Genomic DNA, 115,343 nt, shown 5'->3' on the forward strand with positions numbered 1-115,343 from the left:
TTCTTGGGGAGTTTTTTTTTAAGGTCCTCAACGGACTCATCGCTTCTCTGAAGGATCAGTCGCTGGTTGTCATCGATAATCCACTCCACAACCTCGCCCTGCTTGAACTCGATTGCCTGGGCGACAGCTGAGGGGAAATTAACATACCACTGCTCGCTTGTCTTTCTTTTTATAACCTGTACTTTGGTTGGATATCCCATATCTAGTTGTATAACTAGATGTAAAAATCAAAAAAAATAACCGTAAAACCAAATTTACGGCTACTTTTTTTTCTTGACTAGTAAATAGCCAAACTCAAGGAAACCTATCAGGTTTTAAAACCTGATAGGTTTAATTTAGATTGGTAGGTTTGCGTTAGGGATTGTAAGGGTTCAGTGCCGATTTTTCATCGGTACCGGAGCGAAGCGAAGCCCTGAAAAGCCCGACCCTTGCGCAGCTTGGGGAACGCCCAATTCAATTAACAGTTAACAATTTACAATTTATTCTTCTTTCGCTTTACCTTTCTTTCTCGATTTTAATGCCTGCGTAAGTAAAAATTCTATCTGTCCGTTCGTACTTCTAAACTCATCGGCAGCCCAGGTTTCTACTTCTTTTAATAAAGCAGGACTAATTCTTAATACAAAAGCTTTTTTATCTTTCTCCGCCATTCTTATTGTATTGCTTGTATATTATACCTCGTTTTTAAATTAATAAGGAACATTTCCAGTTCGGCTATTTTGTTACTGCTAAACAATAACTTTTTGCCATTTTTTAATTCAATCTGTAAACCTTTATCTTTATCGTTTAGGATATAGGCCTTGTCGTTAAATTTAAACCAAAGCCTGCTGCGAACACCAAATCCGCCATAATCTCCTAAAGCATTGTACTTATTGATGTAAACTTTTTCTATGTTGCCCCAACTCAATAGCTTCAGCTTGGTTTCAAATGGAAAATACTTGTACGAAATGCCTGCTGTGCCGATCTGCAAAGTCATTTTATTTTTTTGAAGCAGATAAATAATCGCAAAAGGAAGGAGTACTGCCCAAAATGGTGCAAAATAAGTAGTTTTTAAAGTTTCAAAGCTCATTCCACCTTTATCAAAAAGCACAATACTGATGACTATAACAGCATCAATAGCCAATAAAATATAAAGCCACCAAAGTTTTAAGCTTTGCTTTTCCTCAAACTCCATTTTGTCTAATTATATAATGTTCCGGTGTTTACCACGGGCTGTACATGGCGGTCGCCACAAAGCACAACCAGTAAATTGCTTACCATAGCTGCTTTACGCTCTTCATCCAGCTCAACAATTCCTTTTTGCGATAATTTCTCTAAGGCCATTTCTACCATGCCTACAGCACCTTCAACTATTAATTTACGGGCTGCAATAACTGCAGTGGCCTGTTGGCGCTGTAACATGGCACTGGCAATTTCTGGTGCATAAGCCAAATGCGATATCCTGGCTTCTAAAACTTCAATGCCTGCCCTCGATAAACGTTCGTTCAGTTCGTTTTCTAAAAGTTCACTTACCTTATCAGCACCGTCTTTTAAAGTAATGCTGGTTTCTTCCCCTTCAGCATGGTCGTATGGAAAAATGTTAGCCAAATGCCTTACAGCAGCTTCACTTTGGATGTTTACATATTGCATGTAGTTTTCTACAGAGAAAACGGCTTTGGCAGTTTCGTTTACTTTCCAAACCACCACAGCAGCAATTTCGATCGGGTTGCCCAGTTTATCGTTAACCTTTAGCTGCTGCCCGTTTAAATTGTTCGCTTTTAATGATAAACGCCTTTTAGCGGTTAAGGGATTTACCCAGAAAAATCCATCGGCTTTTACCGTGCCGATATATTTCCCGAAAAGGGTGAGTACCATTGATTGATTGGGGTTGATGATTAAAAAGCCCGGGAATATTAAAAATATATCTATTGCCAGTAAAATCCCTCCCCAGAGAAAAATTTCTGAAACAAAACAGAAAATAGAAGCGCCCAGCAATGCGATGCATAGTGCGAATGTTAGATAGCCAGATGGCGGATTAATAATTTTTTCCTGATACATAATTGATATTAATTTGATATCATAAAGTAAAATATAAAATCTGGTAATTGCAAACAAAACCTGTAAAATGTATATTAGATAAAAATGCTATTTTTGACAATACAATAATTACATCGTTTTGGCCAAAATCAAGAGAAATTCACACAAGATCCTTTACCGGAAGTATTCATCAAACCTAAAATATGTGATGATGATATTTACCGTTTTCATTATTACGTTATTCCTGCCCAAACAGCCCCGGTTTAGATATGAGTTTGAAAAAAATGCAGTATGGAAAAACAAAGACCTGATTTCGCCCTTCAGTTTTGCTATTTTAAAAACCAACCCGCAAGTTAATGCCGATAAAAAGAATGCACTAAAAGATATTTTGCCTGTTTACCACTTGGATAGGGGCATTACGGCAAATGCTTTGGAAGAGTTTGCCAACGAGTTTGATGTGAAATGGAAATCTAAGCAACTTAACGAAAAAGATAAGGGCGTATATAAAAGTGCTTCCTATAAATTGCTGCAGAACATTTACGAGAAAGGGATTATAGGTTTAAATGTGAAACATCAGGCAGGAGGGAAGAACTATGACTTTTCTTTACTTGAAAACAATGTTGCCCAGGAAAAGAATACACAGGATGTTTTTACCGCAGAATCTGCCCTGAATTTTTTTAAAGATAATTTTAAAGCCCCTAATCAGGTAATGGGTGATTTGGTTGCAAACCTTGCAATTGATCACATTACTCCTAACATCGTATTTGATGAACGGCTAACGCAAACCATACAGGATAATACGGTTAATAATATCTCTACTACTAAGGGTATGGTACAAAAGGGAGAGCTTATTGTAGCGAAGAATGATGTTATTGATGAAGAAATTTATCAGAAACTAGAATCCTATAAAGCAACTTACGATGCACAAAGCAAAACAATTGGTAGCAGGGCATTGGTTTATTTGGGGCAGGTAATATTGGTTGGCTTTATACTCGCTATTTTAATGTCGTTCCTTTTTCTTTTCCGGAAAGATATTTTTGCCGATAACCGTCAGCTTTCCTTAATCCTGATCGTTACCACGGGGATGTTACTGGCATTAACCTGGGCCATTAAGATGGAAATCCCTAGTTTGTACTACATTCCGTTTTGTGTGGTGCCCATTATTATTAGGATCCTGTTTGATACCCGTTTGGCACTTTACCTCCATATGCTGGTAATTTTAATTGCTGGTTTTTTTGTAGCCAATAGCTTCGAGTTTGTGTTTTATCAGGTTACTGCGGGCATGGTTGCCATATTTAGTATAAAAAACTTTGTTAAGCGCGAAAGATTCCTGGTTTCGGCCTTGTTTATCCTTTTGGCTTATTTGGTTTCTTTTATAGGTATCGCCCTGCTTCGTGAAGGATCTTTCCGCGAAATAGAATGGATGAATTTTATTCCTTTTGTTTTTAGCGTACTCTTATCTCTTTTAGCTTACCCCTTAATTTATCTGTTCGAACGTATTTTTGGTATCACATCAGATGTGGCCTTAATTGAGCTCACCAATACCAATAATAAACTGTTAAGGGAGCTTGCCTTTAAAGCGCCTGGAACGTTTCAGCACTCTTTACAGGTGGCTAACCTTGCAGAGGCCGCGATATTTAAAATAGGGGGCAATTCGGTACTGGTAAGAGCGGGCGCTTTATATCATGACATTGGCAAGGTAGATAATCCGCAATATTTTATCGAGAACCAGAATACCGCTGTTAGTCCGCACGATAAACTACCGTATGAACAAAGTGCGCAGATTATTATTCAGCATGTGCATAAAGGAATTGAGATTTTAAGAAAGAACCAGATCCCTGAAGCGATTATCGATTTTATCAGAACCCACCATGGGAATACCCGGGTTGATTATTTTTATCAGTCTTTTTTGAAAAATACGCCTGAAAAATTTGTCGACGAAAACATTTTCCGCTACCCCGGACCAATACCTTTTAGCAAAGAAACGGGTGTGTTAATGCTCGCCGATTCGGTAGAAGCTGCCTCAAGAAGCCTGAAAAATCCCGATGCTCAGAACATAAATGATATCGTTGAACGGATAATTAACTACAAATTGGAGCAAAATCAGTTAGATGACTGCGATTTAACATTAAAAGATATTGAGACTATCAAATTGATATTCAAGACGATGCTTATGAGCATCTATCATGTGCGTATAGATTATCAACAAATTTTGTAATTTTTTTTTGTTGGATAACTTGTTTTACTATATTTGCAGACCTCAAAACAACGCCGATAGGGCAGAAAATAGAGGATAAAGGAGAGGTGCCTGAGTGGCCGAAAGGAACAGTTTGCTAAACTGTCGTACTGGTAACGGTACCGCGGGTTCGAATCCCGCCCTCTCCGCAGAAAATAAAATTTGCAAAAATAAATGGAATTATCAATTTAAAACCGTTTCTTTGCAATCCCTTCGAAAAAGGGAATTAAAAAAGAAGATACCAAGTTCGGGATGTAGCGTAGCCCGGTATCGCGCCTGCTTTGGGAGCAGGAGGTCGTAGGTTCGAATCCTGCCATCCCGACAAAAAGTTGATCCACTTTTAAAAAAGGATTAAAAGATCGATACCAAGTTCGGGATGTAGCGTAGCCCGGTATCGCGCCTGCTTTGGGAGCAGGAGGTCGTAGGTTCGAATCCTGCCATCCCGACAAAAACAGATACAAACTGTATCAAAAACCCTCTAAATGGTTCATTTAGGGGGTTTTGTTTTTTTATTGGGTTTATAATGGGGTAATGAATATCAACCTTTTTTAACCCTAATCTGCACCCAAATTTTCTTCTTAACATTGTCTTTTCAACGAAAACTGGGATCAAGCGGAAAAGTTGGGGGGAATTAAATAATTTCTTTCTTTTGTAGCATCTTGGCAAAAAAACTGACGGTTCTGGCTGCTTTTACTGGCGGGATACTGGCATGTCTTATTTTTACCGCTGCAGGTTATCCAGGGCTAGCGATAATGACCATGTTTTTTATCCTCGGTTCTGCTGCCACCTCCTTGGATCGGCACAGAAAGAAGGCTTTTGCCGCCAGAGAGGAAGAAAAAAAAGGCCGTAATGCAATGCAGGTGTTGGCTAATGCTGGGGCTGCGGCCATTGCAGGTATAGTGACCCTATTTTATCCCCAGCTAGCTTATTTGATGCTTCCCGCAATGGCGGCAGCCTTTGCCTCGGCTACAGCGGATACCCTATCCTCCGAGCTGGGGATGGTTTATGGAAGACGGTTTTTTAATATTATTTCCTTTAATCCCGACCGCTGTGGAATGGATGGAGTGGTCAGCCTGGAAGGAACGCTGACCGGTATCGTGGGTAGCTGTATTATTGCTAGCATTTATGCGCTGGGATGGGGATGGAACATCAGCTTTTTCTTCATTGTTCTTGCAGGTACGGTGGGTAACCTTACCGATTCCATACTTGGGGCTGTACTGGAGCGGAAGGGGATGATCGGGAATGATGTAGTCAATTTTTTGAATACGTTGACAGCAGCGATTGTGATTGTGTTGTTGGAGCTTTTTCTTTAGGCTGTGATTTATTTATTTCCAATATACCCCAGCCTTATATTGGTCAGGAATTTTGAAGGTTTTAATTTGTTCAATTTTTTTGGCGTGGGGCAATGTCATTAAGTTAAGCCATTCGGCACAAGCAAAAATAATCTAACGACAGATAGAAAGGATGCACACAGATATGAAAATCCGTGTTTATATTGGTGCATCTGTGGTTAAAAGCTTTTAACCTAACAACATTGACCATGGGGCTGGCACGTGCCACTTACTGGATTAAGGTCATCAGCCAGTTTTTTCTCGTCCGCCTTCCATGTTGCCTTGAGGGGCCATCACTATTTTCGTAACAGATCTGTTAGCGGTTTCCCTGCACTATGGAGGATGGTATGTAAAGGGTAATCTTCTGCGTGCTATTGGCTATTCATCAGCTATTAGCGCAACAGTGGCTATTTTAATGTAACATCCAGGTAAACAGAATTACGACCGTATGTATCGTAGAATGGTTTAAAAACCACATCATCAATGGTGAACTGTAATTGATGCGGATCACCCTTGATTGATTTGCCAATATCTTTTGCATCCAAGGTTACTTTACGCCAATCTTTTCTGGCTTCTGGTTCCTGCGCTGCCAGCAATATTGGTCCGTAAAATAGACTCGCTATATTCTGCTGATCCATAACCGGATCCAGGTGGAATTGGAATGACATCTTTAAATCTACAATATCGCCATTTTTCCAGGTACGGCTTATCTTTAGGTAACTACCTGGCTCAGCCTGAAACTTTTGTTCTTTCCCGTTGATCTTTAAAAAGAATCCTTTGGTGGCCCAGCCTGGCACACGCACATTGAGATCAAATTTTCCGCTGCCCTTAATAGTCAAACGGGTGTGGTCTTCTTTTGGGAAATTTGTTGTCTGTTCTACTGTTATTTGGCGTTCTGTCCATTTTAGTGTTGATGGAATGTACAGGTTTACATAAAGCGCCTGGTTATCTTTACTTTTAAAGTAGATTGAATTTTGTAGTTTGGTGCTGCTCTCTATTGCAGTGCCGTTACAGCAGGTAAAGCCCGTCATATCCGCATTGCCAAATTGTTTAACAGATCCAGGTCTGAGTGGTACATGATAGGTATTGGCAGGACTGTTCTCAGCAACAGATGCCAGGATATGATTGTACAGGCCACGCTCATAATAATCCATCAGCTCTGCCCGCTGATCGAAGAGAAACAGGTCTCCGGTCAGTTTTAGCATATTGTAGGTAGCGCAGGTTTCATTCTGGCCTCCTTCAGAGAAGCCGTTTTCATACAAGGTAGCTGGCTGGGCAATAAAACACTCCGCATTGGCAGGATTACGTGCACCTGCAACTCCTCCGATACTGTACATGTAATCGTCTACCATTTTGTGCCAAAAGTTATCTGCTATATTATAATATTCAGGTTTATTGGATACCCGGTACATTTCGATACTCCCTACAATTTGGGGTATGTGCTGATTGGCATGCAGTCCACGAAAAATATCTACGTTTTTGGCCAGTCCATGCGAATGCGCTGTATCGCCAAAGAAAACCTTTATATTATCAAACAATTGTGCTGTTTTCAGGTATTTCGGATCATTTGTAATCTTGTATAAACGGGCCATTACATCATTCATGCCACCGTACTCGCCGGCGATGTAAGTGTTCCACATCTTGATAAGCGTTTCCTGTGGCAGCTGGTTTAAGCGGGTATACACCCAGTCACTCATGTCAGTAGCTATTTTAAGTGATTTTTTATTGCCACTTACCTCATATACATCTATTAAGCCAGCCAAAATTTTATGCAAGGTATAATATGGCGCCCAAACCTGGTTCTTCTGTCCTCCGTACTTAGCTCCGTTTTCTAACATGATAAACTGATCGGGAGGGTAAGCGCTGATGAATCCTTTTCCCCAGTTCCAATAATCGGTACGGATGCCCGATGCACTAAGATCAGAATCATAATCTGATTTGCCCGGGCCATGCGGCACAGCGCTCGGATCAGATACAGCGGTAGAGCCTGAATTTTTAGGTTTCCCCGATAATTGTGATAGTTCATAGAGCGTATTAATCATATACTCCATTTTTTTTGAGAAATTGGCCTGAAGCACCTTGTTGTACCCGGTACCGGCATAGGCCTGGGCAATTGCAGAAAGGTAGTGGCCTGTGGCATGCCCCCTTAATTTGGTATCTTCACTGTCCCATACCCCCAAAGGTTTTGCTCCTTCGGGTTGTTGCTGGCCAAAAGCTTGTCGGAACATATAGAGGAACGAGTTAGGGTCCGTTTTAGCTAATGTTTTGATGAATTTATCGCGGTTTTCGATAAATTTGGTTGCATGGCCATGAATGTCCGTCTGCAGAGAAACCTTGTTTAAAGCAAACGACTCTAGCTTTAGGGCTGGTGTGGCTGATTTTTTAAGTGCTTTTACGGTTACAAATGCCTTAGGTTGAAAAACCGTTCCTGCAACACGCCCGGTAACGGTGTAACTTCCGGGTTTCAAAACCCCGCTATTATCAGTCGGAGAAGGCCACAGCACACGTACTTTTGGGCCTTTCATCTTATTCTTGTAGGTACCCGGCACATAAGTGGGTAATCGTGGTAAATTTCCTACTTCCGTTTCCACCTGAATATCTGATACATTGGCTAAGTAAGCATTGTAAAGCTGTGGCGTGCCTGAAGAAAACTTTGGAAGATTATCTTCACGTTTACCTACATTTACTGTGCTTTCCTGAGTACCTCTTTGTGCATTGCGATAAATTCCGGCAATCTGCCCCGCACTTAACGGAACCCGATAAATACGGAAATCATGTATCATGGCATTCAGATAGGGATCCCCAGGTACTAGCGATTTCCCGATATACAACAGGTTTTTTGCCACTGATTGCTGTTCGAATACCGTTGTTAACTCCAGTGGGATATGCTTAGCTTCGGCCACAGGCTTGCTATCTACATAGGTCACCATAGATTTTGATGGAATATCTATTACAATGGTAATATAGACCCATTTATTCAGTTCTAAAGCTGGCGAAACCGCTCCGTTTTTATTGTTTTCGTTTGCCGTGATCAATGTTTGGAAACCTTCCTGATCATTTGTTCCAACAGGGGCCGCAAAAAAATGTTTGGTTCCGTCCTTCCCGAAATCAAAAAAACGCTGGCCGGGCTGCTTCGAACGGAGGTATATCCATCCTGATATGCTCAGTGATTCTATATCCGTTAATGCTTCTCCTGGAATAGTAACAAAGGAATTATTATCGCCAGAGAGCGACAAAACCTTTCCAAATCGGCTGTCGTTAATAAATTTGACCCCGTCGCCCTGAAATTTTGCGTGAAAATTATTACGTGACCAGTCTTTGGCATCTCCATTAAAGATATAACGCGCACTCATTCCCGTTTCACCGATCCCGTCTAATATCTGGTCTCCATTTTGTGCATGGGCAGTATCAATACCTATGGCTAAAACAGCAAGTAACGAAATGGTGTGCAAGAATACTTTGTATATTTTCATGTTTAAATCATTTTATCAATAAGCCCTTCTTAGATCTGTTTATTTCAAGATATTTTATCCCCAGATTTTTTGCTAAGCATAAATGAATTTAGAGAATTTTGAATAAAAATAACCCTTAAAATTCATCGATAAAACTATGAAGAAGCGCTATGTTTTTATGCTTCTTTTTTATCTGATAGCTACTAGATTTTAACAAGTACACTGCCGTACAACAAAGATTGGGGTGCTTGGTTAAAATACTAATGTTATGCATCAATATACAACGGAAATCTAGGTTACGCTTCGTTTATATTTACATCCTGATCCATCAAGTCTGGTTTTTATAGGTCGGGATATCAACATCAATTATGAAAAACATTTATCTAAACCTTTTCGTTCTTTTTCTCCTATGCTGCTCTTTCCAACCTGTAATGGCGCAATCCCTGCATTTGGATAAGGGGCAGGGCAATCCTGTTATACCGGGTTATTTTGCAGATCCAACGGTGAAAAAATTTGGAGATACGTATTATATTTATGCAACAACCGATGGCAATGGGGGTGGATTTGGGCCATCGCAGGTATGGACTTCAAAAGATTTTGTGAACTGGACTATGCAGGATATGAATTGGCCAACAACCCATCATTACTGGGCACCAGATGCAACACAGGGCCCCGACGGAAAGTATTATCTATACTACTGCCAGCCCGTTGAAATATTCGGTGCATCTTCAGCAACACCGGTTGGCCCATGGACATCGCTTTTAGCACCCGGAAAACCAATAGTTTCAAATTTTATGGTACCCAAGGTGATTACACTTGATGGGCAGACTTTTAAAGATGACGACGGTAAGTATTATATGTATTGGGGCACTTGGGGCATTTATCCGGGCCATGGTTGTGGTGTTGGCTTATTGAATGCCGACATGAAGTCGTTTTCAAAACTTGCGCAGATCCCAAATACCGATGCAAAAGACTTTTTCGAGGCTCCATTTGTATTTAAAAGAAAGGGTGTTTATTATCTTACTTATTCATCCGGCTATTGCGAAGACGGAACTTACAGGGTACAGTATGCCACTGCAAGCAATCCGATGGGACCTTTTAAACATGCCCAGGATAATCCTATCCTCGCCACAAATGGCGATGGAACGGTGCATGGACCAGGGCATCAGTCTGTTCTGCAGCAGGGAGATGATTTTTACTTGGTTTATCACCGGCATAATAACCCACACAATGACGGTGGCTATCACAGGCAGGTAGCGGCAGATAAAATGATTTTCGATGAGAAAGGAAACATCCTGAAGCTGGTGCCTACACATTCGGGAATCGGCTATTTGGCAAAAAATGCGAATCCGCATCCAAATCTGGCGCTAGGCAAAACTGCTGTGGCCTCTTCAACTTATGATCAGGATTTTAAACCAGAATTTGCATTCGATGATAATAACGGAACTTTATGGAAAGCCAAAAACAATATCGGTCCCTCATGGCTCCAGATCGATTTAGGTAGGACTTATGATGTTAAAAGTGTGCACACTCAATTTGAATATGCTACCTGGTACTATCAATACAAAATCGAATATTCGCTCGATGGCAAAACATGGGCACTGTACATTGATAGGAGTAAAAATACCCAACATGGAAGTCCGATAATAGATTTTGGAAACGTTAAGGCCAGGTATCTGCGTACAACAATTTTACGGACCGAATATCCGGGCTTAAATAAGGCGATATGGAATATTAAGGTTTTCGACAATGCCGAATATAATCCAGTGATGAAAACCAGTATCAAAAAATGGGAGTCTTTGCAACGTTTTGAACCGAAGGGACTGTTGGTGGATCTGAACTTTGATAACCTTCACGTAGGATCAATAGCAGGGCATGTTTCAAATAATGGAAAATTAGCCGGTGTGTTTTCTGCTAGCGGAACAAATAAGCCAGTTACTTCAATGATAGGTGGAAAGAAGGCTTTGGTTTTCTCTGGCACCGAGCGCCTATCATCGTCCATTCGTGCGCCATCATCTATGCTGGGGAACAGCAGCTATAGCGTGAGTATGTGGGTGCTGAACCCAGAGATCGGTAAAGAAGAAACAATCGTTTCGTGGACAGATAGGGGTGGTGTTAATTTAAGTAATGCTGCGGTAGGTTATGGGAATAGTAAAGGTGCAGGCGCTGCCACTCATCTGGGCTGGGCCGATTTAGGATACAGAAATTTACCGAAAGCAAATGAGTGGCATCTGATTACCATGGTTTTTGATGGGACAATGGAACGTATATATGTTGATGGGAAATTGGATAGGGCAGAAAGAAGGATGCTTTTCGTGAATAATCTTACCAGGTTTCTTGTTGGTGGCAATGACGATGGAACTTCAGGATTTTCTGGTGCGCTTGCCTCTTTGAAAATTTATGATATCCCATTAACCGATACAGAGATTAAAGCAGCCTATACAAAAGGCATAACTAACCGTACGGTTCTGTACGCAGATACAAAAAACCTTGAATATGGGGATTTAGCAAACTGGCCCAACAATGGAGCCGCTTTGGGAGAACTGACATGCAAGAGGAATGTGGAAGTTGACGATATTAATGGGAAAATAGCTGCTGTATTGGCGAATGGTAGTAAAGTCCTTATGGGAGATAGAATTACAAACAAGGTCGATTTTTCAAGACCATTTAGCGCTGTTTTTTCTCTTTTACCTGCTGTTGGTTCAAAAACAGATCTGTTTTTTGGTAAAGGAAATAAAGCCGTAAGGATAGTAGGTAATGGAAAATGGCAACAGTTAATCTGTTCTTTTGCTCAGGGCAAGTTCCAGGTATTTATCAACGGTAAACCGGCAAATTATGCACTGGTACATAATAATCAAACAGACCAGCGTATTTTGATCGAATCTTCTGGCGGAGTGTCAAGTGCCACAACAGCAATATCATCAATTTCAATATACAGTTATGGCCTTGATTATAGTGGTTGTTTAAAAGAATTTAATTTTTGGAAACAAACCTTAGGCACTGGTAGCTTAAAAGCGTCATTTGCCTCAAAACCATCAGCAGTTACGTCAAATATGGTCTATATGGTTGCAGATAAACCTGAACTGCCAGGTAGTGATCTCGAATATCTTTTTAAAAGTGATAAAGATAAAGGGGATGCGAAATGGTTACGGTCAGCAGATTATATGGATTTTTCGGTCCTTCCACAAAGCAGTTATAATTATACAGTGAAAATCAAGGATAATTTTGGAAATGTTACCCAAACTTCTCTTCCCTTTGCTGTTAGCACAGATTCTTCACAATTTGTTGTCAGAAAACAGAGTGGGGCGGCCCGGTCAGTTCCGGCAGCAAAAGACGGCCTGTCAGGAACTTCCTGGGATGGTTTATTGGGAAATGCAGATACGGTTACCCAGCAGTCTGGCATCCTAAAGATGGTTTCGCACAATACATTTTGGGATGGATCGGAGGCAACGGGGCCTTTTGCTTATAACAATGTGGAGGGTGATTTTATTGCTGAGGTAAAGCTTTCAGATATGCTGGGGCTCAGGGAGAAGAAAGCTTATGGTGCAAATGAGGCAGGTATAATGGTTAAAGATTTAACAAATGGAAGAGCGCTTTTACAAAACGGCATTATGCCAGGCTGGGGCGTTGGAAATATTGTTACCAACCTTGGGAATGGTGGCAGAAGGCAGACGAACAGCCTCTCTGGATGGAATTTTTACAGGCACCTGCAGATACAGCGGGCAGGAAATACATTTTTTATGCGTGGTAGCAGTGATGGAAAGACTTGGGTAGATCTTCCTGGCAGTCCGTTAAAAAGAGATGATCTGGGAGCTGGGTTACAGGTTGGCGTTTACCATGCTACCTATGGTGATTCTTCTGGTGATGCTTCTTTTAGCGGTTTTAAGATTATCCAAAAGAAATAAGAGCCTGTTTAAAAATTAAATAAAATTATTTCGTATGTCAGTCTGAGCGTAGTCGAAGACCATTTCAGCGCATTAAAAGCACTTCGACTCCGCTATCATTGACAGATTCCAAAAGAAAGGGCGTCATCTCCGGCGCAACGCATAGTGTTCCAAAGGAACTTCTTCGGAGGAGAGATCTTTGGACTATATTAAAAGATTTTGCTTCGCAGAGCCTGCAGGTTCTCCACTACGGTCGAAATGACGATACTTCTTAAAAATCCCCTGTCATTAATATTGATTTTAAGCAATTAATTTCGATAAAAATTACAGATTTATCTTTAATAATAAAATGTTTGGCTTAAAAAGAAAAACCCAGAGTCGTTTTGCCGATCTGGGTTTTATCTTCAACTAACCTAACTAAGGTTTTTTAGTAATAGCAGGTATTTGGACGGTTACGGTGTAACTGCCCGCTGATAATGCCTTAAAACCAAAAAATACCGGATTTGCATTTCTGTTTTCTACCGTAAACCTCGCGGGGATCCGGTAATAATTTCCGGTTCCGTTATTGCCATCCTTAATAGGAAAACCGTTTGGCAGATCTATAAACTCCCATTCGAGTGCAGTTGTTGTTCTTACCACAGAGAAATATGGGTTCATTTGCGAAAAATTACCTCTATCTCCTCTGGTTACGATTTGTCCGGCAGAAGGATCAAAGGCAGTGCCATTCTTATCTAGAAAGACAAATCTGATTTTATTGGGGCCTTTGCTGTCGTAAGTGATGGTTACCGGTAAAGGGGATTGACCGCTAAAACCTGTTTCAGTATCCGGGTCGGAAGTCGTAAAGAACGGGCCAGCATCAAGGCTATAATGTGCTTTAGGTAATAATTGTATCCTGCAGGCATTTAAGATATCACGTGTACCTTTAATGTTCGTTACCTGAACATCAATAACATAATTTCCGGTGGCCACATTTGCTGTGGCTTGCGATAAGGATATTCTTCCGCCTATTTCACTAATTTCTAAGGGAAGGGCAGGTTTAAGTACAATTTTCTTGTTCACAAGTGCCACTGTTGAATCTGCGTTGGTAATTTGACCAAGAAACTGCTTGATGGTAAATTCTTTGAGCATATCTGGTGCTGGTTGTCCGGTATCCATATTTCTAACTGCCAGTAATTTTACTTTCACCGGACCCGTGGTACCATCTAATTCTATTGCTTTAGAGTTAACTACGTTTCCCTGGGTAGCAATAAGCGGATTTGGTGTATAGTACATATAATCGCTGATGAAGCCCTTACTTACCTTTTTGCAACCCAATAAAATGCCCACTAAAGTAAGAACAGATAGTGATGAAATGATAAATATTTTTTTCATGATTGTTTCTGTTGCGATTCCTTAGAACCTGATGAATGTATGGGTATTACTTAAAACATGAAGCATTCCGCCTGATGAGGGTTCTATGCCTGTAGTTTGGCACTGTGCCTTTAAATCAATATTAGGATCATTAGGCTGGGCAGTGCTGTTTGGTGGGTCTAAACCTCCTCTAACCTTAATGTAGTAGAGGTAATAAATTGGGCTGGACGACCATGATTCACCTGGTTTTGGCTGCAAGATTCTTTGAAACGCAGTTTGGGTATTGGCAGCGTTGGCTACAAGGGTAGGTTGTAGCGGTGCGGTGGTTAACGCTATGCGAGATTTAGATAAGTAAATGCGTAATGAATCGGCTTTCAGATCATTATACATGTTGGTTAAGGTATAAGTATTATTCTCATTAATGAGTCTAACCGAATCTCTTTTAAGCCTGATGTAGTTATTGATCGAATAGTTGGTTGGTGCAAAGAAAGTTGCAGCACCATTTACTTCATCTTTCATGTTGTAATGATCGATAACCATTATGAGCGTATCGAACAAATGATATTTGTGTTGCTTTAAATATTCATAAGTGGTTAAGGGGCTTTTTGCCTCACTTAAACCTCCATCTGTTAAATAGCTACTCTTTTTGCAGCTTGTAAAATATGCCAGCCCCAGGCTGCATATCATAAAATACAACAGTTTCTTTTTCATGTTCTTATAACTTGGAGCTCCAGAAAGGAGTTTGAGTCAACTTTTTGTTAATATTCATTAATGCAGGATCAAGCGGCCAGTAATATTTACCAGCATCAAAATCGGCTTTGGTCATTTTTTCCGCGCCAAATTTCATGATCCCTGTTTTTTTACCCAGCCTTACCAAATCATAGAAGCGATGCCCTTCCAGGAAAAGCTCCCTTCCGCGTTCGTCTATAATACCTTCGAATAAGTTGGCATTGGTTCCAACCCAGTCACCTAAACCAGCAATAGTGCGTACTTCATTAAGCACCGTGCGCGATTGATCAAACTGGTTTAAAGCCGCAAGTGCTTCTGCTTTCAGGAGTTTAATGTCGGCAAGCCTAAAAATGATGATGTTGTTATGGGCCACAGCACTAACTACATTTTGTCCGTTAACATAAGTGATGTTAGCATACTTAATACAGAGTGGATCCGTAGAATTGGTTAGTGCAAAAGCAGTCTTAAATCGTTTATCATCAGCATTGCTATAAAGCGTATTCAGGGTGTTAATATTGAGTGGGAAAATTGAATTACCCGTATGCGTTGTTAAGTAAGGGCTTTTAAGGGTGTAATTGGCGATTCCCCCGGTACTACCCTCATTTTCATCACTCTGTGCAATTTCGAAAATGCCTTCTGTAGATTTTCCTTTGTATATGCTGAGGTAATTATCTCTGTTTACATATTGATAAAAATTTTGGTCAATTATTTTATCGGTGGTGGCATTACAGTTTTGGTAATCGCCCTGCCAGGCATATAAATGAGCCAGAAGCGCATAAGCGGCTCCTTTATTGGCCCTTACTGCCCTGTTTCCTGCGTTGGAATAATCCCAGCTCAAAAGGTTGATTGCATTATTTAAATCGCTTAGGCATTGTGTTATCACCTCACCAGCCTTGCTACGCGGCAGGTCTACTGCCTCTGTTATTGCGCCTGTTTGGGTAATCAGTGGAATATCGCCCCAAATTCTTGTCATGTAGAAATAGTTAAACGCCCTTAAAAAGTAAGCTTCTCCCAGCAAATTATTTTTGGCATTTGGAGATGAGAATTTGTCATCGGCGATGGTGGGAATGAATTTAATGCAGCGGTTAGTCTGGTCTATGGCACTGTAAAAAGTATCATATCTTCTCATCTGCATCATCCTGTCCCAGGTTTCGGCAGATGCAACAGAAATTGCCCACTCCATTCGGAAAATATTGTCAAATCTGTAACTATTTGCTGATACAAATTCATCTGTAGGTAAATCGCCATAAGCGTAGAAAGCTAATCCATCTGCTTTATTAAGCGTTTTCCTAACCAACGCGTAACCTGCTGCTACAGCTTTGTCAGCGTCATTTTCATTTTTCCAGAAAGTAAGGTCGGTAGATACGCTAATGGGTTTCTCATCTAAAAATTTTTTACATGAGCTTGCCATGCCCATCCCGATTACACAGCATATATATATAGTAAGTCTTTTCATTTTAGTAAGATTAAAAGGTTAAATCAATGCCGAAAGTGTATTTTTTAGGAATTGGATAATCATTTCCTCCAGAGTACCCATCTGCACCTACAGCTTCCGGATCAGGTACGGTAGAGTTAGACCATACTTTAACGTTATCCATTACGCCATAGAACCGGATCAACCTCATCCCAATTTTTTTGGTGAATTTTTCAGGTAAGGTGTAGCCCAATCTGATATTTTTGATACGAAAAAAGCTGGCATCTTCTATGTACATACTTTGACCAATGTGCCACTTATCTACGTTATTGGTTATCAATCCAGGGTACTTGGCAATATCACCTGGATTAGACCAAAAATCAGATACATCGAAATTTGAGGCAGGGCCGGAGCGTGGCCCCCACAAAAAATAAGGGTTATTTGTTCCGGCATCCTGAAGTTTATCTGAAAGATATCCGTTACGAAGGCTGCGGCCAGAAATAAAGGTAACCAAAACATCAAGCGAGAATCCTTTGTAAGAGAAGGAGTTGTTCATACCTCCGGTGATGTCCGGATTCGGGTTTCCGTAAGAAATGTAGTCGTTATAATCAATGTTATAATCTCCATTCTGATCTACCCTTGCAGGATCACCAGCACTGAACTGGCTTCCACCAAACTGAGTAATTCTTCTTCCGGTTTTCGGATCAACAGGAACGTCTGAATCTCTTGAATAAATTCCATTTACTTCCCATACTTTGTAGGTAAATAATGGATCGCCAACGCTTAAGGTTTGTTGTAGCCAGGGTGGCCCAAAGGTGAAATCTCTGCCGCCATTTGGAAGCTTGGTAATGTAGTTGTCGTTGTAGGCAATGTTAAAATTGGTTACCCATTGAAATTTTGAAGTAGGGGCAAAATTTCGTGTGGTTAAAGTAAATTCAATACCCGTATTGCGTAAATCAACATAGTTATTAGAGGTTAACGAATAACCCGTTGTTAATGGAACCGGAATATCGAATACTTTACTTTTCGAGTCGCGGATATAATAATCGGCTGTTAAGGTTATTCTGTCTTTTAAAAATCCTAAATCTACGCCGGCATTAAACTGAGGACTTCTTTCCCAGCTGATAGAAGTTGCCGATGCAGCACCATAATAATCTGGATATAATACCTGTGTTCCATTGTAAGTAGTTTGGGAGCCGCCCTGACCATTTCCCAGCACAGAAGTTGGATAATTGGCATTGGCAATTAATGATTGATATTGTGCATAATAAGCACCAGGATCATTCCCGGTAATACCGTAGCTGGCTCTTAACTTTAAATAGGAAACAATATTTTTTGCCGGGCTGAAGAAATTTTCTTCGGATGCATTCCAGCCTGCAGAAACTGATGGGAAGGAACCCCAACGGCTTTCTGCACTGTATCTTGATGATGCATCGGCACGGTATACTGCCTGAAGCAGGTATTTTCCTTTATAGTCATATACAAAACTTCCCATCCAGGATAAACGCGAACGTTGCTGTATGGTGTTGCTGGCGAAAAGATTGGGGCCAGAAGCAATGCCGGCAACAGTTTTAACTGCATCGGCATTGCCAATACTGCTGCTATAAGTATTATTGGCAACGTTTTTTTCCATTCCCTGAAGTAAAATGACATTAAAGTTATGGCCACTTTTTAATGATTTGGCATAGTTTAAGGTGTTTTCGAGTTCCCAACGATTGGTTTGGTTAACCCAGCCATAGGCTTCATTTTGACCACTTCCGCTTAATAAGCTCGGTTTGAAATAACTTCTGGTGTTGTTGAAAATATTGTAGGAGATGGTACTCTTAATATTTAAGCCTGGAATAATTGTGTATTGGGCCATGGTATTTCCGTTCAAACTGGTGGTCCTGTCATCATCACGGAGTTCTTCATACCTGCCGGTATATAATTCCTCTTCAGCTGTTCCTATTTTCCAAAAAGAAGAAGGAAAGCCCCAGGTGGTAAAAGGGTATTTGTTTTGGTCGCCCTGGCCATGCTTAGCCTTGGTTAAGCCTACAAATAGGTTCGTTTGAACCAACAATTTACTAGTAGGCGATACCTGGAAAAATAAGCTTGGCGTTACACGGTTAATGTCATAACCTTTCATTACACCTTCTTCAAAATAGCGGTTGAAGGAAAATCTGTAAGAATATTTTTCGGTAGCACCTGCGATACTTGCATCAACATTGCTAATGTTACCTGTTTGAAGAAATAAACCCTGCCAATCGGTATTGTTGTTAAAAGCAGTATTTAAACTGTCGGTTAACATCATATTCAAATCCCTCAGGCTATTGTAAAGGCCATTGCCACCATAAAGTAGATCCATTTTTAACCTTCTCTCTGCTGTTCCGGTTTGAATGGGTTTTAGTGCTGGTTTATTGGCTATACCGAAATAACTGGCCACTCTTATCTGTGGAGGTGCACCAACCTGCGCACGCTTGGTTTTAACGATGATAACGCCATTTGCTGCACGGGCACCATAAACAGCCGAAGCAGATGCATCTTTTAATACATCTACAGATTCAATATCATTTGGATTGATGGCCTGTAATGGACTACTTCCGTAAGCAGAGCCGATGTCGTTTACATCATAAATTACGCCATCAATAACATATAATGGAGAGCTGCTCTGACCTAAGTTTACATTGCTCGCTCCACGAATGTTAACGATGTTATTTCCGCCAGGTTCACCAGAAGTACTCAGGATAGTTAAACCTGCCACTCTACCTTGCAGCATGGCATCAAAAGTGGAGTAGGGCGTGTTTTCAAAATCTTTTCCTTTAACAGACGAGATCGCCCCGGCAGTGTTTTTTCTTTGAATGTTTTGATAACCTATGGCCACAACCTCATCCAATGAGTTATCATCTTCAGCCAATTTAATATCAAGATTTGTTTTACCCGCTACGGAAACTTCTTTGGTTTTAAAGCCAACAATACTGATAGTTAAGCTTGGCGACCCTTCCTTTAAGGTTAGCGAAAAATTGCCCTTATTATCAGTTGAAGTACCATTGGTAGTACCCTTTTGTTTAATAGATACCCCGGGTATGGGCTCGTTTTTACCATCAGTTACCGTACCGGTAATTTTGGTTTGTGCAAAGGTAAGAAAAGGCATCACCAGAAATATAAGGATGCTTAATAACTTACCCCACCTCAAAGTAAAGTTTAAATTCATTAGCTTATTGATTAGTTTATTAGTTTTTTTGGTTATTTAAGCGTTGTTATAACGTTTATAAATTTACTATAGTAGGTGCTTGATTATAACGAATATATTACCTGATTTAAATCGTTTTTTAACCTGTATGGCTAACTGATCTTGAGGTTAAAGCTTTAAGGATCAAATGGCTTGGGTTATTTTTTGGTTCTTTTAGAAAATCTTTGTTATTAATAAATGATCCTGAGGCTGTATTCCATAAAAAAACTCCCTATCTCAAACATTGAAATAGGGAGTTCTAATTGATAACTGTTATTACAAGTTATTTTACCGCCCACTCGTGTACGCCACTTGCATGCTCAGCAGGTAACTTAATTTCCATTCTTAGGGCAGTTGTGTTTACGGGCTTAAATTTTACCGTATTAAATTTATCTTTACTAATCTCGTAGGGAGTGGTAGTTTCAACGGGCAGACATTGATCTCCTTTTTTATATAATAGTTTATAAGAAGCCGGAATTCTGCAACCACCCCAAGGACTATCATCGTATCAATAAACTTTAGATTCACTTACGGTTTGTTCAGATGCAAAATCGTATTGTATAAACTCATTGGTATTTTTGGCTGGCCACCAGTGCAAATAAGGAAAGTTGGTGTCTTTTGAATCCGCTGGTTCGTACTGATCTTTTATTGCAGAAAACGTTCTCTTGTTTTTAAGCGAAGCAGATACCTTACTTGTACTGGCTATGGTTGGTGCTAGCTTTGGTCTGGCTGCTGATTCTTCATAAGGTATCCAGATCATCATTTCGCTTGCCCCCGGTTTGCCCAAGCGTAGTACGGAATGGCCTTAACATCCTGGGCGGTAACCAAAAGGCTATCACTGTTTATTTGCCGTTTTGATATAGTATTTACTAAAAATAGGTTTTAACAGCGAATTCAAATTGATTCTTGAAAATTTCCTTAAAAGGATTGATGTTATTTTGCTCATAAAATATTAACATTGCCTTTTTGTATTCAATTGAATCTACTGTTCTAAATGATAAAGGGCAATGTTCATGAGCGATTAATAAGGCATTGCTTACTATTCGGGCAGTACGTTTATTGCCATCATTAAAAGCCTGTATATAAGAAAGCAATACTAAAGCCAGTAACGCTTTTTCAAAGATGCTTTTTTTCTCATTAATCAACGTGCACATATCATTGAGGGCGTCACGTATTTGATGCTCATTGTCCAATGGCTTATAATTGGTTCCGGAGATACCTACACGCCTGTGGCGGATATTTCTGTCCACACCTAGATCTTTGATTAGCAGGCTATGTATATCTTCAATACTACCGATGGTTAAAGGTACGACATAGTCAGGGTATGCAACAATAAAATTGATTGCTTCCTTGTGATTCAGCAACATCGTCGCGTCATCTTTCGGTTTACCTTCAGCAGTTTCCTGTTCCTTCAACAAACGTTCTGTTTCCAGAAGCGAGTAGGTATTCCCCTCGATTTGTGACGATTTCCAGCTTAGATCAATGGCCAGTCGTTCCAGTTCTTTACTATAGGCTGCTGGAGTTAATGTAGCAATATTTTCCCTGAATTGCCGATGAAGGCCTTTTAGATATTGATCTTCGTCATCATTGAAAAGCTTAACATTCTTAAGCACTTCTGTAATCAGCTCGAGGTTAAAGCTATCCTTGATCTGACGTTCATCTACCTCTTGCTTAAAATATTCTTCAACATTAAGGGGTTGTAGTAATTCATAAGAAGCACTTACCGAGTATTTTGTAGCCTTAGACTTTCCTTCAGAAACAACGACGCCCTGAGCGGAAAGGTTCGATAAAATGCGTTTTACCGTCGCATAGGCAACTTTTTCGCTCAGTGCATTATGAATTGATTTGGACGAACTTAATGGGTGATCCTTTAAGTAATCAAGAATCAGGTTAGCATTTTTTCCTTGCATATATTTAAAATGTAGCTCACTACCTATGTAAATGTAGCTCATTTTTAATTATAAATGAGCTACAAATAGAATTCTATTGAGCTGCAAAATTATAATCATACAAAATGAAGCTCATTTTAATAAAAAATGTAGCTCAATACAGTCACAAAATGAGCTATAAACAAAAGTAACATGAGCTATAAATTAGAAAATTAAGCTTCAAAACTCAGTATTTCTTTATTGTCATTCTGGATGCATTAAACTCGCCAAGGACCTAGAATTATGCAGAAAAAGGTTCGACATAACTGCAGGGAGGACTAAAAATATTAAAAGCCTTTAGATTTAAAGGCATTTTTGTTTTAACATTGATATTTTAGGGATCAAGCGGAAAGGTTGGGGAGTTAAACTCTAGGCATATATTTTCGATAATCTGAATAAGAAAAATTAATGTCCCTAACATCTCTCGATGTTGCTCTAAAGGCTTTGATCTTAGCATTGAAAGATTTTGCAGAAGCATTTGTAGCCCTGTTAATAAAGAAGTTAAGGACATACAGGTAATGCGATTGAACTGATCTGGCGAGAGCCCTGAAGGAATCAATTCCGCATGATTTGACCTCATTATACCATATTGCCAATCTTAATCACCGATAATAAAATTCATTTGATGACAATACCGATCGATCCAATTGAGGAGTCCGTGACTATCTATTAAATCTAATAGATGGCTTATTTCATGTTTTCTTTTCCACGCGTCTGCTGAAAAATGAGAAGTAGTGACTAAAATGCCTTTGTTTGCCCGCTCTCGTAGTAACACATCATTAAAACCTCTAACAACATTTATTCCTACAGGATTTTTTTTCAAGTTGCGTTTACATTCAATAACTATCTTGATGTCGAATCCAGAAATATTTTTTGAGGCTTCAATATCATAACCATTGTCTCTAGTTTGCTGAGTTAGCTTGATTTCAAAATTTTCAGCAAGAAGCATTTCGGCAATAATATGTTCGAACAGTCTTGGCGATATTTCGAATAGCAGGTCATTATTATAATGAATATCTTTGATAATAGTACGTATATATTCTTGCTTTTCGGTAGTAAATTCCTCTAGTTTTACAAATATAAAATCTGGAATTTCAGCCCAAGATTTCTTTATGGTATTAAGGATTTCATTGTAATAGGACAAACTTCTTATAGCTTTAATTTGACGAACAATAGATGCATATCCTGTAGCAGGCCATATACTTATACATCCGAGTTCATCGAGCGCTTGTACATAATCCAGCAGTCGATGATTGTTTTTAGCGTGTTGTTCATCAACGAATCTCGAAAACTCACAATCTCCAAAAAACGTGATTCCTGCCTCTTCGTCAATAAATTCCGCTGATGCTTCTTTATCTAAATTTGAATATTGCGGTTTAAACTTCCTGTTATACATATGCTAAATAATGTTACTAATATATAACTATATTAAGAATCTCTAAAGCCCTGCGGACACCCCTCTTAATCGGATTGTTTAATTTTACAGACCAATACCAGATCCACAATGCATAAGCAGCTTTAATATTTTAATACCTTCAGCAAGATTTTAAACAATAAAATTAAAAATAACGCACACGCTAGTTTTATGTTCTTTTGTTTTCAACTGATCGGATCCTGCTTAGCGTTTCTAGTCTTAGTCCGAGGAACGAAGCAACATACCGGAGCGGCACACGGTTAATCATCCACGGGAAGGCTTGGAGCAGGTGTTTATAGCGGCCCGTAGCAGAGGGAATCTGGCAGATAAAGCCCCTGTCATTCGCTCCTCTATAATGAAGCTCCATAATCTTTCTACCAATAATGTTTGCCTCTGCAAAATTTTTATAAAGCATAGTTGTGAGCTCATGAGGTATGGCAATCAGCTCTACATCCTCTATTGCTTGAAGGTATTCGTCTGATTCTTCTGCAGTCCATAAATTGCGGATGGTTCCTACAATTTCATTTTCCTGACAGATCCAGGAAGTGATCTCCGTTCCCGAGTCCTTGTAAAATCCCCTTACTACTCCTTTTAAAATCAGGTAAAGATATCTATTGCGGTCTATCGGAGAGATAATATATCTGTTCTTACGAAAACTCACCGGAAAGGTGAGGCTATCGATAAGTGCCTCCATTTCAACAGTTAGGGGGTGAAAGCTATTGTATAGGGCAATAAGTGGGGAAGCACCGTTATAGGAGTCCCATTTGCTGTTTTCCTGCGCACCGGCCATGATTCTTTAGTTTAGCTTTTCAGATAGTGATAAAAGTAATTAAAAGACCAAACTTTTCAAATTTTCGTTGTTCTGGATTAATCTGATGACCTTTTGATCTCGAGTAAACAGTTAGTGGGAAAATTCAGCTGATCATAATAGTTCTGATCAAATACCGGGCCGATAGTTATATCCTGGTTCAGCAGAATAATTTAGATGAAGATTAAAATGGTCTGTTTTTGCTGCAAATTATTTGTTTTTGGCGCTTAGCGATGTGCGTAAAGCACCCGATAAGGCAAGCATTTCACAGACTTTATCATTCCAGTCTATCAATGCATCTTCAGCAGAGGTTCCAAGACCTGAAACATCGTGTTCCTCTTCAAAAGATAATACAGCGTAGTAGCAATCACCATCTTGATAAACGGAGGGTTTAAACTGCATTACAAATGTTGGTAACCTGTATCTGTTATAATCAAAATCTACCAGTTTTCCTGGGATTGTTCTGGCCTGCTGTTTCATAGCTTGCTATTTTATTGAAGCTTTTTGTTTACCTGTTTTCTGCTTATGGTGAGCAAATGCACTTGTAAATTAGTCAATCAATGTTTCCTCAAGGTTAGCGGGTTATTGTTTGTTTGTTAACTGTGTGGTGGAGATACGTTTTGGCGAAAAAATACCTGGCGTGCTTTTTCCTAAGATTACGAGTTTCCCATTTGCTCAGAATTATTTTTTAGCAGAAAGCTGCTGTTGAGCTTTTAAATGTGGCCACTGAGTAGGAGAATAATGGTAAGCAGGTGTTTCTAATAGAAGTAGAATGGGGATATGGTGTTGCAGCCTAGTTGGGCGGAAATACGAAATCGGCATAAGTATTTCATATTTAAATGATTACAAAATAACGTCAATGATAGCATTTAGATTGGCTTTTAAGCATTTAAAGCATTGCTGGCTGATCTTGCAGATAAAAGATTAATTTTCCGCCCTGAACCAGCAAGTGGTGTTTAATTTGGTTTTTGGTAAAAGACTTTCCATTTAAACTGATTTTTGAGATATAAATAGAATTTTTGTTCTTTTTAATGGCTGTTATAACCAATTTTTTGCCGTTTTTAAAAGATATTGTAGCCTGTTTAAACAAAGGACTGGTGAGTTGATAGTTTCCTGAAACAGGGTCTACCGGATAAAAGCCGAGTGCTGCAAATACATACCATGCCGACATTTGCCCGGCATCATCATTGCCACTTAAACCACCAGCACCTTCGTCATACTCTTCTGCCAAAATACGTGATACTTGCATCTGGGTTTTCCATGGAGAAGAGGTGTAGTTGTATAAAAATGGAATCTGGTGGCCAGGTTCATTTCCATGCCAATATTCCTTTTTAATAAAGAGCGAATCCAGTTCGTTTTCGAGATTTTTACGCCCACCCATCAACTTGATCAGTCCAGGCATATCATGCGGAACATAAAAAGTATATTGTCTTGGGGTTCCTTCTGTAATATAAGGTTCGCGGTGATCAGGAAAAAAAGGCTTGTACCAGTTGCCGTCGGCAAAACGTCCTCTAACCATTCCAACATTGGGATCAAAAACATGTTGGTAATTAAGCGATCGTTTTGAAAGCTCCCGGTAATCGGTTTCTTTGCCTAAATCTTTCGCGATACTTGCAAGTGCATAATCATCGTACGCATACTCTAAGGTTCTACTTACCTGTTCCTTTTTATGAAAAGCATTTGGGATACTGTCTTCTAACGGAATATAACCATACTTTAAATAGCTGTTAATTCCACGGCGGCCTTTTCCATTCAGATAATCGACAGAATCGGGCATTTGAAAGGCATTTTGCCTCATCAATCGGTAAGCTTCATTAATATCATAACTGCGGATCCCTTTATTATATGCAGAGGCAATGAAAGCAGTAGCATGATCGCCGATCATGGCGGCAGTATAACTGTTCCAGCAAGGGAAAATAGGCATCCAGCCACCTTGCTGACCTTTTAATATCATCGAATTAACAAAGCTATTGGCTAAGTTGGGATTCAATAGCTCTACTAAAGGTAATTGCGCACGGTAAATATCCCACATTGAAAAATCGTCGTAATAATTGCCTTTATTTAATGTTTTATTCTGATATTTTCCATCAAACTGTGGATATTTCCCATCTACATCATTGTATAACCTGGGATGTTGCATGGCATGATAGAGGGCCGTGTAAAAGATTTTTTTGCCTTTTTCATTTGTGTCTGAAATACGGACCTGCGATAGGGATTTTTCCCAAGCCTGATTGGTGTGTGTTAAAACAGTATCAAAATCATCATTTTTAATCTCACTTTCCAGGTTGGCCTTGGCAGCTGCGATACTTGTAAAAGAGGTGCCAGAATAAATCACTAACTGTTCTCCTTTTTGAAGTTTAAAGCCTGCGTAAGCACCAATATCCTTTTTATTGCTGATGTTTTGCTGATTGAAAGTATGACCTTCGCTATAAACCCCTGCAGAAGTAAAGGGTTTTTTAAACCGGATGAAAAAATAACCACTAAAGCCTGCAGGTTCTCCCCATCCCTGATATATCCGGTAAACAGGATTATATCCGGAAATTTCACCTTTTTCAGCATCAACTTGAATAAAACCTTTGTTCTGATCGCTATTTGGGGTAACTAAAATATAAACGCTATCTGTTTTTAGTGCAGTGATCCGCATTATACCGCTTCTAAGGCTGGCTGTAATTTCTGTTAACAGTTGATGTTGAGGTAATTTTAATTTGTAATAGGAGGGGGTAGAAACTTCGTTTTTATGGACATAATTTTCTGCATATTGAGCTGCATTGGTTTTAAGTTGGCCTGAAATGGGCATAATGGTGAAGCTTCCATAATCTTGGGTACAAGAACCACTGATCCAATGGCTTGCCCTAAATCCGTAAAACTTTTTGTTGTTATAATAATAAGGTGCCAGACATTTTTTTTCGGTAAGCTGAGTCTGTGGCGTCCATTGCGTCATACTAAAGGGCGGTGCTACAGCCGGAATGGTATTGGCCAGGCGTTCGGTTTTATCTTCTATATGTTGGCTGGCCAATGTGGTGCTGGCCGAAGTACCCGAAAATGGCTGAACGTAGGGAATTAAAGGCTGTTTTTGTGCATAAACAACGTTTGTATAAGTGATTGCTATAGCCGAAAGGAACAGAAACTGTATTCCTTTTTTGAATTTTGACGCTCTATTTTTTAAATCAGTTAACAACATATGTATAGTGGGGCCAGGATTTGATATTAAAGTAAGTTCTTTTGTTGCTTCATTGGTCTTCAAGGGTAATTTGGTGTTTTAATATCGCTCGTTTCGTCATCCTGAACTCGTTTCAGGATCTTTCTAGTATTACTTAGCGTATGGAGCCTACTGGACTGCCTTAAATTTTTAAAAACCACTTTTTATCATAAAGGAATTTCAATATTCCAAGCTGTATGAGTAGAACACCTAGCCATAAACCTGCCTCCTGCCAGGCTAGAGGTATTTTAGCGATAACTCCACCAAAGAGGAACTGTGAAGTAGATTCGAAATTGAAAAGCCCATGGGCACAAACGTAAATTAAAATAGAATTTGTGCCAATCCAGATGAAGGGCAAGCTCCATTTTTGATAAGTTTTAACATCAATAATGTAGTAGAAGAGGGAGAACAGCACCAGACTGAACCCACCGGCAACCAACACAAAAGAACTTGTCCACATATTTTTATTGACCGGAAAAACCAGGTTCCATAGTAATCCAAGCGAAACCAGTATTATGCCTGCTATAAAGAGGTAGAAAGCTTTTAGAACCAGGCTGAAACGGTTGTTTCTATTGTTTAAGAATGTTCCTGTAAATACCCCTAAAAGTGCTGTTGCAATGGCAGGAATAGTGCTCAATAAACCTTCTGGATCGTAAACTGTACGGTGGAGTTTGCCAGGCAACAATAAGCGGTCTACATAAGCTGCCAGATTACCTTCGGGTGTTAAAACGCCATTTCCGAAACCAGGAACAGGTATGGCTATCATGATGATGTAGTAGCCCAATAAAATGCCCAGCAGCCAGATAAGCTGTTTGCGTAACGAAAAATTGAGGTAAATTAAAGCAGCAAAAAAAGCGGATAGGGCAATACGGCCAAGTACGCTGGCAAACCGTATGCTTTCGTAACCCTGCCACTGCAATAAGCCGTTAACCACCATTCCAAGCAGCATTAAAATCAATGTTCTTCTAATTAGGGCATAGTAAATACTTTTTGCTGATTTTTTTTTATCATCGCCTGAGTTTAAATGTTTTTCATATGAAAAAGGCATAGAAACGCCGGATATAAAGATAAAGAGCGGGAAAATAAGATCGTAAAAGGTAAAACCGTTCCATGGTGAGTGGTGTAGCTGATTGCTGAGGCCAACCAAAAACCTTTCAAAAAATGATAAATGGCCATTGCTGGCGATGGTCCAATCATTAGGATTTCTGATCAAATGATGTTCTTTCATTACACCGTTGGCCAGTCCGTGGAAAATGCCTTCTCCACTAATAATCCAGAACATGTCAAAACCGCGTAAGGCATCTAAAGAAAGTAGTCTTTTCTTTTTCGGTAAAAGCAAATCCTGTGGTGCAGATTCGGTAATGGCCATAATATTTTTTAAGCTAATGATGGGCGATTTTTGTTTTCTAAAAATAAGCGCTGTTCGGGGAAAAATGGAATTTATTTTTTGATAATGGTATTATAAATAATTTCTCCTTCATCGTTAATGGTTTGTACGCGCATTGAATCTTTGCCGACGGAAAAAAGCATGAAACCATAAACAGAAGCCACCATCTGGGCATCATTAATGAGTTTTACAGGTGTTTTTTCTGATGCTGCGCCTGAAATGAAATGATGCGTTTTGCCTTCAGGTTTAATGTACTGCAAGCTGTGCTCGTGCCCGGTGAGGTATACATCTACGCCATAACGATCAAGAATTGGTTTAAGAGAACGGCGGATTGCTTTGGTATCATATCCATCTGTGCGGCTTCCTCCAGTATACATGGGGTGATGACCCACAATAATTTTCCATCTGATACTTGGATCTTCATCACTTAATACTTTGGTTAGCCATCGTTTTTGCTGGGTAGTATCCTGGCCTTTTACGTTTGGACCGTATTCTGAATTTTTGTAAAATTCTGGAATCAAAGGGTTGGTATCGATAAAAGCAATCAATACCTGATTATTCAGATCTCCGTTAATGGGGAATCTCTTTGCATAGTAACGGGCAGGCATTTTCCATCTTCTGCTGATTTTTGAATAGGCTACCTGTGCATCTGGATTGGATTTATAATCGTGGTTACCCAACACTGGATACCAATCCCATTGCAAAGAAAATGCAGTATAAATATCTTCAAATGAATATTTAAAAAGTGGATCCTGCTCGCTGATTACGCCACTAGGGTAAAAGTTATCGCCCGTAGAAATGATAAACTGTGCCTTAACATCTGCTGCTGTAATGCCCATTTGTTGTGCTACCTGTTTCTGATGGTCGGCACCGTTTCTTCCCCAATCGCCCATAGCAATGAAATTAAGCGATGAGGGATCTTTAGTTAAAGTTTTGGTTGGAGGGGTGGCTTCAGATTGTGTTTTTAGTAAAACCTGAGCTTGCAATGAGCAATAGGTGAATAGGGAAATCAGTAAAAGTAAGTGTTTCCTCATGGAGATAAATTTAAGGTGCTTGAGAAATTTTGATGGGCCATCGGCCTTAAACAGGATGGGAAAAAAGAAATTTCTCTGGCTTTTACCCCAGAGAAATTTTTGTATTGTTTACCACCGATTAATTGTAACCAGGGTTTTGCTTTAGCTTAGGATTTAAAATCATAGCTGATGATGGAATCGGCATTAGTCGATGAAAAGTTTGTGCATCCGTTTTAAAACCCCATGTTCCTTCATATTTACCAAAGCGAATCATGTCGTTACGATGCCAGCATTCCCAGGCCATTTCTCTGCAACGTTCTTTGTATAAATCCTCTAAAGTAACTGATGTCCATGCAGGTGAAGTAGTACGAACGGCACGTAACTGATTCACTAATGATAAAGCTGTTTGCCCTTGCGTAGGTGTTGCACCTCTCAGTATAGCTTCAGCTTTCATCAACAGGATATCAGAATACCTGAATATTGGTACATCATTATTTTGATTTCTGCTGGATGAGGTGCTATCACAATAAAATTTATTGTTTCTGTATCCCATATTCCAGGCTATTTCATCGTTTCCTGCATCGAATGGTCTTGATGCATCTCTAAGGGTTACGGTTGGTGTAATATCAACCTGGTAAGTGAGTGCAGCTGAACCATCAGAACCTGCATAAAATTGATCGTATCCTTTTTTTGTGGTACTTACTGTTACTGGTCTGCCATCATTCAAAAATTGTGGTCCCTTAATCCATTGTGCATTTCTTTTATCATTAGGATCGTTAAAATTCACATAAAATTCTGGTAATGTACTCATCGGGGCGCTTGGTGTAAATTTTAAGCTGTATTTTGCCTGTAACGATCTTGGCAGCGAATATCTCGAATAGATCATGGTACCATTACTAAATCCAGGATCGAAAGGGATAGCAAAAATAAATTCTTTTATCTGTGGGCCATTATCAATGAAGAACATTTTTCTGTAATCGCTTTCTAAACTGTATGGAGCTCCTGTTGCAGTCATAATCGCATCACACATGGCTACCGCTTCATTGTATTTTGGTGTATTAATATAAACTTCTGCATTAAGGTACATTTTGGCCAAAATAGCATAGGCTGTATATTTATTTGGGCGGCCATAGGTAGCTGTTCCTGTAGCACTGCTTAAATTTGGCAATACTTCTTTAAGTTCCGCTTCAATAAAATTAAAAACTTCCTGACGCGATTTAGTTTCTGGAGGTGTTGTTTGTCCGAAAGTGGTTACAACAGGAATGTTTCCCCACAAATCCATCATCATGAAAAATGCTAATGCTCTGGTAGCCCTAACCTCAGCTACTGCCACTGTTTTTCCCGTAGATTCAGAAGCATCTTTCAGTAAAAACAAGGTTTGATTTGCTTTACTGATTGTTGCAGAAAGCCATCCCCAACCACTATTAACATGTCCGTTGTCTTTATTCCACGTATGTTTGTGGTGCATTTCATAAACACCACCATCGTACCAGTTTCCTCCTCTGGCAGGCATAATGGCTTCATCCGTACTTAACGACTGTAGAAAGAAATAATCGGTACTCCAGTTTTGGCGAAGCTGCACATATACCTGACCGGTTAGCTGTATAAAGTGTTGGTCTGTTTGGGGAAATGTTTCAGGAGTTAGCTGTGTTTCCACTTTCAGATCCAGTTTATGGCAAGATGTTAACAGGCTTAGAGATAAAGCTGTACCTGCAATGTATTTAATAAGATTTTTCATCTTTTTAAGTTTTAGTTAAATGATACGTTTAACCCGAATAAAAATGTTCTGGTTTTAGGATAAAAGTTATTGGTATCTACCCCTGGAGCAGTACCGCCCTGGTTGATCTCCGGGTCTATTCCTTTATAACCTGTAATTACAAACAAGTTATTCGCTGTAGTATACAAACGAATAGAATTTACACCAGGAATTATTCCTTTTTTAAAGGTATATCCAAGTGTTGCGTTATCTAAGCGTAAATAGCTACCATTCTCTAAGAATCTGCTCGAGTATTTATAGGAGTTGAAATCAGCTGGTGATTCATTTTCAACCTCTACAGGGATGTTGGTGAACTGGGCGGTGTTCGGCCTGAATAAATCAGCACGTGTAACGTTCATAATTTTAACCCCCAATGCCGCTCTCATAAATACACTTAAATCAAAATTTTTATATCTTAAATTGTTTGACCAACCTAGCAGCGCTTTCGGTTGCGCATTTCCAAGAATATAATAATCGGTTTTATTGAGCAGGTTTTGTGTTTTAATGTTTCCTGCAGCATCATAATATTGTGAAACACCATTTGCATCTTTACCTGCATACTTAAAGGTGAAAAATGTTCCGATTGGCTCACCTGGTTTTAGGATCTGTAGAGTTGCACCACTTTGCCCGGCACCGTCAGGAGAAACAGTAAGACGATCCTCAATATTGAATCTGCTATCATTCGATAGTGTAATAATCTTATTTTTATTGTGCGCTAAGTTAAATCCTGTAGTCCAGCTAAAGTTATCTGTAACCACAGGCGTGCCGTTTAAAACCAACTCAATACCCTTGTTACTTAACTCACCAACATTAGCGGTATAAAGACCTGAAGGGAATAAGTTATTATCAACGCCGAATTGCAATATTAAATCTGTTGTTTTTTTATCATAAAGGTCTACAGATCCTGTTAATCTGCCGTTAAACAATCCAAAATCCAAACCAATATTGGTTGTGGCCGTTTTCTCCCATCTTAAATCAGGGTTTTCATTTTGGATTGCACCATAGGCACCTTCTCTTGGCGAACCGTTATAGTAAAACTGTCCAACCTGCCCATAAATCAGTTTAGTAGTTAGCGGGGCAAAGCCAAGCGAGTTACCTGCAATACCATAACTTCCTCTTAATTTAAGGGTTTTAAGAACGCCTGCGTTTTTAAGGAAGTTTTCCTGATCAATGTTCCATGCTGCACCAACAGATGGGTAATAACCCCATGTTTCATTTATTCCAAACACATTTGATCCATCTCTTCTGATTGATCCCTGAATGAGGTATTTGTTTTTATAATTATAATTTACCCTTGCAAAATCAGAGATCATCAAAATTTCCTGATATGTTACACCTGGATTAAAATCAACTCTAAAATCCGGTACCGCATAAGGGTTTCCTAAGCTTAAATTATTATAACTTACCTGGTTAATCGGAAAATTTGTTGAAGTAGCCTGAAAACCATCGTTATTTAGCGATTGTTGATAAGAATAACCCACTACTGCATTGATATCATGATCACCAAATTTTTTATTCCAGGTTAAGTAGGTTTCAATAATTTTATTGGTGTTTTGATAGGCATTTCTTACTGCCAAACCATCCTTACCTACTAGGGTTACAAAACTTGGATTTGCTGGTGGGTCTGGTGTATTTCTAACATTGTTATACCTGGAAGTATAAATGCTATTATAAAATGCACCATAAACATTTTGGCTATTCTGATATGATGCTGAAACATCGTAAGAGAAGCCGAATGGTAATTTTAAGTTAATCGTTAAATTGCCCAGGATGTTTTTATTCTTCAGGTTCTCTGTACCGTTTTCAAGCATAGAAACTGGATTATAATAGCTGGTCTGGATTAGGTTATCGAAATAGGATCCATCTGGATTTTTAACAGGCGCTGTTGGCAGGTAAGTAAGCATTTGTGCCAGTACAGTATTACGATAAGGAACCAGATTAGCGTTGGTTACCGAGTTGCTGATGTTCAATCCAATCTTCAGCCTATCATTTAAAGCCTTTTGTTCAATTCCGATGCGACCAATAAATCTATTTAAATCACTGGTTTTAATAATTCCATCTTGTTTAAAATAATTTAAACTAGCATTGTAAGTCGTCTTCTCGGTACCACCACTTAAAGATATATTGTGGTTGTATGATAAAGCATCACTGCGCTGTACCTCATCCTGCCAATTGGTATTTGCACCTTTATCATTTGCAGGCGTTAATGCAGAATTGGTTTTTGCTAAAAAGGCACGTAACTGATCTGAATTCATCATATCATAACGATTGGAAACGTTTTCCACACCAAAATAGCCATTGTAGGCGATTTGAGTTGCACCTGCTACACCTCTTTTTGTGGTTACCATAATTACACCATTGGCAGCCCTGTTACCATAAATAGAAGCAGCGGCAGCATCTTTTAATACATCGATCGAGGCAATATCATCTGGTGCAAGAATCGAAATGTCAGCACCAACCACACCATCAATTACAAATAGCGGCGATTGCGCACCTTCACGAAGGGTAGATGCACCACGCATAATGATTGCCGCGTTACGGTTTGGATCGCCACTTCTGGTAATGTTTAATCCCGGTACTTTACCTTGCAGCATCTGACCAACATCGCTAATGGCACCTTTATTCAAATCATCACCTTTAACAGTAGAGATAGAACTGGTTAATGCTTTTCTTGAGCTTTTTCCGTAACCAACAACTACTACATCAGTAAGCGATGAACTCGCCTCGTTGATGACTACCTGATAGGTGGATGCGTTAGTTACCGTAAGTTCTTTTGTTTGATAGCCTAAAAAACTGAAGAGGATTTTATCACCTGTTTTTGCTGAAATGGTAAAGGATCCTCCAGCACCTGTTGAGGTAACTTTAGTGGTTCCTTTAACGGTAACTGAAGCACCTACAATAGGCAGTTTAGCGTCGTCTATTAAATTTCCGGTAATTTTTCGTTCCGTTTGTGCAAAAGCAGTGTTGAACGATTGGCTGATCAGTAAAAGTAGCAAAAAGATGCTGGCATACTTTAAGCTCGTACATTTAAATCTCATGATTTTTGTAGATTTAGGTTCATAAATTGGTTGTTTTGTTTAGTTATTGTTTGGAGATAGAATGTTAAAATTTAATAGTTGCCGGTAGATATTTGGCCACAAGCGCTTTGTAATAGGGCTCAAGCTCTGCCCAGCTTTTCTGATTGGGATTTTTAGAGTAGAGGTCGTAAGGATTAAACAGGTTAACCCATTTAAACATTTCATGGTCTTTTTCATTCATCAGGTGATCGTATGCATTTTCCCTGTGCTGCGAGTAAAAGGAATGGTAACGGAGCATGTATAAACCTGGCTCCGGAATGTAGGGCTTCATCATGTGGTATACATATTCATCGTGGCCCCACGACATGTCTACATTGTCTAGACCGCAATTTTGGGTATACACACCCAATTTGGTCTGATAGGTTTCGTTTTTAAAATCGGGATTCTGACTGAAAAACTCTGGATAAACAATTTTATCTGAATAGGCACAACCTACCGGAAAAGTATCGCCCACTACGGCCCATTGTGGTTCTCCGAACAGACACAGTACTTTACCCATATCGTGTATTAAACCTACCAACACCATCCAATCAGGATGCCCATCGTTGCGAATGGCCTCTGAGGTTTGCAACAAATGCTGCATCTGGTCTAAATCGGTGTCGGGATCAGAATCATCTACTAGCTTGTTCAAAAAATCAAATGCACTCCAGATCGGCATTTCCTGTTTGTCGAACTTTAAATAATCTGCTTTTTTCTGTTTTACGAAATCATAGGTTTGATAAGTATGGTTAAGCCTGTAAAATTCTTTTACGCTGTCTTTTTCCGTTTCATCATAATTTCTGAACTGCTCTTCTTTTTTTTCAGCATTGATGTTTTTTGGATCAGGATAGCGGATTAATATATCCTCTTCCCATTGATCAAGATTTTGCAATGGATTTTGATTATCCTTTGAAGCTTCGCTTTGGTTTCTCATAAGGCTAGAAATGGATTGGTTAAAGATTTTCTTTGGTTTTATAAGTTAAAGTTGAGTTTTTAGAAGCTTAAACTTTTATATTTCGCCGATTTTATTTACGTAAACGATTAAGTAAATTTTAATTCTATACTGTGTAATCAACTTTAATTTGTTTATATTTAATAGGTTACAGTTTAAGTTGTGCTAATGGTCGTCCTTTTCTGCCTGAATGCTCATTAGTGAAATGTATAAAAGAAAATAAATAAACGTTGTTATTACGATTATTTCATATTTTCGTTTGTAGCAGATACTTTTTCTTAGTGATAAGAAGTATCTTATTGCTGTAACCAACAAAATATTATGAACATAAATTCGGCAAACCCGCTCTAAAAATTGGGGTAAGCTGGATTGTTTTTGATGAAGATGCTGGTGAAAAAGAAGCTTTTGACCTATTGTATCACTAATTAAAGTGTTAAATGGAGCATTTTCTTCTGAAAAAACTAACTAAACAAATTTTTAAGACATGGCGGAAGTAGTGAACATTAAGCGGTTGGCTCAGGAATTAAATATATCCATCGCAACCGTTTCTAAGGCCCTCAATGACAGTTACGAGATTAGTTTAAAAACTAAAAATAGGGTGTGGACCTTAGCCAAAGAGTTAAATTATACACCAAATCCAGCCGCCAGCAACCTACGGAGCCATAAAACTAAAACTGTAGCGGTGATTATTCCCTGTGTAGCTAATAATTTTTTCTCACTATCCATAAAAGGAATTGAGGAGATTGCAAGGCAATACGGTTATCATGTGCTCATCTATCAAACCCACGAAAATATAGAAGCGGAAGTTGCCTTCACCAATAGCTTATTAAATGGCCGGGTAGATGGTATTCTTACATCTGTGTCTAGCAGTGAGTATAACAGTGAATATTATACTAAACTGGTTAAGAAAATTCCATTGGTGTTTTTTGACCGCGTTTATGAAAATCTCGATGCAGTTAAAGTAACTACCGATGATTACGAAATTGCTTTCCAGGCGACTGAGCATTTAATTGAATGCGGTTGTACCAAAATCGCGTATTTATATGGCTTGGAAAATCTTCCTGCAGGTAAAGCCAGGTTTGCAGGCTATCTTGATGCACTGAAAACGCATGGAATAGCTGCCGATGAGCAGCCTGTTGTTAAATATCAGGATGACGAAGAACTTAATCTGCAACATATAAAGGAGCTGCTTAGGAAGTATAAGCCCGATGCACTTTTTTCTTCCATTGAAGAATTTATTATTCCTGCTTATTGCGCCTGCAGAGAAATGAACCTAAAGATTCCGAATGATGTGAAAATACTTAGCTTTTCGAACCTGAGTACCGCAAAACTGTTGAGCCCCTCACTTACCACAATCTCACAGCCAGCCTTCGAAATAGGGCGTGAAGCGGCGAAAAGCCTGTTCAAAATTCTCAATAATAAACAACTGGATGATGAACAGAATATTATATTGAAATCGGTGCTCACTAAGCGCGAATCAACAGGCTGCTAACAGGGGTAATCTATGTTATTGCTACAAGCTAGGCGAAAACGTTTACGTAATTAAATAATCGAATTTAGCCCCCAACATTGGGATTTTTTCTGATTTTTAAAAAACCCAAATATAAAAAATCCATATGAACCACCTGTCTGCATTCGATTATGCTGTTTTTTTGATGTATTTTATTATTGTTTCGGCATATGGTTATTGGGTTTATCGGAGCAAGAAAAAAAAACGTACCGATACCAAAGATTATTTTCTGGCAGAAGGCTCACTTACCTGGTGGGCAATTGGCGCATCTATCATTGCTTCTAATATTTCTGCCGAGCATTTTATTGGCATGTCGGGTTCGGGTTTTGCTATGGGGCTTGCCATTGCAAGTTACGAATGGATGGCAGCCGCCACGCTAATTATTGTAGCCATATTCTTTCTACCCATTTATATCAAAAACAAAATTTACACCATGCCACAGTTCCTGTCTAACCGCTATAATAATACAGTGAGTACACTAATGGCTGTTTTTTGGTTACTCGTTTATGTATTTGTAAACTTAACTTCTATTTTCTTTCTTGGCGCTGTTGCTATTGAAACCATTACAGGCGTTCCTTTTAATATATGCATCATTTTTCTGGCCATTTTTTCTGCTATCATTACGCTGGGGGGGATGAAGGTAATTGGTTATACCGATGTAATACAGGTTTTTGTTTTAGTTGCAGGTGGACTAATTACCTGTTATATGGCACTTAAACTCGTAGCCGAAAAATTAGATGCACCAAGTGTTTTAGCCTCACTTCCATTATTACGCAGCGAAGCATCTGATCATTTTCACATGATATTTTCGAAAGGAGATAAATTCTACAACGAACTGCCGGGTATTGCGGTACTGGTAGGTGGTTTGTGGATCAATAATTTAAATTACTGGGGCTGTAACCAATATATCGTTCAAAGGGCATTAGGAGCCGATTTAAAAACTGGGCGTAACGGACTAATATTTGCTGCATTTTTAAAATTACTAATCCCGGTAATTGTTGTTATTCCAGGTATTGCGGCTTATGTGCTTTATCAACGCGGTTATTTTCACTCAGAAATGCTTGATGCCGCTGGGACAGTAAAACCCGATCATGCTTATCCGGTGCTCATGAATTTATTGCCGGCAGGAATTAAAGGCCTTGCTTTTGCCGCACTTACTGCTGCCATTGTGGCCTCTCTGGCCGGTAAATGTAACAGTATAGCCACCATTTTTACGCTTGATATTTACAAAAAGTTTATCAAACCCGAAGCTTCAGAAACACGTTTGGTTTCAGTTGGGCGGTGGTCTGTGGTTATTGCATCTCTAATTGCTATCGTTATTGCGCCTGCATTGCGTAGTTTCGATCAGGTTTATCAGTTTATTCAAGAATATGTCGGTTTTATTTCACCGGGTGTTTTTGCTATCTTTTTGCTGGGCTTTTTCTGGAAAAAAACCACTTCGCGTGCAGCGCTTACCGCTGCTTTATTAACCATTCCCTTATCTACTTTATTTAAATTCTTGCCTACAGTTACCGGTGGAGCTATCGCACCGATTCCTTTCTTAAACAGAATGTCGTGGGTGTTTATGATTATAATAGGTTTAATGATTGTGGTGACATTAACCGATCCGAAAAGTAAGGATAATCCACAGGGTCTTGAAATAGACCGTAGCATGTTTAAGGTTACTCCGGCATTTACCATTGCCTCGGTTATAATATGTGGTATTCTTGCAGCACTTTACACCGTTTTTTGGTAAACGGGCTTTGTCTAAAATTGCCTTATGTATTTATTCCTAACGAATTGAAAATGAAGATCAAAATATTACTCTTTTTTGCAATGCTGATTTCTTTCGGCGCGCTGGCCCAAAATAAATTATACAATATTAAAAACTACGGTGCAGTTGGCGATGGTAAAACCAATGATGCAGCTGCTATTCAGAAAGCCATAGATGCCTGTGCAGCAGCAGGCGGCGGGCAGGTAATTGTACCAGCTGGTTACGTGTTTTTAACTGGTCCTTTTAACTTAAAATCGTTCATCGATTTAAGAGTGGAAGGTGGTGCTAAACTCTTGGCTAGTCCGGATGAAAAACTGTATACACAAAGTGCCTTTCGTGAAAACAAGGGCGAGGGAACCATTTGGATAGGCGGGGAAAAACTAGAACAGGTAAGCATTACCGGAACAGGTGTGATTGATGGGAATGGGATTTCGTTTATGGGGGAGGAGCTTAGCGACTCGTATGTATTAAAACCCTTTAATGTGGTAGACCCCAGGCCCCATCTGCTTACTTTAATTGGCTGTAATAAACTGAACATAGATGGGGTAACTTTTCAGAATTCAGCCTACTGGACGGTTCATTTAGTGGGGTGTAATGATGTATCGATATCGAATATTACACTATTGAACAGTATTAAAATCCGTAACAGCGATGGCATTGATCTTGATCATAGTAAAAATGTGAGGATTACCAATTGTTTTATCGAATCGGGTGATGATTGTATCTGCTTAAAAAACAGGCGGGAGTTTGAAGAATATGGTGCCTGCGAAAATATTGTGATTAGTAACTGCACCATGACCTCTAGCTCATGCGCCATTAAAATAGGTTCTGAAAATATGGACAGGATCAGTAATGTGCTCATCAATAATTGTAATATCAGGAAAAGCAACCGCGGCATTGGTATTCAAAACCGTGATGAGGGTACAGTAAACAACGTAATTTTCTCTAACCTGTTTATCGAATCCAAACTTTTTTCGGATGTATGGTGGGGCAAGGCAGAGCCGATTTATATTACTGCTTACCCAAGAGCAACCAGCAACAATAAAGATGCAGGTTGGCGTTTACCAAAGGGACAAACCAAAGGAAAGGTTGGAGCGGTTAAGAATATTTATTTCACTAATATCCGATGTACGGGAGAAAGTGGTGTGTACATCAGCGGCGAAAGTCCCGATAAAATTTCAGAGATCTACTTTGATCAGGTTAGTGTTTATCTTGATAAAACAACAAAGGAAGAAGGGGGGGTATACGACCGTAGGCCGAGCAATGTAGAAGGACTTGTTAAAAGTGCAATTGCAGGGTTTTATTTTGAAAATACGGGATACATCAGTGTACTTAACAGCAATGTGGTATGGGGGGTAAATAAACCTGCTTATACCGGAAAAGCCATTGAACAAAAGAATGTAAGTAAGCTCAAAACGGTGAACTTTAACGAAACTACTGTAGACAAATAATTAAGGGTTGAACAAGTACACCCTATTTAAATATTTTCGCAAATAAATACATCAAACTCCAATTAATAGCTTGTTTTATCACCCTGAAAGAAGATCGTATTGATTTGAATTAGCGCTTAAACACAACTATAAAGTATAATTGAATATTATTGGAATTCAGGCTGGTGCTCTCTTTGAGTAATTTCGGCCATAGCAATAACAATTTCGTTAATGGTTTTGATGCTGAAGACATGTCTGCCAGTTAACCATCTTTTAATTTCATCAGGATTAATATCCAGTATGGAAGCAAGATCGTTTTCTGTTACAGCCTTTTCTGCAAGTACTTTTGAAGTTTTATTGACAATTTGAAGATTTAGCTGTGCTAGTTTCTCAATTGCAGGATTTCCGGTTTCTTCCAGCCAGATAGAAACAAAATCGTTTTCTTCCATTTTATTCTTTTTTACCGTTCAGAACAATCGTAGACTTTATATTAATTGTTCATTTGGGCGGCAAATTTAGTGATTAAGCCCATTACTGCAAATCAGAATAAAAAGAAAAGCAATAAGCCAATGATTAGTGGATGGGTGTACTTAATATAATCGACGATTGTTCCAATCTTAGTGCTTGAAGCAGGTAGAATTTAATATTGAAACAGTTAAAGATTTTCTTTTCAATTATTCGTTTAGCTTTACTCATATTACAACTTTCAAATTAGATCAATTTACAATGGCGTCAGAACAGAAATTCGTAGACTTTATAATAGATCAGATAGATTATTCCGGACATGTTACCTATAAAAAAATGTTTGGTGAATATGGGTTGTATTTTGATGATAAGTTGTTTGCGCTGGTGTGCGACAACAAGTTGTTTGTTAAGCCAACTTTATCTGGAAGAGCGTATATAAAGGATATTGTTGAAGCTCCGCCTTACCCGGGCGCAAAAAATCAGTTTCTAATCGAAGAACAATTGGAAGATCGCGATTGGCTAAAAAAACTGGTAAGCATCACCGTAACTGAATTACCTGAACCCAAACCCAAGAAAAAGAAATGAGAACAGCACCTTACATTCTTCTAAACTACGATAAGCTGTTCTGGCGGTGCTTAAATTTGTAACAAGCTTGTTTTATTACCCAGAATTAATGGGTGCTGTGCAGATGAAGGACTGTTGTGGTGCATATTTTAGCTATATTGGAGCTATGAAAAATTTAGCCCTGTTTCTGTTATTATCACTCTCTCTTCACCCTTTATTTGCACAGCAAACGCAAAAGCCAATGCTTTATGGCAACAGCTGGATGGCCATTACCGGAAAGCCGATGGCAGCAACAGCAGGGTCGATGATCTTTCAGCAGGGTGGAAATGCAGTTGATGCGGCATGCGCCATGTTGGCTGCCACCTGCACCATGTGGGATACCTTGAGCTGGGGAGGAGAAACACAGGCGCTAATTTACAATCCGAATACAAAAAAGGTGATTGCCATTAATGCAATGGGGGTTGCCCCAACTGGAGCAACCGTAGCTTTTTTTAAAGCTAAAGGTTATAGCTTTCCACCAGAATACGGCCCTTTGGCTGCAACTACGCCAGGTACACCCGGCGGACTGATTTATATGCTGAGTAAATACGGCAGTATGAGCCTGGGGCAGGTTCTGGCATCCGCAATGCACATGGCTGCGGGTTATGCCATAGAAGCACAGGCAGCAAACAGTATGGAGCGCGATAAAGAATTAATTAAAACCTGGCCTTATAGTAAAAAAGTGCTATTGCCACATTTGGGCAGAAAACGTGAGGCACCAGAAGCAGGTGAGATTTTTATTCAAAAAGATTTATTGGCCACCCTAACCAAAATGGTTGAAGCAGAGCAAGCTGCGCTGAAGAAAGGTAGCTCGCGGCAAGAGGCATTAATGGCCGCTTACGATCGTTTCTATAAAGGAGACATTGCCAAGGAATTCGTGCGTGGAAGTAAGGAACAAGGTGGATTGATTACCATGGATGACCTTGCTAAATGGAAACCGGTTGAAGAAGAAGCGCTAAGCACCGATTATAAAGGTATTAAAGTATATAAATTAAAACAGTGGACACAGGGCCCAGTTTTACTTCAAGCATTGAATATATTAGAGAATTTTGATCTAAAAGCAATGGGTTATAATAGTTCAAAATATATCCATACTGTTTATCAGGCCATGAACCTGTCTTTTGCCGACCGCGATTTTTATTATGGCGATCCAAATCAAAGTCCTGCTGAACCGATGAAAGGCTTGTTAAGTAAAGATTATGCAAAACAAAGGGCCTCGCTTATTCAGCCTGATAAAAATGATGCAAACACCGGTCCTGGCGATCCTTACCCATACGAGGGCAAGAAAAACCCTTATCTAAACCTGTTAAAAAGTAGAGGCTTTAACCCCGATACAACCAAGCGAAACTTTGCGCCAAAGCACGACCTTGGTAACAATACGCCAAAAGAAATTTATGAAGACCGTTTATGGCGGGGAACAACATCGATAGAAGCCGCAGATAAAGCCGGTTGGGTGGTATCGGTTACCCCAAGTGGCGGTTGGCTTCCGGCCTGTATTGCCGGTAATACCGGCATCGGGATGAGTCAAAGGATGCAAAGCTTTGTACTCGATTCTACCTTAAACCCCTTCAATGTTGTTGCACCGGGCAAACGGCCAAGAGTAACCTTGTCGCCCTCATTGTTTATCAAAGATGGTAAACCACTTGTGTCAGCCGCCGTTCAAGGGGGAGATACCCAGGATCAAAACCTGCTGCAATTCTTTTTAAACATGGCGGAGTTTGGTATGAATGTTCAAAAGGCAACCGAAGCTGCCAACTTTAATACAAATCAACTTTGGCTTTCTCTTGGTGGTACTAAAACGAGCGATAGAGCACCAAAACCTGGACAGATCTTGTTAAACACCAATACAAAAGAAGAGGTACGCAATGAACTGAAAAAAATGGGTTATACACTCAGTTTTTCAGAACGGACCAGTGGGCCAATCAACGCCATTTATTTTGATTGGAAGCACAATAGTTTGCAAGGCGGATCGAGCAACCATGGCGAAGATTATGGTATTGCATGGTAGGGTCAATCCCCATTTAAAAAATTAACCCTGCACAGTGGAAGAAATCATATGGTGTTTTGATTTCAGTCATCCATGCCATACACTGTTCAAGCATTTATCGGTTCTGGTGGTATTTTTTTAACCAAAACCATGTCCGCTTGTTCAGCATCCTTTAATGACCCGATTGAACGATTTTCCATAATCGTTGGTGACGCATTAAAAGATGCCAAAGTAGATTTATCTATTATTTACCAGGTTTCTGCAGTGCTAATGTTGCTGGCAACATGGTCGTTATTTGCAATAAAAATTAAAAAAGACGCTTAACTACGGATAACATCATTGGATACAATAATTTCCTTATAAAGTAAAGCCCAACTGGGTTAAGGCAAGTGCCGAAAAATACCCTTTAAACGATTGCTACATACAAGCCCGAAAACCTTCGAACTTGAAGGCTTTCGGCTTGACACTATATTCAGCATTAAATTTGCACCTCGAATAAACTAACTGGCTTATGATGATAATGTGCCGGAAGTTGATCTGTGTTGCTTAGTTCGTATAGTCCCAAAAAATCAAATCCAAATTTTTGGGTAATGTTGAATCAGTCCCTTGTTTTCACCAACAGTATCTAATCTAACAAAACGTTTACCATTTGCTTTGGCATATTCTTTTGCCCAGTTTATAATCGTACCCACCAGGTTCTGCCCCCTGAAATCAGGATTTGTAGCAATACGGTGAATGTAAATAGCTGGGTCGAGGTTCTTTTCTTCCCATATCTGGGGATCGCTAAAAGTAGTTGCCCAGATACAGGCTACCTTTCCATTAATAATTATTTTCCATTGCCTGTTTTCCTTAATCTCTGTTTCAATCAATGAGAGTTCAAACCTGGGCCAATGAACGCTATATTTCGTTTTTTGGAAATCGGTAGCAATTTCATATAAGCGGAAGATTTCTGCTATATCATGTGTTGTGCTGTTTTCTATCTGCATGGTTATGGCTTTAGGTTTTTAATAAATGGAGCGAGTTCTCTTTCTACAGCATTGTTGCTGTTTTCGAGGTGCGATACAATGTTTTTTCGTTCCTGTTCCGATTTGTTCTGGCTTAGTTTTTTCTTTCCCTGAAGATTGCTTACCTCAATTTCGAAAGCTATAATTCCACGCATCATACCTCGTTTAAATTTTTCTGAAAGACTATCCCATTGTACGAGATATTCTTTTTCATAATACAGAATCATTTCTTTTAACGCATGTTCTTTAGCTTCTTCATCGCTAATAATATTGGCTTTTCCATAAGCATGTACGCTAATATAATCCCATGTGGGTACACTTTCGTGTTTTTCGTAATGGCTGGGAGAGATATAAGCGTGCGGTTCGGTGAATATAATAAGTGATGTATACTGCTCAATATATTTTACCTGCTCATTGGTTTGTGCAAAGTGGCCACTAATCAAAACCTTTCCATTTACCTCGTTTACAACAAAAGGTAGCTGAGTGGCTATGGGTAAATTATTGTAGCTGGTGATGATCGTGGCAAAGCTATATCTCTGCATAAAGGCAATTTGCTCAGTTTGGTCATCAAACTTAAAACTATTGGATATCAACATTTTTATTGAATTTTGAAGGGTAGATTATGTTTATTTGGCAAACTTTTTTGAGCCCGCAACGCAAAGAATTACGCCCATCGTAATGGCTAGCATACCCATGCTTACTTTTTCATGGAGCAGGGTAGTAGCAAGGGCCAATCCAAAAAAAGGCTGCAGAAGCTGGAGCTGTCCAACTGCTGCGGTTCCACCTTGTGCAAGCCCTCTGTACCAAAAAATAAACCCGATGAACATGCTAAAGAGTGAAATATAAGCAAGGCTCAGCCAGGCTGCAGCGCCCACTTCAGCAAATGAAACTGGCTGGTAAATGAACATTAAAGGTAACATTAGTGGGAGCGAGAGCACAAGTGCCCAGGAGATTACCTGCCAACCACCCAATGTTTTAGATAGTTTTGCACCTTCTGCGTAGCCAAGTCCGCATAGTACAATTGCCAGTAACATTAAAATATCGCCGATTAGTGCGGCATTAATTCCCTGATAAATGGCGTAGCCAATTACCAGAAGGCTGCCTATAATTGAGAAAAACCAGAATATGGGTTTAGGACGTTCGCCTCCCCGTAAAACTGCGAAAGCGGCTGTAACCATGGGCAAAAGACCTAAAAACACCAAAGAATGTGCTGAGGTAATGTGTTGCAAAGCAAGCGCACTTAACAAGGGAAAGCCGATTACTACACCCAGTGCTACAATTACCAGCGAGATTAAATGTTTGCTTGATGGTCGTTTCTCTCTAAATGCAATTAATACCCCAAGTGCGAGCACTGCAGCTATAGTGGCACGGGCAACGGTTATAAAAATAGGGCTCATATCCATTATCGCTAACCTTGTGGCCGGCATAGAACCGCTAAAGATAAGTACGGCGATAAATCCGTTAAGCCAGCCACTTGAAATGTTTTCTTTGTTTAGCTCAATTCCTGTTTCTTTCATGTCTTTTCATTTCTTAAATCAAAGGTGCAAAGCTAAAAGCCATAAATACAGTATCAGTTTTGTATATTTGTATGGATACAGTTTTTTGTCGATTATGGAAAAGGTTTACAGGTACAATGAAATAGCAAGCGGAATTGCCACACAGATTAGAGACGGTATTCTGCAATCGGGAGATAAACTTCCTTCTGTTCGAATGCTCTGCAAAGAATATGCAGTTGGTATGAATACGGCAAAACGTGTGTTTTTGGAACTGGAAGCACAATCGTTGGTAGAAGCTAAGCCACAATCGGGTTTCTTTGTAAGCAACCGTAGGGTAGAACGACTTCCATTACCTGCAGTTAGTAAACCGTCACTAATTGCAAATCACCATGAACCGAGCGAACTGAGTACCCAGGTGTATTCTAGCATTGGTCGCGATGATTTAACCCTCTTTTCAATCGGTGTCCCATCAGGAAGCCTGTTGCCATTGGCAAAGCTCAAAAAAGAGATACTTTATGCTACACGGGCGCTTAAAGAAGGGGGGACGGAATATGAACCACTTCAGGGCAATGTTAAATTACGCAGAATGGTTGCAGTGCGATCGTTAGGCTGGGGAGGAAACCTTCATGAAGATGATCTGATTACTACCGCAGGTGGAGTGAATGCATTGTCTTTTTGCCTGATGGCCTTAGGCAAACCTGGCGATACTGTGGCCATAGAAAGTCCCTGTTATCCCGGAATTCTCCAGCTGGTAATCAGTTTAGGTTTAAAAGTACTCGAATTGCCCACGCATCCGGTTACGGGCATTGAGATAGATGCACTTAGGAAAGTGGTGTCGAAAATTGATATTTGCCTGTTAATTCCCAATTTTAATACACCTTTGGGTAGCTGTATGCCTGATGCGCATAAAAAAGAAGTTGTTCAGCTTTTGGCATCAAATGATATTCCGCTTATTGAAGATGATATTTATGGTGATCTTTATTTCGGTACGCATCGACCAAGATGCTGCAAATCATTTGATACTGAAGGCAATGTGCTGTGGTGTAGCGCTGTTTCGAAAACCTTGGCACCAGGATACCGTGTAGGCTGGGTAGCTCCTGGAAAATATAAAGAAAAACTACTTAAATTAAAACTGGTGCATGCCCTTGCCTCAACTTCTGTTATTCACGAAGCTGTTGGCAATTTTCTAAAAACTGGTCGGTATGATCGCCATTTGCATCAGCTCCGTCGTACCTTACAGCAGAACTATAAGCATTTTATCGATGCGGTTACCGAATATTTTCCAGAGGGTACAAAAACAACCCGGCCGCAAGGTGGACTGGCTATATGGATAGAATTTAACAAAGAAGTTGATGCGGTAAAACTATATGAACTGGCCATGAAACAAAAAATCAGCATTGCTCCTGGCCCGATGTTTACGTTGCAAGACCAATATCAGAACTGTATCCGCCTCTGTATCGGCCTTCCATGGTCTGATGAGCTTAAATTTAAACTGAAACAGTTAGGCAATCTGGCGAAAATGATGTGATCGGATTCGCAAATCCTTTATTGGTCAACTGCAGGGAGAAAAACAATCTTAAAAACATGATAACCCCGATCAAAACGGTAAGTAATATCCCAGCGATACCTTTTGCAGACCTGTTTAACAATAGGTAAGCCTAAACCATTGCCAGTATAACCTACCTTTTTTTTGCCAAAACGGGTGAATAGTTTAGATTCCTCAAAATCGAGCGGATAACCGGGATTTGAAAAAGTAAAACCGTTATTGTCCAGTTTTATGGTTGAGGTTGCACCTGGAGTAGCATAATCTAACATATTGGAAAGCAGGTTGGATATGAGTACTTCCATTAGTAAAGGACTGGCTTTAACTTCATGAGCAGTTAATTCTAGCTTAAGGTCGATATTTCTATGCTTAATAATATCTTCAAGCTGCTCAACCTGCTGAAGGATTGTTTTTTTCAGATCAAGGGCACCTTCATCCGGGAATACCTGGTTTTCTATTTTGGCCAGTAGCAAAAGTCCTTTGTTTACTTTGCTTAATCTACCAATAGCAGCCTTTGCATCCGAAATATACCTGGCCATATCCTCATCAAGCGGGTATTGACTTATGCTTTCTAGCCTTGTACGTACAATACTTAAGGGAGTCTGTATCTCATGCGAAGCATTTTCGGTAAACTCTTTTAATGCCTGGTATTCTCCTTTGGCACGTTCGGTAAGTTCGTTTATAGCCAGGTTAAATTCTTTAAACTCACTGATGTTCGAACCAACCAGTTCGAGTTTCTCGTTCGAAGAAACCGAATAAAGCTTTAAGCGTTCGAGATTTTGTAAAAAAGGCCAAAGCAGTTTGCGGTTCGAAAAGTAATTGATGATTGAACCTACTACAACAATCATGATGGCAATTAGAACAAAAATAAAAATAATAGCCTTCGAGTAACCATCCCATCCAATATGTGTGGTCATTACCTCGATCATATAAACCTGCCCGTTAATTAATCTGGGCTGACGCAAAATATAATAACCCTCGTCCTTTTTTTGAATATCATCATAAATCAACGTATCCTTAAAAACCGGATTTATCATCAAGTGTTCAGTAGGTACAATTTCAGTTTTAACTAATGGAAAATTAACTTTTCTGCCTTGACTGATTTCTTTGGTTACCATCGACTCTTGTAACTGCAACTGTTCTTTTATTTCTTCGTAAATCTGAAGATATAAAAAACCATAGAGTAAAAATCCTGTAACAAGCAATACACCTATTGTTAGCCAGAAGTAGTTAATAATGGTTCTGGACAGTAGTTTCATTAACTAACAAATTTATAGCCCATTCCCCATACCGTTTTAATGTAATCTTTACCGCTTACCTGGATCAGTTTTTTTCTCAGGTTCATAAGGTGTACGTAAATCGCATCAAAATTATCTGCATCACCATAGTTATCGCCCCATATATGCTCAGCTATGGATGCTTTTCCAACCACACGGTTTTTGTTGATCACGAAATAAATGAGCAAGAGAAATTCTTTTTTGGTTAAGTTGATCGGAAGATCATTGTAATAAAGCTCTTTCGAACCAGTATCTATCGAGAAATTATCAAAAGTGATTATTTCGTTACCCTTAAGCGATTTTCTTCGGTAAAGTGCATTAATACGTGCATTAAGCTCTTCCAGGTAAAAAGGTTTGGTTAGATAATCATCTGCTCCGGTATTTAATCCTTGAATTTTGTCGCCAAGGGAGTTTTTTGCAGATACAATCATAATCCCTGTATCGCTTTGTGTCGACCTGATCTGCGGGATTAAATCCATGCCACTGCCATCAGGAAGTGTAATATCCACTACAATCCCATCGTATCGATGTGAGTTGATTTTGATCATGGCCTGATCGTAATTCTTGGCCTGTTCACAGATACAGCCATTGGAAGAGAAGTAATTAACCATTTCTTCGAGCAGCACGGGCTCATCTTCAATAAATAGGAGTTTCATAATTAGTTGTGTTTTTTGAAAAAAAACTTAAAAAACTTCAAATCTTAAGAATTTCTTTAGAAACGGTTTTAATCTTTGCACAAGAATAAGGCTTATTTAGACTTAATACAAATTAAAAATCAATAAAGTTATATAATCAGTGAAAATGAAAAACAAATACTTTAAACACTCTGCATTAGTAGCCCTTGCAGTTCTAAGCCTTGCATCATGTAAAAAAGATAAGGTTGAAGAAGAAGTTATTGCTCCTTATGACGTACCAAAAACTTATAATTTTAGCGATGCTAAATATTCTAGTTCATCAAGTAGAGTAAGAATGTGGTTAGAGCAAAATACTTATGCAGGAACTGGAAACACTGGTGCTGCAGCTTTAAGCACTACAAAAGCAAACGATTTTTGGAACAATACCAACAATCCTTTTACTGATGCCACGCTAAATACTTCTGGAGTAAACATAGCTGGAAAAATTACTGACGGACCAACTTATAAAGCCTATTTTGATGGATTAGTTGCTACTAGCCAGTCTTTAGGAGCTACTGTAGCTACTAATGGAAGCGCAGGCTTTGTTAGCCGTACTGCCACCGGTAAAATAGCTGTTGATGCGAAAGGTGTAGAATATACCCAAGCCATTGCAAAAGGTTTAATGGGAAGTTTATTCTTTAAGCAGGCTGTTGATTTATTAATTGCTGTAAAAGCAGATGCTACCATTGAATTACAAAAACAACATTTTGACGAAGCATTTGGTTATTTAGCTGTACCTGTAAATTACGATCCGAATGCTACTTACGCCAATACGCTTCCAGCGGCTGAAAGACCTTTAGCTTGGGGCGGATATTTAGCCGAACGGGGTAAAGATATTAAAGCTGGTGAGGTAATTTTCAACGCCTTCTTAAAAGGAAGAGCTGCAATTGGAGCTAAAGATGTTAAAGTACGTGATGAGCAAATTAATATCATTTTAGAAAAGTGGGAACAATTAGCTGCGGCTGCTGCACTGGCATACGTTACTTCACCTACTACTGGCGATGTTGGTTTAGGATTATGGCCAGGTGCTAAATTCCATGCCTTATCAGAAGGTTGGGGTTTCATCGCTACATTTAAATACAGACCAGCAACCAGTAAACTTAGTGCAGCAAATTTCACAAAGTTGAATGATATTATTAATACCAGCTTTTATACATTGTTAAATGAGCCTGGTTATCCTAAACTAGTTGAAGCTCAAGGAATATTAAAAGCAACATACGGTCTTTAATATTTAGATAAAAACATAATTTATATCGAAGCTCTCTGTACAATAAAGTACAGAGAGTTTTTGAATTTTTTAAAAAAAAAATGACGGGTAGAATAAATAAAACAGGAATTTTTGCTTTGTCGGCTTTATTGATTCTTTTTTACATTTCGTGTTCTAAAAAAAGTAATCCGACCGATGAACCGGCAGCGAATGGTTTTGATAAAACAGCAATGTTAACCAATTACGCCGATAATTTAATTATACCGGCCTACGAGCAGACTCAAGCAAAGCTAACTTTGCTGCAAACTACTGTGAATACCTTTTTGGCTACACCAAACCCAACCACTCAAACTGCATTAAAGGCTGTTTTTAAGGATAGTTATTTGCAGATTGAACGTATTTCTGTACTGGAGTTTGGTCCTTCACGAAATAATGCTTTCATTGGTTTTATCAATACATTGCCTGCCAATACCATGAAAAAAGTTGGTGAAAAAACCGATTTAGCAATAATGGAAGAGAATATTGCCAGTGGCAGTTGGAATCTGGTACAAAACTCCGCCATACACCAACAAGGTTTCCCTGCTTTAGATTATTTGTTTTTCGCTAATGATGCTGTTGCAAAATTTACAGATGCCAACAGTGCCAACCGCAAAAAATACGTGCAAGATGTGCTGAACAGGATAAAAAGCCTGTTAGATCAAACGTTAAGCAACTGGAAAAGCACTTACCGCAGTCAGTTTATAGCAAACACAAAAAGCGACTCGGGCAGTCCGATTAGTTATATGTTAAACCAGTTTGCCTACGAAATGGATATGCTTAAAGGTCCACGCATTGGCTGGCCTTTTGGTACACAATCTGGTGGCGTTCAATTTCCTGAGCTTTGTGAAGCTTATTATTCTGGCCTATCGCTTGATTTAGCTATTGAGAATATGAACAGCCTTAAAAATATGTTTACAGGTAATAATAGCGGTAAAGGAATTTCCGATCTGTTGACAGCACTTGGGAACAAGCAGCTAAAAGACGAAATATTAAATCAATTTAGTGTAGTCGATGCGAAATTAAAAGCCATTCCGGCTCCATTATCATCAGCACTAGCAAATAACAAACCCGCTATTGAAGATGCAAACAAAGAAATACAGCTTTTATTAAGGTTGATCAAAACCGATGCGGTATCTAAATTAGGTGTGCAAATTTCTTATGTAGACAATGACGGCGATTAACAAAGCCATAAAATGGATACAATTACCCGTATCTGTTGCACCATTAATTACTTTTCGAATATTATTTGGCAGCATGATGCTGCTAAGTACTATTCGTTTTTGGCTTAACGGGTGGATTACCACACAATACGTTACGCCAAAATATCATTTTACTTTTATTGGATTTAATTGGGTGCAACCACTAGATAATGTGGGTATGCACCTGATTTTTGTATGTATAGCCATATCTGCCTTTGCCATTGCGATAGGCTTTTGGTATCGTTTTGCCATTATAACCTTTTTTTTGCTGTTTACCTACGTAGAGCTGATAGATGTAACCTATTATTTAAACCACTATTATTTTATAAGTGTAGTTAGTTTTATTATGATCTGGTTGCCGGCAGGCCGTTTTTTTTCTATAGACGTAAAGTTAAATCCTACTATACAGGTAACCGAGGTGCCAAGGTGGACAGTTGGCGCAATTAGACTACAATTGGCTATTGTTTATATTTTTGCCGGTCTTGCAAAACTAAATCCCGATTGGTTGTTACAAGCCCAGCCGATGAAAATCTGGCTACCAACAAAAAGCCATTTGCCCATTATTGGAGATTTGATGTATAAGGAGTGGATGGCGTATTTATTTAGCTGGTTCGGGGCATTTTACGATTTGTTTATCGTGTTTTTTTTGATAAACCGTAAGACACGTTTTATAGCTTACCTTGTCGTATTGGTTTTTCATATTGCCACAGCCATATTTTTTCCAGCCATAGGCATGTTCCCTTACATAATGGTTGTAAGTACATTGATTTTTTTCAGTGGCAGCTTTCACCTTAAATTACTAGGTTTTTTTAATCGTTCTGTTCATGATTTTAAGAACAGGCATATACTTTACAAACCTGTTTCCAAAAAAAACATTTTAACTTTTTTGGGGATATTTTTTATTGTACAGATCATCATTCCTTTCAGGTATTTGGCTTACCCGGGGCCGTTGTTTTGGACAGAAGAAGGTTATCGGTTTTCGTGGCGGGTAATGCTGATGGAAAAAGTAGGCACAGCAACTTTTTATGTCCGCGAAAAAGCAACGGGGAAAACCTATGAGGTAAACAATACTGCTTTTCTGAGCACCCAACAAGAAAAGATGATGGCCACACAGCCCGATCTTATTTTAAGGTATGCACATTATCTTAATCATATTTATACCCAAAAAGGCATAAAACAACCACAGGTTTATGCCCAGATTTATGTAACCCTAAATGGCCATAGATCTGCTGCCTTTATTGATAGTAACATTGATTTGGCCAGTCAGTCCCTTAGTTTTAAACATTATAAATGGATTTTGCCATTTAATTCCAAACCTTAGTTTATGAGAATAATCTGCATATTGTTTTTTTGCCTAATATCTGTTTTTACCAAAGCCCAGCAATTTGAAATAGCTGGGAAAATAACCCTGTTGCAAAAACCAGTTGAAGGGGCAACAGTAGAGCTGAAAAACCAAAATAAAACTACGATAAGCAATGCCAATGGCGAGTTTGTATTTAAAGATTTATCAGCCGGAAAATATACGGTAACCATCTCTTTTGTTGGTGCTGCAACTGTTAAAAAAACAGTAGCGATAATTGATAGCAATGCCCAGATAGATATTACATTAGAAACAGACAAAGCTATCCAGCTTGACGCTGTAGATATTACCAAAATAAATGATAAAGCTGCCGATAAGCTGAACCAGGTGGAGGGAACAGCTATATATGCAGGTAAAAAAACCGAAGTGATCAACTTGAAAAATATAAATGCCAATTTAGCTACCAACAATGCCCGGCAAATATATGCGCGTGTAGCAGGCCTAAACATTTGGGAGTATGATGGTGGTGGCCTACAATTGGGAATTGGTGGTCGTGGCTTAAATCCAAGCAGGGTATCGAATTTTAATATCAGACAAAACGGATATGATATCAGCGCCGATGCATTGGGCTATCCTGAAAGCTATTATACTCCACCAACCGAAGCTTTAGATAGAATTGAAATTGTAAGGGGTGCCGCAAGTTTACAGTATGGTACACAGTTTGGCGGTATGATTAATTTTAAGATGAAAAAAGGCCCCACCGATAAGGCGTTTGAATTTACAAGCAGGCAAACCCTCGGTTCCTTTGGTTTTTTAAACTCTTTTAATAGTATCGGTGGACAGGTGAAAAAACTAAATTATTATGCTTTTTACCAATATAAGAAAGGCGATAGCTGGCGACCAAACGGGCATTTTGATCAAAATACGGCATACGCCCACTTGGATTATGCCTTTACAAGTAAACTAAAGCTAACCGCCGAATATACCCATATGGATTACTTGGCTCAACAGCCTGGTGGTTTAACCGATGAGCAGTTTGATGCAGATGCTTCTGTATCGGTTAGGGCTAGGAACTGGTTTAAGGTAAAATGGAATTTATTTAATTTAAGTCTTGATTATCAACTCGGCGAGCATACCAAACTAAATTGGATAAGCTACCATCTAGATGCTGGCAGGGAAGCTTTAGGCGTTTTAAGCTACATCAATCGTCCTGATCCGGGCGAAGGCACACCAAGAGACATGATGGCTGATAAATACGATAATTATGGATCGGAGCTTCGGGTATTACATCAGTACAAATTATTTAATGAGCAAACCAATAGTTTACTCGTAGGCGCAAGAGCATATAAAGGCTTAACTTTCAAAAAACAAGGTGATGCAGATACAGGTGTAGGACCTGATTTTAACTTTTTAAATAGTCAGCCTAATAAGTCCGATTTTCGGTTCCCAGGCACAAATTTAGCATTGTTTGCCGAAAATATTTTTCAAATAACCAGTAAGTGGAGTATCACCCCAGGTGCCAGATTGGAATATATCTATACAGGCGCTAAAGGAAATTACACTCAATTTCAGTTTGGCGTTCCCGATTTGACGAAAACCGATAACAAGAGCAACCCTCGTTCATTTATACTCTTTGGCATAGGTACTTCTTATAAACCACACCCGGCCGTTGAGCTTTACGCCAATATTTCGCAAAACTACAGGTCAATCAACTTTACTGATTTAAGGGTGCAGAACCAAAATGCAAGGGTAGATTCTTTATTGAAAGATGAAAGAGGCTACACGGCTGATGGCGGGCTAAGAGGCAATTTAAAAGATTGGCTATATTACGATTTAAGTATATTTTATCTTAAGTATAACGATAGGATCGGTTCTGTTTTTACCACCGATGCCAGCAATATGATATACCGCCTAAGAACAAACGTAGCCGACAGCCGAAATGTTGGCTTCGAGAGTTTGGTAGAGGCAGATTTATTAAAGGCTTTTACTCAAGGTGCAAGTAAATATAAACTGGTGGCTTATACCAATTTTTCGTTAATAAATGCCCGATATATCAATACAGATAATACAGCGATAAAAGATAAGGAAGTAGAGTTTGTACCGCCATTATTGTTTCGCACAGGGCTATCGTTCGGTAATAAAACATTTAATGCCAGTTTACAGTATGCTCACGTAGCCGAACATTTTTCTGATGCTACCAATGCAGAAAGTACGCCAACTGCGGTAGATGGTATTGTACCCGCTTATCAAATCGTAGATTTTTCAGCTAGTTATAATTGGAAATGGTTTACCTTATCCGGAAGTATCAATAACCTTTCAAATGAAAAATATTTTACAAGAAGGGCTGATGGCTATCCAGGGCCAGGTATTTTACCATCCGATCCAAGAGCATATTACCTTACCTTACAATTTAAATTATAAGAGATTGTTATTTTGTCTATAAAAAATATGGCTTAGCAGATTTGGTTTCAGCTAAATCTGCTCACGTATTTTTTACCTTGAGCGATTAATTGTTAGCGCCCAGATGATTAATTTTAGATGGGTGCTTGCTGCGTCGTATAATTTAACGGATTTGTATTTTCTGGCTCAGAAGTGCTCGGCGTTTCGTCTAAGGGCGCTACCCCGCAAGCTGCCCATATAAATTTAAAAATATTTAGGAATTCACATCGGATATCCCTGTCAGATTGTATTTCGTTCTCCATGTTGTACCGCTTTAATCTATTTATTAAAACATAGAAAGGCTGGTTTTGTGTTAGCTAAGGTAATCCTTTAATGTAAGTTTACTGTTGGCTAAATGTTAAGGAAGATGTTTTAAACCTTAACCAATTCGACGTAACATTTATTTAAGCTACATAGTAAGTATACCCAGTAATCAGTATTGTAATCTCTATGGCATTATGTTATATTTACGTATTTAACAACAGTTATCTGTTTAGTTCCCAGTAGAATGCAGTGTTTTCTGATTGATTTACGATTATATCAGTATGTCCCTTGCTAAACATATATTTTAATAAACAGAAAATGATATACAACGATCGAAAAGCCATGGATCCTGATAAAAAGAATTGTCTTATCAAAAAACTGCTCAATAACAATATTTCGGTTAGGGAACTTATTGAACTGAGGCCTGAAATTAATGAGTTTGATCTTTCTGAAATTATTCAGCATATCTACGACCTTAATCTGGAGCAGGTACGAAAAATAGCAGCATTAGCGCCTGTTATGGCTAAAGTAGATGCATTAAAAAACAGCCAGCGCAATACCCGTTTTATAAAAAAAGTAAAAAATAATTTCCGGAAACATACGGCTAAGCACAATGGTCTTAAAAATAGGGTAGTGGTAGTAGAGGGCGATTCGTGGTTCAATTATCCTATTCTGTTAAGCGATGTGATCGACTGGGTTGCGATGGAAGAGAATATGGCCGTTTATAGCCTGGCCTCTGGGGGCGATTGGCTGATGAATATGCTTAGTGCTAAAAAATACGTCGAACAGCTTTCTACGCTCCAACCGGATGTATTTATCATTAGCGGGGGAGGAAACGACCTGGTTGGAAACCGGAGAATAGCAGCCATGGTTACACATAAAGGAGACTCTAACGAATTTGAAAATAGTGCATTTGCCAAATACCTCTATCAAAATGCTACTAATCCACCCGATAAACCAGAAGATTTTAAACGTGGTACGCAGTTCATATCCAAAGATTTTTATGCTTTACTGGCCTTTTTTCAACTGCAATATTACTTTATTATAAATGGGATTCTCACCGGAGGTAAAGGCAAGGGAGAAAACGGTAAGTTTCCGGGGATACAGGTTATTACACAAGGTTACGATTACGCTATCCCCAACGATAAAAAGATAGCGGGATATAATCCGCTCAAATGGTACCGATTGTTTGCACGAACTTTTCTTGGCCACGGAGGATGGCTAAAAACACCCTTGCAACTCAGGGGGATTTACGATCCCGAAGATCAGCGCAAAATTGTTTATGCCATGATTTACCTCTTTAACGAAATGATGATTGATATCGGTCGTGTGTTTAGTGAAATGTTAGGTGAGAATAGGGTATTCCATATCGATTCAAGAGGATCAGTTGGCAAAAATGGTTGGACGGATGAATTACATCCATTGCCCCAACATTTCAAAAAAACGGCAGCAGCCTTTATTCACTGCATTAACAACCCAAATAAAAATGGCAGTGCAGTTATAGAAGTTGTAAAACAACAGGAAGGGGGGCAGAAATGAAAAAGATATTGATTTTAGTATTTATCATCGTTTGTGGGGTAATGTCCTTTCAGGGGAAGGTACTTCAACACTTCAGCGGAAAAGGAATCATTAACCTGGAGCTTGCCAATAAAGATACAGGAGTGGAAATTGTTTCCCTTTGGAGCGATACGCTTTATGGCGATCAGACACTTTTAAACATCGCACAAAAGAATACACACCTCGATTTTCTGTTTGTTGTGGTATATGTACTGCTCATCATAACTTTATCTAACTCACAAATGCAAAGAGAAAAAACAAGTTGGCTAAATGAATTGCTGCGATTTAATTTATTTCTTGCATTCTTAATTGGCTCACTTGATGTAATTGAAAATATCAGGTTATTACATAGTTTCCATCACCCAGGAAATATGGCTGAATTTTGGCGAACAGATTTTATTGCATGGCCAAAATTTGTGATAGCTGGCTGGGTAATTTTGATCTATGTTTTCTCGGTAATTAAGGGCTATTCTAGTAAGTGACTTTGGTTAACATCATGCAGATCATTAAGAAATTAAGGTCATTAAGATATCAAGGCAAAGACTATTTTAAATAGTCTAAGTGTTTACAGGCTTAAAAAATCCTTCCTCTCTACTACAATTAACAGATCCTGAAAATCGGCGTAATTGTGGTGTCAGTTGTTCCCAACTGACACTAAAAATATTCCCTTTTTTAATAGTCGATAGTCAGATGGTAACATCTGACTGCACATGGACTGGCCGAAAAAAGCAAAAAGATTATAAGATTCAGATCCATACAGCCTCAGTAGTTAACCTATATATTACTTTGTCGTCAATAAATCCTATTTATAGATCATTCTGAAAATAACTGGCAAATAGCATAGAATGAAATTTTTGTGTTAAAGATCTTCATTTCTTCATAATTCTAGCTGTTAACTGATAATTTTTTCAAAAGATAGGGCTAAATGATCTGTTTGTTGTGATAAACCATCTTTTGCTTCACTAAAACACAATTTCTCAATCCAAACCTGAAGTTCAACTTCATTATAACTTCATAAATCTGTATTTATTTCGCTTTCGAATTAAATCATTGCGTAACCATAATTTATTGAAGTCAATTAAGTATCTGCTCATCAGTTGTAGACTGCTTCTTATCATAAATTGGTTGCCAAGGGAGACTAATTAGAGAAAAAAATAAATCAGATTAAAACCACTTAACAAAAAAAAATGAAAAGAGTTGTCATGTGCTTATGCTTATGTACTTTGCTTTACGTAACGGGTTGTACCACGAAAAAAGAAGAAAAAGAAGAAGTAACCACTTATGCGGTAACCACGCCGTTAAGAATGGATACTTCGTTTACCAAGGAATATGTTTCGCAGATTAAATCAGTGAGGAATATAGAGGTTAGGGCCCAGGAAAAAGGCTATCTCCAAAATATTTATGTAGATGAAGGTCAGCATGTAAAAGCTGGTCAACTGTTGTTTAAGATTATGCCTAAAGCAGCACAATCTGAGTTGTTAAAAGCACAGGCTGAAACAAAATCAGCAGAAATTGAACTTGAAAACACCAGATTACTGTCTGATAAAAACATTGTTTCTAAAAACGAGCTGGCTATGGCTAAAGCAAAACTGCAATCAGCAAATGCCGAAACCTCTTTGGCCAAATTTCATTTATCAAATACCGAAATCAGAGCACCATTTGATGGTACCATCGATCGTATTCCTTTAAAACTGGGTAGTTTGGTTGATGAAGGCGCGTTATTAACAAGTCTTTCAGATAACAGCCAGGTTTTTGCCTATTTCAATGTATCAGAACCTGAATACCTGAACTATCAGCGTACAGCAAAAGCAAAAGGCCAGCAAGAAGTTAGCCTGTTATTGGCGAATAATGAGTTGTTGAAATCGAAAGGTAAGGTTGAAGTGATCGAGAGCGAATTTGATAATGAGACAGGAAACATCGCTTTTAGAGCAAGGTTTAACAATGCTGATAACTTGTTGAGAAACGGAGAAACGGGCAAGATCCAGATGGTTGTTCCTTTAAAAAATGCTTTAGTAATCCCACAGAAAGCCACATACGATATTCAGGATAAAACCTATGTTTTTGTAATCGATAAAAATAACAAAGTACATTCCAGAGCCATCACCATTGCAGGCGAGGTGCCAGATTTGTATATCATTGGCGATGGCATCACCACAGGTGATAAAATATTGCTTGAAGGGGTGCAGAAGGTAAAAGACGATGATAAAATTGCCTTCAGATTCCAACAGCCTCAGGAAGTGATGAAACAATTAAGATTGAAAACTGAATAATCTACCACCCTCCATACTTATTTTATGTTTAGTAAATTCATACAAAGGCCAGTCCTTTCTATAGTAATATCGCTTATCATTGTGTTTCTTGGGGTGTTGGCCATCAGCTACCTGCCCGTTACACAATTTCCCTCTATTTCACCGCCTAAAGTTAATATTACGGCAGAGTATCCAGGGGCAAATAACGAGTTATTGATCAAATCGGTAGTTATTCCGCTCGAACGTGCCCTTAACGGTGTGCCAGGCATGAAATATATTGCCTCTGATGCCGGTAATGATGGTGAAGCCTCCATTCAGGTCGTATTTAATTTAGGTACCGACCCCAACCAGGCTTCGCTTAACGTACAGAACCGTGTAGCAGCTGTTACCAATAAACTTCCTCCTTTAGTGGTTCGTGAGGGGGTTAAAATCACCCGCGAAGAGTCTAATATGTTAATGTACATCAACCTGTACAGTAAAGACCCTAAAATGAACCAGAACTTCTTGTACAATTATGCCGATATCAACTTGCTTTCTGAGTTGAAAAGGGTTGATGGTGTAGGTTTTGCCGATATTTTGGGCGATAGGGACTACGCCATGCGGATCTGGCTTAAACCCGACCGTATGCAAGCTTATAAAATCTCGGTAGATGAGGTAATGAAAGCACTTGACGAGCAAAGTTTAGAGGCCTCTCCAGGTAAAACCGGTGAAAGTTCCGGTAAACGCTCTCAGGCTTTTGAGTATGTGCTAAAATATTCGGGGCGCTTTAGTACAAAAGAAGGATACGAAAATGTAGTGCTAAGAGCAAGTGCTAATGGAGAATTACTTCGTTTAAAAGACGTTGCCGATGTGGATTTTAGTGCTTCTGCTTACAATTTATACTCTACATTAAACGGAAAGGCTTCTGCAGCTATTGTGCTAAAACAATCGTACGGTAGTAATGCCAGTCAGGTAATTAAAGATGTAAAAGCGAAAATGGCCGAGATCAAATCGAGCTCATTTCCTAAAGGTTTAGATTATGAAGTAAGTTACGACGTTTCTAAATTCCTCGATGCCTCAATTGAAAAAGTAATCCACACCCTTGTCGAAGCCTTTATCCTGGTGGGTTTAGTGGTATTTCTGTTCCTTGGCGATTGGCGTTCAACCCTCATTCCGGCAATTGCTGTTCCCGTATCCTTAATCGGAACCTTTGTGTTTATGCAGTTTTTCGGCATTACGCTCAATCTGATCACCTTGTTCGCCTTAGTATTAGCGATTGGTGTAGTGGTAGATGATGCCATTGTGGTAATTGAAGCGGTACATGCCAAGATGGAACACGACCGGAAACTTTCGGTACTGAAGGCTACCCAGCAGGCCATGAAGGAAATTGGCGGCGCAATTATCGCTATTACCTTTTTAATGGCATCGGTATTTATTCCGGTAGCTTTTATGTCTGGGCCAGTAGGTATTTTCTACCGTCAGTTCTCGATCACCATGGCAACAGCAATTATCCTTTCGGGTATTGTGGCTTTAACACTTACACCTGCTTTGTGCGCCATTATGTTGAAGAATAACCATGGTTCGAAGAAAAAGAAGACCATTATTGATCGTTTTTTAGATGGTTTTAACAATGGTTTTGCTAAACTTTCGGGGAAATACGAATTTGTTTTAACCAAAATGGTAAGTCGTAAGATCTTAACCTTTGGTATATTGATTGCATTTTGTTTAGGTGTTTGGGGATTAAGTGGAAGTGTACCATCAGGTTTTATCCCGAACGAAGATCAAGGGATGGTTTATGCCATTATCCAAACGCCTCCGGGATCTACCTTGGAGCGTACTGACCAGATTGCTGAGAAACTGCAGAAAATGTGCGAAGATATTGATGGCGTAAAGTCGGTTTCATCTTTGGCAGGATATGAGATTCTTACTGAAGGTACGGGATCAAACTCCGGTACCTGTTTAATCAACCTGAAAGATTGGAGCGAACGTAAACACTCGGCAGTAGAGATTATTGAAGAACTTGAAGAGAAATCGAAATCTATTCCAGGTGCAACCATCGAATTTTTCCAGCCACCAGCGGTTCCGGGTTATGGTGCTGCGGGAGGTTTCGAGCTTCGTTTGTTGGATAAAGCGGGTAGTGGCGATTACAAAAAAATGGAAACCGTTGCCAACGATTTCGTTAAAGAGCTGAACAAACGTAAAGAGCTATCATCAGTATTTACTTTTTACAGTGCGAGTTTCCCTCAGTACATGTTAGATGTTGACAACGATATTGCGCAACAAAAAGGCGTGAGTATTGATAATGCGATGAATACACTATCGACTTTTGTGGGAAGTAATTACGAAACCAGTTTTATTAAATACGATCACCAATATAAAGTAATTGTACAGGCATTGCCTCAGTACAGGGCTCTGCCTGAAGATATTTTAAAACTCTCGGTTAAAAACGACCGCGATGAAATGGTGCCCTTCTCGGCTTTTATCAGAATGCGGAAAGTGTATGGCTTATCCGAAATTACAAGACACAATATGTATAATGCTTCGGAGATCAGCGGACAATCTGCTCCGGGTTATAGTTCTGGTGAAGCCATCAAGGCCATTACCGAAGTGGCCAAGAAATCACTTCCAAGGGGATTTGGTATCGATTGGGCCGGTATCTCTAAAGATGAAGTATCGAGGGGTAACGAAGCCATTTACATCTTCCTGATCTGCTTGGGCTTCGTTTATCTGGTTCTGGCAGCACAATACGAAAGTTTCATTTTGCCACTTTCGGTTATCCTTTCTTTACCAGCGGGTATTTTTGGCGCTTTCTTGTTTTTGAAATTATTGGGATTGGAAAACAACATTTATGCACAGGTTGCAATGGTGATGCTGATTGGTTTACTCGGTAAGAACGCGGTATTGATTGTAGAATTTGCTGCACAGCGGCATGCCCAGGGCGCAACAGTATTAAAGGCGGCAATGGAAGGTGCAAGTGTACGTTTTCGTCCGATTTTAATGACCTCTTTTGCCTTTATTGCAGGTTTAATTCCTTTAATGATTGCTTCGGGGCCTGGAAAAATCGGTAACAGAACTATTGGATCGGCTGCTGCCGGAGGTATGCTTTTTGGTACCATTTTCGGGGTGGTTATTATCCCAGGATTATATTATGTATTTGGAACAATAGCAGCAAAACACAAGCTGATTAAAATTGAAGAAGAACATCCATTAACTGAAGAAGTAGAAGATAATGTTTAAGAAAAATATTTATAAAGGCCTTGGTTTAATGCTGATATGCGCTGCATATACCGCATGTAAATTGCCAGAAGTGGCCCAACGTACCGAAAATAAAAGTGTTCCGGCAGCCTTTAGTGGCACGCAGGATACCGTAAGTACAGCCAATATACAATGGCGGAAGTTTTTTACCGATCCAAATCTGGTAAACCTGATCGATACTGCATTAAAAAATAACCAGGAGCTGAATATTACGCTTCAGGATATCGAGATTGCTAAAAATGAGATCAAGGCTAAAAAAGGAGAGCTTTTACCAAGTGTAACTTACGGTGTTGGCGCCGGACTAGATAAAGTTGGCCGCTACACGAGTTCAGGTGCTGGCGATGCTTCTACAGAAATTACACCAGGTAAGGAAGTGCCTGAGGTATTGCCCGACTATCGTTTCGGCTTACAGGCCAATTGGGAAGTCGATATCTGGCATAAATTACGCAATGCGAAGAAAGGAGCCATAAGTAATTATTTAGCAACGGTAGAAGGCAAAAATTTCGTGGTAACTAATTTAATTGCCGAGGTTGCGAACTCGTACTATGAATTGTTAGCCGAAGACAATCAGTTGGATATTGTGAAAAAGAACATCGCCCTACAAAGTAATGCGCTCGAGCTGATGAAAATCCAGAAACAGGCCACAAGGGTTACAGAACTTGCGGTACGTAAATTTGAGGCTGAAGTGTTAAGCTCTAAGAGTTTGGAATTTGATATTCAGCAAAATATTACCGAAACGGAGAATAAAATTAATTTCCTGCTAGGCCGTTTTCCTCAACCCATTGTTAGGGATAAATCGAGTTTTACCAATCTGGTACCCCCAACCGTTCAGTCTGGATTACCTTCTCAATTGCTGGCCAACCGTCCGGATATTAAACAGGCTGAGCTAGAACTTGCTGCCGCTAAGTTGGATGTTAAAGTAGCTAAAGCACAGTTTTATCCATCTTTGGGTATTTCTGCGGCTATCGGCTACCAAGCTTTTAATCCATCTTATTTATTGAGAACGCCAGAATCGTTGATCTACTCGCTAGCGGGAGATTTAGCCGGACCGCTCATTAATCGTAATGCCATTAAGGCCGAATATTTAACCGCAAATGCTAAACAGTTGCAGGCTGTGTTTGAGTACGAAAAAGCCATTCTGAATGGTTATATTGAAGTAGCCAATCAGATGTCGAAAATCAGTAACCTGCAAAAAAGCTACGATCTGAAATCGAAACAGGTAGCAGCACTCGCCCAATCGATAGATATTTCTAACGATTTGTTTAAATCGGCAAGGGCTGATTATTTTGAGGTATTGATGACCCAACGTGATGCTCTGCAGTCAAAATTAGAATTGATCGAAACAAAAAAACAACAGTTAAATGCGGTGGTAGATATCTATCACGCCTTAGGTGGGGGATGGAATTAAGCAAATAGCTATAATTCTCATATTCATATTATCTTTATAATCTATTAAGGCTGTTCCAAGAACCGGGGCAGCCTTTTTCTTTTTTTGTCATTCTGAGCGCAGTGACGAATCTTTATAGCAGCTAACGCTCGTTGTCAACCATAGCCGTTAACTTAATTTTTTAAGCACATTGTCATGCTGAGCGGAGTCGAAGCATCTTTGTCCATTACTCTAAATAGGTGAGTTTTTCTTTTCGTTTCGTCATCCTGAACTTGTTTCACTATCTTTCCAGCTCTGGGATTCTGTAGTTAAATATCCTATCCTTGCCAAATAATATTAATATTTATTGAAATTATTCCTTTATAAATTTGATATTTAAACATGAAAAAAATCTTCCTGTTTACCACTATTTTATTTTCTATCATTTTTCAAAAAGCCATGGCGCAGAATAAACCCGAAAATGTACCTGCTGTTTTAAATCATATTGCTGTTTATGTAGCTGATCTAAGCATAGCAACAACTTTTTACGAAAGTGTGTTTAACCTTAAAATCATTCCCGAACCTTTTAAAGATAACCGCCATACCTGGTTTACTTTAGGGCCGGCCGGACAGTTACATTTAATTCAGGGCGCAAAAGGAAATGAGGTTTTTGATAAAAACGGTCATTTGTGTTTCAGTGTTCCATCAGTTGATGAATTTGTAAAGAAGCTGAATGGAAAAAATATCAGTTTCGAAGACTGGCCAGGGAAGAAAGGTGGAATTACCTTGCGTGTAGATGGCGTAAAACAAATTTATTTCAAAGATCCCGACGGGCATTGGTTAGAAGTAAACGATGCTAAGTAAATTTTTTACTACGTGCAGATTTTGTTTTGAACCATCTCTTATATTTAGGTTTTATCCGCTAAGTTTATGAAACTAAAATTCCTGAAGTATTTTTGTATTACCTTTTTAATAATCGGTGTAATTGAGCAATTAAAAGCTCAAGATGCTAACGCAGAAGAAGAATTTAAAGCTGTAATGGAGAAATATAATGCGGTTGGTGCTGCTGTGGCTGTGGTAAAAGAAGGTAAGCTTATTTATACCCACTCTTTTGGACTAAAAGATTTAGAAAATAAAAAGCCTCTAACTGATCAGGATATTTTTAGAATTGCATCTATTTCAAAGTCTTTTTCGGCAACATCCATTATGCAACTGGTAGAGGCAGGTAAAATTTCCTTAGATGATGATTTTGGCGATCTGGTGGGTTTTAAAATCAGGAATCCAAAATTTCCTGATCAGAAGATTAGCTTAAAAATGGCTTTATCACATACTTCAAGCCTAAACGATTCTCAGGGCTATTTAAATCTGGATGTAATCAATCCGGATAAAAATCCAAACTGGGCCAAATGTTATAATGATTATGCCCCAGGAAGCAAATTCGATTATTGCAATCTAAATTTTAACCTGATCGGTACCATCATCGAGAAAAAATCGGGTGAGCGTTTCGATAATTATGTAAAAAACCATGTGTTGAAACCCTTAGGGCTTTATGCAGGTTATTGCATTGACTCTTTAGATAGCAGGCGTTTTGTTAATTTATATGAATATCACGCCGATACGAAAACTTATACACCTTCGCCAACAGCATATGCGCCACGAAGAACAGAAATTGCAAATTACATAATGGGTTATAGTACGCCTGTTTTTTCGCCAACAGGTGGGATGAAAATTTCAGCTACAGATTTAGCTAAATATATGATCATGCACATGAATTATGGCACATCAAATGGTGTTAAGATAATCAGTAAAAAGAGTGCGAAAAAGATGCAGACTGCCTTAACCGATGATGAAGGGTATGGCTTGGCCATTAGGACTGCAGACCAGCTTATCCCAGGTGTAAAACTGAAAGGACATACCGGTTCAGCTTATGGCTTGTTCAGTACCATGTTTTTTAATCCGAAAGAAAAATTTGGCTTCGTTATCATTACAAACGGTATAAACGCTACCTATACTGATGGCTTCCCTGATTTTAGTAGGGCGGCTATCAACAGCTTGTATCAGGCATTTATTAATTAAACCTATGAAGGATTAAGAAAGCGTTTATAAGCATCGCCAGATTTAATTTTTTCCATGGTCAGATATTCTTTCACAATAGAAAATTCCATACTCTGGATGGCTTTAACCACCGATTTTAGTTTTTCACCTGTAACACCTAATCTGGCTGCCCAGTAATTGCGATCTTGCTCATCAGCAACCTCAACAAACTCTTTCCGGGCATTCATCGAATTAATTTGATATTCCATCTTTTTACTGATTTTTGGTTAGTTAATATGTGGTATAAACACCGATAATTCTGATTTGGTTTTGGCGTTTTGCCAATAGATGATCAAATATAATTGTGCGAAAGCTTTAGTTGTTAATGATTATACGGCGAAAACCCTTAATTGCCCTAAACTGATTATAAAACGGGTCTTAAAAATCGATTTAGGCCTATTCTTTTTGAATGCTGTTTTATATCTAAAAAGAGTAATATTTTCTTTACAAAACATTAGAGATCCGCAATTGACACTTTCATCCTGCTGTTTCCTGTATTGTTTAGTACTGGAGCCGAAGATTGTACTTTTGCTTCCAGTTTTACTTTTCATTACTTGTAATTTACCATTATTGCTATTTCTATCATTTGAAAAAGCCCATCCCTTATCGATCGCCATTATTAGCTTTCCATATTTTTTAGCGTGGTTGAAGGGGATCAATATTGCTATAAAAAATAAACTCCCATAAAGAAGAAACAGAATCAGAGATAGTTACAGCGCTCGTAGATTAACTTTTAATTTTTTTTAAGGTTTTAATGTCCGTTTGTAAAAATGGCTGTTAAAACCTTTTTTATTATTTGGCTGTTTTATAACTGTCTAATCAAAAAATAGTTATGGATGATAAACAAAAAAACGGTAGTGCTGATCGGGCTAGGATCAACATTAACGAAGGTTATGAACTAGATTATTGGTCTAACAAATTAGGGGTAAGCAAAGATAAGTTGAAAGCCGTAGTGCAAACGGTTGGTACTTCGGCCCGAGCAGTTGAAGATTATTTGAAAAAGTAAAATTTTATTATGAGTCTGAAAAAGTATGTTGCCAAGCGCGATTTCTCAAAAACTACCGAACCAAAGTCGGGTAAAAGCAGCGATCGCAACAAATTACATTTTGTAATCCAAAAACATGATGCTTCGCGTTTGCACTACGATTTCAGACTCGAAATGGAAGGCGTTCTAAAAAGCTGGGCCGTACCGAAAGGTCCATCAACCGATCCTAAGACCAAACGCCTGGCCATGATGGTAGAAGATCATCCATACGATTATAAAGATTTTGAAGGCATTATCCCACAAGGTGAGTATGGTGGCGGAACTGTTATTGTATGGGATGAAGGAACTTATGAACCCATAGAAACGATTAAAGGCAAAAAAGCCCAAGAAAAACATCTGCTAGGCCAGTTAAAAGATGGTTCTTTAAAAATTAAATTAAACGGAGAAAAGCTTCATGGCGAGTTTGCTCTTGTTAAAACACATGGCATGGGTGAAAATGGCTGGCTGTTAATCAAACATAAAGACGAGTATGCTTCTACAAAAGACATCACCAAAGAAGATAAATCTGTGCTTTCAGGAAAAACAATCGAAAAGATGGAGAAAACATCCGATAAGGTTTGGAAAGAAGGAAAGGAGCAGGATTTAAAGACTAAAAAAAAAACCAAACAAAAAGCAAAGAGGGAAACCACACCCGTGGGTGATAACTTAGCGGTAGACGTAAAAAGCATACTAAAGAAAGCACCCAAAACAGCCATCCCAAAAGGGGTAAAACCAATGTTGGCTACCCTGGTTGACGAACCTTTCGATGATCCTGATTGGCAGTATGAGGTAAAATGGGATGGTTATCGCGCTTTGGCTTTTATTAATAATGGAAAGGTTGATTTGTTTTCCCGAAATAATAAATCCTTTAACGAGAAATTTTATCCCATTTACGATCTGCTTTTGACCTGGAAAGTGAATGCGGTATTTGATGGTGAAATTTTGGTGCTAAATAACAAAGGTGTATCCAATTTCGGCTCCCTGCAGAATTGGAGAAGCGAAGCAGATGGAGAACTTGTTTTTTATGTGTTCGATATTCTCTGGTATGAAGGTAAGAACCTGATGGAGCTGCCACTTTACCAGCGACAAGCCATATTGAACGATATACTGCCAACAGATGACGACCGTGTGCGCCTTGGTAAGGTTTTTAAAGCCAGTGGTGTCGATTTTTTCGATGCGGCGAAGAGAATGGGCCTAGAAGGCATTATCGCTAAAAAAACAGACAGCACTTATGTAACTGACAGAAGATCAAAAGAATGGCTGAAAATTAAGGTGCAGAAACGGCAAGAAGTTGTTATTGCTGGTTTTACTAAAAATGCCGATACTTCTAAATCTTTTAGTTCTTTGCTGTTGGGCGTTTATGAAAAAGGAAAATTGCAATATGTTGGTAAGGTTGGAACAGGGTTTTCAGATAAATTGCAGAAAACAATGATGGAGCAGTTTAAGCCAATTATTATCGACAAAAGCCCTTTCGAAAGTATACCTGATGTAAATAAGCCCTCGCGCTTCAGGCCAAACCCTCCAAAAGCGAAAGCAACCTGGTTAAAGCCAGAACTGGTATGTGAAGTCGCTTTTGCAGAAGTAACTGATGATGGTGTTTTTCGCCACCCTTCTTTCCAGGGCATGCGTGAAGATAAAAAAGCCAAAGAGGTGGTGAGAGAAATAGAAGTACCAACGGAAAAAATTGTTGACGACGCTAGTGAAGAAAACCCACATGCACAGGCAATAAAAGCACCAAAAGGTAAAATGCCTAAAACTTTGCTGAATCCGAAAGACGAAACGCAGGTAAGGAAAATTAAAGGTCACGAGCTCAAATTTACCAATCTGAGTAAAATTTATTGGCCCGAAGATAATGTAACCAAAAGAGATATGTTTAACTACTATTATCAGGTTGCTGAGTACATTTTGCCTTATCTGAAAGACCGTCCACAGTCGCTTAACCGCTTTCCGGGCGGAATACACGGCCCGAGCTTCTACCAAAAAGATGTTAAAGGGAAAGCACCAGACTGGGCCGAAACTTTTCCCTATGAAACTAGCGAAGGCGAAAAAAAAGAATACCTGGTTGGAACGGATGAAGCTTCATTACTCTGGATGGCGAGTTTAGGCTGTATAGAAATGAATCCTTGGTTTAGCCGGGTGCAAAGTCCTGATAATCCTGATTACTGTGTGATTGATTTAGATCCCGATAAACATACTTTTGATCAGGTGGTTGAAGCTGCACTGGAAACAAAAAAAGTATTAGATGCCATTAATGTTCCCAGTTTTTGTAAAACATCAGGTTCAACTGGCATGCATATTTACATTCCCCTAAATGCCAAATATAATTACGATCAAAGTCAGATGTTTGCCAAAATAGTGGTTAACCTGGTGCATGATCAAATACCAAAATATACTTCGCTCGAGCGTATGATAGCAGCCCGAAAGGGAAAAATGTACCTCGATTTTTTACAGAATAGGCCAGGGGCAACTATAGCAGGACCTTATTCTTTACGACCGAAAATCGGTGCAACGGTATCAATGCCATTGCATTGGGATGAAGTTAAACCGGGTTTAAAAATGAAAGACTTTAATATTTTTAATACCATTGATCGTTTGAAAGTTGAAGGAGATTTGTTTAAAGGTGTTTTGGGTAAAGGAATCGATTTAGTTAAGGCTATTGAGAAAGCAAAAAGTGTTTTTGGATAAAGCTCACGATCTTTTCCTGCTTTCATTATATTTGGAAAAAATTAAAAAATGATAGCACACCACGTTTTATTCTGGCTAAAAGCCGATACCACCGATGAGCAGAAAGTTGCTTTCCGCAATAGCTTACAAACATTAGAAAATATTGACGTTGTTAAAACTTTTCATATTGGCATACCAGCACCAATTGAGCGTGCTGTTGTAGATACCACTTATACATTTAGCCTCTTGCTGTTATTTGAAGATTTAGCTGCACACGATGTTTATCAAGTTCATCCATTGCACAAAGCTTTCCTGGATGAATTCAGGGTTTACTTCGAAAAGGTTATAATTTACGACGCAGAATAAAAGAAATACCTCCGACAGAAATCGGGGGTATTTTTTTTTATCGCTTATTTTAATAAATCGAATTTATTATTTGGAATTATTCTAAATAATAAGATATTTGTCAAATCTATCAATTGATTTGAACTGTAGAAACCATGTGTAAAACAACTGTACTTGCTCAAAACAAAAACATCACTATTGCTCAATGCAACAATTGCAAAGTTTTAAATATATGGCGCTCGGGCGTTTTAATGAACTTTTCTTTTGATCAGTTTGATGCTTTTTATATGGCTACCAAAAAACTTGATTTCGACGATTATTTAGAGCATAGGCCCGATGGAAGGGAGGTTGTTATTTTATCAACCCCATTTCCTGATATCAGTTTAGTTTTTACAAGAGAAGAATGGTACGAATTTTTTACTAAAATAGATGAAGCCTTGTACATGAAACGCGTTTATGAGATTGTGTATTACTGATTAACACTACAATTTTGTATGTTTGTTGCTTATTAATAAGTAATTTATGATACTACAAAACTAAAGCGTTTTAGTTTACGTAAATACTTCAAACTGCAATCTTATGGAAAAAATAGCTACATTAATTAAAAGAGCATCCCTTAACGTAAATCAGTTAGATAGCATTAAAATTGGTGATTTATTATCTGATGAATATGGTAAATCGGGCAAAGTGTGCGAAATCGAAAAAGTAAACCGCCATGGCGAATTTCACTATTACTTTAAATTATTTAAATCAGGCACCATTTTAATTATTCTTTAACATCCTTTTAGCATTAGAAAACAGGATATCTAATCTCTTATAGGTTTGTGCTTTTTAGTATAAGCTACTAACGGTCAAAGATAATTAGTTAATATAGAGATACACAACAACTTTGAATGCGTATATTGGAATATGCTAAGTTTATGTTATGCCAAATAACGAAGATCATTTCTATTCCAATCTGCCCATTCATAAAATACCATTGCATCAATTATTGATTCAAAATCGATTATTTGAAAAAGTAGTTGCAAGCTGGTTTGTGATCATCACTGATATCAAGCATTCAACAGTGGCTGTAAATTCGGGCCAACATGAAAATGTTAACCTTATCGCTACAGGAAGTATTGTTGCCGTACTCAATATTGCATTTAAGGCAAACATTTCGGTTCCATTCTTCTTTGGTGGCGATGGAGCCACTTTTATTGTTCCGCCCAGTATTGTAGAGGATGTGATGAAATCGCTGTTGAAATACAAGGATAATACCTTACGGAATTTTAACCTTGATTTAAGGACTGGGATTATGCCTGTAGAAGAAATTTACAAACAAGGCTATGCGCTTAACATTTGTAGATTTAGTAGTGCTGAAACATTTTCTATCCCCATTGTTTTGGGCGATGGACTGGCTTATGCCGAACAAATTATCAAGGGAGAGAATTACCAGTTAGCCGGACATGATACTGCAAGTGATGAAATCGATTTAAGTGGTATGCAATGCCGTTGGGATAAGATAGAACCACCCGAAAACAGTGATGAGGTGGTTACATTAATTGTTATAGCTTCAGAAATAGAGCAACAGGCAATAGCGTTCAGCAAAGTGATCCATCACCTTGATCAAATTTATGGAACACCCGAAAAGCGTCAGCCGATTTCAGTTTCTAAGCTGATTTTCAAGACAAGCTTCAATAATTTAGGGAAGGAGATGAAACACCGAATTGGAAAAATTAAATTTTTTGAACTGATTAAATCATGGCTCATCAATATTTATGGATATATCTATTTCCGTACGGAGCGGGGTAAAAAATACTTGAAACAGCTTGTAGAAATGTCGGATACGCTGGTGATAGATGGTAGAATAAATACTGTAATTACCGGAACTGCACAGCAGCGATTAATATTGCAGACAGAACTTAATCAGCTCGAAAAAAATGATGAAATTTTATATGCCCTTTACGTTAGTGGCGAATCGATCATGTCTTGCTATGTTAGGGATCTGGAGGATGATCACATCCATTTCGTTGATGGAGCAGATGGGGGATACACTCAGGCCGCAGGAATACTTAAACAGAAAATACGCAATAAATTAAATGCCAGATGATAAAAGGTAAATAATAACCAAACTTTTGTAAAGGCCACTTGTATGATACTTAGTATAATTTGATTTATCATAAATATCAGCATAATCGGGTTTTAATTTTTAATTATAAATGGAAAATTATTCAAGGGTTTTAAGTAATAATCAACTTTTAGAAGTTCTTTCCTTATCAAAAGATGCAACAGCCATATACACATCCGAGCATATTGTAATCGAAATGGCCAATGATGCCATGATTGCTTTTTGGGGAAAAGACCGCTCTATTATTGGTAAACCTTTAGAAGATGCTGTGCCAGAGTTAAAGGGCCAACCTTTTATTAATATGCTGAGAAATGTGCTGCTTACGGGAATTACAGATAAAGGAGATGCTATTCCGGCTGAAACCCTAAGGGAGGGGAGGTTACAAACAGCTTATTATACTTACGAATACCGCGCCATTAAGGATGAAGCTGGAATACCTTATTGTATTCTTCATACCGCAAGCGATGTTACTGATATGGTTAATGCGAAAAAAGCCATTAAAGAGACTGAACTGCAACGGGAAGCACTGGATCAGGAACAGATGCTAATCAGTATAAAGGAAGAGCGGCAAAAGAATGATTTCATCAGTATGGTAAGCCACGAGTTAAAAACGCCTTTAACCTCCATTAGTGCTTATGTTCAATTAATGCAGAGTAGGAGTTTAACAGATCTTTTTGTCGTAAATACTCTAGATAAAGTTCAAAAACAGATCCGGAAAATGAGTGCTATGATCACTTCTTTTTTAAATGTATCACGTTTAGAATCAGGAGAAATTCATTTGAGCCTATCTCATTTTGATCTTGATAAACTGGTTTGTGATATTGTTGAAGACCTAAGGTTGATTCATCCAATTAATGAGATTAATTTTGTAGAGGGAGAACCTAAATTAATATACGCAGATAAAGATAAAATTGGCTCTGTAATTTCAAATTTGATTAGCAATGCTGTAAAATATTCAGATCAGGGCAGTACTGTTTTTGTTCAATCAGAAGCCTTGGAAAATGAAGTACATGTTTCTGTAACAGATAACGGCATTGGTATCGAGGCTCATGATCTGGAGAAACTTTTTGATCGGTTTTATCGCGTAGAAAACCAGCAAACTAAAACCATTTCAGGTTTTGGAATTGGCTTATACCTAAGTGCTGAGATTATAAACTTACACAATGGTAAAATTTGGGCAGAAAGTAATTATGGCAACGGTTCAATATTTCACTTTTCGCTCCCTGTAAAGCGCTAATCTCGTATGATTACAGCAGTAGAAGTTTCTGGGTTAGTTTAAGAAAAAGTAAAAGACTGGATAACAGGTTAAGATAAATCGTCATTTCGACTGGGGCATATTCCCAAAGTTGGAATACTGCGGTCGAAATGACGATCGATTTTTTTTAACTTAAAATTTCATCAATTAGTTTTACTTCAGTATCACTAAATTTTATATTATCCAAAGCTTTAATTGAATCTGTAATCTGTTCTGGTTTACTCGCACCTATCAATACCGTGGTAATTCTTTCGTCTTTCAGTATCCACGATAAAGCCATATGTGCTAATTTTTGTCCACGCGATTTGGCAACATCATTTAGTTTGGCAATCACCGCTAATTTCTCCGGCGTAATATTGCTTTCTTTCAGGAAAATACCACTGGTGGCAACTCTCGAATCGGAAGGAATGCCGTGTAAATATTTATCTGTAAGTAAACCTTGTGCCAGTGGCGAAAATGGAATACAACCGACACCATTTTGTTCCAAAACATCAAGTAAACCATCTTCTACCCAACGTTCGAACATCGAATATTTAGGCTGGTGGATTAAACATGGCGTACCGTTATCTTTTAAAATCTTGATGGCTTTTGCGGCTTCATCTGCTTTATAATTTGAAATACCAACATACAAAGCTTTTCCCTGTTGAACCAAGAGACTTAAGGCACCCATGGTTTCTTCAAGCGGAGTTTCAGGATCTGGACGATGGTGATAAAAAATATCAACATAATCCAGTTTCATACGTTTTAAGCCCTGATCTAAACTAGAAACCAGGTATTTTTTCGAGCCCCAGTCACCATAAGGACCATCCCACATGGTATATCCGGCTTTGCTTGAAATAATCATTTCATCGCGATAACCCCTAAAATCTTCATGAAGGATTTTTCCGAAAACTTCTTCAGCCGACCCCGGAGGCGGTCCATAATTATTTGCTAAATCGAAGTGGGTAATGCCATTGTTAAAAGCGGTGTAGATTAGGTTTTTGCTGTTTTCAAAAACGTTTACATGTCCGAAATTATGCCATAAACCCAACGATATTGCAGGCAATTTTATGCCACTGTTCCCGCAACGGCGATATAGCATTTTGTCGTAACGATCTGTTGAAATGATTTGATTCATATTTGGGATTTGATTGCCGCAATAATAATCAGTTTTAGCGGATTTTAATTGGTATTAGGTGAATATTATCTTCAAATAAGTAAAAAGGCTGAAAGTTCAATTTAGCTATATAATAATCGTCATATCGAATTTAACATCTTGAATTAGATAGTTATCGAATCAAGAAGACGAGAAAAATAAATCAATGATTTTTAATTGTTCAACATTTTGTTATCACCGTTTCTACAAATCGTATCATTACTGGTGTTTAAAGTGAAAATTCTTTAATATGTGCATTTTTGATTATCCTAAATCGTTTTATTTATAAAGTTAAGTCATATATTTATATTTTGAAACTTAATTGAAAATCTAAACCAAGTATTCCATTTTATGAAATTACACTCATTAACGAGCCTCGGTATGCTAGCTGTAATCGGCTTTGCATCTTGTCAGTCCGGAACCAAAAAATCTTCATCAGCTGATAGTTTAAAAAGCGACTCAGTAGCAGTTGTAAAACTTGTGGCCGATTCTTTTAAAAAGGAAATTGATGGTAAACAAACAGCATTGTACACTTTAAAGAATAAGAACAACGTGGAGGCTATTTTTACCAATTATGGTGGGCGCCTGGTTAGCTTGTTGGTACCCAATAAAGATGGTAAGTTAGTTGATGTGGTAGTGGGTTTTAAAAGTGTTAGCGATTACGAAAAATCAACTGAACCCTATTTTGGCGCAACTATTGGCCGATATGGCAACCGCATAGCGAAGGGTAAATTTGCGCTTGAAGGTAAAACCTATTCGTTGTTTACCAATAACGGACAGAACACTCTTCATGGCGGAAAAAAAGGCTACCAATATGTTGTTTGGGATGCTACACAGCCAAGTACCCATACCTTGGTGCTTCATTACTTATCAAAAGACGGCGACGAAAATTTTCCAGGCAATTTAGATGTTAAGGTAACTTATACCTTAACGGATGATAATGAACTGAAAATGGACTACGAAGCTAAAACCGATAAAACCACTATCGTAAATTTAACAAACCACGCATTCTTTAATTTAAATGGTGATGGAAGCGGTGATATTTTGGACCACGAGGTGCAGATTTATGCGGATGAGTACACGCCTGTTGATTCTACTTTGATCCCGACAGGGAAAATTGAAAAGGTTAAGGGAACGCCGTTTGATTTTACCAAAGCAACTACTATTGGTGCGCGTATAAATGATAAAAACGAACAGTTAACTTTCGGGAAAGGTTATGATCATAACTACGTGCTAAATAAAACCAAAGCTATGGGCATGTTCCATGCGGCTACGGTTAAAGGAGATAAGTCGGGCATAATGATGGATATTTATACGCAGGAGCCAGGCCTGCAATTTTATAGCGGCAACTTTATGCAAAGTAAAAATACTTTTAAAACTGGTGCTAAAGATGATTTTAGAACAGCAATTGCATTAGAAACACAGCATTTTCCAGATTCACCAAATCAACCTACTTTTCCGTCAACGGTTTTAAAGCCTGGACAGGTGTATAAAACAAGCTCGGTATATAAATTCACCAAATAATCGTTTCGGTGATCTCTGTATCCCAACAATGATAAAATAAAAACGGCCTGTAGAAATGCAGGTCGTTTTTATTTAGAAAAGTTCTTGTAAAACTGGATCTGTATAGTCTTCTATAAAGGCAATAATGTTGTCGTAAGCCGCAAATTCTTCTTTAGTATGCATGGTTGTTAGCACAATGCATCTCATCCCGGCATGCTGTGCTGCTTCAACACCTTTTGGTGCATCTTCAAAAACTATGCATTCGCTGGCTGCAACGCCTAAAATTTCAGCCCCTTTGGTAAAAGTTTCCGGATCGGGTTTACTATTTACCACATCTTCGGCACTTACTATGGCTTTAAAATAGGAACGGATATTTAAATTATCGAGTACAAAATTAATATTGAAGGGAATAGCAGCAGAGCCAATTGCCATTTGAATGCCTGATTGTTTTGCTTTTTCTAAAAAATCGCCTAAACCTACTATTAACGTTAAATGTTTTTTATAAGCAGCTTGATATCTATGCTCTTTTTCGATAGAAATCTGATCAATCTGTTCCTGAGAGAAATGACCAATACCAAAAACACGTTCTAACAGATCTTGGTTTTTACCGTACATCTGTTTTTTAACCGCATCGAAGCTAATACTTGCTCCTAAATCTTTTGTAAGTATGTTATGCCAGGCATGATTGTGGAAAGCCATATCATTAATCATGGTTCCATTAAGATCGAAAAGAAAAGCTTTGGGTTTATTATTCGTCATGGCGGCAAAATTATCAGATTTTTTTATGATTAAGTTAAAATATAGTTATCAAAGCGAAAATTTAATATATAATTTATTCCTTAAAGTGGTGCCGAAAACAGATGATGTGAAAAATAAATTTCCACAACTGTAATTTTTTGGCTGTTGTACTCGTTTTCATATTTGGAAATCCGGTATTCAAGCAATAGCTTGCATCGTTTTAAAATCCAGGATAAATATTATGATTGCTGCCCATCATGAAAGTGATCCCCTTATTAAGTATTTAAATGAGCTGCAGCCCTTAAGAAAAGAAATAATTGAGCGGATAAAAACCGAGACATTCAAAATCTTTGTGCGTAAGAATGAGATTTTGCCTAACCTTAGTGAGATTAGTGGCGATTGTTTGTTTTTTATTGTTAAAGGCTTAGTGCGGGCATTTGTAATGGATGAAGGAAAAGATATTACCGCCTGGTTAACAGACGAAAATCACTTTATTGGTAGTATTCGAAATCCGGGAACGCTTATCCCAACTTATCAGGAACAGTATCAGGCACTGGAAGATTCAGAACTGCTTATACTTCCATATCGTTTAATTGACGACATATATGCACAGTTTCCCGAAACCAATATTTTGGCTAGAAAATTATTGGCCATACATTACCATATGTCGCAAGAGCGATCTATTTTATCACGAATCCCTTCGGCTGAAATCAGGTATAAACAGTTTAAAATCGGGTATCCTACTATAAAGTCTAGGGTTCCTCTAAAATTTTTGGCCAGCTACCTGGGGATGCGAATCGAAACTTTAAGCAGGATCAGAAAGAAAGAAAAGGGTTAATTTGCCTTCTTTTTGAAGTAAAAATAGCAAAGCGGGAAAAGGCAAATTAAGCCTAACAGAAAACCACCAACTGTATCGGTAAACCAATGTGCACCCAAGTAAATTCTGGACGGGGCAATGGTGATCATCAAAAATGCTGATAAATAAGTCACTATATTTCTGGTTAATTTCGGCACGTCTTTCAAAGTATTCATCAAAATAATTAAGAAGCCAAAAAAGAGGGTATAAGAAAGTACATGCCCGCTGGGATAGCTCTGAAACCGGTTTACTTCCACTAGTCGTACATAAAATGCAGTAGGGCGTGGGCGGTTAATCACATTTTTGATACCCAGGATAATTAATCCAGACAATAGTACCGTTGAAACGAATGGGCCTTCGCGTTTATACTTCTGCTGATAAAATATGATAGCCACCACTACTACCGAAAGTAATGAATAAGGGAGTTCGCCAAAAAAACTGATCGCCAACATCAATTTATCCAACCAATCTGTATGGTATTGCTGAATAAACAACGAAGTTTTAATGTCAAAATCTAGTATGGGGTGCTGCGCAATGAAAAAACTTAAACAAGTAAATGCAGCAATCAGTAAAATAAGTATAAAAATTAGCGTATTGCGTTTTAAAAGCATAGGTATAGGTTGATCAAAAACCAAAACTATGGATTTTATACCAATAGATGCAAAAAGTTTCAGCTTTTTAGAAATGGATGCGATTGAGGAACATAATCTATGAAAGTCTAAATTTAAGTATAAGAAAAACTACAAGACCAAAAATATTCATCAAGGAAATAAAACGATTCATCAAGGAAATATGCCTGTCTGTATAATCCGCTATGATATATTGAAATGATTTTCAATATTCGAATCAGATAATAAGGATATCTATGCTTACGAGGTTGGCAGGATTAATTTCCTGCCGACTGAAGAAGCACTCCATTCGACAATTTATTCAAAAATTATACGTTTTGTATTAACGCTCCAGCCGAAGCCCCTCCTTTAAATGAGGAGGTGCTTAGGTTGATTAATACCACCCTTCTGTCGGCAATTTTTTAAACAATTTATACTTATTATTGGTTTTCTTTGGTATGGAGTCTAAACCATATAAAGATGAGGATATTAAAGTGCCCCGCTTTGAAGAAAGCGCTGGTTTTTACACCACCGCACAGCGGAGTAAGAACATGTCTAAAATTAGGGCAAAAAATAGCCTGGCTGAGTTGAGACTACGCAAGGCGCTCTGGGGCAAACATGTTAGGTTCAGAATCCATCCTAAAAATTTTCCTGGAAAACCCGATCTGATTATCAATAAGTATAGGCTCGCCATATTTGTAGACGGCGATTTTTGGCATGGTTACAAATGGGATGAAAAGAAATCAGCTTTAAAAACAAATTCGGGTTTTTGGATCCCGAAGATTGAACGAAATATGCAACGTGATAAACATATTAACCAATTGCTACATGCTCAGGGTTATACCGTAATGCGGTTTTGGGAACACGAGGTACAGGAAAGTTTAACAGCATGTGTTAATCAGGTTTTACTTTATATCGAGGCGGCTAAAGCGGCAATAATTCCGCAGTTTGATGATTAGGCTGTTATTTTACGGTAATCTGCTTCGGATCGGTAACTAAAATCTGTTTTTTACCTTTGTAATCTGATATAATTCCGGTAACACAGATTTTATTTCCCATAAACATGCTCGAAGGCTCTGAAGAGAATTTACGCTCATCTCCTTTATTGATAACTACAGTGATTAGCTCTTTTGGATAGGCACCACCTAAATTAATTAAAATTAATTTGTCTAAAGCTTTTGCACTATACACGGAATCGCAAATGGTTACATTTTTACCGATATGTTGAGCGGCATCTTTGGCTAATACCAGCGTTTGGCTCTTTGTATAAAATGCAGAAGAAATTAGCAACAACAGGAGAGATAATTTTTTCATAGATGGGATGATTTAAATGAAAAGTTAATAACGCCAAAAGCATTAGTTTAGCCTTTCAAAGGTAAGCTGAATTTCATGAAAATCAATAAATAAGATCAAACAAGCACAAATATTACATGAATTAGATTTTATGTTGAGCTAAAAATTTTCTAAATTGTAAAGTAAATATTGCTGGCCAAATATTTCTTCACGTTTATATGAAAGTAGATTACATTGCGTTATCTGTACCCGTGTTTTTTATTCTGATCGGAATAGAATTGGCTTATAATTTTTATAAAAAACTAAATTATTATCGGCTTAATGATAGTATTGCCAATTTAAGTCAGGGTATAGGGCAGCAGCTCACCGGGATATTTATGAAAACCGCATTGTTTTTTGGTTACAAGTATATTTTTGAGCACTGGCGTTTATTTGAATTACCCAAAACAATATGGGTTTGGATACTGCTATTTATTGGTGTCGATTTCTTCTATTATTGGTTTCATCGGATGAGCCACGAAGTAAATGCTTTATGGGCTGCACATATTGTACATCACCAATCAGAAGAATATAATTTAACCGTGGCTTTGCGGCAAAGCTGGTTTCAGGGCTGGTTTAGCTGGGTATTTTATCTTCCATTGGCATTTGTTGGGTTTGATCCGATTATGTTTTTAACATTAAGTTCTTTCAATACTTTGTATCAGTTTTGGATTCATACCAGAGCCATTAAAAGCATGGGCTTTTTAGAGTATATTTTAAATACACCTTCACATCATCGGGTACACCACGGCTCTAATCCAAAATATATCGATAAAAACCACGCAGGTACATTGATTATCTGGGACCGCTTTTTTGGTACTTTTCAGAAAGAAGAAGAAGAGGTTTATTATGGTATCACCAAACCTTTAGCCAGCTGGAATCCAGTTTGGGCGAACCTTCATTATTGGGATGATTTGGTTAAAACAGCAAAGCAATCACCTAAATTCAGTGATAAAATTAAAGTTTTTCTTAAACCTCCTGGTTGGTTTCCACCACATCTGGGCGGATTTCAACATGCGCCGGAAATAAATGTAGAAACCTATAAAAAGTATAATCCAGTATATCAATCAAAGCTAACAGGTTATGTTTTGATTCAGTTTTTAGTTGCTTTAACTGCAGGTTCTGCGATATTATTTACTTATCATAAAATGGAAACCATTGCTTTAGTTTCTGGAACTATTTTTACCCTATTTACATTAATTACCTGTGGTGCGTTGTTAGAACAAAAGGCATGGCAGATTAGATTCGAGTATTTTAGGTTGCTGTTTGGCATTTTGCTGGTTTTATTTTTGAAATTTCCGGTCGGATATCAAGTAATTTTTGTGGCTATCCAGTTAATATCCGTAATTTGGTTTTTAAATTTGCAAAAGGCAAATCCCAACCCTGATGAAGACTAAGCTATTTTCATTTATATTTTTCCTTGTATTTGTAATTCAGCTATATGCCGAATATGCCAATAATATTGCGCTCCTAAATTTCTCTAAACCATTAATTGTGGTGGTACTTTTGGTATGGCTTTATCTCAGCACAAACTTGAAAGGGCGTTTCCATAAGAGAATTTTCATCGGATTAATTTTTGCCTGGGCTGGTGATATTTTACTGATATTTCAAAGCGGAAAACCAAGTTTTTTTATCTATGGGTTAATCGCATTTGTGATCTGTCATATTTTTTACATCAGGGCATTTACACTCGATCATAGATCAAATCCTAACCACAAAACGCCTTATTTTTTGTGGGCTGTGGGTGCATTTGCTATTTTTTGCTCAGGCCTGTTTTTCTACCTGCAGCCAAAACTAGGGGTAATGCAGTTTCCCGTTTTAATGTACGCTATTATTATAACGGTTATGGCTATTATGGCCGTTAACCGATATGGGAAAGTAAATATTTTCAGTTTTAAACTCATCCTATATGGGGCGCTGTTTTTCTTATTGTCGGACAGTGTGTTGGCTGTGAATAAATTTGTGCAACCCATTCCTCAGGCTGGTGCATTAATTATGGCTAGCTACATGATTGCTCAGTATCTAATCGTGTATGGTACCGTAACACGTGAGTTAGTGGTAAAACGCACCGAGATTTAAATCAAATAAATACCGCATTTTTGTTTTCAATTGTCTATTGGCACGTGCACTCCTCAGCTGAAATTATATTATTTTCTAAAATAGCCTAACAATAATTTCTTGATTATCCTGAGTTAAAAAAACTTAAAATCAATTATTAGTATCATTAATAATACGCATTTAAAGGGACTTTGTGAGCTTTTTTAGCCCTTTTAGGTAACCTTGGCCTTTATTTTTAAAAAAATAAAATCTTTTTCATTCTAAAAAAAGATTTATTCCTATGGGCTGTTTTTAATAAATTGATTTTTAGTGTGTTAGTAACTTTTTTTTGGGGAGATTAATTTTTGTGAAAAAGCTCTCGGTTTACTTTGTAATGACAATTATTTGGTCATTCTTAAGTGTTAATAACTTTTTTACAAATTGTTAATAACTTCAGAGCTTTCTTATCTAAGTTTATGTTAATCGTTTGATTATCAAACGATTTATGCTCCAAATATTTATCTATGATTAACACGGCGCTTGACTTTATTTCGAAAGAAATTAATGGATATCTAAACAATATAGCCAATACATCAAATGATGATTTTATTGTAGTGAGTAGTGTCGTTTCAGAAGGGAAACTGGCCATACCCGAAAAAACAATGGGTATCACGCTAATGAACATTGAAGAGGATAGGGCTATAAAAGACCAGCGGGTTACCGTAAGGAATATGCTTGGCGAAATAGAGACACGCAATCCTGATGTTTACCTGAACCTGTACGTACTTATTTCTGCAAATTTTAATCATGCGGGTACAGAATCGCCAACGTTGGATTATTTGGAAGGTTTAAAAAAACTCTCACAGGTAATCTCTTTTTTTCAGGGCAAAAACGTGTTTACACAAGCCAACTCTCCTTTGTTAAGTGCTATTGATAGTAATATTGAACGTTTAAGTGCGGAGCTTTTTAGCTTCAATTTTGAACAGATGAACCATTTCTGGAGTATTATCGGTCACAGCTATCTGCCTTCTGTTTTATATAAAATCAGAATGATTACCGTACAGGAAAACGTTCAGTTGGTGCCAGATGGATTAGTAGAGAATATTTTATTAAACACAAGAACTAAGTTATGACAGCCTACCGCAAATTATTTTCAGTTAATGTGTATCACAATTACTATGAAGATAATTTGTGCAATGATTTGAGTTTTGTAGCTACAACGGCATCAAGAAAAACAATCATTAATCAACGCTTGCTATTTAAAATATTTGATTCAGGTTTTAATATCATCACTGAAATCGGGGAAGATTTAAAGCCCAAAATAGAATTTTTAGATACCAACTTGCAATTTGGTATTCAACTCAAAAATGCAGCAAAATTTTTAGCCATTACACAGCTAAACGAAACGGCTCCAAACAAGGATTTTTTAAGCAATAAAAAGATTTATTTTTCGAACAACGGTTTAAACAGCAATCTCGAATACCAGATTATTGATGGAATAGTGGGCAATTTAATGAGTTTAGATTTTACCCTTCCTCCTGCAAATACCGAAGTTAACCTCAGGCTAAATTCATCAACAGAAAATAATCTGGTTATCGCTTTTGATACAGATGGCGTGCCCATTAATGGTCCTTATAAAATTAAAGTCAATAGTAGTAAAGTTTTTGAAAAACTGCTCGATATGAGTAAATTACCTGACGGGTTATATAACATATCGATCAAAAATGCAGCCGATACAGGAAACGATTTGATAAGTTATAAAATTTTTAAAAGTAACGGGTTAAGTGCCCAATCAATTTTTGGTGTACTCGAGTTAAAGCTGCCAGCAAGCAATGTCGTAGTTACGGAAACAAAATTTTTAATCAATTTTTTAAGGAAATCTACCATCTGGAAGTATTATGTAATTAACCAGAGTGGAATTGATTTAGATGATTTTGATTTATTGGTAAAAGATAAAAGTTTGGATGGTACACCTAGTGGCATTCCGGCTTATGCCAAATATACTTTCGCAGGGAACCCTGTGCCTGCCAATGATCCCGATCCGATTAATAAAATAGCTGATGCGGATATATTGCTCTTTAAAAGTAATGTGAAGATTCCTTTTTATCAAAAGGTGAAAGTGGGCTTAGAACTGAGTAAAAAGGATGGAGGAACAGAAGTTATTTTAACCAAGAATTTGCCAAACCCGATGCCCGAAAAACAAGCGGGAGACGAGAGTAAAATATATGTATATGTTTAAAAATAATTCATGATGATATGGCGCTAACATATAAACATCCAGGAGTATATATTGAAGAGATTTCGACAATACCCCCATCAATTGCACAGGTAGAAACGGCAATACCAGGCTTTATCGGATATACCGCAAAGCGGGAAAAAAACGGCGTAACTTTCGCTATCAATACCCCGGTGCGTATTACTTCTCTGCTGGAGTTTGAAGTTTTTTTTGGTGGTGCTTTTCCGGAAGTACTGGAAGTAACCATTAATGAACCCGAACCGGGTAAATTAATACCCAAGATTGATGTTACTCCGGCTACAACAGTTTCTGGCTATATCTTATACTATCATGTAAAAATGTTTTACGAAAATGGGGGGGGGCCTTGCTGGGTTGTTTCTGTTGGTACCTTTGAAGTTACACCAGATATAACAAAGTCTGAACTAAAACTTGGTTTGCAGGCTTGTGAGCGGGAAGATGAAATCACGCTCTTGCTTATTCCCGAAATTACAGCTTTAACTTCGGGCGCGGATATCAAAGAATTAAACGATGCCATGCTGGCACAATGTGCTAAACTGCAAGACCGTTTTACCATAATGGATACACCACAAGCTGGCTTAACAACAGCTTATTTAGTGGCCGATAAATTTAGAAATGATTTTGTAAGTGCAGATAACCTTAAATACGGAGCCACCTATTATCCGCAGATACAAAGTGGAGCCACTTATAACCGGGTAACCGACGAGAATATAAAAATAGCAGCTGATAACCGTGGTGGCAGTAACCTGGGGATTTATAAAAAAGTTGTAAACACCAAGAAGGCAATCACCAAAATTATTGAAAAAGATGCGGTTACCGCAATAAAAGCCACAGGTATAATAACCATAGCAGGTATTACCTTAACCGGGCATTCTATTGCCATAGCTGGGTTTAGCTTTACTTTTGGCGGTACAGGTGGTATTGTTATCGGTGCCGACGAAACCATTACAGCAGCAGCTTTAAGCGCTGCAATTGCAGGGAATGCCGATTTAATGACTTTGGTAGATGTTGCTGCAAATTTAGCTGTAGTAACCATTACGGCTAAAACAGCAGGCAATGCCGGAAATGCTATCTCCATTGTTTATGACCCAAAAGGAAATATTCCACGGATTACATTAAGCGCACCATTTTTAAAGGGTGGATTTGATAGTAACGATTTTGCCCTGTTCAATCAGATAAAAGCAGCACTTGATGCCTATACCGTTCCACTTTATCCTTCTGGTATAGTTGCAGGGATTATGGCCAGGGTAGATAACGAACGTGGTGTATGGAAAGCACCAGCCAATGTAAGTCTTTTAGCCGTTGATAAACCACTGGTTACAATAAGCGATGAAGAACAAGATTACCTCAATGTAGATGCAACATCAGGAAAAAGTATCAATGTTATCAGAAAATTTGCTGGTAGGGGAACCTTGGTTTGGGGAGCCCGAACATTGGCGGGAAATGATAATGAGTGGCGCTACGTACCTGTAAGACGACTTTTTATTATGGTTGAAGAATCGATAAAGAAGGCTACAGAGTTTGTGGTTTTTGAACCTAATGATGCCAAAACGTGGATGCGGGTAAAAACCATGTGCCAGAATTTCTTAAATCAACTGTGGCGACAAGGGGCTTTAGCTGGTGCAAAACCTGAGGATGCATTTTTTGTAAATGTAGGTCTGGGCATCACCATGACGGCCCTTGATATTTTAGAAGGACGGTTGATTATCGAGATTGGAATGGCAGCGGTTAGACCAGCAGAATTTATAGTTCTTAAATTTTCTCACTTATTAGCAAAATCTTAAATTATGGCAACTAATTATAAAACCCCTGGCGTTTATATAGAGGAAATAAGTAAACTGCCTGCATCTATAGCACCTGTAGAAACGGCTATTCCGGCTTTTATGGGCAGAACAGAGTTTGCTAAAGATGAAAATGGAAACAACATTCTGCCTACAGGAGGAAAATTGCCAACACCCATCCGGATTACCTCATTTCTCGATTATCAGAAATATTTTGGGGGAGCCAATTCAGAAACAGCGGTTTTCGAAACCAGCGGAATTCCAACCATAACCGATACAGAAGTTGCTGGCAAGGTAGTAAAACGCGTAATTACCTGTAATGCTAAAAATAACGCTGCAAGTGGTAAATACATGTACTATGCCATACAAATGTTTTATGCAAATGGTGGTGGTCCTTGTTATATAGTTTCGTGCGGCGATTATGATGTAACTTCAACCATTACAACCGTAAAAGCCAAGGCCTGTTTAGATGCAATAGCAAAAGTGGATGAACCAACCATGCTCATTTTTACCGATAAGCACACTTCATTTGGTGCTACTTCAGGCTATAAAGATGCCTACGATTATGCTTTGGCACAATGTGCTAAATTGCAGGATCGGATTGCCATTTTTGATGCCTGGGTACTATCTGATTCTCCTTTTACCGATGCTGGAGTGATTAGAGATGATATCAGTGCCGAATATTTAAAATATGGTGTGGTTTATTATCCTTGGTTACAAAGTACTTTAAGCTACGGCTACAGCGACTCTATTGTGGTAAAACATCTGGTAAATGGGGCTAACGGACCGTACAACGATGCAACTTTATCAGCCATAAAAGCAATGGATTTAAATACTTATCGTGCCTTAACAAACGAGATGGATAAAAACGTAATTGATTTACCACCATCGAGTGCTGTTGCAGGTATAATGGCCCGGGTTGATAACAATCGCGGCGTGTGGAAGGCGCCAGCCAATGAGAGTGTAAAAATGGTTACCGGACCATCTTTAAAAGTGACGGCACAACAGCAGGAAACACTAAATATAGATCCAACTACAGGTAAATCGATCAATGTAATCCGCTTTTTTACAGGCAAAGGTACATTGGTTTGGGGTGCCAGGACATTGGCCGGAAACGATAATGAATGGCGGTACATTTCAGTAAGGCGTTTTTACAATTTTGTAGAAGAAAGCGTTAAAAAAGCTACAGAATTTGTTGTTTTCGAACCAAATGATGCCAATACCTGGTTGCGCGTAAAAGCCATGTGCGAGAATTTTTTAAACCAGTTATGGCGCCAGGGTGCATTGCAGGGGGCAAAGCCCGATGATGCCTACTTCGTTCGCATTGGCTTAGGTATTACCATGACTTCTCTCGATATTTTAGAGGGCAGAATGAATGTAGAGATCGGTATGGCGGCTGTGAGGCCGGCAGAATTTATCATCCTGAAATTTTCACATAAACTACAAGAATAATTCATCATAAATTATAAAATTATGGCAAATACTTATCCATTACCGGTATTTCACTTTCAGGTGGAATGGGGCGGCTCGCGAATTGGTTTTACAGAAGTTAGTGGTTTAACGGTAGAAACACAATCGATAGATTATCGTGAAGGAAACTCACCCGAATACCATGTTACCAAAATGCCGGGAATGCAGCAGTACACTGCAATTTCGATGAAAAGAGGTATAACCAAGGGTGATAATGAACTTTTTCAATGGTTTAATACCGTGAGTTTAAATAAAATAGAACGGAGAGACCTTACCATCAGCCTACTGAACGAAAGTCACGAACCGGTGGTGGTTTGGAAAGTTAGGCAGGCCTGGCCATCAAAAGTAGACGGACCAACACTAAATTCTACCGGTAACGAGGTGGCCATAGAAACAGTTGAGCTGGCACATGAAGGTTTAAGTATTGAATTTACCTAGGTTATATGTTCACTATATCCAATTCACCAGCGTCAAACCCTCCTGTTGGATTTCATTTTCTATTGCAGATAGAGGGCTTGTCTTATGATGGCGTAGACGATATAGGTTTTACAGATGCCACCGGTTTAGAATCGAGCATTGCTACTGAAGAATATAAGGAAGGTGGAGAAAACCGCTTCGCGCATAAACTCCCAACGGCAATAACCTACAGTAACCTTACACTAAAACGTGGTTTGTTATTTAACTCTAAGGCAATGCAGTGGTTTAAAGAATGTGTAGAAAGTTTTACGTTTAGCCCGAAAGATATTACGTTGATTTTGCTTAACGATGAGCATCAACCCTTACAGGCCTGGAATTTTGTTAATGCATATCCAATTCGGTGGTCGATAGAAGGCTTTAATGCACAACAAAATGGCTTGGTGATCGAAAGTATCGAGTTTGCCCATCAATATTTCAGGCGGGTAGAAATTTAAAGGATTAAAATATGCCAGTAGAAATTAGAGAATTAAACATTACCGCAACGGTAACAAATAACATAGCCGGATCTAAACTTCCTAGCGGAACAGGGCAGACGGCTACAGATAAGAAAATGAAAAAGGCATTGGAGGAGTTGAGATTACAGATCAAAAATAAGAATGAGAGGTAACTATGGCTTTAAGTCAGCTTCATGATGAATTGGGCAATTTAGAAAAACTCGTAATAGATGTTTATTCTGACAATAATTTTTCGGGTTCGCCAATCGAAACTTTTAAGGTATTGTACAATCCCAATACTTATTTTATCGATTACAAAAATGAACTCGATCAGGATGCACCCGTAAATGCTGCTGATGGTGTTGGCGAGTTTAAATCAACAAGAGGGAAAGAGTTAAACCTCGATTTATTGTGGGATGCTACATCAGCTTCTTATTCAGGTAACTCTACTTTTCAGGCTGATGTTCAGAATGATAAAACAGTACATAAAGTAATCGAAAAATTTATCGATACCTGTTTTAAAATTAAAGAAGATACCCATCAACCGAATTTTTTAAAGATACACTGGGGCGAACTCACTTTTCAGGGAATGTTAACCGCTGTTAAAGTTACCTACACCTTGTTCGATAATACCGGAAAACCATTAAGAGCGAAAACAGATTGCACTTTTACCAGCTATACGTCCCTTACTGAGCAATCTAACGAACAACGCCGAAGTTCGCCCGATTTAACGCATTACAGAAATGTTGAGGGCGATAATTCGCTTCCATTAATGACTTACAATATTTATAAAACCGATAGATATTACTTAGAAGTGGCCAAAGCCAATAAACTGAACAATTTTAGGAAATTAAAACAAGGACAAAACATTTCATTTCCACCGATTGAAAAATAATCTACCATGCCAGCCAACTCAGGAGTACAAAGCTTTAGCATTACCGTAAACGGACAAGTTTTACCCGATGCTGTTGGTATTTTAGAAATTGTGGTAACCAATTTGGTTAATGCCATACCTAAAGCTAAAGTGGTAGTGATGGATGGTAGTGCGGCTGCGCAAAATTTCAATTTAAGCAATGGAACCAATTTTATTCCTGGGGCCGAAATCAGCATTGCTGCTGGTTACAGTGGCGAAAATGAAGTGATATTCTCTGGTTTAATTATCAGCCAGACCATTAGGGCTAACGAAGATGGAAGCCAAATGGAAATAGAATGTAGGGATAAAGCCGTTAAACTTACCGCAGGGCGAAAAAACAAGATATGGGAAGACGCAAGTGATAGCGATGCAATAACCGATCTGGTTGGCCAGAATGGAATTACAGCTGATATTAACGGATTGAATTTACAGCATAAACAACTCGTACAATTTAATTGCAGTAACTGGGACTTTATTGTTACCAGGGCCGAGCTAAACAGTGCTTTGGTTATAACCGAAGCGGGGAAATTAACTATTGGGTTGCCCAATGCCAGTCAGGAGAGTACTGCAACTTATACCTACGGATCGGAGATTTATGATTTCGAAGCCCAGATGGATGCTAGAACCCAATATCCACAGGTATTAATCAAGAACTGGAATTATACCAATCAGGAAGTAAAAGAAGGCACATCAGCTGCAAAATCTTTGCCTCAGCAAGGTAATATTTCTGGCGATGATTTGGCCGAAGTGTTGGGCTGGGAAGATAACAGCTTATATCATTCGGGTAATGTAGCCGAACAGGAATCGACCGAATGGGCAACAGCACAATTGTTTAGAAGCAGGTTGAACAGGGTTATCGGAAATTTTAGGGTGCAGGGCGATAACAAGTTAAAACCCGGGATTATAGTTGAATTATTAGGTATAGGCGAAAGGTTTAGTGGGAAATGTTGGGTTACAGGCGTAATTCACAGCTATTCTGGTGAAGCTGCCTGGTACAGCCATGTTCAGTTTGGCCTTGATCAAAAATTGCATAGCTACAATTTCGATGATATTGTAGAAAAACCAGCCACTGGAATCATTCCACCAGTTAATGGTTTGCAGATTGGCATTGTTACCCAATTGGAAAACGATCCCGACGGTGAAAATAGAATACGGGTACGTTTGCCCACTGTCGAAAATAAAGGCGATGGCATTTGGGCAAGATTGGCCAGTGTAGATGCAGGAAAAGAACATGGATGGGTTTGGAATCCTGAAATAAACGATGAGGTGATTATTGGTTTTATAAATGATGATCCCCGTGATGCGGTGATTCTGGGAAGATTGTATAGCAGTTCATTTCCGCCTCATCTAGAAGCAAAAGACGATAATTATTTGAAAGGATTATCTACCAGATCAAAACTTCAGGTATTGTTTGATGATGAAAAGAAGATCATAAAGATAGAAACACCTGGAGGCAATTTTATTACACTCGATGAAGATCAGAAACAGATTGCCATTCAGGATATTAACGGGAATAAAATAGAGATGAGCGAGGATGGGATTAAGATAGAAAGTATTAAAGATATCATACTAAAAGCATCAGGCGATTTTAAAATAGATGGAACCAATATTACCGCCAATGCCAACGCACAGTTAAAATTAAGTGGAAGCGCGGGTACCGAAATAAGTTCATCGGCCATTACAAAAGTTAAAGGAAGTATGGTGCAGATAAATTAAAAAAAATATGGCAAACGCAGCAAGAGTTACCGATACCACAAACCATGGTGGAACAATTATAGGTCCTGGTGTACCTACAGTATTAATTGGAGGGATGCCTGCCTGTGTAGTTGGCGATAACCATGTATGTGTATTGCCGCCAAATAGCCACCAGCCTACTGTAAGCCCTTTTTCGGCCGGAAGTGCAACAGTATTGATAGGTGGTTTACCAGCAGTTAGAACAGGAGATATCTGTATATGCGGTGCGAGTGCAGTGGTTGGATGTCCAACGGTTTCAATAGGTTAAGAAATGGATAAAGAAAGCAATTTTTTAGGTAAGGGATGGGCCTTTCCGCCAGAAGTTATCAAATATAAAGGTACAAGCCGTTTTGCTACCAATATGGTAAGTGATGTAACTGATATCAACCAAAGTCTCGAAATTTTATTTGGAACGGCAGTTGGCGAAAGGGTGATGCAGACAGAATATGGCTGCAATGTTGATGATATGATTTTCGAACCCATTAATGTTACACTGGTAACGCGCATAACAGAAAGGATTAGAAGGGCAATAATTTATTACGAGCCGCGCATTAAGCTCGATAAACTTGATGTTTTTAAGAATGTTGAGTTTGGGGTAATCAATCTGGTGGTAGAATATACCATTAGAAGCACCAATACCCGGAACAATATTGTTTACCCGTATTATTTAACCGAAGGAACAAATATTTGAAAAAATGAGCACCAATTGCAATAAAAATACTGCACCAAGAAATGGAACCAACCGTTTAAACCGCTTGCCAAAAGCTTTGGATGCATCTTTTGTTGCCATTGATGAAAGAAGTAAAGCAAGCCTTTATCAATTTTGCGAAAGCTTGGCTGCTTACATTAACCATTATTATTATGATGGAATAGAGAAAGACACCGATTGGAAAGGTGTTTTTAACATTAATGAAGTTAAAGAGGATGGAACATCGGAACCACATTTGGCTCTTTTCGATTCATTTTTGGATTTGTATGCAATAGCTCAAAAAGACCTCAACCAATTTACTGGCAAACACCTTGATTATTTTTTTGAAACCGTTTTGGGATTCGAAAAAAAGGCAGCCGAGCCCGATAAAGTATATTTAATTGTAGAATTGGCAAAACACATTTCGCAATATATATTAAACGATAAAACTGAATTTAAAGCTGGCAAAAACAGTAAAAAACAAGAACAGTTTTATAAGCTGTTATCTTCCTTTAGCTTTAGTCATGCGCAGGTAGTCAGCTTAAAATCTATATTGGTTGATCAAACTGAAAAAACTAAAATTTACGCTTCTCCAATAGCCAATTCGGGTAATGGCAATGGTGGCGAACTGGCCAATCAGGATGGAAGCTGGGATACTTTTGGCAACACTGACAGAAGTAAAGCCCATATTGGTTTTGCCATAAGCTCTCCGTTGTTTAGAATGGCCGAAGGCAAACGCAAAATAACACTTACCTTTTCCTATCGTGCGCCTTATCTTGCAGCGCCTGTAATTAAACCCGAAAATTTTAAAGCGAGTATTACCGCAGAAAAAGGGTGGATAGCGGTAGACATTACTGCAGTATCTTTTACTACTACCAGTGTACTCGAAATTGTGCTCTTGGCCGATGAAAGCAAACCTAAATTGGTCGATTATAGCCAAAAACTTCATTTAGAAGATTTCAGAACGGATTTTCCGATATTGAAGATAGAAATATTATCAAGCCCAAACATTTATACCAGCTTAAACTTTGCCGCAATAGATAGTTTAGCCATTAAAACGGATGTACAGGGAGTTAAAAATCTATTTGTGCAGAACAGTTTAGGTAAACTTGATGCTGCTAAACCCATGGAGATTTTTGGTCCGATTCCCAGTGTAGGCGCTAATTTTTATATAGGCAGCAATGAGGTTTTTCAACATGATCTTAGCAGTTTAAAGCTAAATTTTGAATATTTAGGTTTACCTACCGTTCCTTTTGTTACATATTACGAGCTTTATACCAATTTGGCTAATGCTAGCAATGGCCGTGATGCAACCAAATATGTTAACAATAGTGATTTTAAAGCCGAAGTTTCCTTTCTCTTACACCGCAATTGGATAAATGCTACATCGGCAGAGGTTGCACTTTTTAGTGCAGCAGATACAGACGCACCCAACGAAAAGTTTACTGCAGATTTAAATATACCAGATACTTTCGATGCAGATTATAAGACAAAAGTAAATGATGCTTATAACCTTGAGACCGAACGTGGCTACCTAAAACTTAAATTTACCAAAGGTACATTTGGCCAGGCCGATTATCAATTGGTATTTAGTACAGCGGTAATTGGTAAAACCACGGTGCCTAAATTGCCAAATCCACCATATTTACCGCTTATCCAGAATCTAACGATCGATTATAGCTGCACTGCCACCATAAACCTTTCAGTAGCTGGTGATGTTAAGTCAACTTACGATAACCGTATACACAGGTTCTATTTTATTGAGCCTTTCGGCCTTGCCGAAGCACATCCCTTTACACACGGCTCTGTATCGTTACTTCCTGCCAAATCCAATGAGGGTGAGTTATACATTGGCTTAAGTGATGCAGTTGTTCCGCAAAATTTAAGTTTATTGTTACAGGTTAGTGAGGGTAGTGCCAATCCCGATTTTGATAAAGCTATAGTAACATGGGCTTATCTTCAACATAACATCTGGAAAGAATTTAAAAACATAGAGATTTTAAGGGAGCAGACAAACGGATTGTTAACCACAGGCATATTTACCTTAAATATTCCTAAAACTATAAATATCGATAATACTTTATTGCCAACCGGCCTGCTGTGGCTAAGGGCCTCAGTAATAAGCAATGCAGCTGCAGTGTGCGATATTATCTCCATTATTGCTCAAGCCAGTGAGGCTCAATTTGCTGTTTATGATGATATTGTGCCCGAAAAAATAGCCATCGAAGCAGGGGTGATCGCCAAGCTAAAAGAACCAGATAGTGCAGTTAAAAAGGTGGTTCAACCTTATGGTTCTTTTGATGGTAAGGCAATAGAAAGTGGTAATGAATATTATTTAAGGGTTAGCGAAATTTTACGGCATAAAAGAAGATCCATCACACTGTGGGATTACGAACACCTTATTTTAGCCCAATTCCCGAATGTGTACACCGCAAAATGTATTAACCATACCTTTTACAATGGAAATGTAGGCAGTTATAATTCTTTATCGCCTGGCCAGGTAACCATTATCGCGGTGCCCGATATTTCGATCAGCAATGCGCCAAATCCATTACAGCCAAAAGTTTCTAAAAACACATTAGAACAGATTAAAACCTATCTGGCCAAAACCAATTCGGTATTTGCAAAGCTAAATATTCAAAATCCAATATTTGAAGAAATCAAGCTTCATTTTCACCTCAAACTCCGTGATGGATACGAAGAAAATATTTATCTGCCCAAACTTAAAACACAGCTTAAGTCACTTTTGGCCCCTTGGACAAGCAACGCTGCTACGCAGATGGAATTTGGGGGTAAAATAGAAAAATCGACCATTATCTATCAGCTCGAAAAGTTAGACTATGTAGATTACATTACCTGCGTTAAAATGTATTTATTTAGGCCAGTGGGTTTAGAAGATATATCGACAAAAGATTTAGAGACAGCAGAAACAGCCACAGCGGCAAGTATTTTAACGGCCTATCCCGAGCACAGCATCATCAATATTAATGATATCCCTGGAATCAATAATCCGGATTGTGAATGTGCCGATTGCAATGACAACGCAATAACAGATAGTAAATTTATTCCAATTAACGAATGCGGTTGTAATTAAATGAGCGATTTAAAAACCATATCGAAAAATAATCTGCAACAGGATAGCATGCAGTTTGATAAGCTGCGTGAAATTGGTATAAACCGCATTCAGGCTTTAAGTAAAAGCAATTGGAGCGATTATAATCTTCATGATCCAGGGGTGACAACACTCGAAACACTTTGTTATGCCATAACAGATTTAGGTTACCGTCTAACTTTCGATATGCAGGATTTGCTTGCCAGTGATCCAAATTCTGCCGATGCTGAAATAGATTTCCGTAATTTTTTTACCGCAAGGCAGATATTGCATAATGCTCCCGTTACCATTAAAGATTTTAGAAAATTGTTGATGGATGTAGCGGTACAGGCAGGAACAGAAACTTTAGGTATTAAAAATGCCTGGGTAATCCCTGCTGATGAAGCCGAGATGAAACTTTATGTAAATCAGTTACAACAGAAATTAGACTATTTCCCAACCGCTACTGATGGAACCGGATTTTTTGTTAAAGGACTTTATAATTTTCTGATCGAATTTGATCAGTCGGTAACCTACGGCGATTTAAATTCCAATTCTATTTCTGCTATATACATCATCAATAATTTCGCACCCGATCCATTATTGGAAGGGGTAGAAATAAAGGTAGAAATTCATTTTCCCCGCTGGGATGATTTAAGTGTCGATTTTAACGATGATGCCGCAATAATTGCGAAAATTAAAAGCCTGAAAATAAAGGCCAATGAATTGCCTGATGATTATAAATTGATTGATAGCAACGATGCTGACCACACGGTTACCCTTGCTGGTACCAAGACTGTTGCCGAAGTTCCTATTGCTCTTGTAGGCCTTGATGCAATTGATGAAGATTTAAATCACTTCATTTTTAATGCGCCCAATGGATTATTACAAACTTACAAACGTAAAATAGGCGTAATAAAAAGCATTATAAAAAAGGCTGAAGATAGGTTGAATGATAACCGGCCACTTTGTGAAGATTATTTAAATACCAGGGCGCTCAAAGTAGAAGAAATTGCCATTTGTGGAGATATAGAAATAGATCCTTTTGCTGATGCTGCAACCGTAGCTGCCGAAATTTATTTTCAAATTGCACAGTTTCTATCGCCCGATGTATATTTCTACAGCTTGCCCGATATGAAAAACAAGGGAAAAGCTACCGAAGATATTTTTGATGGCCCGGCTTTAGAACATGGTTTTATCGATGACGATGAACTTAATGCTTCCGAACAAAAATGTACCATTCATGTAAGCGATCTGATCAGGATAATCATGGATGTTAAAATTGATGGCAAACAGGTTGTTCAATCGGTTAGCGGGTTGCAATTGGCCAACTTTCCAGAGGATAATGTACTTAATATATCAAAGAAAAACGTTAAATGGTGTCTTTCATTAGCGATTGATCAATTTTACGTACCCCGCTTATCCACTAATCTTTCTAATTTATCTTTCTACAAACACAACCTTCCCTTTTCGTTTGATAAAGATGAAATGGAAGCAAAATATAAAGCACTTTTTGCCCAGTCGAGGAAACGTTACCCTGTAAACCCAATTTTAGATTACGCGTTGCCAGTGGGCGACTGGAGAGAAATTACAGATTATACCTCGATACAACAAGATTTTCCACTGGTTTATGGCGTAGGTTCTGACGGGATCCCGAATTTGCCAAATACTGACGATGAAAGAAATCTTCGGATAACCCAGGCCAAACAGTTTAAGGGTTTCTTGTCGTTTTTTGATCAGTTGTTATATGGTTATCTGCAACAGGTTAATGGTTTAAAAGCACTGTTTAGCTTAAACCAGGAGTTGGATGAATTTGGTCAGCCTTTGTTGAATAAAACGTACTTCAGCGAACCCTTGAAAGCAACTGCGAGTAATGTAGATATTGTGCCCAATGCAACTGAACAAAAAATATTTATTGATGGTTATGCGGAACATTTGCAGGGAATTACCGAAAGTAAAACCGATTTTGAAAAACGCAAAAACCGATTTCTCGATCACCTGTTGGCCCGCTTTTGCGAGCAGTTTAGCGATTATGCCTTAATTGCCTACACCATTGACGGTCAAAGGGCCGGGGCAGAGCTGATAAAAGATAAATTATCGTTTTTAAATGCCTATCCAGAAATTAGTAGTAATAGAGGCAAGGCATTTAATTACCGCAATGAACTTACCTGGTTTTATAAAAATGTTTCGGGTTACGAAAAAAGGGTAAGCCTCCTGTTGGGGATTGATGCTAAAAGGGCAGAAGATTTACATTTTTCTAAAGCGTTTAGAATCTTACCTGTATCCGCTAGCTGGAATATCGAAACCAAGGTATTAACCAAAGTTCTTTTTGAGGGTATTGGTAGTTTTGCAGATGTACTGGATGCAAAGTCTGCTATGGAAGAATTGATCAGTGCTGCAGTACACATCAATAACTATAAAATTGTGGCAGGTAGCGTTGCCGGTAAATTTCAGGTTTTGCTTTTGGCCGATTTAATCAACGAAAAGGTTATTGCAAAAAGTAAAAATACCACACTAACCTTATCTATGGCCAATACATTAATTAATAGTCATATTGATTTGTGTACTAAAGAGTTATGTGATCAGGTTTTGTCAAGCCGTAAAAACTTAACACCACCGGTTTTAAATTATTTCGAAGTGCTTTCACATACCGTTAACAATACCACAACACCATTTCTGCATAAAATTGAGTATCAATTATTTGATAAACCTGCTGAAGACGCTGCTAGAAAAGTAATACTAACCGGCGAAATTGAAGGGCCGGAAGTTAAAGGGATTGACGCAGCTGAAACGATAACGGATACCGAGATGAGTTTGATCTGGAAATTAATCAGATTTGCTGCCGACGAAGATTATTACCGCTGCGAACCGCAAAATGTAACCGTTTACACTCCCAATTACCATTTCGAAGTATTTGATATTTATGATAACATAATTGGAAAGGACAAAGGGAAAAATTACAATTATCCATTGGCCGAAATCATTGAAGATAGCACCTCTTCACCGATAGTTAAGATTGTTGATTCGCTGTCCAATAATGGTACCTATACCGTAAACAATACCGTAGCATTGGGTCCAAACATCAAGGTGGAAATTAATGAAACACTCCCTGATAATTATCCCGACGGAAAATTAAGTTTTACCGAAACATTTAACGCTTATTTATACGAAAATGGCCGTAAGCTAACCATCACCGGAACCGATTTAACCGATAGGTTGCGCATTGGAGATACCATGAGCTTAATTAAGCCTTCAGCAGTTTTAATCGATTTTCAGGTACTAACCATCAGTTTTGCTGATAATAAAACAACCATTATTTCGGATATAGAACTAGATTTTTTAGTGGCACCCAAAGTTACCTATACCAAGTTATTTGCAATTAAAAACGTTACGCCAAAAACAATCGTAATTAGGGCTGGCATGGAGAAACTGGCCATTTCGGATATGGTTGCTTTTTTTAATAAGACATTTATTGATAGAGAAGGTATCCACTTGATTGAACATATCCTGTTAAGACCAAAAAAACGCGATTTTGATAAACTATTAAACATCCATACCGATGTAGATTGTGTACAGTGCAAAATTGCCGATACCTATAGTTTCGTAATGACAGCCGTTTTGCCCTATTGGCCCGACCGTTTCCGCGATCGAAACTTTAGAACTTTTATTGAGAAAACATTGAGGGAAGAATGCCCCGCGCATGTAGTACTCAATGTGTGTTGGATAAACCCTTTGCAAATGGGGCAATTCGAAAAAGCATATAAAAACTGGCTCATTCAAATCAATACCACAAGTGCTGGCGATGCCGAAAGAGTTAAGGCACTTAAAAATTTTATAGAAATAATACAAGATTTAAGGAGTGTTTATCCATCCGGAAAGCTGCACAGTTGCAACGAAAACGAAGTGCAGAAAAACCCGCTCATTCTAAATCAAACTAACATTGGCATTTTTTAACTAATCTAGCTATGGAACTCATTAATAAAACAACGGTTTTTGAAGAAAACCAGGTACTTACGGCAGGTCAGCTTAATACCATGCAACAGTTCTTGTTTCAGGAAAGCAGATTAACCAGGATTAGATTGATTGGTAGAGGGATTGTTTGTGGCCTGCATGCAACTTTTGGTGTGAATACGGTTCATATCTCAAAAGGGGTGGGGGTTACCTCCTGGGGCTTTCTAATTTCGCTGGGCGAATGCGGTTTAACACATTTTAAGCCATATACTTTACCTGATGGATTAGATTATAAATATTTTAATAATGCTCCACTTTTAGAACTGGTTACTGCTGAAAATGCCGCTGCGGTGGCGGCCACACCAATTAATGCCTCGTTAATTTTAAGTGATTATGTGGTTGTGCTGTTTCTAGAATCGGCAGCAAGGGATCTTAAAAGCTGTTTAGGTAAAAGCTGCGATGATTTAGGTAAAGAAAATACTTTCACCGTGCGTAAATTACTGATTAAGATAACAGACCTCATCGACATTAATAGCTTTAATAAAAATAAAGGCGGAGCGATGTACCCCGCGCTCTATAATTTAGAAACAATCGAATATCCACGGGCATTAATTACATCTATTGCAGCGACCAATTACCCTGCTTTAATTAATGCATATTTGAGTCCGGTTGCGGCCATATTAGAAAAACTCACCAAACAGTTAGGCATAATCTATAAAGAATTGCCTGCATTGGCGCGTCATTTTCCAGGAGTTGATTTCGATAATGTCCGATCGATGTGGGAAGGGAAATTGATAGATCTCTCCGTTCAGTATTTAAGCGGAAAGGCTTACGGATTTCAATATGTGTATGATGCTTTTGAGGATATCATAAAATCGTACGAGGAATTACGCTGCATCGCCATGCATCTGCACAGTGTTTGTTTACCCGATGAAGATGCCTTTCCAATGCATTTGATGTTGGGTACAAAGGCTTGTCCCCCTTCTATTTACCGTCAGGAATTTGAATATTCACCTTTATTTAATGAATATAAAGATTGGAGCAAAAAACTGGTTTCGGTTTTTGGAAGAACCTTGACCATGTTAAACGGTTATTACGATTCCTTAACCGAAAAAGGTGAAAGGGGTATTTTGGCTACGCCAAGTAAAGAAAAGTGGCAAAACATTGGTAAGCGTGCATTCCCGATTTATTTCGATCCCAATATTGATGAATTTGAAAAGTATTGGAACGAATCGGTATGTCATGGCTGCGATAACGGCAAACCACTCAGTTATCATTATCAAATGCCTGCAAACCTGCAACAGTATGGTATGAGCAGGTTAGAAGCACCGCTACTGTATAATTTAACCGATACCAGCTTTTTTAGAATGGAAGGCCATTTAGCCATGCCTGAAGATGCAGCCGTTTTGCAGTACAAAAAACTACAGCGCCGGTTTAATCTGCCCTTTAAGGTCCGTTCTATTTTTATGGGTGAAGGTGGAACAGTGAAAACAGTATGCCGTTATCCTGATCTCGATTCGCAATATTTGGTATGGCGAAACGTAATATTATATTATCTCAATAACCTGATCAAATACAGCACCTTGGCTGAAAAAATGGTCGCCCGGTTTGATGATGTAAAAGATGCAGCTAAAGATGCCGTTAGCGGTGTAAATGTTAAAAAAGAAGCTACAGCGCATACAAATGCAGCAGGAAAGGAAACTTTCAGTGATTCGGAAGTTAATGCCGAAAAAAAATCTACGTTCAGCAACATAAACACTGCTTTTATTAAGGCCGGTATGGTTAACGAACGCATCAACCAGGCCAATTATAACAGAATAAACAATAGTAAAGGCAGACTAGAACAAACACCCGACGACTTGCACCGTGAAGTATTGCACCTGGTGGCCCGCTTCAACGATAATATCGAGGAGTTAATCGCAACACTTACTTTAGAGTTTTCTGACTTTGATGAAAACCGTTTTAAATCGTTGTATACAGATTTAATTGTAACCTATGTAAGTGGGATGAAGCTTATGGTCAAAATTATTAATAATGAAGGCAATGTAGAACTAATGGCTTATCTCATGGCTGCCACTTTATTACATAGAGGCTTAAATGTATTGATGATCAGGCCTTATATCAATATTGGTACTTTAACTGATATTAGGTCGCAAAGGAATAAAAGCCTGGCTACCAATATTTCATTTTATGATTATATCCGCAAAGCAGGTGCTGTAGAACATTTGGCAGGTGTTAATAAAGGCAATACCCTGCTGCTATTGTACCATACAGGCAAAGAAATCGAATACCAAACCTTTGGAAAAGTGCCTGAAAATGTGCCGCTAACCCATAAAGAAGCAGAAGTGGCCGAGCTTTTAACAGCCGAAAGGGCAATTAAAGCCAATTACGAAATAAGGTCATCAGAAATAAGAGCACGGATACAGGACCGTGAAAATGAACTGGCCCGGACTGAACTTCAGTTAAATAAGACTTTAGAAAGTAGAACAGTCGAAATAAATAAACGCAAGGTATTAAGCGGCGATGAAATCAAAAAAGAAGAATCTGTCTTAAAAACTGAACTGGAAACAAAAAGAAGAGAATTCAAGTCAACAGAAGGTGATCCCGCTAAAATCGAAGCGCTTGAAAAGGAATACAAAGAAAGAATAGTTTTACTGCGAAAAAATACAGAATCGGATAAAACAAAAGAGATCAGCGAACTGACGAAAAAAATAAAAGCTGAATTGGCAGAAAAGCAGAAAAGAGGGGCTGAAGAAATAGAGAAAGCCAGGAAAGAAGAAACTGATGCACAGAAAGAGTACGAAACCCATTTAGCTGCACTTAATGAAAAGCGTAAGGCGGTAGAAAAAGGAACAAAAGAGAAGGAGTTAGAAGAGATTGTAGTAATAGGAACAAAGAAAAACAGAGGTAAATACTTAAGCGGATTCGAAGCAAAGTTTAATGAACATTATGATAAACTGGTTGAAGAAATTGGTAAAGAGGGTTTAAAGAACATTTCTTCGAACATAATCGCCGATTTTACCCTTTACGAAGATGACGGTTGTTGCGAATGCGATGCGAAAGATTACCGCAATAAAGAGCTTACACCATTGGTGGTGCCCATTTCGCGTTTTGTGGTGTATAATCAAAGTAGGGTAAATACCGCTAAGGTTCAGGCGCTCAATAATTTATATCACCCAGGAGAATATAAGGTTATTGTTAAAAGCGACCCGAGTTTAGGTTCAGTAAGCTTTGAAGAAGAAATTTATGAGCCTAAACCAAATCTGAAAAAACAGATCTTGGTTTACAGCCTTGATCCGAAAAAGGTAGCAGAGAATAGTAAGGCAAGGAGATCGATTATTGCCATAGATGAACTTGAATATGCCGTAATTGAAAGGGAAACTGGCGAAGAGGTAGGCGCAGCAAAAATTACTTTCTTTATTGGCATGGGCAGAATCCAGAAAGAAACGTATTTAATAAAGGGGAGGGTTGCTTTCGCGCAATCTTACAGGATAGAGATTTTTGACGAAAAGGGTAGCCAAATCTTGTATTCACAAACACCAAATGGTGAAAATTACAGTATAAGTGTAGCACCAGGTAATTATTTAATGAAGGTTACCTCAGCTGTATATGGCCTTCAAGAAAGACAAACGAGTGTAAAAGATGCAGATGTGACTGAAAATTTTGAGTTTGGAAAAAATTAATAGTTTAAGAAAATGAACAAACACCTTATCCAATCGCAAAAGTTGATGCTCACTGTTGATAATCAACAGGATTGGGAAAAGGTGCAGGCAGAAATCGGCCATTTCTGTAAAACCAGATTGCCAGAAATCTTCAATACAATTTTCGATGAATTTGCCTTAAATAATACCATTCGCATCGATAAATTAGATATCGATTTGGGTGATTTATCTTTAGATAAGTTGATTCAAAATATTGAAGAACAAATCATTATTCAAATCTATGGCTATTTTAAAAATCACAACTTTAATAAACTAAATGCTGGTGTTGTTTTAGATAAGGAACTCGGTTTGTTTCTTGAAAATCTAGAGTATCACCCTGAAACACTTTTAAAACATAACTCAGGTTTATCCGCTAATAGTGGTAATGTTGTTCATGATTATGAATCGCTGGCTTTTTATTGCCAAACAGGTTTAAAACCCTGGTGGTTACCTTCTGAAATTGCTTTTAAACCCTCTGAAATTTTATTAAAGCGTTTTAATTTTGATCGAAATCTTTTCTATCAATTTATTGTAACGTTAAAGCACAATTCCAATAGTTATAATAGATTAATCCAGCTCATTAGCAAGCAGTCGTTTTTTTATCAGTACCATCATTTTAAAACAGATACAGTTATTTTAAAGTATTTTGAACCAAATATTAAACCTAATTTATTTAATGTTATACTTAAGTATTGGCTTGATGGTTTAAAACAAAATAATCACATACAGGATACAGAAGATTTTGGACTTTGGCTTTTCTCTCTGGTACAGCATATGCCATCATTGAAACCAGCTTTAGTAGATTGTATTGAGTTAAGTATCTTTACCGTACAGCTCAAAAAAGAAAAGTTGGTACTCCCGCGTTTTAACAAATTACTAGCGGCCGTTGCAAACAGTAAAGCATTGCCCCAACCTGAATTAATTATAGAAGAGGAAGTAAGTAAAACCGTTAAAGTAAAGCAAAGGAAAGTACTGGATGATGCATCTATCCTGATCGAAAATGCAGGTCTGATTATTTTGTATCCATATTTTAAAAATTTGTTTAATGTTTTGCATTTACTTAATGCCAATCAGTTTGTTGATGAAATGTGCAGGCATAAGGCAATAGTGTATTTGCATTATTTAGTTTATAACGAAATGCCTGAAGATGAAAGCAGGTTAATTTTTAATAAGATATTGTGTGGGGCAGACCCCGAAGTGGTAATAAAACTCAACGAGATCGCATTTACTGAAGACGAATTAAGTCAGAGTACCGAATTAAAAGCAACGGTGATCAAACATTGGACAAAATTAGGTTCCACTTCGATAGAAGGTTTAACCCAAACATTTTTAATCCGGAATGGGAGTTTAATTTTTCGGGAGGGCAATTATAATTTACATGTAGAAAGAAAAGGATTAGATATTTTATTAGACACTTTACCTTGGTCATTATCCATAATACGCTTACCATGGAACAATTATTTGATAAATCTGAACTGGTAAACACCACGCTTTTACGTGGAAATGCTGATGCACTTTTGGCCGAGTTAAACTGGTTCGAAAAGGTGTTACAATTGCGTAGTGCAATAAATGCAGGCAGTGTTGCTGCAGGTACAAGCATTTTTAATGTGCAACCACCAGATTTAAGTGCTTTTGATTCTACTTATGCCAGGTTTTTAACCCAGCACCAACTTAAGTTTGCTGATCGTTTTTTGCTTTTTTTAGCAATGGTGAGTCAGATAAAGCCCCAATGTTTAGATATATTTTTGGTTACTAATCCGCAAACCGGACAGATATTTACTGAATTCGGAGGGAAAAAGGGGAATGTATTCAGTGGCTTTTTACCTACGGCAGAAACGTTCTTGTTTTTGCTGGCATCTGATAACTTAATGTTGCGCTTTGATTTACTAAAACTTTTTGATGCCAGAAATCCACTTTTTGCCTTAAACGTTCTGGAATATGAACCACTTCCGCCAGGCGAACCCATTTCGAGTATTCCCTTACATATTAATAAAAACTGGTTCGAAGAGTTTACCACAGGCGAAAGGAGTAAACCTCGGTTTTCGGCCGATTTTCCTGCCCATTTGATCGAAACCAATATGGAATATAGTGACCTGGTTTTACCTGATCACACAATAGAACATCTAGAATTGTTAAACTCCTGGTTGACACATAACGTTACCATGATGAATGATTTGGGTTTGAAACATAAATTAAAGCCAGGTTTTAGAACGCTTTTTTACGGACAGGCCGGGACAGGAAAATCATTAGCTGCAGCTGTTTTGGGTAAAAAACACAATTTACCGGTTTACCGCATCGATTTAAGTAGGGTGGTTAGTAAATACATTGGTGAAACGGGTAAAAATTTAGCAAAAGTTTTTGATGCTGCCGAAAACCAGGGATGGATACTGTTCTTTGATGAAGCAGATGCCCTTTTTGGAAAACGTACAAATGTAAGCGATGCGCGGGACAAGTATGCTAACCAAGAAACAAGTTATTTGCTGCAGCGGATCGAAGATCATAACGGGTTGGTAATACTGGCCAGTAATTTTAAACAGAATATTGATCAGGCATTTTTGCGCCGCTTTCAATCGGTTATCGAATTCCCTATGCCTCAGGTAAATCAGCGGACCGTTCTTTGGGAGCAAGGATTTTCTCCGTTTACCAAACTGGAAGAAAAAGTAAATTTAAATGAGATTGCCCAAAAATTCGAACTTACAGGTGGTGTAATCATTAATGTAGTGCAGTATGCAACCATGCAGATGCTTAAAGATGGAGGCAAAGAAATCAGACAAAAAGATATTATAGAAGGTATTAAACGCGAATTAAAGAAATCTGGACGAACATTATAGCAATGAGTACTGCATTGGCATATGGAAATTCTCAAGCTAAGTCTGTTACACATAGCAGGCCTGGGGCTGGTTGTGTTCAGGCTAAACTAAAAGTGGGCGCCGTAAACGATCCGCAAGAGAAAGAGGCCGACCAAGTTGCCGAACGGGTAATGCGAATGCCGTCTAATACAGGTTTTGCGATGTCGGGTTCTGGTACCGCTACCTCAGGGATGAGCGTGCAGCGTAAATGTTCGAGCTGTGAACAAGATAAAAAGGTATCCAGGAAAGAAAAATCAGTAATGAGAACCCTTGCAAGGCCTTCAATCCAGCGCAAGTGTTCCAGTTGTGAAAACGAAAAGAAAGCATCTAGAAAAGAAAAATCTAAAATAAATGAACCGCCTAAGTTGCAGCGCAAATGTGCAAGTTGCGAAAATGAAGAAAAAGTATCGCGTAAAGAACAAGAGATAGATGAACCTAAGTTGCAGCGTAAATGTTCCAGTTGTGAAAATGAGGAAAAATTATCACGAAAAACTGAAGAACTTAAAGAAATAGATCAACCAGAGGTACTGCAAGCCAAATCAGAATCGGCTTCTGCTGCTGGAGGCAATGCACCATCGAGTGTGCAATCTGGTATTGCCGCCACAAGGGGTGGAGGAACCACTTTACCTGGGCATGTTAGTCGCGATTTAGGCAGTAAAATGGGGGGCGATTTTTCGGGAGTAAGAATACATGATACCTCCCACGCTGCTAAAATGAATAATAGTATTAATGCCCGGGCATTTACTGTTGGCAATAATATTTATTTTAACAAAGGTGAATATAATCCAAACTCACAAAGTGGAAAATTTTTGTTGGCACATGAGTTAACGCATACCATGCAACAAGGGGCATCTCCAGAAATACAAAGATATAGCTGGGATGAGTTTGCCAATGATGTAGCCGGTGGTGTTGATGCGGTAGGTGAAGGATTGAGCGATGCGGCTGGTGCTGTTGGAGATGCCGCAAGTGCTGTAGGTGGAGCAGTATCTGATGCTGCAGGTGCAGTTTACGATGCAGGTGTAGATGCAATAGATTGGCTTGCAACCCAAGCGGGGCAGGCCGCACAGGCATTGGCAGATGCTTTTGGTGTAGATGTAAGGATAACCACCAGTGGTTTAGAAATTGATATTCCTGGAGGTTGCCCGTTAGATGGCCATAGTCAGCAGTTTACATTAGACGCCATGGAACAGGATTTTATGATCCCAATTTTTGCCATGCCAATCGCTCCTGATGTTTTCATTTCTGGCGAAGTAGGGCTTACAGGAAGTATTACACCAGAAGTTCAGGTACAGATAGGACCAATTTGTTTCGATCCAACACATATTTTAATCAATCCTTTAACGAGCAACTACAGCATCAGCGGTGGTATTAGCATTACAAGCGCTTTATCATTAGGTGCAGAATTACGCGGAGGAATAAAAGGTGAACTCAGTTTAAGTGGAATTATACCTGTTGGCCCTGTACCGATACCGGTAAGTATTCCACTAATCAGTGCCGAAGGTGGTCCAGCAGTATTTGTTAGGGCTATCGGAATGCAAACTACACATATTGGTGGCGCACTATCATATGGTGGAGGCACCATTACGGCTAGTCCTGATGTTGATTTTGATCTGGGCATTGCTGCCGATTTATTTGCCGGAGCTTATGCTCAGCTGAGCGTGCTTGGTTTTAACCTTTGCCGGATTTATTGGCAACCGTACGAATGGCATGGCGATGCTGCAGCTTCACTTGGTTTATCAGGTAGTATTAGCGGTGTACCTGGTGTTGGGGTTACAGGTGTGAGCGTAGCTACGCCAACTTTAACAGGTATTCCTTTCGATAATATAGGATTGGCCATAGATCGGAGCCAAGGTTTTACAGATGATTGTCCACTTTTGACCGGCTTATGTGGTATTTTAAGAGCCCTGAATTACCTGCCATCACAAAATGGTGGTAGTTGGGATCCAACAGGTACGGGGCATGGACGTAAATTTGGTCCTGGACCTAGACTTGCAGGCCCTATGGAAGTATATCAAAAAAATCCTGGCATTACAAGCTTGGCCGAATGTAGGGGAGCCTGTGGAGTAAACTGCGATACCTGTGCGCATTTAGGAACAAAAAGAATTCTTGATCCAGTTACTGGAATTACTTGGATATACGACGATTTTCAAGATTGTAATACACATGATGGTTGTAGGCAGCATGATGCCGGATTTGATTGGGCAGCTGATGTTAAAGGAGAAACAGGTGCCTGGGCAATGATTTTACCTTGGCACATGGCTGCGAATATAGAATGTGGTTGTAATAATTTAGCCGGAAACTGTCCGGCATGGGCATTTGGTTTACCACCTTATGATGGAAAAATGTATTTTGCCGCTTCCGCAAAGCCTCTACCACCTGTAGCGCCAGTTGGCCCTGTACCACCTGTAATAACCAGTGATGACCCTATAGGTGAGGTAGGCCCCGATTTTTATCATTACAGCGCAAGAACGCCTTCGGGTAATTTTTCAGCGGGAGTAGAAAGATGGACAGATTACAGAACCAATTGCCGTGCAGAAGCACAGGCTGCAACAGGTGTGCCCGATAATTTTAATTATATTTCTACCTTATCTTCTTCAGTTGCCGATTCGTACATCGATCGTGATCAGTATAATACCAGGTATGCAACTTCTGTAATTTACGGCATTCCGTATCCTTATAATCACTATACTAATCATACCGAAATACCATCAGGCAATTATTCAACAACATCATTAAGTATATTTACATCTAATTGCAGATCGGCTGGTACCTATGGAACGCCAACTGGAAATGAAGAACAGGATTTAGCCAGTTGTGATAGGCATGAACTTCCACCAGATTATTGTGAGCGATTACGCAATAGGGTAATAGATCGTTTTGGAGGTAGAGAAAGAGATTTAGATTTTGATCCTGATAATGATATAGACGAAGGCCGCAGAAGAATTGATGATACGCCTACATCGCCAGAATTTAGACGACTTTTTAACCGTTTGGATAGTTGGGATTATTTTATACAGCGCAGGCATAACGAATGGTACAATGAATTTGATACAAATTTCCAGGTAAAAAGAGATAGGAAAGCCTGGATGGATGAGCTAAAATTAAGGACAGAGGAGTTTAAAGCACAATTTAGAGATCTGCAAAGACAAGATACCCGGGAGCTGATCGATAATTTTGAAAGAGAAGTACTGCATGAAATGGAAGGTAGGATAAGCCAAAGAATTCATGATATTGCCGTTTGGTACAAACAAAAAACTGGCTCTGATGAAAGTTTGGAAGAACTGACGGAAAGAATTCATGCAGAGGGTACCGAATTATGGCGAGACGATTGGAGAGCAGCAATACTGGCTGTTAACCGCGTCTTATCACGGTTATGGCCCCCTGCAAAAAACCAGATTATAAGCTGGGTTGCTGGCCAAAGGGCAGCACATCCTAATGTAGATTTTAGCGGCCCGATAAACGATATAGATTACGTAGGTAGCTTAGCAACTGGCTATAAGGGTGTACCTAAACAATTTGTAAGGTTTAATCCCCGCAATTTTGATGTAGATGCCAACATCGTGGCACTACCCTTAGAGCGGTATGCTGTAGACGTAAAACACATTACGCCGAAACATAACCGTATTTTTACAATAGGGCACGGCACGGATATAACGCCTTTAATTACATTTTGTAATGATGCACATCGTGAAATGACACCAATACCAGGTTACGATGCCAGCGAACAGTTTGATGTTGTTATTGCAGCATCGGCAACCCCTGGCCAGGATAGAACCAATGATGGCATCAATAGGGTATATGCATTACGCAGTCAACTCGAACCTGAACGTTACGCAGCAATGGTAAACGAGTTGAGGGGCGCAGGATTATTGGTAGATGAAGAAGCGGGATGGCGGCTAAAACCAGAACTTTCGGAAGAAGAGATGAACACTTTTAACCAGATATTGGCCCGGTATGAATAAAAAACAAAAATGACTGAAACAAAGATCTTGTACCATTATCTTTTGCATTATATAGCAGCCGATAAAATTGATCATCTCTCTGATGAAGATAGATTAATTTTAATCAAGACTATTGTAACCTCCGGACCATCTGATGAAGCATGGAATGCATTGATAGAGCTTTTTTTTGCCTGGCCAATTAGTCAAGCCAAACTTAATACGATCAAACTTGCCAATAATCTTATGGAAGATTGGCCTATATCACAAAGGCGGGTAAATAGCGCATGGGGTAGGGTAGTTAATAACCAAAAACTTACCGATATAACATTACTCGCCCGTAGCATGGCAATAAATAGAAATGAAGGCTTGGGTGGTAATGAAATGGCAATTATTGCATCATCTGTTTATGCCATAAATCTGACCGAAATCAATATTGATAGAAGCAACGTTAGTGTAGAAGCTATGCTTGAACTAACCCATTCCAAATTTTTGGATGCATTAAATACACTTAATATGAACGGGCTTACACTTTCTGACGAAAAATTGAAAATTTTATTTAACCCAGAAACATTGACAACGCTTAAGTCGTTAACATTAAGAAACTGCGGGATAAGTGGGAAAAGAAGTCAAATTATTACGGAATCTAAGCTTTTTAAACAAGTAGAAAATATTAACCTATCGATGAATACGATTAGTGATGAGGGCGTTCACTTTATAGTCAAAGCAGGTACAATACCACAACTAAAGCACTTAGATTTAAGTGAGAATTACATCAGTGACGAAGCGGTCATTCGGTTATTGAATTCGGGTAATATGCCTAATTTAACAGAATTGATTTTAAGTAAAAACAGCATAAAAAAACCGGAAGTATTATTTAAAGCAGCAAAACGGAATAATATTAGCGTTGTAATTTAAAATGCCATATGAAATGAATTAATTCAAAAATTCTTTCTTTACCCATTTATTATCGCTACTTATTTTACACCAGCCATTACTTTCTTCAACGATAAAAACCTCCTGATTTTTAGTAAGTGCAGAAACTTTGGGAAAGTTGGTGCCTGGCCCACTTCTTACATTTAGGGTAGTGGCATTTACAGTTGCCCTGGTTACAATTTTAGTAAAACTTCCATTTACCCAATGCTGTTGCGATGCTGATATTTTATACCAGCCGTTTTTCTCTTCATATATGCGGAGAATAGCGCCTAAGGTAGCTGGCTCAATTCCTCTAATTTTTTTACTTTGAGCATTCGCATCTTCCCTAATGTTTAAGCTATCAGCAGTAACTGCAACATATTTTATAATATTTTGCGCAGGTTGAGGAACGGCACCATTTAAAGCTGCACTTACCAGTGGCAAGAAATTTTGATTGCAGTTTTCAACTTTGTTACCGCCAAAAAAACTAGTACCCGGGCAGGTTTTATTATTGCCTGTTCCATTGTTTCTTACTCCGGTGGTTAAATTAAACCAATGGTGATAAACTACATTGTCGCTGTTAACTGCGATACCGAATTTTTTACATAATGCTGCCGTTAGCCTTACAATGGTATTTGTATGCTCAATGGTCATTAAATCCTTTCCTGTATCGAAATCCCCAAGATTTTCAATACAAATGGCATTCGTATTAAAGCCTAAAATACAAGCGGGGGTATTTTCAAGACTTCTACCCGTTAAAATTGTACCATCAGGAAAAGTAGTAAAATGTTGACCGATATCCATCCAGCCATTATGACTAACATGGTAACTTTTCATTCCTTGTTGTAAATCAAAGTGGTTATTGCCCTTAAAATTGATATAGCTCGGACTCCAGGTATGATGCTCCTGAATGTGTAAAATGGTGCGGGCAACCCTTAAATTTGAAATCCATGTTTCAAATTCTTGTAGATCCATTTTGGTAAAACCTAATTTACTTGTCATAACAACATTGGTTTAAGGTAAAACTTAACTGTTACAAGGATGATTTTTTTGAGATGATAATGTTTTACTAAATATACTTAAAGTAGATTATGTTTTTGTAAGTTTTTTAATGTCAGTATGTTATATTTTTGTTCGCTTTTGGATTGCCTTTATTTATTGTTCCTTTCTTTATCCAGAACTGTAAAAACCTGTACCAGCCTTTCGCCATTTTCATCAACCAATGTTAAGGTATGTTTACCTGATGGCGGACTGATTGCCAATTGATGAAAATTAGTTGTGGTAGCTACGTATTCATTATCAATATGCCAATATATTTTAGAACCTGAATTTCTGTGGGCTGCATTAATTACAATTTTTCCTCTTGTTCCGTCTAGTTCTAAGGGAATGTAAACTATTGCATTGTTTTTCGGGTAAATTACCTCCATTACGCTATTTCCACCTGAAAGGTCGCACCCATCTTTAAAAGGAGGGAGGGATTTATAATCGCTATTCTTTATTTTGTAATAATACTCCATTGCTGGAGGTAAAATAAACCAGCTTTTGTGCTGCATATGGGTTATGCTTTCACATTGGTCGGTAACCCTAAAAGCGCCTGTTCTGTCCAAATGAACCAATTTATGGAAAGGACAAACGGCAGTTTTTTCTCCTGCAACCGGCACTAATTCTTCTGTCACATTTGTACAGTATTCTCCAGCTTTATAACCGCTCTGCTTGCATATTTTTATCTTTTTGAGTTTGGTGGCTGGTGTTTCGAACCATTTTCCATTAGGCAGTAACCTAAAAATATCAAATAGAACCGGGGCAGCTGCTTCAATTCCTATCAGGCCAGGTCTTCCTTCTCCATCGGCATTGCCCACCCAAATACAAACCACATAATTTGGTGTTAGGCCAACGGCCCAGGCATCGCGAAAACCGAAACTCGTTCCTGTTTTCCAGGCAACTCTTTGCGATGAAGAAAACTGCTCCCATAAACCTTCATCACCTGGTCGCATTACCTCTTCCATTGCATTAAAAGTAGCCCAAATCGAGCCATGGTCTAAAAAGGAGGTGCGCTGATAATCTTTTTCATCTTTATTTTCGCTATTGAAATAGCGAGCAGGTTTATAATCTTCCGGATTATACAAACCTTTATAGGTGTTGAAATGATTCAGGGTACGCACCATTCCCATATAGGTGTTGGCCAGGTCCCACATGGTAACTTCACTACCACCTAAAATTAACGACAAGCCATAATGATCTGCTGGCTGATTCAGCGTTCCTATTCCAAGGTTTTTTAGTTTATCGTAAAAACGTTCATATTTGTATTGTTGCAGCATTTTCACTGCAGGGATGTTTAAGGAGCGGCTCAGCGCTTTATCTGCGGCAATGGCACCATCGTAGCCCAGATCATAATTTTGAGGCGAATAGCCCGCTATTTGAGTTGGGATATCGGGAACTAAGGTGTGCGGCAATATAAAGCCATCATTTATCATGCTGGCATAAAGCAAGGGTTTTAAGGTACTGCCGGGGCTGCGTGGTGCTTTAATCATATCCACGTGGCTTTGCAGGTCGGCATTTTCTGGCTGATAGATATTACCCACATAACTTACCACATGGCCGGTTCTGGCATTGAGTACCAGCGCCGAAATATTATTGATATCGTTTGCCCGGTAACGGTTATTGTAGCGTTTTAATATGGCATTAACTTTTAGTTGGATATTTTCATCCAGCGTAGAAGTAATTCTGGTAGAGGGGATTTTAAGACTCGCTCGTTCTACTTTAAAACGGTTCAACAGATGCGGCGCATTTTGGGGTAGGGGCATTGGCTTACCTGGAACGGGTTCTAGCTTAGCTAGATTAGCAGTTGCCTGATCGATATATTTTAGCTTAGCCAGCTTATCCAATAAATCGTTTCTTTTTTTTATTAATCTCGTCGAGTTTTTACCGGGATGAACCAAAGAAGGGCTATTGGGCAATACAGCCAATGTTGCCATTTCACCCCATGAGAGGGTTTTGGCATTGCGACCATAATATCGCCAACTTGCCGCTTCTAAGCCTACAACATTACTGCCGAATGGCGCATTTGCCGCGTATAGGCCTAAAATTTCCTTTTTTGAATATTTTATTTCTAAGCGTAAAGCTAAAATCACTTCCAACAATTTTTGCCAAACCGTTCGGTCTTGTTTTCGCGATAAACGGATTACCTGCATGCTTAATGTACTACCGCCACTAACTACACTTTTAGCTTTCCAATTCTGCCCCATAGCCCTGCTCATAGCCAAAAAATCAATGCCAAAGTGATGATAGAACCGCTTATCCTCGAAAGCAATAATACAATCCTTAAATTTTACTGGAACGCTATCTGCAACAGGGAACCGCCATTGTCCATCGCTGGCAATTGCTGCACTTAATAAATTCCCATTACTTGCTTCAATTACAAACGATGTGGGTGTTTTAAACAGTTTCGAGGGTAACGAAAAAAGAAAAGCCAAAAGCACAGCAAGGCAGATGAGATCGGAAATGAGAAAAGCTTTTGGGATTTTGTTCATTTAATTTTTTAAAAATAAATTTCGGTCCGTGGAGACACGGGCCGAGGCTCTTTTTTAGTATTTGTGCGTCATGGTTCGTGCATTCACAAATCAATTCGAGCGTAAAATTTACGCTCGAAATTTAAATAAGGGTAAAATGTAGTGAATTTTATCCTCGTTTTTTCATTATTCGTGCGCCTTGGTTTGTGTCTCCACGAACCAGTACGTTGATAGTTTTGTTAAAATTCTAATCTCAAATCTTTTAAAAATGGATAATTAATTTCATTGTTTTCGTAAAAAGAAGCTGATGAATATAAATAATCCTGAGGTTCGTTGGCTAATTGCCAATGTTCTGTACAGGGATTATTATGTAAATAATCTAGTTTTTGATAAGCAACTTCAGGAGAATATAAATGGATTGCCAGTGGATCTCTTTGCCAAAATTCATGATTTTTATTTACTGCATTGTATAATAATTCATCAGCTCATTTCGATTTAATAATTTTTTGAACTCATGTGCTGTATATTTTAAAAATGACCCTTGTGCTGTTTCTTTCCCATTTAATTCGTTTATTCGCCAAATTGTATGAATATGATTAGGCATAATTACAAACGCAAAAACATCAATCTTCTTTAACCTGTTAAGGTATTCAAATGAATTTAATATTACCTCTTTAAATTCTGCCTTTTGCAAAAGTTTTTGCCAATTATTTATGGTTGCCGTCCAAAAATAAATTTGACCTATTTCAATATAACTCTTTCTCTTTTGTTGAAATAAATTATCCATTGTAGTTTGAATTTCGGTCCGTGAGGACACGGACCGAGGCTTGGATTTTTATTTTACACTGTGGTTCGTGCATCTTTTAGGTCGTAGCGAGTCGCTACGGCTAGTATTTTATTTTGTGCCGTGGTTCGTGTTTCCACGAACCACCAAATATCCTACTTCACTACCTGCACCCACTTGCCTGCTTCAGTAGCTGAAATATCATTATTGTACATCGCTTCGCATTGAACAGCTGATAAGTAATATTTACCTAAATAAGAGGCATTAAGCAGTACCTTGTACACTAGACTTTCACCTTCCCTTACATTAAAATAGGTGAAAACGCGGTCATCTCTGATATCCTGATAAGTAAAAGGAGATGAGGCTAGAATGCTCTGATTATCGTTAACGCGGGTATTGATAATTTCCCAACCTGAAGGGAAAATCTGCGTCAGTGCCATTTGTTCGTAATAACCCATTCTGCCAGGATTTTTTATGGTTACCTCTGCATAAAAATCTGTTCCCTGTTTTAAGGTAGTTGGATCTAGTACTTTACCGTTTAAACGTTTATAGGTCACATTCATATCCAATACTTCTGGTCGGTTTGGCAAGAAATTATTCTGACCAGCAATTGGTTGTCCTTCTAAAACCAAACGGACAAATAATACATTACTGCCATTATTGGTAATAGAAGCCGTATTTCCTTTAAAGGTTACAGGCGTACTGTTGATGTATTGATTTGAACTTACAGGTGCCGATTTTCCGTCTAGTACATACTGATATTGCAATTTATTTGCCGATTGGTTTGAACCACAGAATTTTGCAATAGCCAACAAACTATAAGCGGTTGTTTGTGTGCTGTACCAGGTGTTTTCGCCAAGTTTAGCTGCTAAAGGTTGTAGTAAACTCGCGGCTTTTGCTTTCTGACCGAGCAGGGTTAGGGTTTCTAAAATCATGGCTTCATCGCGTACATCGGAGCCATAAGTTCCACCCAATTGTTTGTAAGCCTGAATGGATGTATCTAAACCTCTGATCATATTTTGAGCCACATCATTCTGTCCGGCCAGTTTATAAGCAGCTGCCAAGCGCCATTTTGCAGCAATAGATAAGTATTCAAAAGCTTTTAAACGGTTCATTGCTGCCATTTCGGGCTTTTTTGCCAAGGCAAGCATGTACAAACGATAGGCCTGAGACAAATCTCCACCATAAAAATTGTTACTGTTTGGTGCCCAGTTTGCCGCTTTCGATTTTTGATAACGCAACAGTTCATCCAAAAGACCAACAGGAAGGGTATAACCAGCATTTTGTGCTTCAACCAAGAAATGACCAGCGTAATTGCTTCCCCATTCATCAGAGGTGCCTTCACCAGGCCAGTAAGATAAACCGCCATCTGTAGTTTGGAACCCTTTTAGCCTGTTTATCCCAGCTTTAATGTTTTTCTCTGTTGT

General features: G+C 38.6%; 88 protein-coding genes and 3 tRNA genes (1 of these 91 running past the window's edge). 54 read left to right on the forward strand and 37 right to left on the reverse strand.

All coding sequences use genetic code 11. The annotated features are described in order from the left end of the window. The 4 genes from EYS08_RS15810 to EYS08_RS15825 form a co-directional block, all read right to left on the reverse strand. Positions 1-200, reverse strand: a 200-nt coding sequence (locus EYS08_RS15810) for a hypothetical protein (RefSeq protein ID WP_131030944.1), incomplete at its 3' end; no start/stop codon positions are given. A gap of 279 nt (positions 201-479) precedes the next feature. Continuing rightward, a complete protein-coding gene (locus tag EYS08_RS15815; RefSeq protein WP_083488688.1) occupies positions 480-647 on the reverse strand; it encodes an Arc family DNA binding domain-containing protein in 168 nt (55 codons plus the stop codon). A gap of 2 nt (positions 648-649) precedes the next feature. Next, positions 650-1,171 carry a hypothetical protein gene (locus tag EYS08_RS15820; RefSeq protein WP_131030945.1) on the reverse strand — a complete coding sequence of 174 codons (522 nt, stop codon included), beginning with the start codon at positions 1,169-1,171 and terminating at the stop codon, positions 650-652. Positions 1,172-1,176: 5 nt separating this feature from the next. Further along, positions 1,177-2,034, reverse strand: coding sequence for an SPFH domain-containing protein (locus EYS08_RS15825; protein WP_029276438.1), 858 nt, complete (start codon positions 2,032-2,034; stop codon positions 1,177-1,179). Positions 2,035-2,224: 190 nt separating this feature from the next. On the opposite strand from EYS08_RS15825, the gene EYS08_RS15830 reads away from it, so the two are divergent. The 5 genes from EYS08_RS15830 (at position 2,225) to EYS08_RS15850 (ending at position 5,562) form a co-directional block, all read left to right on the forward strand. Continuing rightward, positions 2,225-4,231 carry an HD family phosphohydrolase gene (locus EYS08_RS15830; protein ID WP_131031027.1) on the forward strand — a complete coding sequence of 669 codons (2,007 nt, stop codon included), beginning with the start codon at positions 2,225-2,227 and terminating at the stop codon, positions 4,229-4,231. Positions 4,232-4,311: 80 nt separating this feature from the next. Next, positions 4,312-4,398, forward strand: a tRNA-Ser gene (locus tag EYS08_RS15835). A gap of 99 nt (positions 4,399-4,497) precedes the next feature. Continuing rightward, a tRNA-Pro gene (locus tag EYS08_RS15840) sits at positions 4,498-4,571 on the forward strand. 50 nt (positions 4,572-4,621) lie between these two features. Beyond that, positions 4,622-4,695: transfer RNA gene (locus tag EYS08_RS15845), tRNA-Pro, on the forward strand. A 210-nt stretch (positions 4,696-4,905) separates the two neighbouring features. Further along, positions 4,906-5,562, forward strand: coding sequence for a DUF92 domain-containing protein (locus tag EYS08_RS15850; RefSeq protein WP_394343115.1), 657 nt, complete (start codon positions 4,906-4,908; stop codon positions 5,560-5,562). Between the two features lie 425 nt (positions 5,563-5,987). Here the strand turns inward: EYS08_RS15850 and EYS08_RS15855 are convergent, their stop codons facing one another. After that, positions 5,988-9,053: a beta-L-arabinofuranosidase domain-containing protein gene (locus EYS08_RS15855; RefSeq protein WP_131030947.1), complete on the reverse strand. Its 3,066-nt coding sequence runs from the start codon at positions 9,051-9,053 to the stop codon at positions 5,988-5,990. Between the two features lie 347 nt (positions 9,054-9,400). Between EYS08_RS15855 and EYS08_RS15860 the strand changes: the two genes are divergently transcribed. After that, the gene (locus EYS08_RS15860) at positions 9,401-12,937 is read left to right on the forward strand and encodes a family 43 glycosylhydrolase (protein WP_131030948.1); all 3,537 of its coding nucleotides are present in this window, start codon (positions 9,401-9,403) and stop codon (positions 12,935-12,937) included. Positions 12,938-13,333: 396 nt separating this feature from the next. Here the strand turns inward: EYS08_RS15860 and EYS08_RS15865 are convergent, their stop codons facing one another. The 17 genes from EYS08_RS15865 to EYS08_RS15940 all read right to left on the reverse strand — a co-directional run bounded on the left by EYS08_RS15865 (position 13,334) and on the right by EYS08_RS15940 (position 35,112). Beyond that, positions 13,334-14,287: a hypothetical protein gene (locus EYS08_RS15865; protein WP_131030949.1), complete on the reverse strand. Its 954-nt coding sequence runs from the start codon at positions 14,285-14,287 to the stop codon at positions 13,334-13,336. Between the two features lie 21 nt (positions 14,288-14,308). Continuing rightward, on the reverse strand, positions 14,309-14,977 hold the full coding sequence (locus EYS08_RS15870) for a hypothetical protein (RefSeq protein ID WP_131030950.1): 669 nt from the start codon (positions 14,975-14,977) through the stop codon (positions 14,309-14,311). 4 nt (positions 14,978-14,981) lie between these two features. After that, on the reverse strand, positions 14,982-16,451 hold the full coding sequence (locus tag EYS08_RS15875) for a RagB/SusD family nutrient uptake outer membrane protein (RefSeq protein WP_131030951.1): 1,470 nt from the start codon (positions 16,449-16,451) through the stop codon (positions 14,982-14,984). Positions 16,452-16,461: 10 nt separating this feature from the next. Continuing rightward, positions 16,462-19,599 (reverse strand): SusC/RagA family TonB-linked outer membrane protein, encoded by a 3,138-nt coding sequence (locus tag EYS08_RS15880; RefSeq protein WP_131030952.1) that lies wholly within the window; start codon positions 19,597-19,599, stop codon positions 16,462-16,464. 526 nt (positions 19,600-20,125) lie between these two features. Further along, positions 20,126-20,380, reverse strand: coding sequence for a hypothetical protein (locus tag EYS08_RS26070; protein ID WP_208745874.1), 255 nt, complete (start codon positions 20,378-20,380; stop codon positions 20,126-20,128). Next, a complete protein-coding gene (locus EYS08_RS26670) occupies positions 20,377-20,445 on the reverse strand; it encodes a hypothetical protein (protein ID WP_394343116.1) in 69 nt (22 codons plus the stop codon). The genes EYS08_RS26070 and EYS08_RS26670 overlap by 4 nt, the downstream gene beginning before the upstream one ends. Positions 20,446-20,486: 41 nt before the next feature. After that, positions 20,487-21,527, reverse strand: a complete 1,041-nt coding sequence (locus EYS08_RS15890; protein ID WP_131030953.1) for a Fic family protein — start codon at positions 21,525-21,527, stop codon at positions 20,487-20,489. A gap of 380 nt (positions 21,528-21,907) precedes the next feature. Further along, entirely contained in the window at positions 21,908-22,141 is a 234-nt protein-coding gene (locus EYS08_RS15895; protein WP_208745875.1) for a transposase, read from the reverse strand. A gap of 2 nt (positions 22,142-22,143) precedes the next feature. Continuing rightward, positions 22,144-22,941 carry a restriction endonuclease gene (locus EYS08_RS15900; protein WP_131030954.1) on the reverse strand — a complete coding sequence of 266 codons (798 nt, stop codon included), beginning with the start codon at positions 22,939-22,941 and terminating at the stop codon, positions 22,144-22,146. A 187-nt stretch (positions 22,942-23,128) separates the two neighbouring features. Beyond that, positions 23,129-23,749 (reverse strand): Crp/Fnr family transcriptional regulator, encoded by a 621-nt coding sequence (locus EYS08_RS15905; RefSeq protein WP_131030955.1) that lies wholly within the window; start codon positions 23,747-23,749, stop codon positions 23,129-23,131. Between the two features lie 228 nt (positions 23,750-23,977). Beyond that, positions 23,978-24,247 (reverse strand): hypothetical protein, encoded by a 270-nt coding sequence (locus EYS08_RS15910; protein ID WP_131030956.1) that lies wholly within the window; start codon positions 24,245-24,247, stop codon positions 23,978-23,980. A gap of 409 nt (positions 24,248-24,656) precedes the next feature. Continuing rightward, entirely contained in the window at positions 24,657-27,011 is a 2,355-nt protein-coding gene (locus EYS08_RS15915) for a GH92 family glycosyl hydrolase (RefSeq protein WP_244215971.1), read from the reverse strand. A gap of 97 nt (positions 27,012-27,108) precedes the next feature. Further along, the gene (locus tag EYS08_RS15920) at positions 27,109-28,335 is read right to left on the reverse strand and encodes an acyltransferase family protein (protein ID WP_131030957.1); all 1,227 of its coding nucleotides are present in this window, start codon (positions 28,333-28,335) and stop codon (positions 27,109-27,111) included. A gap of 71 nt (positions 28,336-28,406) precedes the next feature. Further along, positions 28,407-29,387, reverse strand: coding sequence for a purple acid phosphatase family protein (locus EYS08_RS15925; protein WP_131030958.1), 981 nt, complete (start codon positions 29,385-29,387; stop codon positions 28,407-28,409). 118 nt (positions 29,388-29,505) lie between these two features. Then, the gene (locus EYS08_RS15930) at positions 29,506-31,104 is read right to left on the reverse strand and encodes a RagB/SusD family nutrient uptake outer membrane protein (protein WP_131030959.1); all 1,599 of its coding nucleotides are present in this window, start codon (positions 31,102-31,104) and stop codon (positions 29,506-29,508) included. Between the two features lie 11 nt (positions 31,105-31,115). Beyond that, positions 31,116-34,160 carry a SusC/RagA family TonB-linked outer membrane protein gene (locus tag EYS08_RS15935; protein ID WP_131030960.1) on the reverse strand — a complete coding sequence of 1,015 codons (3,045 nt, stop codon included), beginning with the start codon at positions 34,158-34,160 and terminating at the stop codon, positions 31,116-31,118. A 64-nt stretch (positions 34,161-34,224) separates the two neighbouring features. Further along, positions 34,225-35,112 (reverse strand): inositol oxygenase family protein, encoded by an 888-nt coding sequence (locus EYS08_RS15940; RefSeq protein WP_057934786.1) that lies wholly within the window; start codon positions 35,110-35,112, stop codon positions 34,225-34,227. A gap of 502 nt (positions 35,113-35,614) precedes the next feature. Between EYS08_RS15940 and EYS08_RS15945 the strand changes: the two genes are divergently transcribed. The 3 genes from EYS08_RS15945 (at position 35,615) to EYS08_RS15955 (ending at position 39,844) form a co-directional block, all read left to right on the forward strand. Next, the gene (locus tag EYS08_RS15945) at positions 35,615-36,622 is read left to right on the forward strand and encodes a LacI family DNA-binding transcriptional regulator (RefSeq protein ID WP_131030961.1); all 1,008 of its coding nucleotides are present in this window, start codon (positions 35,615-35,617) and stop codon (positions 36,620-36,622) included. Positions 36,623-36,746: 124 nt separating this feature from the next. After that, positions 36,747-38,375 (forward strand): sodium/sugar symporter, encoded by a 1,629-nt coding sequence (locus EYS08_RS15950; RefSeq protein ID WP_131030962.1) that lies wholly within the window; start codon positions 36,747-36,749, stop codon positions 38,373-38,375. A 50-nt stretch (positions 38,376-38,425) separates the two neighbouring features. Next, entirely contained in the window at positions 38,426-39,844 is a 1,419-nt protein-coding gene (locus EYS08_RS15955) for a glycoside hydrolase family 28 protein (RefSeq protein ID WP_131030963.1), read from the forward strand. 146 nt (positions 39,845-39,990) lie between these two features. Here the strand turns inward: EYS08_RS15955 and EYS08_RS15960 are convergent, their stop codons facing one another. Beyond that, positions 39,991-40,272, reverse strand: coding sequence for a hypothetical protein (locus tag EYS08_RS15960; RefSeq protein WP_131030964.1), 282 nt, complete (start codon positions 40,270-40,272; stop codon positions 39,991-39,993). 277 nt (positions 40,273-40,549) lie between these two features. Between EYS08_RS15960 and EYS08_RS15965 the strand changes: the two genes are divergently transcribed. The 3 genes from EYS08_RS15965 (at position 40,550) to EYS08_RS15975 (ending at position 43,202) form a co-directional block, all read left to right on the forward strand. Then, positions 40,550-40,873 (forward strand): TfoX/Sxy family protein, encoded by a 324-nt coding sequence (locus EYS08_RS15965; RefSeq protein WP_131030965.1) that lies wholly within the window; start codon positions 40,550-40,552, stop codon positions 40,871-40,873. A gap of 145 nt (positions 40,874-41,018) precedes the next feature. Next, positions 41,019-42,899 (forward strand): gamma-glutamyltransferase family protein, encoded by a 1,881-nt coding sequence (locus EYS08_RS15970; RefSeq protein ID WP_131030966.1) that lies wholly within the window; start codon positions 41,019-41,021, stop codon positions 42,897-42,899. Between the two features lie 72 nt (positions 42,900-42,971). After that, positions 42,972-43,202 carry a hypothetical protein gene (locus tag EYS08_RS15975; RefSeq protein WP_131030967.1) on the forward strand — a complete coding sequence of 77 codons (231 nt, stop codon included), beginning with the start codon at positions 42,972-42,974 and terminating at the stop codon, positions 43,200-43,202. Between the two features lie 245 nt (positions 43,203-43,447). Here the strand turns inward: EYS08_RS15975 and EYS08_RS15980 are convergent, their stop codons facing one another. The 3 genes from EYS08_RS15980 to EYS08_RS15990 are packed head-to-tail and all read right to left on the reverse strand — an operon-like array spanning position 43,448 to position 45,399. After that, positions 43,448-43,864, reverse strand: a complete 417-nt coding sequence (locus tag EYS08_RS15980) for a GNAT family N-acetyltransferase (protein WP_208745876.1) — start codon at positions 43,862-43,864, stop codon at positions 43,448-43,450. A 2-nt stretch (positions 43,865-43,866) separates the two neighbouring features. Continuing rightward, complete coding sequence (locus tag EYS08_RS15985) at positions 43,867-44,478, reverse strand: FMN-binding negative transcriptional regulator (RefSeq protein ID WP_131030968.1); 612 nt, start codon at positions 44,476-44,478, stop codon at positions 43,867-43,869. 30 nt (positions 44,479-44,508) lie between these two features. Beyond that, on the reverse strand, positions 44,509-45,399 hold the full coding sequence (locus EYS08_RS15990) for a DMT family transporter (RefSeq protein ID WP_131030969.1): 891 nt from the start codon (positions 45,397-45,399) through the stop codon (positions 44,509-44,511). A 94-nt stretch (positions 45,400-45,493) separates the two neighbouring features. Here EYS08_RS15990 and EYS08_RS15995 point away from each other — a divergent pair, with 94 nt between their 5' ends. Next, positions 45,494-46,906 carry an aminotransferase-like domain-containing protein gene (locus EYS08_RS15995; protein ID WP_131030970.1) on the forward strand — a complete coding sequence of 471 codons (1,413 nt, stop codon included), beginning with the start codon at positions 45,494-45,496 and terminating at the stop codon, positions 46,904-46,906. 17 nt (positions 46,907-46,923) lie between these two features. Here the strand turns inward: EYS08_RS15995 and EYS08_RS16000 are convergent, their stop codons facing one another. Further along, positions 46,924-48,180 (reverse strand): sensor histidine kinase, encoded by a 1,257-nt coding sequence (locus EYS08_RS16000; RefSeq protein ID WP_131030971.1) that lies wholly within the window; start codon positions 48,178-48,180, stop codon positions 46,924-46,926. Continuing rightward, positions 48,180-48,854 carry a response regulator transcription factor gene (locus EYS08_RS16005; protein WP_131030972.1) on the reverse strand — a complete coding sequence of 225 codons (675 nt, stop codon included), beginning with the start codon at positions 48,852-48,854 and terminating at the stop codon, positions 48,180-48,182. Before EYS08_RS16005 ends, EYS08_RS16000 begins: the two co-directional genes overlap by 1 nt. Positions 48,855-48,999: 145 nt before the next feature. Between EYS08_RS16005 and EYS08_RS16010 the strand changes: the two genes are divergently transcribed. The 11 genes from EYS08_RS16010 to EYS08_RS16060 all read left to right on the forward strand — a co-directional run bounded on the left by EYS08_RS16010 (position 49,000) and on the right by EYS08_RS16060 (position 65,802). Continuing rightward, positions 49,000-50,100: a DUF4856 domain-containing protein gene (locus EYS08_RS16010; protein WP_131030973.1), complete on the forward strand. Its 1,101-nt coding sequence runs from the start codon at positions 49,000-49,002 to the stop codon at positions 50,098-50,100. 80 nt (positions 50,101-50,180) lie between these two features. After that, the gene (locus tag EYS08_RS16015; RefSeq protein ID WP_131030974.1) at positions 50,181-51,299 is read left to right on the forward strand and encodes an imelysin family protein; all 1,119 of its coding nucleotides are present in this window, start codon (positions 50,181-50,183) and stop codon (positions 51,297-51,299) included. Next, entirely contained in the window at positions 51,286-52,638 is a 1,353-nt protein-coding gene (locus EYS08_RS16020) for an HTTM domain-containing protein (protein ID WP_131030975.1), read from the forward strand. The genes EYS08_RS16015 and EYS08_RS16020 overlap by 14 nt, the downstream gene beginning before the upstream one ends. Before the next feature lie 3 nt (positions 52,639-52,641). Then, entirely contained in the window at positions 52,642-55,038 is a 2,397-nt protein-coding gene (locus EYS08_RS16025; protein WP_131030976.1) for a TonB-dependent receptor, read from the forward strand. 600 nt (positions 55,039-55,638) lie between these two features. Then, positions 55,639-56,859 (forward strand): hypothetical protein, encoded by a 1,221-nt coding sequence (locus EYS08_RS16030; RefSeq protein WP_131030977.1) that lies wholly within the window; start codon positions 55,639-55,641, stop codon positions 56,857-56,859. Beyond that, positions 56,856-57,359, forward strand: a complete 504-nt coding sequence (locus EYS08_RS16035; RefSeq protein ID WP_131030978.1) for a hypothetical protein — start codon at positions 56,856-56,858, stop codon at positions 57,357-57,359. Before EYS08_RS16030 ends, EYS08_RS16035 begins: the two co-directional genes overlap by 4 nt. A gap of 705 nt (positions 57,360-58,064) precedes the next feature. Next, on the forward strand, positions 58,065-59,147 hold the full coding sequence (locus EYS08_RS16040; protein WP_131030979.1) for an efflux RND transporter periplasmic adaptor subunit: 1,083 nt from the start codon (positions 58,065-58,067) through the stop codon (positions 59,145-59,147). Between the two features lie 24 nt (positions 59,148-59,171). Next, the gene (locus EYS08_RS16045; RefSeq protein ID WP_131030980.1) at positions 59,172-62,342 is read left to right on the forward strand and encodes an efflux RND transporter permease subunit; all 3,171 of its coding nucleotides are present in this window, start codon (positions 59,172-59,174) and stop codon (positions 62,340-62,342) included. After that, the gene (locus EYS08_RS16050) at positions 62,335-63,768 is read left to right on the forward strand and encodes a TolC family protein (RefSeq protein WP_131030981.1); all 1,434 of its coding nucleotides are present in this window, start codon (positions 62,335-62,337) and stop codon (positions 63,766-63,768) included. The genes EYS08_RS16045 and EYS08_RS16050 overlap by 8 nt, the downstream gene beginning before the upstream one ends. Positions 63,769-64,128: 360 nt before the next feature. Beyond that, entirely contained in the window at positions 64,129-64,590 is a 462-nt protein-coding gene (locus EYS08_RS16055; RefSeq protein WP_244215972.1) for a VOC family protein, read from the forward strand. Positions 64,591-64,656: 66 nt separating this feature from the next. Next, positions 64,657-65,802, forward strand: coding sequence for a serine hydrolase domain-containing protein (locus EYS08_RS16060; RefSeq protein ID WP_131030982.1), 1,146 nt, complete (start codon positions 64,657-64,659; stop codon positions 65,800-65,802). Positions 65,803-65,804: 2 nt separating this feature from the next. On the opposite strand, the gene EYS08_RS16065 is transcribed toward EYS08_RS16060, so the two are convergent. Beyond that, complete coding sequence (locus EYS08_RS16065) at positions 65,805-66,029, reverse strand: DUF3606 domain-containing protein (protein ID WP_131030983.1); 225 nt, start codon at positions 66,027-66,029, stop codon at positions 65,805-65,807. Positions 66,030-66,652: 623 nt separating this feature from the next. Between EYS08_RS16065 and EYS08_RS16070 the strand changes: the two genes are divergently transcribed. The 7 genes from EYS08_RS16070 to EYS08_RS16100 all read left to right on the forward strand — a co-directional run bounded on the left by EYS08_RS16070 (position 66,653) and on the right by EYS08_RS16100 (position 73,200). After that, complete coding sequence (locus EYS08_RS16070) at positions 66,653-66,826, forward strand: DUF3606 domain-containing protein (protein ID WP_131030984.1); 174 nt, start codon at positions 66,653-66,655, stop codon at positions 66,824-66,826. A 9-nt stretch (positions 66,827-66,835) separates the two neighbouring features. Next, positions 66,836-69,529 (forward strand): DNA ligase D, encoded by a 2,694-nt coding sequence (gene ligD, locus EYS08_RS16075; RefSeq protein WP_131030985.1) that lies wholly within the window; start codon positions 66,836-66,838, stop codon positions 69,527-69,529. A gap of 48 nt (positions 69,530-69,577) precedes the next feature. Then, positions 69,578-69,874: a Dabb family protein gene (locus EYS08_RS16080; RefSeq protein ID WP_131030986.1), complete on the forward strand. Its 297-nt coding sequence runs from the start codon at positions 69,578-69,580 to the stop codon at positions 69,872-69,874. A gap of 134 nt (positions 69,875-70,008) precedes the next feature. Continuing rightward, positions 70,009-70,329 carry a hypothetical protein gene (locus tag EYS08_RS16085; protein WP_131030987.1) on the forward strand — a complete coding sequence of 107 codons (321 nt, stop codon included), beginning with the start codon at positions 70,009-70,011 and terminating at the stop codon, positions 70,327-70,329. Positions 70,330-70,432: 103 nt separating this feature from the next. Further along, on the forward strand, positions 70,433-70,630 hold the full coding sequence (locus tag EYS08_RS16090; protein ID WP_131030988.1) for a hypothetical protein: 198 nt from the start codon (positions 70,433-70,435) through the stop codon (positions 70,628-70,630). Positions 70,631-70,778: 148 nt separating this feature from the next. Further along, positions 70,779-71,945: a DUF3095 family protein gene (locus EYS08_RS16095; protein WP_131030989.1), complete on the forward strand. Its 1,167-nt coding sequence runs from the start codon at positions 70,779-70,781 to the stop codon at positions 71,943-71,945. Positions 71,946-72,054: 109 nt separating this feature from the next. Beyond that, on the forward strand, positions 72,055-73,200 hold the full coding sequence (locus EYS08_RS16100; RefSeq protein WP_131030990.1) for a sensor histidine kinase: 1,146 nt from the start codon (positions 72,055-72,057) through the stop codon (positions 73,198-73,200). Positions 73,201-73,345: 145 nt separating this feature from the next. On the opposite strand, the gene mgrA is transcribed toward EYS08_RS16100, so the two are convergent. Beyond that, positions 73,346-74,335 carry an L-glyceraldehyde 3-phosphate reductase gene (mgrA, locus tag EYS08_RS16105; protein ID WP_131030991.1) on the reverse strand — a complete coding sequence of 330 codons (990 nt, stop codon included), beginning with the start codon at positions 74,333-74,335 and terminating at the stop codon, positions 73,346-73,348. A 369-nt stretch (positions 74,336-74,704) separates the two neighbouring features. On the opposite strand from mgrA, the gene EYS08_RS16110 reads away from it, so the two are divergent. After that, on the forward strand, positions 74,705-75,877 hold the full coding sequence (locus EYS08_RS16110; RefSeq protein ID WP_131030992.1) for an aldose epimerase family protein: 1,173 nt from the start codon (positions 74,705-74,707) through the stop codon (positions 75,875-75,877). A 72-nt stretch (positions 75,878-75,949) separates the two neighbouring features. Here the strand turns inward: EYS08_RS16110 and EYS08_RS16115 are convergent, their stop codons facing one another. After that, positions 75,950-76,615, reverse strand: a complete 666-nt coding sequence (locus EYS08_RS16115; protein ID WP_131030993.1) for an HAD family hydrolase — start codon at positions 76,613-76,615, stop codon at positions 75,950-75,952. A 220-nt stretch (positions 76,616-76,835) separates the two neighbouring features. Between EYS08_RS16115 and EYS08_RS16120 the strand changes: the two genes are divergently transcribed. Further along, a complete protein-coding gene (locus EYS08_RS16120) occupies positions 76,836-77,432 on the forward strand; it encodes a Crp/Fnr family transcriptional regulator (protein WP_131030994.1) in 597 nt (198 codons plus the stop codon). Here EYS08_RS16120 and EYS08_RS16125 read toward each other — a convergent pair. After that, positions 77,429-78,061, reverse strand: coding sequence for a phosphatase PAP2 family protein (locus EYS08_RS16125; protein ID WP_131030995.1), 633 nt, complete (start codon positions 78,059-78,061; stop codon positions 77,429-77,431). The two genes, EYS08_RS16120 and EYS08_RS16125, sit on opposite strands and share 4 nt — an antisense overlap. 455 nt (positions 78,062-78,516) lie before the next feature. On the opposite strand from EYS08_RS16125, the gene EYS08_RS16130 reads away from it, so the two are divergent. Next, positions 78,517-79,017, forward strand: coding sequence for a very short patch repair endonuclease (locus tag EYS08_RS16130; RefSeq protein WP_131030996.1), 501 nt, complete (start codon positions 78,517-78,519; stop codon positions 79,015-79,017). Positions 79,018-79,021: 4 nt separating this feature from the next. Here EYS08_RS16130 and EYS08_RS16135 read toward each other — a convergent pair whose 3' ends face one another. Next, positions 79,022-79,372 carry a hypothetical protein gene (locus EYS08_RS16135; RefSeq protein WP_131030997.1) on the reverse strand — a complete coding sequence of 117 codons (351 nt, stop codon included), beginning with the start codon at positions 79,370-79,372 and terminating at the stop codon, positions 79,022-79,024. Positions 79,373-79,569: 197 nt separating this feature from the next. Here EYS08_RS16135 and EYS08_RS16140 point away from each other — a divergent pair, with 197 nt between their 5' ends. The 20 genes from EYS08_RS16140 to EYS08_RS16230 all read left to right on the forward strand — a co-directional run bounded on the left by EYS08_RS16140 (position 79,570) and on the right by EYS08_RS16230 (position 109,626). Then, on the forward strand, positions 79,570-80,787 hold the full coding sequence (locus tag EYS08_RS16140; protein WP_131030998.1) for a sterol desaturase family protein: 1,218 nt from the start codon (positions 79,570-79,572) through the stop codon (positions 80,785-80,787). Then, complete coding sequence (locus tag EYS08_RS16145) at positions 80,777-81,469, forward strand: lysoplasmalogenase (protein ID WP_131030999.1); 693 nt, start codon at positions 80,777-80,779, stop codon at positions 81,467-81,469. Before EYS08_RS16140 ends, EYS08_RS16145 begins: the two co-directional genes overlap by 11 nt. A gap of 482 nt (positions 81,470-81,951) precedes the next feature. Then, positions 81,952-82,560, forward strand: a complete 609-nt coding sequence (locus EYS08_RS16150; RefSeq protein ID WP_131031000.1) for a DUF4255 domain-containing protein — start codon at positions 81,952-81,954, stop codon at positions 82,558-82,560. Continuing rightward, positions 82,557-83,666, forward strand: a complete 1,110-nt coding sequence (locus tag EYS08_RS16155; protein WP_131031001.1) for a hypothetical protein — start codon at positions 82,557-82,559, stop codon at positions 83,664-83,666. Before EYS08_RS16150 ends, EYS08_RS16155 begins: the two co-directional genes overlap by 4 nt. 17 nt (positions 83,667-83,683) lie before the next feature. Next, positions 83,684-85,465, forward strand: coding sequence for a phage tail sheath family protein (locus EYS08_RS16160; RefSeq protein WP_131031002.1), 1,782 nt, complete (start codon positions 83,684-83,686; stop codon positions 85,463-85,465). Positions 85,466-85,468: 3 nt separating this feature from the next. After that, on the forward strand, positions 85,469-86,914 hold the full coding sequence (locus tag EYS08_RS16165; protein WP_131031003.1) for a phage tail sheath family protein: 1,446 nt from the start codon (positions 85,469-85,471) through the stop codon (positions 86,912-86,914). Between the two features lie 21 nt (positions 86,915-86,935). Next, positions 86,936-87,370, forward strand: coding sequence for a phage tail protein (locus tag EYS08_RS16170; RefSeq protein ID WP_131031004.1), 435 nt, complete (start codon positions 86,936-86,938; stop codon positions 87,368-87,370). Positions 87,371-87,375: 5 nt separating this feature from the next. Continuing rightward, positions 87,376-87,843, forward strand: a complete 468-nt coding sequence (locus tag EYS08_RS16175) for a phage tail protein (RefSeq protein ID WP_131031005.1) — start codon at positions 87,376-87,378, stop codon at positions 87,841-87,843. Positions 87,844-87,854: 11 nt separating this feature from the next. Continuing rightward, a complete protein-coding gene (locus tag EYS08_RS25795) occupies positions 87,855-88,016 on the forward strand; it encodes a DUF5908 family protein (protein ID WP_165456485.1) in 162 nt (53 codons plus the stop codon). A gap of 2 nt (positions 88,017-88,018) precedes the next feature. After that, positions 88,019-88,738 carry a CIS tube protein gene (locus EYS08_RS16180; RefSeq protein ID WP_131031006.1) on the forward strand — a complete coding sequence of 240 codons (720 nt, stop codon included), beginning with the start codon at positions 88,019-88,021 and terminating at the stop codon, positions 88,736-88,738. Positions 88,739-88,744: 6 nt separating this feature from the next. Next, on the forward strand, positions 88,745-90,472 hold the full coding sequence (gene vgrG, locus EYS08_RS16185; protein ID WP_131031007.1) for a type VI secretion system tip protein VgrG: 1,728 nt from the start codon (positions 88,745-88,747) through the stop codon (positions 90,470-90,472). 7 nt (positions 90,473-90,479) lie between these two features. Further along, positions 90,480-90,758, forward strand: a complete 279-nt coding sequence (locus EYS08_RS16190; RefSeq protein ID WP_131031008.1) for a PAAR domain-containing protein — start codon at positions 90,480-90,482, stop codon at positions 90,756-90,758. 3 nt (positions 90,759-90,761) lie between these two features. Continuing rightward, positions 90,762-91,181 carry a GPW/gp25 family protein gene (locus EYS08_RS16195; RefSeq protein WP_131031009.1) on the forward strand — a complete coding sequence of 140 codons (420 nt, stop codon included), beginning with the start codon at positions 90,762-90,764 and terminating at the stop codon, positions 91,179-91,181. Between the two features lie 4 nt (positions 91,182-91,185). Continuing rightward, on the forward strand, positions 91,186-94,272 hold the full coding sequence (locus tag EYS08_RS16200) for a baseplate J/gp47 family protein (RefSeq protein WP_131031010.1): 3,087 nt from the start codon (positions 91,186-91,188) through the stop codon (positions 94,270-94,272). After that, a complete protein-coding gene (locus tag EYS08_RS16205; RefSeq protein WP_131031011.1) occupies positions 94,273-98,223 on the forward strand; it encodes a hypothetical protein in 3,951 nt (1,316 codons plus the stop codon). It begins immediately after the preceding gene. Between the two features lie 11 nt (positions 98,224-98,234). Beyond that, positions 98,235-101,903 (forward strand): hypothetical protein, encoded by a 3,669-nt coding sequence (locus EYS08_RS16210; protein WP_131031012.1) that lies wholly within the window; start codon positions 98,235-98,237, stop codon positions 101,901-101,903. Between the two features lie 12 nt (positions 101,904-101,915). Beyond that, positions 101,916-103,403 carry a contractile injection system tape measure protein gene (locus tag EYS08_RS16215; protein ID WP_131031013.1) on the forward strand — a complete coding sequence of 496 codons (1,488 nt, stop codon included), beginning with the start codon at positions 101,916-101,918 and terminating at the stop codon, positions 103,401-103,403. After that, positions 103,370-104,752 (forward strand): ATP-binding protein, encoded by a 1,383-nt coding sequence (locus EYS08_RS16220; protein ID WP_208745878.1) that lies wholly within the window; start codon positions 103,370-103,372, stop codon positions 104,750-104,752. Before EYS08_RS16215 ends, EYS08_RS16220 begins: the two co-directional genes overlap by 34 nt. Before the next feature lie 278 nt (positions 104,753-105,030). Beyond that, entirely contained in the window at positions 105,031-108,732 is a 3,702-nt protein-coding gene (locus tag EYS08_RS26075) for an eCIS core domain-containing protein (RefSeq protein WP_394343117.1), read from the forward strand. A 9-nt stretch (positions 108,733-108,741) separates the two neighbouring features. Continuing rightward, positions 108,742-109,626 (forward strand): hypothetical protein, encoded by an 885-nt coding sequence (locus tag EYS08_RS16230; RefSeq protein ID WP_131031015.1) that lies wholly within the window; start codon positions 108,742-108,744, stop codon positions 109,624-109,626. A gap of 18 nt (positions 109,627-109,644) precedes the next feature. Here EYS08_RS16230 and EYS08_RS16235 read toward each other — a convergent pair whose 3' ends face one another. From EYS08_RS16235 to EYS08_RS16250, 4 genes are all read right to left on the reverse strand, one after another. Beyond that, positions 109,645-110,625: an SH3 domain-containing protein gene (locus tag EYS08_RS16235; protein ID WP_131031016.1), complete on the reverse strand. Its 981-nt coding sequence runs from the start codon at positions 110,623-110,625 to the stop codon at positions 109,645-109,647. A gap of 149 nt (positions 110,626-110,774) precedes the next feature. Then, complete coding sequence (pbpC, locus tag EYS08_RS16240; protein ID WP_131031017.1) at positions 110,775-113,153, reverse strand: penicillin-binding protein 1C; 2,379 nt, start codon at positions 113,151-113,153, stop codon at positions 110,775-110,777. 436 nt (positions 113,154-113,589) lie between these two features. After that, positions 113,590-113,919 carry a transposase gene (locus EYS08_RS16245; RefSeq protein WP_131031018.1) on the reverse strand — a complete coding sequence of 110 codons (330 nt, stop codon included), beginning with the start codon at positions 113,917-113,919 and terminating at the stop codon, positions 113,590-113,592. A 152-nt stretch (positions 113,920-114,071) separates the two neighbouring features. Then, positions 114,072-115,343: the 3' end of an alpha-2-macroglobulin family protein gene (locus EYS08_RS16250; RefSeq protein WP_131031019.1), read on the reverse strand. It continues 4,320 nt past the right edge of the window; only the last 1,272 of its 5,592 coding nucleotides appear in the window; its start codon lies beyond the right edge, outside the window — the gene reads right to left on this strand; its stop codon occupies positions 114,072-114,074.

Origin of the sequence: Pedobacter kyonggii, from assembly GCF_004310665.1 — a bacterium.
Taxonomy (GTDB): domain Bacteria; phylum Bacteroidota; class Bacteroidia; order Sphingobacteriales; family Sphingobacteriaceae; genus Pedobacter; species Pedobacter kyonggii.

Bases quoted from the DNA above. Each gene is read 5' to 3' on its own strand.
- EYS08_RS15975 (WP_131030967.1), top strand. From the start codon at position 42,972: ATGCCATACACTGTTCAAGCATTTATCGGTTCTGGTGGTATTTTTTTA.
- EYS08_RS15870 (WP_131030950.1), bottom strand. From the start codon at position 14,977: ATGAAAAAGAAACTGTTGTATTTTATGATATGCAGCCTGGGGCTGGCA.
- EYS08_RS16040 (WP_131030979.1), top strand. From the start codon at position 58,065: ATGAAAAGAGTTGTCATGTGCTTATGCTTATGTACTTTGCTTTACGTA.
- EYS08_RS16000 (WP_131030971.1), bottom strand. From the start codon at position 48,180: ATGAAACTACTGTCCAGAACCATTATTAACTACTTCTGGCTAACAATA.
- EYS08_RS16130 (WP_131030996.1), top strand. From the start codon at position 78,517: ATGGAGTCTAAACCATATAAAGATGAGGATATTAAAGTGCCCCGCTTT.
- EYS08_RS16200 (WP_131031010.1), top strand. From the start codon at position 91,186: ATGAGCACCAATTGCAATAAAAATACTGCACCAAGAAATGGAACCAAC.
- EYS08_RS16115 (WP_131030993.1), bottom strand. From the start codon at position 76,615: ATGACGAATAATAAACCCAAAGCTTTTCTTTTCGATCTTAATGGAACC.
- EYS08_RS16180 (WP_131031006.1), top strand. From the start codon at position 88,019: ATGGCTTTAAGTCAGCTTCATGATGAATTGGGCAATTTAGAAAAACTC.
- EYS08_RS25795 (WP_165456485.1), top strand. From the start codon at position 87,855: ATGCCAGTAGAAATTAGAGAATTAAACATTACCGCAACGGTAACAAAT.
- EYS08_RS16210 (WP_131031012.1), top strand. From the start codon at position 98,235: ATGGAACTCATTAATAAAACAACGGTTTTTGAAGAAAACCAGGTACTT.
- EYS08_RS16035 (WP_131030978.1), top strand. From the start codon at position 56,856: ATGAAAAAGATATTGATTTTAGTATTTATCATCGTTTGTGGGGTAATG.
- EYS08_RS16145 (WP_131030999.1), top strand. From the start codon at position 80,777: ATGAAGACTAAGCTATTTTCATTTATATTTTTCCTTGTATTTGTAATT.
- EYS08_RS15955 (WP_131030963.1), top strand. From the start codon at position 38,426: ATGAAGATCAAAATATTACTCTTTTTTGCAATGCTGATTTCTTTCGGC.
- EYS08_RS16125 (WP_131030995.1), bottom strand. From the start codon at position 78,061: ATGCTTTTAAAACGCAATACGCTAATTTTTATACTTATTTTACTGATT.
- EYS08_RS15990 (WP_131030969.1), bottom strand. From the start codon at position 45,399: ATGAAAGAAACAGGAATTGAGCTAAACAAAGAAAACATTTCAAGTGGC.
- EYS08_RS16215 (WP_131031013.1), top strand. From the start codon at position 101,916: ATGAACAAACACCTTATCCAATCGCAAAAGTTGATGCTCACTGTTGAT.
- EYS08_RS15880 (WP_131030952.1), bottom strand. From the start codon at position 19,599: ATGAATTTAAACTTTACTTTGAGGTGGGGTAAGTTATTAAGCATCCTT.
- EYS08_RS16080 (WP_131030986.1), top strand. From the start codon at position 69,578: ATGATAGCACACCACGTTTTATTCTGGCTAAAAGCCGATACCACCGAT.
- EYS08_RS16230 (WP_131031015.1), top strand. From the start codon at position 108,742: ATGACTGAAACAAAGATCTTGTACCATTATCTTTTGCATTATATAGCA.
- EYS08_RS15875 (WP_131030951.1), bottom strand. From the start codon at position 16,451: ATGAAAAGACTTACTATATATATATGCTGTGTAATCGGGATGGGCATG.
- EYS08_RS16090 (WP_131030988.1), top strand. From the start codon at position 70,433: ATGGAAAAAATAGCTACATTAATTAAAAGAGCATCCCTTAACGTAAAT.
- EYS08_RS16010 (WP_131030973.1), top strand. From the start codon at position 49,000: ATGAAAAACAAATACTTTAAACACTCTGCATTAGTAGCCCTTGCAGTT.
- EYS08_RS16100 (WP_131030990.1), top strand. From the start codon at position 72,055: ATGGAAAATTATTCAAGGGTTTTAAGTAATAATCAACTTTTAGAAGTT.
- EYS08_RS15960 (WP_131030964.1), bottom strand. From the start codon at position 40,272: ATGGAAGAAAACGATTTTGTTTCTATCTGGCTGGAAGAAACCGGAAAT.
- EYS08_RS16190 (WP_131031008.1), top strand. From the start codon at position 90,480: ATGGCAAACGCAGCAAGAGTTACCGATACCACAAACCATGGTGGAACA.
- EYS08_RS16160 (WP_131031002.1), top strand. From the start codon at position 83,684: ATGGCGCTAACATATAAACATCCAGGAGTATATATTGAAGAGATTTCG.
- EYS08_RS16015 (WP_131030974.1), top strand. From the start codon at position 50,181: ATGACGGGTAGAATAAATAAAACAGGAATTTTTGCTTTGTCGGCTTTA.
- EYS08_RS15940 (WP_057934786.1), bottom strand. From the start codon at position 35,112: ATGAGAAACCAAAGCGAAGCTTCAAAGGATAATCAAAATCCATTGCAA.
- EYS08_RS15925 (WP_131030958.1), bottom strand. From the start codon at position 29,387: ATGAGGAAACACTTACTTTTACTGATTTCCCTATTCACCTATTGCTCA.
- ligD (WP_131030985.1), top strand. From the start codon at position 66,836: ATGAGTCTGAAAAAGTATGTTGCCAAGCGCGATTTCTCAAAAACTACC.
- EYS08_RS15865 (WP_131030949.1), bottom strand. From the start codon at position 14,287: ATGAAAAAAATATTTATCATTTCATCACTATCTGTTCTTACTTTAGTG.
- EYS08_RS15910 (WP_131030956.1), bottom strand. From the start codon at position 24,247: ATGAAACAGCAGGCCAGAACAATCCCAGGAAAACTGGTAGATTTTGAT.
- EYS08_RS15950 (WP_131030962.1), top strand. From the start codon at position 36,747: ATGAACCACCTGTCTGCATTCGATTATGCTGTTTTTTTGATGTATTTT.
- EYS08_RS15970 (WP_131030966.1), top strand. From the start codon at position 41,019: ATGAAAAATTTAGCCCTGTTTCTGTTATTATCACTCTCTCTTCACCCT.
- EYS08_RS15980 (WP_208745876.1), bottom strand. From the start codon at position 43,864: ATGCAGATAGAAAACAGCACAACACATGATATAGCAGAAATCTTCCGC.
- EYS08_RS16155 (WP_131031001.1), top strand. From the start codon at position 82,557: ATGACAGCCTACCGCAAATTATTTTCAGTTAATGTGTATCACAATTAC.
- EYS08_RS15905 (WP_131030955.1), bottom strand. From the start codon at position 23,749: ATGGCCGGTGCGCAGGAAAACAGCAAATGGGACTCCTATAACGGTGCT.
- EYS08_RS15985 (WP_131030968.1), bottom strand. From the start codon at position 44,478: ATGTTGATATCCAATAGTTTTAAGTTTGATGACCAAACTGAGCAAATT.
- EYS08_RS15945 (WP_131030961.1), top strand. From the start codon at position 35,615: ATGGCGGAAGTAGTGAACATTAAGCGGTTGGCTCAGGAATTAAATATA.
- EYS08_RS16245 (WP_131031018.1), bottom strand. From the start codon at position 113,919: ATGGATAATTTATTTCAACAAAAGAGAAAGAGTTATATTGAAATAGGT.
- EYS08_RS16165 (WP_131031003.1), top strand. From the start codon at position 85,469: ATGGCAACTAATTATAAAACCCCTGGCGTTTATATAGAGGAAATAAGT.
- EYS08_RS16220 (WP_208745878.1), top strand. From the start codon at position 103,370: ATGGAACAATTATTTGATAAATCTGAACTGGTAAACACCACGCTTTTA.
- EYS08_RS15920 (WP_131030957.1), bottom strand. From the start codon at position 28,335: ATGGCCATTACCGAATCTGCACCACAGGATTTGCTTTTACCGAAAAAG.
- pbpC (WP_131031017.1), bottom strand. From the start codon at position 113,153: ATGAACAAAATCCCAAAAGCTTTTCTCATTTCCGATCTCATCTGCCTT.
- EYS08_RS16065 (WP_131030983.1), bottom strand. From the start codon at position 66,029: ATGGAATATCAAATTAATTCGATGAATGCCCGGAAAGAGTTTGTTGAG.
- EYS08_RS15860 (WP_131030948.1), top strand. From the start codon at position 9,401: ATGAAAAACATTTATCTAAACCTTTTCGTTCTTTTTCTCCTATGCTGC.
- EYS08_RS16140 (WP_131030998.1), top strand. From the start codon at position 79,570: ATGAAAGTAGATTACATTGCGTTATCTGTACCCGTGTTTTTTATTCTG.
- EYS08_RS15890 (WP_131030953.1), bottom strand. From the start codon at position 21,527: ATGCAAGGAAAAAATGCTAACCTGATTCTTGATTACTTAAAGGATCAC.
- EYS08_RS15900 (WP_131030954.1), bottom strand. From the start codon at position 22,941: ATGTATAACAGGAAGTTTAAACCGCAATATTCAAATTTAGATAAAGAA.
- EYS08_RS16170 (WP_131031004.1), top strand. From the start codon at position 86,936: ATGGCAAATACTTATCCATTACCGGTATTTCACTTTCAGGTGGAATGG.
- EYS08_RS16235 (WP_131031016.1), bottom strand. From the start codon at position 110,625: ATGACAAGTAAATTAGGTTTTACCAAAATGGATCTACAAGAATTTGAA.
- EYS08_RS16045 (WP_131030980.1), top strand. From the start codon at position 59,172: ATGTTTAGTAAATTCATACAAAGGCCAGTCCTTTCTATAGTAATATCG.
- EYS08_RS15855 (WP_131030947.1), bottom strand. From the start codon at position 9,053: ATGAAAATATACAAAGTATTCTTGCACACCATTTCGTTACTTGCTGTT.
- EYS08_RS16135 (WP_131030997.1), bottom strand. From the start codon at position 79,372: ATGAAAAAATTATCTCTCCTGTTGTTGCTAATTTCTTCTGCATTTTAT.
- EYS08_RS15820 (WP_131030945.1), bottom strand. From the start codon at position 1,171: ATGGAGTTTGAGGAAAAGCAAAGCTTAAAACTTTGGTGGCTTTATATT.
- EYS08_RS15935 (WP_131030960.1), bottom strand. From the start codon at position 34,160: ATGAGATTTAAATGTACGAGCTTAAAGTATGCCAGCATCTTTTTGCTA.
- EYS08_RS16070 (WP_131030984.1), top strand. From the start codon at position 66,653: ATGGATGATAAACAAAAAAACGGTAGTGCTGATCGGGCTAGGATCAAC.
- EYS08_RS16195 (WP_131031009.1), top strand. From the start codon at position 90,762: ATGGATAAAGAAAGCAATTTTTTAGGTAAGGGATGGGCCTTTCCGCCA.
- EYS08_RS16055 (WP_244215972.1), top strand. From the start codon at position 64,129: ATGAAAAAAATCTTCCTGTTTACCACTATTTTATTTTCTATCATTTTT.
- EYS08_RS15825 (WP_029276438.1), bottom strand. From the start codon at position 2,034: ATGTATCAGGAAAAAATTATTAATCCGCCATCTGGCTATCTAACATTC.
- mgrA (WP_131030991.1), bottom strand. From the start codon at position 74,335: ATGAATCAAATCATTTCAACAGATCGTTACGACAAAATGCTATATCGC.
- EYS08_RS26070 (WP_208745874.1), bottom strand. From the start codon at position 20,380: ATGATGATCTGGATACCTTATGAAGAATCAGCAGCCAGACCAAAGCTA.
- EYS08_RS16020 (WP_131030975.1), top strand. From the start codon at position 51,286: ATGACGGCGATTAACAAAGCCATAAAATGGATACAATTACCCGTATCT.
- EYS08_RS15930 (WP_131030959.1), bottom strand. From the start codon at position 31,104: ATGAAAAATCTTATTAAATACATTGCAGGTACAGCTTTATCTCTAAGC.
- EYS08_RS15830 (WP_131031027.1), top strand. From the start codon at position 2,225: ATGATATTTACCGTTTTCATTATTACGTTATTCCTGCCCAAACAGCCC.
- EYS08_RS16110 (WP_131030992.1), top strand. From the start codon at position 74,705: ATGAAATTACACTCATTAACGAGCCTCGGTATGCTAGCTGTAATCGGC.
- EYS08_RS16050 (WP_131030981.1), top strand. From the start codon at position 62,335: ATGTTTAAGAAAAATATTTATAAAGGCCTTGGTTTAATGCTGATATGC.
- EYS08_RS16095 (WP_131030989.1), top strand. From the start codon at position 70,779: ATGCCAAATAACGAAGATCATTTCTATTCCAATCTGCCCATTCATAAA.
- EYS08_RS16030 (WP_131030977.1), top strand. From the start codon at position 55,639: ATGATATACAACGATCGAAAAGCCATGGATCCTGATAAAAAGAATTGT.
- EYS08_RS16085 (WP_131030987.1), top strand. From the start codon at position 70,009: ATGTGTAAAACAACTGTACTTGCTCAAAACAAAAACATCACTATTGCT.
- EYS08_RS15995 (WP_131030970.1), top strand. From the start codon at position 45,494: ATGGAAAAGGTTTACAGGTACAATGAAATAGCAAGCGGAATTGCCACA.
- EYS08_RS16060 (WP_131030982.1), top strand. From the start codon at position 64,657: ATGAAACTAAAATTCCTGAAGTATTTTTGTATTACCTTTTTAATAATC.
- EYS08_RS15965 (WP_131030965.1), top strand. From the start codon at position 40,550: ATGGCGTCAGAACAGAAATTCGTAGACTTTATAATAGATCAGATAGAT.
- EYS08_RS16120 (WP_131030994.1), top strand. From the start codon at position 76,836: ATGATTGCTGCCCATCATGAAAGTGATCCCCTTATTAAGTATTTAAAT.
- EYS08_RS16175 (WP_131031005.1), top strand. From the start codon at position 87,376: ATGTTCACTATATCCAATTCACCAGCGTCAAACCCTCCTGTTGGATTT.
- EYS08_RS16005 (WP_131030972.1), bottom strand. From the start codon at position 48,854: ATGAAACTCCTATTTATTGAAGATGAGCCCGTGCTGCTCGAAGAAATG.
- EYS08_RS15815 (WP_083488688.1), bottom strand. From the start codon at position 647: ATGGCGGAGAAAGATAAAAAAGCTTTTGTATTAAGAATTAGTCCTGCT.
- EYS08_RS26075 (WP_394343117.1), top strand. From the start codon at position 105,031: ATGAGAACCCTTGCAAGGCCTTCAATCCAGCGCAAGTGTTCCAGTTGT.
- EYS08_RS16025 (WP_131030976.1), top strand. From the start codon at position 52,642: ATGAGAATAATCTGCATATTGTTTTTTTGCCTAATATCTGTTTTTACC.
- vgrG (WP_131031007.1), top strand. From the start codon at position 88,745: ATGCCAGCCAACTCAGGAGTACAAAGCTTTAGCATTACCGTAAACGGA.
- EYS08_RS16205 (WP_131031011.1), top strand. From the start codon at position 94,273: ATGAGCGATTTAAAAACCATATCGAAAAATAATCTGCAACAGGATAGC.
- EYS08_RS16150 (WP_131031000.1), top strand. From the start codon at position 81,952: ATGATTAACACGGCGCTTGACTTTATTTCGAAAGAAATTAATGGATAT.